This is a genomic window from Idiomarina solivarensis, from assembly GCF_033052755.1.
In the GTDB taxonomy this organism is placed as follows: domain Bacteria; phylum Pseudomonadota; class Gammaproteobacteria; order Enterobacterales; family Alteromonadaceae; genus Idiomarina.
Genome location: NZ_JAVFHZ010000001.1, coordinates 689241 through 804583 on the forward strand (window position 1 = coordinate 689241; position 115343 = coordinate 804583).

Here is a 115343-nt window from a genome sequence, read left to right on the forward strand (position 1 = left end):
CTTAGGAAGGCGTTCACGCAGAAACTTTAACGTATTGCCAGTATCGACTAAGTCATCGACGACTAAGAATCCTTCACCATCATCGGTTGCGGTAACATCTTTCATTACCTGCAAATCATCACGCTGCTCGGTATGATCATATGAACTGACCGCAACGCAATCGACAACACGAATGTTAAGCTCACGCGCTACGATAGCTGCTGGCACTAACCCACCGCGACTAACGGCGATAATGCCCTTATACTGCTCCGCTGGTAATTGCCGACGTGCCAGTTCACGTGTCGCACGATGCAACTCTTCCCATGATACAAAAAACTCGCGGTTTGAATGCCATCCCATAATTTCATTACCCTAACCAAATAAATTTAGCGACAAAAAGTGCGCCTAATAAAACCACGCTCGGTGTTAAGTCTTGATAGCGTCCGCCGAGTAGTTTCACCACAACGTAACTAATAAACCCTAACGCGATACCATCTGCTATAGAAAATGTCAGTGGCGTCATCAATAAAACCACAGCCACAGGCGCGGCCTCGGTAATATCGTCCCACTTAACATCTTTCAATGTAAATAACATTAACACGGCGACGTAGATAATAGCGCCAGCCGTTGCATATGCCGGGATCATACCAGCCAACGGAGCAAAGAACATGGCCAATAGAAATAAAATGCCAACGACCACGGCGGTAAGTCCAGTTTTACCACCCGTTGCAACCCCAGCTGCAGATTCAATGTAACTGGTGGTCGTTGAGGTACCAAGCATTGATCCGGCAACCGTGGCCGTGCTGTCCGCCATTAATGCTTTATTAAGGCGTGGCATTTCACCATCGGCTTTTGCCAGGCCAGCCTTTTGTGCAACCGCTAACAAAGTGCCAGAGGTGTCGAAGAGATCAACAAATAGAAAAGCAAAAATAACGGATAACATACCGATGTCAAAAGCGGCCGCCAAATCCATCTGCATAAAGGTAGGCAGTAAGCTTGGAGGAGCAGCGACAATACCGTTGTATTCTACTAAACCCGCTGCCCAGGCAGTAAGAGTCACTAGCAAAATACTGATTAATGCAGCGCCTTGTACCCCGCGGGCAACCAACCCTATTATCAGAAAAAAGCCGGCTGCCGCAAGCAACACTGACGGCTCCGACAAAGGGCCTAAAGTCACCATAGTGGCGTCATTAGCGACTATAATATTCGCGTTCTGCAAACCAATTAGAGCCAGAAAGGCGCCGATACCAGCAGCTATCGCTAAGCGCAACGTGGGCGGAATAGACTTTATTATCCATTCACGAATACGAAAAGCGGAAAGCAAAAAGAACAGACACCCAGAGAAAAACACCGCGCCCAAAGCCGTTTGCCATGTGTAACCCATGCTAAAAACCACTGTGTAAGTAAAAAAAGCATTGAGCCCCATTCCGGGCGCCAGCGCGACCGGGTAATTTGCCCACAATCCCATCACGAAGCAACCAATAGCGGCCGCCAAACACGTGGCTACAAACACTGCACCATAATCCATACCGGTCTGACTTAAAATGGATGGGTTAACAAAGATAATATAAGCCATGGTTAAAAAGGTTGTCAGCCCACCAATTACCTCGGATTTAACCGAGCTACCACTTGCTTTAATTGAAAATAGCTTTTCCAGCATGAGAAACCTTGAAAGTTTGGCGTTGTGGTTAAAAGGCAGGTATTTTATCCTAAGTGGCGCAGAATTTGTTGCTCACTTTTCATTTTTAAACAGGATACAGAATTTATCATGCCAACCGTTTATTTCATCGATGCCGATGGCAATCAATTTGAAGCCACTGTCGATTCAGGAACCAACGTTATGGAAGCTGCTGTCGAGAACTTCATTGACGGTATTATCGGAGAGTGTGGCGGCGTTATGTCATGCGCCACTTGTCACTGTTATATCCCGCCTGAATGGCAGGACAAGATCCCTGCACCATCAGAACAGGAAGAAGACATGATAGATATGGTCATGGAGCCACAAGACAACAGTCGACTGAGCTGTCAAATAGAAGTGACTGACGAGTTAGATGGCCTGGTCGTGCACATGCCGAAATCTCAATTTTAAGCCAGTAGCGCTTAGTTTACGGCTGCTACCGGCATAAGAACTTCGTCGTGGTAGCCGGTAATAACACGGATAGTACCCGACAGTTCGGAGTCTAACTCAGGATCGCCCGTGTCGACCCGAAGTGGTTTATTATTCAGTGCCTGCAACTTCGTTTTTGTTGCAACAACCCATATATTGTCTTTACCAATATGGCGAATAACCCGAGGACTCAATTGTTGGTTACCACGACCAAACAAGTGACCTTGCCCGCCAATTAGCGTTATAACCAGTTTTATGGTTCCAGCTTCATGCTGAGCCACTTCTTGGTACAAACGGCTTTCGGTAACATCGCTGGCCAGCAGGTTGTCATCTTGAACCAGGTCAACACCAAGCAGAGTATTTTCATGCCCCATAGATTGCATAATGGCTTCCACCGTTGAACCCGAACCCATTACCAACAACTCATCGTCAACTCGTTCGATAACTTCCGCCGCAATATCATCCAGAACCAGCTCGTCGCTTTCTTTACCACCCATTTTAACCGCCTGAACGTATTCAAGCTCAGCTGGCACCGACATTTCACCGAAACGTCTTGCTTTCACTGTTCCCTTTCGGAAGGCGTCTTCATCAATATCCATGACGTCGGCATTGTGAATACTGGATAACTCCCCCTGCAGGATTTTCTCGATAACTCGCCCGGCTGCGGTTGGACTAATAGCATAAACACCTGAGTGAATTTTTACCCCTGCGGGTATGCCTAATACAAGCTGGCTTTCAGGCACCACCTGATAAATATCCCGCGCAGTGCCATCGCCTCCGGCAAACAGCAAGATATCCACTTTTTGAGCAATAATTTCGGACACCGCTTTTTGCGTGTCCTGAGGTGAGGATGGAGATTTAGCCGCACAGTACACTGACTGAAATGAAAACCCCATTGCAATTAGAGTGTCGGCTCCCATTTCATGGTCGGCTGTAACAAAATGCAGTTGCTCTTTGTAAGGTTGAAGCAACTTCAGTGCAGTTTCTGTTCGTTTCGCGGCTTTTTTTTCAGCTCCCGCAGCTAACGCTTTTTCCCGAACGTCGGCGCCATCACTTCCTTTTAAAGCCAGGGCGCCGCCAATACCCGCGTACGGGTTAATGATAAAACCTACGGTCAGTTTACTGCTTGTTTTCATTATTACTCGTCTTCGGCTTCTTCTTGAATCGCTTCACCTGCATTTTCTAAATCTTCACCCGCACCTTCAAGTGTTTCACAGGCGCTTAAACCGAATATTGCTACGGTAACTAATAATGCTCTTAAAAACATAAGTAACTCCTTGTCTCTATTAAAAATTATTGCTTAGAAATTAATAGCCTGACGCGCAGGCCAGTCACAATTAAACTCCTGACACAACGCTTTTGCAAACGTTACCGCACGCGGAGGCAGTGAATTCTCCTCCAACTGCTGGCTTAGCTGCTTTGCTACCTTCGCAGTGAAGGCTCGTCTGTCCACTTCTACACCATTCAGGTTATCCACACTTACCTGAAATGGAAAACCGCAACAGAGAGAAAACAGCCATTCTAACGCCTGCGGCTTACGTTCAACTTGTTCAAAAGACTTTTGCTGTGCTTCGTTTCGCCCGTCAGGTTCGTACCAATACCCATAGTCAAACTGCTTTCGGCGCGCCTCGCCGGCTATGCACCAATGCGCGGTTTCGTGCAGAGCTGACGCAAAGAAACCATGAGCAAAAACTACCTGATTATATTCGCCTTCTTCTATGGCGGGCTGATAGTAAGGTTCATCGTCACCAGCAACCAGCATTGTGTTGTGATCTTGTTTGAAACAGCGCTCAAAAGTAGTAATTAAGCGTTGATAATGGTGTTCTGACTTCTGACTCATATCTGATTAACGACTGATATCTGGTGTTTCCGTTTGTGCTGATACATTGTGCGCGCGTTGGCGTAACCAATGATCAACCAAAACCAAACTGGTCATTGCTTCCACTATAGGAACCGCTCTAATGCCAACACAAGGGTCATGACGGCCTTTTGTTACTATAGCCTGCTCGTTGCCCCAACGATCGATTGTGCGGCCACTGATGGCGATGCTGGACGTTGGTTTAAGTGCAATATCGGCAAACACCGGCTGCCCGCTGCTAATACCACCTAAAACGCCTCCTGCGTGGTTCGATAAAAAGCCTTCGGGCGTCATTTCATCGCGATGTTCACTGCCTCGTTGGCTCACCACATCAAAACCATCGCCAATGCTAACGGCTTTCACAGCATTAATACTCATTAACGCTTTAGCTAAATCGGCGTCTAATCGGTCAAACACTGGCTCACCCCAGCCCGGCGGAACACCTGTGGCCTGTACCCGAATTTTAGCGCCAACCGAGTCGCCCTCCTTTCTCAACTGACGGATAAGATCCTGCATAGGCTCTACCGCATTAGCATCACCACAGAATAGTTCGTTTTCACGTACCTGTTGCCAGTCAATGCTATTAGCAACAACCGAACCCATTTGGGTTAACGCCGCCTGAACGTCAATACCCTGCTGTTGCAACAACTTATTTGCTATAGCACCAGCGGCAACCCGCATTGCCGTTTCACGAGCTGAAGATCGTCCACCGCCGCGATAATCTCTTACCCCATATTTGTGTTGGTAAGTGTAATCCGCGTGGCCCGGCCGAAAGGTGTCCTTTATTTCCGAGTAGTCCTGACTGCGCTGGTCAGTGTTTTCTATTAGCAAGCCAATGGGTGTGCCAGTGGTTATGCCTTCAAAAACACCCGACAGGATCTTAACTTGATCAGCTTCGCGGCGTGCCGTGGTATACCTATTTTGGCCCGGTCTGCGTCGGTCCAGCGCCTCCTGCAAGTCAGCTTCCGATAGCGCAAGACCCGCCGGGCATCCATCCACAACCGCGCCCAACGAGGGGCCGTGGCTTTCACCGAAGGTTGTTACTTTAAATAACTGCCCAAAACTGTTTCCTGGCATTAGCTGGCCTTAGTTTCTCGTTGTTTATGTTCAATAAGCTGTTCTTTGGTCAGTAAGAAAACACCGTCGCCACCGTTGGCAAACTCAATCCATGTGAAAGGCGTTCTTGGGTATTTATCGGCGAGAGCCGGCATCGAGTTACCCACTTCACAAACAAAGAGCCCACCGTCATTTAACTGATCCGCCGCCTGCAACAACATTTTATCGACCAAAATTAAGCCGTCGTTACCTGCCGCTAAACCCAGCTCTGGTTCATGATGATATTCTGGTGGTAAGTCAACCATGTCTTCAGCATCAACATAAGGCGGGTTGCTGACAATTACATCGTACTTTTCAGCTTTTACTGAATCGAATAAGTCCGATTGAATCGGTGTTACCTGATGCGTTAAACCATGCTGCTCAATATTAAACTCCGCCACTTCCAGCGCTTCGGTCGAAATATCTAACGCATCCACCTCTGCTTCCGGAAAAGCGTAGGCACAGGCAATAGCAATGCAGCCACCACCGGTGCATAAATCTAATACGCGGTGCGGCTGTTGCGTTAGCCAGGGCTGAAAGCCATTTTCAATCAGCTCAGCTATTGGTGAACGCGGAATCAACACTCGTTCGTCCACATAAAAAGGTAGTCCGGCAAACCAGGCCTCATGCGTCAGATACGGGGCCGGGATATGATGCTCAATACGCTGTTTTAGTAACTCGGTAAATTCTTGCTTTTCCGAGGCCAACAGCCGGCAATGACCCATGTCAGCCAATTGAGCCGTCGTGAGTTGTAATACGTGGCTTAATAACGCCCGCGTTTCGTCAATCGGGTTGTCGGTACCGTGACCGTAATACACATCGGACTGGTTAAGCTGAGTGACGCTCCAGCGGATGATGTCATCAATACTGACTAACTCTTGAATGGCTTGTTCCAGATTACGCGCTTGCAAAGGCTGTCTCCCGACCACTGAATGTTTTATACTGAATAAACTTAATGCTTTAAAGATACCTTAATTTAGCGCGGTTTTCATCAATCATGGTTGCAAACAAACGTCCGTCATCCTCTCTTTCAGAAGACGATATCGAGCTTTTTCGTGAAGCCGCGAAAGGTGCTGCGCGTATTAAGCAGGATAAACTGCCACCAGAGCCACCGAAAATAGCCGAACTTCGCAAGCGCCGACAGTTATCGCAGCACCCTAGCGCACAACAAATTGCTGACGCCAGTCGCTCAGCCAGCCACTATTTTTCTGATGATTTTGAGGCACACTTTGCTGAAGGTCCTGTGCGCTTTGCAGCCGAAGACGAATCTGCGTATTTGGTTAAACAATTGCGCCGCGGAGATTATACGCCAGAATTGTTACTGGATTTACACGGGATGACTTTAGCAACGGCCCGCCAGGAACTAGCAGCCTTACTATTAGCCTGTGAGCGTGAACACATCGACTGCTGTTGCATTATGCACGGGCATGGTAGTGGTAAGTTAAAACAACAATTACCTCACTGGCTGGTTCAACACCCACATGTCCGGGCCTTTCACCAGGCGCCACTGGAATGGGGGGGGGCTGCCTCGTTATTGGTTCTGCTCAAAGTGGCGAGCTAGTGGTTAGCCCGCACACCGCTCTGCTATCAATAACTGTTTAAACTTACCGCGCAAGGTTTCCGGCGAGAACTCAATTACCGCAATGCCGGCCGTAGGGAAAATAGGCGGTTGCACACTGGCATCCAGTTCATGCACTAAATAACTGACCAGCGGCATGTGCGACACTAAGACCACACTGTCAAAGTCGTGTTCTTGAATTTCTGCAGCAAGCCAACTGACAACCGACGCCGGGTGCCCATCGGGCGTAATATCATCGCTGTCCTGACGCTGCCCGGTTTTTAAGTGCGAGAGTAAAATAGAGGCTGTCTGCTGGGCTCGCAAATACGGGCTCACATAAACACAGTCCACTTTCGGCTGCTTGTCTATCAGCCAATTGGTTGTGGTCATTACTTCGTTCTCACCGTTAGTGGTTAAACGGCGTTCGCGATCAGAATAACTGCCCTTCGGGTAGTTTGCTTCACCATGACGCATAATGTACAGCTTCATTCTGGCTTAGACTCCTCAGCCTGCGCTCGGCGGTTTGCGTCAGGTCGGCCCCCGGTTACCCGGTTTGCACGGCCTGACTGCTTAGCTTCCTCCGCACGCCGTTTGCGTACGGCTTTTGGATCAGCAATTAGCGGACGATAAATTTCAATGCGATCGCCGTCTCTTGGCTGCGCATCTAATTTCGCCGTCTTGTTCCAGATACCGACTTTTTGCTGTTCAAGATCAATTTCTGGAAAATGATCGAACACATCTGACATATTGATGCACTCTTCTACCGTAGCACCCTCTTGCGGATGCACCGTTAGCAGCACCTGTTTTTCAGGCGTAGCGTAAGCCACTTCAATAGTTAACTTATTACCCATGCTGGTTGCCGTACACCTGCTCGGCCCGTTTCACAAAGGCATCGACCATACGCGAGGTAACCTCGCTGAATATTTTACCAAACGCCATGCCCAGCAAACGACTCGAAAATTCAAAGTCCAGCTTAAGCTCTACTTTGCAGGCATCGTCCGCCAGTGGCGTAAACACCCAGCCACCGGTTAATTTTTTAAATGGCCCGTTTACCAGGTCCATATCGATACGTTCAGGTTCATATAGCGTATTGCGGGTAGTAAAGGTTTTACTAATACCCGCCTTGCTAATGTCTAATGCCGCCACCTTTTGTTGGCCAGATGACTCCAGCACGCGTGACGCAGCACAACCGGGCACAAACTCCGGGTAAGCTTCTACATGATTAACAAGGTCGAACATCTGTTTCGCGCTGTACGAAACTAAGGCACTTTTTTCAATACTGGGCATTTTTTTCCCTACAACTGAAATCAACTGCGCAATAATAACGCAACCAGAAACGCTTTGAAGCCCTTAAAGCAATTTTCTTTTCAGTGCGCATAGGTATAATGGCAGCCATGAGTAAAAAGAAACCACAACAATCGTCCAATACTATAGCTCGTAATAAAAAAGCGCGGCACGAATACTTCCTTGAAGACAAGTTCGAGGCAGGTGTGAGTTTGCAGGGCTGGGAAATTAAGAGCATACGGGCTGGCAAGGTCAATATTAGCGACAGCTACGTCATTATTAAAAATGGCGAGGCTTACCTTTTGGGTGCCGAAATTCAGCCACTTAACCAAGCTTCAAGCCACGTTTACTGCGAGCCAGACCGCAGCCGTAAACTGCTACTGAAGCGCCGCGAGCTGGATAAGCTTATTGGCGCTTCAGAGCGTGAGGGCTATTCCATTGTTGCCACAACCATGTACTGGAAAGGCCCCTGGGCAAAACTGGAAATATTTTTAGCCCAGGGTAAAAAGTCACATGATAAACGCGACACCATTAAAGAGCGTGACTGGCAACGCCAGAAGGCTCGGATAATGAAGCACTCGGTGCGTTAGTTGGCATTTCAGGTACGTCGCTCAGGCGTACCTTTTGCATCATTAATAACTTCTTAAGTAAAACTTCTAACTCTGTATCAAAAGAATCCGCTTCCACCCTTGCATCCATGAGGGTGTTGGTTGTTTCCCGCAGCTGCAAAAGCGCTAAATTAAACCATACACTGTGATCTGAAGCATTAAGTGCCAATGATTTCCTATAAGCTGACTCAGCTGCTTTAAACCGATATTGCCGGAAGTATATATTTCCCAGTAATGCCCAGCTTTTATCAGTCCCCATTTCCTTACTATGCAACCATTGTATGTGTTGCTCGGCTGATAACAGGTCACCGCTTTGATACCAGTCCAGTGCCATTTTAGTGCGTTGGAACTGCTCTTGTCTTTCCTGAACAGTTGCGCTGCAACCCAGGTTAAGTAAGCTCAATAGCAATACAGTAATCAAAATACACTTTTTCATTTAGCTCTCCATGCTTTCTAGTAAACTTTAATTCTTTCCCTATCCATTTTTCTATAGGCCAAAAATTTCCTGCAGCCATTTCGATAAGCCCATAAGCTCCTTTAAAGCGAACAATCTCATTCGGGCAAACGAACCTGCGAATCCCAATAATTCTATGCTCTTTATCGAGCGCAACCACATCGATGGGCTCTTTCATACCCCAAGTGTGTATTGACTTACAGAATGGAAACCAAAAGGCCATCTCAGTTGTTGGTTGTTTTTCTTTCAACATGCCTATTAGTCGTTGATGAAATTTTTTCATAGATTTCACTTTCGACCATAGAACAACTTCTTTATCACTGCTCACCCAAACCCTCCTTGGTTCATTTGTACAATTACAGGCCCTAGAATGACCAAAAAATTTACAGGGAAAAAGCAGGTTACCAATGGGAACAATAATTTTACCGGGGCTTCTTGTGCTCTTTTCTCTGCAGCATTAAGCAATTCTTGTCTTAATTGGTTAGCAAAAAATCGTAAAGACTTGGTGAGGCTGGCACCTTGCTGATACCCCTTGATCACCATTGCACTCCACTCCTTTATTTGTTCTGCATCATAATTTCCCGACAATTCTTCCATCGATTGAGAAAAGCTAGTTCCCCTGCGCAATCTACTGAGCATCTTTGATACCTCTTTAGCGAGCAACATGTCATTGCAGGACTTAGAGACTTTTTCCAACGCTGAAATCAAAGGAATACCTGATGCAATCATCATCGAAATTAAGTCACAGAAATCGGGTAATTGGCGAACAACAATTTTGTTGTTTCTAGCAATTAAGGCTCGTCGTTTATTAATGATCATTAAAAGCAAAAGTAGATAGGCAACAAGCACTAACCAAACGTCCATTATTAAATACAAACATAATGATAAACACGCCATTACAGCCCAACAGAAAAACGAGCGCTCCTCCCCGTTCAGAAACTCAATCTTAAGATAGCGAGCAGTCGACTTTTGAATCGTTGTAGGCAAAACTGACCACAATTTTAATATTACTTGATCCAGCTTCTTACCCAAGGAAACAGCTTTCCATAACGTCATGAAAAGTACCGTAAAACTGAACGCAGAAGCAAAAGATAAAATAGAGACTAAAATCATTCTTCTTCGTCCGGATGCATAATTTTTTTTACCATCCACGCACCAATGCTCATTAAAATAAAGGCGACAGCGAGCATTCCCATTCCAATAGGAGATTCAGTAAAGAGATCGGTATGTTCAGGCTTCATCCAACTCAAAAGGAAATACAATCCAGCCGGCATCAAAACTAGAATTTTAGCCTGCATTCTGGCTTGTGATGTCAGAGTTAATTGTCGTTCTTTAATATGTTGCTGTTGCTGAAGATTATCTGCCAAACGTAAAAACAGTTCGGATTGATGACCACCACTTTTCAGACCCAAAACCAACGACTGGACAACAAGCTGTATAGAAAAGATAGGAACCCTTCGTTGCCAGTCCTCCAAGCAGTCAGTTAAAGGCTTTCCGACCTTTTCTTGTCTTAAGATCTCATCGATATCCTGACCAAGAGGGGCTAGCTGAGTTCCTTGCATACCTTTTAAAGCCGCACCAACACTTGTTCCGCTCCTTAATTGGTTACTCATTCCAATGAGCATTCCGGGTAACTGCTTTTCTATTTTCGAAAAACGACGCTTTTTAAAATAACGGTATAAGAACGGGGGAGCTAATAGCGACAGAACTAAGACCGGCAGAGCCCAACTCATATCGATAGTGACCCAAACAATTACGGGAACAATTACCGTGGCAACTAAATAACTTCTAACAAGAATTTTAACTGGCATTCGTAAAAAAAACTCTTCCAGAGACTGCACCGTCGATACTGTTAGCTTGTCTTCAAGCTTTTGATATCTATCGGGAGTCAACTCTGACAGTATCCATAACCAGCATAGTCCGCTACAAATCACCAAAATAACTAAACCTAAAATGAACATTCATCTTCCTCCATCAAAGACTTCCATATCTCCTGACGAATTGCTTCTGTTTGTTCCTCAGCAAATTTGCAAAGAGTCTGGTTACTCATTAAAGGTTGCTGAATGTTGGTTCGTTCAAATAAAGGTGATAATTGCAAAACGTCATCATCTATCCCCGTTACCTCATTTATAGTTACAACAACCCTTCTACCATCAGTGAGACGAGCTATTTGAATAACTATGTCAACTGCGCTTGATATTTGCTGTCTTAGTGCAGAAATAGGGAGTTCAATTCCTCCCATCAAAACCATAATTTCCAAACGCTTTAAAGCATCCCTTGCACTATTTGCATGAACAGTACTTAAAGAGCCTGCATGTCCGGTATTCATTGCTTGCAACATATCTAAAGCTTCTGGTCCCCGGCACTCCCCTACAATAAGTCGATCTGGCCGCATCCGTAATGCATTGATAACCAGTTCTCGAATCCCTATGGCGCCTACGCCTTCTTGATTTTTAGGTCGAGCTTCCAGGCTAATTAAGTTATCGTGATTTAATCTAAGCTCTGCAGCATCTTCGATACTTAAGACCCTTTCGCCTTCGGGAATTTCCTGGGAGAGAATATTTAGTAGTGTGGTTTTTCCTGTACCCGTTCCGCCAGATACAATAATGTTTTGACGACAGCGAACAGCTAACTTTAAAAACTTTGCTGCTTCCGAAGTTAACGAGCCACTACTGACTAGATCCTCAATAGTTAATGATTTTTGGCTAAACTTACGAATAGTGAGACATGCGCCTTTTGTCGCTAATGGAGCCAGGACTGCGTTAACGCGAGATCCATCCGCTAGACGCGCATCTACCATTGGAGAGGCATCATCAATATGCCGTCCTAAGGGTAGAACTATTTTGTCTATAGCCCGGCGCAAAGACAGTTCATTACTAAATTTTTCTACGGCACGCTCTAATTTACCGGCTCTTTCAATGTAAATTTGATCAAAGCTGTTTACCATAATCTCTGTCACCGATTCATCCGATAGAAGTCGTTCAATAGGACCTAAACCGATAACTTCAGCCACCGCATCTTTAATGTCTCGCTCCGGTTCGCCTGTTTTTACTCTTAAAAAAGACTCGGAATAACTCCTCAGCTCATCTTCATTCATTTCTTCGATATGCGGATCTCTGGTATCCAAATGCTCTCTAAGCGCATTAATTAAAGTTGCCGATGTCATTGAAATGTATCCCTCAATTGAAGAGCCGATTCCTCTCTATACCAACTATGCTTTTGTGTAAGCTTCTTTTGTCTACTGCGATCCCGTTCTTTTGCAGCGTCCATTCTCTCGGCGGTGACCATGATGACTAGTTCAGTAGTTTGCTCTCGATTCTGCTGACTTCTAAAAGCATTCTCCAATATAGGCAAAGATCCTAACCCCGGTATTTCATCTTCCTGAGCAGATTCATCAGTACTTAAAAGGCCGGATAAAACTAAAGTGTCTCCATCATTTGACAGAAAAACTGACTCAGTTTTTCGACTTAAAATACCTGGCACACCAGCCACAGAAACTGCAGGGTCAATATTGCTTAACTCAGCATGAAGCCGCGTTTTAATCCGATTGCCATCTAGCACGACTGGTTCTATAACGAGTTTTATACCGTATTCTCGGAAAGTTACATCCTGCATACCCTGAGCCACAACTTGTGGAATAGGTAATTCTCCACCAGCCAGAAATGTTGCCTTCTCTCCACTTTGCGTCGACAAAACAGGGTTCGCTAATAGTTTTGCCAGACCACGTCTTTGCATCAGCATTAATTGCGAATTAATGGCCGCGTCCCACTCGAATAATCCCGACAACGAACTTGAAAATGTGGGGCCGCTTGTTGCGCCTTGCCACCGGATACCTAAATCTTCCAGGTACTGCCGCTTTGTTTCCAAAATATTTACTCTGAGCGTCAACATAGGTGCTTGTTGTTGAAAGGGCTCAGTTAAATTCATTATTCGCTTATGACTCTTAGCGATCATTTCTAATTCGTCGAAATGTCTTTGAGATATCCTTCCTGATAAAACGGTTAGTCCGGGTCTGTTTACTTCTTTTAAATCTGGCTCTGCCTCTAATAAGGTTTTTATGCGAGACTTTATTGAAGGGGCAAGATCTTCAATAACACGAACGTTAATTTTTCGTAGTTTCTCCCCGACTTTAAGCCAAACATCAGACTCCCCAACTTTTTTAGCTCTTAAAATAGCCTGGTTATCGTTTAACAAATGAATGTCTACGACAGCTTCATTACTTACTACAATATCAGTACCGGATTTCACCCGGATAGACACTGTTTCTCCTTTCTCAAGAGAGTAAAATGCCTTCTTAATTTCGGCCACAGCATTGAAAGCCATGGAAAATAAGACTACTACCAATAAGCAATATTTAAGCTTTACTGAACCTTCCATGGTGCCACCTTGCTTTGTTTTGTGCCCTTAGCCCATATATCGACATTAGGCGAGCTATGTTCTCTAGCCCATACGAGCATTGGGTTGCCAAGTGCTCTAGTAAAATCCCGAACCCTCGCAGATTCTATTAATAAAGTGAGTGAGTAGGTTCCAAAATTTTCCTGAACACCGTACACATCAAAAATTTCAATATTATCAAAAGCTGTGTACTGCCTAGATTGTTCGAACGAGCCTCCAACAAATACAATATCTACGACATCACCTGTTTTAAGCATTGCATTGTGATGCCCTAAATTATCCGTTTCGACAGTTATAGCGTAATAACCATTAGGTAACTTTGCTGAAAGACCATTATTAAGGTTACTCGATAGAACCCGTTCAGAAACTGGTTCTCCCGGTTGCACGTCTGATCGAAGCTGACGCCCAATCAGCATTCCTGCTGAACTTTCCAGATACCATTGAGCACTAATCAATTCCTCTGGATATTTGCGAACCAACAAATCATTTGCGTTAAGAGCTTTACCAGCCTGTAATTCGCTTGCAAAGACAACAACGTTCCTTGCATTTCCTGAGGCTTGCTCTAATCTCCGTGACGTTTCTCGTTGCAGGTATTGATGAATCAGAACAACGGTTACTATCGAAAGTAGTACGCTAAAAACTACGGCAAAAATCCATTTCGCCTTCCTTGTCATGAACTTCCTCCTGGGATCAATACTAAGTAACGCCAAACAAAATAATAAAAATCTTTAACTTCACGGCCCGTTTGAATTAAGTAATCGATTAACGAAAGCTGTTGGTCAAGAACAAGCAGAACTACCATTATTAATAGCGAAATTAACAGCCATTCTATTGATGCTTGACCGTATTGCTTTTGAATCATAGAACATGAACCAAAATTACATATTTCCCTTGCTCCGAGAACATAAGTCTCCCCATATCCTCCTTAAATATCCAGACATCATTTTTCCTTTCAATTGATTGAAAGGAATCAATTTTTTGGCTGTAATAAAACATCATTGAAGTCTGTAGCTGTTTGAACGGATATCTGGCTAAATAGACCCAAGCAGTTCGTCCATTACTCTTATGTTTTGATATTGGAGTAAAAGGCCCTTTTAACAGTTTTTCCTTCGGAGGAAACGCTGTCATTGGCATTAATACCCACTGTCCATTCTCAACCTCAAACAACGTCCAGTCTGTGCCGTCGATAGGACATAGCCAAAAAATTGTTTCTCCCCCTGGGCAATATGGATAAAACTGCTGCAGTGCATCCCAATCTGGAATCTTCGGCTTTTCCAGAAAATGAGCATTAACGTTAATAGAGGAGCTAATCGGTTGCTCGATCCAGTCCCAATCATCTAAAACTACTGGCAAATCCATAACTAATTCCTTTCTTGATATGCTTCGGGAGGAACAACATCGGGTGAAATCGTTCCAAATACTAACGAGTCTGAACGAAGTTCTTCAGCTAAAAAAAGCCTGCCTATTCCATCTTGAACTAACCGAGTTACATCCCCAGACAACACATTATTCACAACTAGTGATGCTGGCCTGCTTGATAATTCCGACGATGTTCGTGCTTGCCAACTGTCATTTAACCTAACCATCGGGTATACATATGACTCATCTAAGGGTCTGAGCACTCGTAAATTTTTACCTTCAAGATTTACAGGTAGAATTCTGTTTAGAGGGTTAAAAAATATTTTTGTATGCTCATTTAAACGATAATTCCCAGACAACAGCGTTTTTTCATCATCTCTAATTCTTTCCCATATTGCTTTTCGCGCAGCTATTAGATTATCTGTATTACCCTCGACAGCAGGAATAAGCGTTTGATATAGGGATAGATAAATAACTACCAACACTCCCCCTGATAAAATAAATTCAATAGCTGCTTGCCCTCTCTGCTTAAAGAACATCACGACCTAAAATTCCTATTTTATCTATGTCAGCAATAGGAACTAACTCAGCTTCCCATAGCGCGTTGAATAAGTTATCGGTCTCTTTACGCTCATCGCCGCGAGAAAAAACTTGATTCGGCCGGCTAAAGTCCGTTTTAGCCTTAGCATATGCGGCTTGGTTACCTAGCTCTATTTTGACTATGACTGTATCCATACTTAGATTCAGAAAATTACTCAACCGCATGAAAGTAAAACTCTCCGTACTGTCTTTAAACGAATCCATCTGAACTAATCCCAGCCCGGAAGACGTTGAGTTGTTGTAGAAGGCTCCGCCGTAGCCCGCACGCTTGGATCGCCGTTTGTCTTGTGCTTTAGCTCCCCACCCCAGGGGCAACTGCTCTTCAAAGTCGCCGAAAAACCAATGCCGTCCGTGAAGAGAAATGGAATCTAGTGCATGCCAGTCCCAGCCACCGTTTCGATTTCTGGATAACTCTGTTCCTCCTCGCTTTACAATTTTATGAGTAAAAACATTAATCCAATCGTATCCTCGACTTTTACTAAAGGGGTCCAGACTTTTTAGCGTTAACTCCTCTAGCTCATTTGACTCTTGTTCGTTCTCTGTATTACGGGCTTCAGTTTTTCGCCACCAAAGGCTTGGAAACGGAGCGATTCCACCACCTTGGTAGGCATCCCAACTGAGGTTTTCATCGTGCTTAGACACGATATCTTGAATAAGAAGTGGTAACTCTATAGCAAAGCTAGCGTCTAAAAGTCGTTGTGCAGCAGATATCCCTTGTATTACGGCAGATTGAAACTGGATAAGAACACGTACCAAGCGATCAAAACCCTCTTCAATTCGATCGACCACCGAGGATAGCGCTCGGGTAATTTGCGCCAGATAGGGAATGAATGAGGTTACCGTTTCAAGATTATCTGCTGTCTTATCTAACATGGCTAAATAGCTCGCCAAACCCACCCACTGAGCTATCGCTACTTGATTTCCGATAAGCGCACGATTTGTTATTGCTAAAAAGTTCATTTGGCGAGACATCGCAACAGCTGCGCTATATGAGGCATTATCCGCAACACTCTGCAAATACCACTGGCGTCTGGCGTGCTTGCCCATATCTGTCACAGCAAAAAGTAAGAGAGAAACCAGAAACAGAACCCCGACCATTAAAATCAGGGTTTGTCCTTTTATTCTCAGATTGGAATTAGGCGAGGTCATCGTTACTGATTGCCTTGCTCTGTTGCCTCATCATAATTTCCGAGGTTTACGTCAGTATTAGCAACAGTTCCTGCCCGTCTTGATGATTGGCGAGCTCTATTAAGTTGCTGTGTTGAAGATTGACCCGTCATTTCCTGAGCAAGACCCGCTACCTGATTCCTAATGGACTTACCAAAAAGTGAATAAACTCCAATTGCTGCGACAGCGATTAAAGCCACAATAATGATGTATTCTGTCATTCCCTGACCACGAGAATGTCGAGCAAAACGCGTATTCATATTTTCCTCCTGACGATAACTCAACACTACAATTAGTATTGAGGTCAGGAAGTATAGACGGGGTTTTACGAGGTCAGATCAGAAGTAGTAAATGTCTTACTCAATATTGAGATATTTATGCATCTGCACGGAAAGGCGCCAGTTACGGGCAATGCAGGTTTTCATGGCAAGCTCTGTGGCGCGTGGGCGCTGGCTTATAGGTTGCAGACAAATAATGGCGTCGGCTTTGGGTGGGCAGCGTTGGAGTAAAGAGTCTAACGCGTCTATATGCTTTTGCATGGCTATGGGGTGCTTTATTTCATTGGCGCGGGCCATGCAGTCGGGGCGTACTAAGTAACCGCCGGGCATATCCAGTTTAGGCGATACCGTTACCCAGGTATTGTCGGTTACTTTTAGCTCGAAGGTGCCGCTGGTTTCTATTTGCAACTGGTAGCCTTTGGCTTCTAAAGCTTTGCCCAGCGGCAGCAAGTCAAACATGGCAGGCTCACCACCGGTTATCACGACGTGTTTGGCGGCGTAACCTTCTTGTTCAAAGCGTGCAATAATGTCTTCGGCAGTCATTTCCGCCCATTCTGAGGTGGCTTCGGTTTTTGCCATCATTGCATCAACGCTGACCAAATCACTTTGGTTGGTTTCCCATGTGTGCTGGGTATCGCACCAGGGACAACCCACAGGACAACCCTGCAAACGCAGAAAAATGGACGGCACACCGGTAAAGGTGCCCTCGCCTTGCAAGGTTTCAAAAATTTCGTTGATGCGGTAAGACATAGCTTCCGTTAAAATGGCTTTCGTTAAAAGGACAGATGCGGATTATACGGGGAGTTAGAGCATGTCGCAAAAGGTCGTTGTTATTTATTCAGGTGGAATGGACTCTTTTACCGTTTTGCACAAAGCCCTGGCCGAGGGAAAAGAGGTACTGGCCTTGTCGTTTAACTACGGCCAGCGCCATGTAAAGGAATTAGAAGTTGCGGCTAACGTCTGTAAACAGCATGGAATACCGCATAAAGTGGTCGATATTACCGCTATTAACTCACTACTGTCGGGCAGTTCATTAACCGACGACATCGACATTCCCGAAGGCCATTACGAAGAAGAGTCGATGAAATCGACGGTAGTGCCTAACCGCAATATGATTTTGCTGTCACTGGCCATTGGCTATGCGGTATCGGAAAACGCTTCTGCGGTGTATTACGGTGCACATTCAGGCGACCACGCCATTTACCCCGACTGCCGTCCGGAGTTCGTTCGGCAAATGGATGTAGTCAGTAAAATGGCCAACTACGAGCCAGTTGAGGTGCATGCGCCCTATTTAGACGTCGATAAAAATGCCATTTTAGCCGACGGTTTAACAATGGGGCTGGATTACAGCCAAACCTGGACCTGTTATAACGGCCGTGAAAAAGCCTGTGGTCAATGCGGGGCCTGTCAGGAACGGTTAGAGGCCTTCGCCGCCAACGGCATTGAAGACCCCATACTTTACGAAGAGTAAGTTACGAATAGCCTAGATTTGTAACCAGCGTTGGGCTTGTTCCCAACGCTCGGTCCGCTGTAATTCTTCCATGTTAGCTACGGGTGATGACATCAGCATACGCTGTACACGCTGAGCACTTTCAGGCTCAGTTGCCGGCAAGTTACCATCCAGCACCTGCACTGCCCCCGCTCTGTCATTACACACCAGTATCATGTCACAACCGGCTTTTAATGCCGCCATAGCGCGTTGCGACATGTCACCCGCTACCGTTGCACCCTGCATGGACAAGTCATCGCTAAAAATAGTGCCGTTAAACTGCAATTCGCTACGCAAAATTTGCTGCAGCCAAAACTCACTAAAGCCTGCTGGCTGAGGGTCTATTTGCGGGTAAATAACGTGCGCCGGCATTATGCCGTCCAGCTTCTGGCTTAAAGACAAAAAGGGTTTTAAGTCGTGAGCTCGAATTTGTTCTAATGTGCGGTCGTCTTCAGGTATGGCGATGTGTGAATCGGCCTGCACTGAGCCGTGCCCGGGAAAATGTTTGCCGGTACACGCCATGCCGGCTTCGTGCATACCTTCTATAAAGGAAGACGCCAGCTTAGAAATTTCCGATGGTACGGCTGAAAACGCGCGGTCACCTATAACATCACTGCAGTCGTCTACATCCAATACCGGCGCAAAGCTGATATCAATGCCCACAGCCTGAACTTCGGCTGCCATCAACCAGCCTAAGTCGCGCGCGGCTCGCTGTCTCTCGTCTTCTTTTTCAATTTTTTGCAGCGACCCCATAGCCGGAATATCGCTAAAACCTTGTCGGAAGCGTTGAACGCGCCCTCCTTCATGGTCAACGGCGATAAGCAATGGCTTTGCCGCGGCAGCACGTGCTTCGCTAGTCAGTTCTTGCAACTGCTCTAATGAGGCGAAGTTACGCGTAAATAAAATAAGCCCGGTAACAGAGGGCTCAGCAAGCAACTTTTTATCTTCGGCGGTCAGCTGAGTGCCCGCAATATCTATCATTAGTTGTGCCATAACAGCGGCTGTCTCATTTGGTTTTCAATAGTCAGCAGTTTGCCATGAGTGACGTAAAGACGCCATGTTCCCTGTTTATCTTTTCGTTCGCTGTGCTAAATTAACATTTTTACAACAGAAAAAGAGATCGGCTATGAAATTCGAAAAATCGCTTTTATGTATCGGTGTTACGTTAGCGCTTTCCGCTTGTGGTGGTTCTGATAGCAGCAGCCAAGGTAATTCAGGCGGCACAGGCAACGATTACGAATTTTGTTCAGTTGAATACCAAAATGAGCAATTTTTCGAATACATGAAAGAAGATTATTTTTGGGCAGATCAACTACAAGATAGCTTAGATCCTGAAGCCTTTGATGATGTTTACGCCGTTCTTGAAGAGTTGCGCGTGCCCGAAGACCGGTACAGTTACATACTGACAGAAGAAGAATACGACCAACTGTTTGTTACCGCCACATACTATGGCTTTGGTTTTTCTATGGAGCAAGTTAGTGCAAGTCGGGTAAAAATTCGTTTTGTTTATGACGGCTCACCCGCAGCAACGGCTGGTATGGAACGGGCCGATGAAATTCTTGCGATTGACGGTGTTCCAGTTTCTGAATTACTGGCAAATGGTGAGTTTAATGCCGCCTTAGGGCCAAACGAGCAAGGTTTAAGCCGTGAAATTACCTGGGAAAAACCCGATGGCACTGAACAAACTGAACTGTTGAGTAAAGTTGAGGTAGAAACCAACACCGTTATGGGGGCACAGACCTATCAAGTTGACAGTGAAACTGTGGGTTATTTTGCCCTGGACTCTTTCATTAACCGCACTGGCGATGATCTCAATACGGCCTTCGATCTATTCGCTACACAGGGTGTTGATCATCTGGTAATTGATGTTCGATATAATGGCGGAGGCTTAATCCGTTACGCAAATCAAATATCAACTCAAACGGCCGGCACCAATGTTCAGGGTAAAACCTTTTTGCAATATCGTTTTAATGAGCAGAACAGCGAATTGAACGAAACTCTGCCTTTTAGTCTGGTTGATGGGGTCGAGCAGCTGAACTTAGATCGCGTTTTCATACTGACTACCGGCAGCAGCTGTTCGTCTTCAGAAATTATCATTAACTCACTAAAACCTCATATAGAGGTGGTGACTGTCGGCCAGCCAACGTGCGGTAAACCGGTTGGACAGCAGCCGGAAGAGCTGTGTGACAAAGTCACTTTTGCGATTAACTTTGAAACCGTGAATTCCGAAGGTGAGGGCAAATATTACGATGGCCTCGCACCAGACTGTTCGGTTGAAGATCAACTCGTTGCTGACTGGGGAAGCTCTGAAGATCCACTGACAGCAGCGGCAAACACCTATATCAGCACAGGCAGTTGCCCTGCTGCTGCCAGCGCTGCAATAAAAAAGAGCGCTCAGGAGCGCTCTTTTGTGAAGCCTATTCTTAATATGAAAGATAAGCGAGAGTCTCTCCAGTAAGAGACTCCGGATTAGCGGCGGTTACTCTTTAACCGCTGCTTTTCTTATGTCACCTTTAGCGGTGTAAAACTGATTGTTTTCGATAATTCCCGGAGCGAAGCTGTCCACACCAATAGCCGTTAGGCGCAGCTCTTCGGTTTCGGCCAGTTTGGTCGCCGTATCTTTATCAATCAGCCCTTTCTGCAGCGCCGCGTCAGCAAGCTCTTTGCCGTTAAGGTTTGACGACAACTCACCACGTTTTTGTGCTTTACGCAGAGTTTTATAAACCGGCTTCATTTCCAGCATAGAAAGAAAGGCTTTCTCCATATGTCCCGTGGCGTCACCAATGCTGTCTTTCCAGTAGCACAAGAACGTATGACGGTCACGCGTAACGCCGGGCTCCATCATGCTGGTACTGATATCCTGCAAGGTTTCATCCGACGGCTTTTTAAAGTGATTACCCAGAGGGAAAATCAATATCCGCATAACCCATGCCATAAAGCGGTTCGGGAAGTTGTCAAAGAAGCCATAGAACGCATCTGCAATGCTGTATAAATGGTGTTTCAACGCGTAATGAACGTAAGGTAAATCGGCAACCTGACGACCTTCATCTTCAAAACGTTTCAATACCGCAGAGCCCATGTATAAATGACTTAAAATGTCACCTAGACGCGCTGAAATCATTTCTTTGCGTTTTAAATCGCCGCCCATCATAAGCATCGAGATATCAGACGCTAAGGCTAAGCCGCGGCTCATACGACCCAGTTTCCGGTAGTAATGTGCTGTTTCACCACTCACCGGTGACTCACCAAAGCGAGCCCCACTCAAACCTAACCACAAGCTACCGAATACGTTACTGGCCGCAAAGCCAATATGTTTCATCAGTAAGCTGTCAAAGTCACGCATGCCCTCGTCTTCGTTCGGATTAGCGGCTGCTTTCATCTCTTTCAATACGTAGGGGTGACAACGCGTTGCACCCTGACCAAATATCATCAGGTTACGTGTCAGAATATTCGCACCTTCCACCGTAATAGATACCGGCGTTGCCATGTAAGCATGACCCAAGTAGTTATGCGGACCTAATTGAATGCCTTTACCCGCATGAATATCCATAGCGTGCTCAAGCACCTCACGACCCATTTCAGTCATGTGGTATTTGGTCATGGCCGTCACAACTGACGGACTTTGCCCCTGACATAAAGCCGAAATGGTCAAACGCCGCATAGATTCCAGAATGTAATTAGTACCACCAATTTTACCCATTGATGACTGCACACCCTCGAACATTCCTATTGGCATACCAAACTGCTGACGAACATAGGCGTAAGCGCCGGTCATACGTTGCGTCACATGACCCGACGCAGCGGCCAGTGCCGGCAATGAAATACCGCGCCCGGCAGACAAGCACTCAACCAGCATACGCCAGCCTTTACCTGCATAGTCTGACCCACCAATAATCCACTTCAGTGGGATAAAGACGTCTTTACCAAAGGTGGTACCATTTAGGAAAGCCTGATTCAGAGGAAAATGGCGGTCGCCAATTTCTATGCCTTTATGCGATGTAGGAATTAGCGCACAAGTAATGCCTATTTCCTTTTTATCGCCTAACAATGCTTCCGGATCGTAAAGCTTAAACGCCAGACCCAAAACAGTAGCCGAAGGCGCTAACGTAATGTAGCGCTTAGACCAGTTAAGACGAATACCGACAACTTCTTCACCTTCGTGTTCACCCTTACAAATAATCCCTTCATCCGGAATAGCACCGGCATCAGAACCTGCTTCCGGGCCTGTTAAGGCAAAACATGGAATATCGGTGCCGTCTGAAAGACGTGGCAGCCAGTAGTCTTTTTGTTCTTTAGTACCATAATGCGTTAATAACTCGCCCGGGCCTAACGAGTTTGGCACCATAACCGATACTGCGGCACTGATAGAACGGCTGGCAATACGCGACACAATGAACGAGTTGGCCGCCGGAGAGAAATCAAGACCACCGTAATCTTTACCAATGATCATGGCAAAGAAGCGTTCTTTACGCAGGTAATCCCAAACTTGTTTAGGCAGGTCACGATCCTGTTGAACAATTTTAAAGTCGTCCAGCATATCCAGCAATTTCGCTAACTGGTTATCGACAAACGCTTGCTCGTCTGCGGTGAGTTTTGGTTCAGGAATATCCAGTAACTTCTGCCAGTCAGGACGACCACTGAACAACTCTCCATCCCACCAGACATCCCCCGCTTCCATCGCTTCACGTTCGGTGTCAGACATGGGTGGCAGAATGCGCTTAAAAATAGCAAATACAGGTTTAGTCACCAGGCTGCGACGGATATCTCCGACTGCAAACACCAGTACCACTAAAACCACTAACAGAATAAGAATTTCCATGGTTATCTCCAGTGCACCATCACAATAAAAGTGTAGTCAAATCTCTAACTTACGACAGTTTCTTTACGCTTCTCCGAGCCCGCCAGAAACAAAAGGAATAAGGTGGTCGATAACATCCTGCGCATCGACCTTTTGTTTAAATTCCGCCTGAGCAATTTCAATGAGTGCCTGACCCGACACTTGAGCAAAAACCGCGGCTCCTAAGATAAAGTGTAGACGCCAGAACATTTGTTGCTCATCCAAATGAGGATTTGCCCGTTTTAATAAAGCCAGTAAATGTTTCAGTACCCCACCAAATTCCTGTTGGGTATATTTGCGCAGGTGTCCCTGAATTTCAGAGTAAGCAAAGCCCAGTAATCTTAAAAAAATATCGGGTCCGTGTTTATTGACCTCAGTTAACTTTGCTAAAGGTATTTTAAAGCGCTTAAACAGTTCCTCTGTTTTTAACGCACTTTGCTGCTCTGCCAGTTGCAACTGTTCCTCCAGCACTGGCATAAAAACAATCAAATAGCGCGCCATTACTGCTTGGATTAGCGCTTTTTTTGAGCCAAAGTGATAATTAACGGAAGCAAGGTTGACCCCTGCCTCCTGCGTGATTTGCCGTAACGACGTCTGCTCAAACCCATCTCGGGAAAAGAGCATCTCCGCGGCATTTAATATTTTCTTTTGAGTTGAAATGCGTGCAGCCATGAAATAAATAAACGCATGATTTAAACATGCGTTTAATCTAATTCATGTAGTTTCAGCGTGCAAGTGTTCGCTGAAAATATATTTGTGTAAATGGTGTCATCTGAAGGATGTAGAGCTTAGTGACGCCAGTAATGGCGATGGAATAAAATAAGTACGGTCATAATTTCAAGACGCCCGGCAAGCATAGCAAAAATAAGCAATAACTTTGCCCCAGCGTCAAGGCTGGAGAAGCTACCAGATGGACCGATAATTTCACCTAACCCCGGACCAACATTACCCACAGCTGAAGCGGCTCCTGATATGGCCGTTAAAAAATCAAGATTAAACAAAGACAAGCCTAGCGCTATGACGGCAATCAGCAAAAAGTACATAAAGCAGAACGCAACCATAGAGCCTAACAGCGAGTCATTTACACGACGATCCTGGTACGTTTGTACACTCACTAGGTTAGGATGAATTAATTGGCTAAACTGCTTGCGCAACAATAGTTGAGACAGCTGGAAACGGAAAATCTTCATACCACCGGCAGTAGACCCGGTACACCCGCCAATAAACATCAAGTAGAAAAAGACCATTAACGACCAGCTTCCCCAGTTGCCGTAATCTTCTGTTGCATAACCGGTGGTCGTGACCACAGACACCACATTAAATGCAGTGTGCATTAAGGCATCGCCAAACTCTCTGCCCTTGACTATCTGTACCAGGGTAATCAATGCAATAGCAGCCAGCAAAAAAATCACAAATGCACGTACTTGGGTATCTTTCCACAGTGGTTCGAAATCCCGTTTCATAACCCGAATATAGAGCACGAAAGGCAATGCCCCGGCGACCATAAACAGGGTTCCGGTAATCACCAGGAACGGGGTGTCAGAAAAGTGTCCGAAGGACGCATCATAATTCGAAAAACCAGCAGTAGCGATGGTTGTCATGCCATGTACAAAGGCGTCAAAACTGGCCATGCCACCAATAAGATACAAGCCAATGACTGCGGCAGTCAGAATAAGGTAAACCCGGCCTATCGCCATTACCATATGACTGGAGCGGGGCATAAACTTGCCCGACATATCGGAAGATTCGGCCTGAAACAAGCGCATTCCACCTACTTGAAGGAAGGGCAATATCGCCATAGCCATAACGATAATCCCAATACCGCCTAACCATTGCAACATGGCGCGCCATAGCAAAACACTGTCCGGTAAATTATCCAGACCGGTAATGACGGTGGCGCCCGTTGTGGTAATTGCTGACATTGATTCAAACCAGGCGCTTGGGAAGTCGAGATAAGGCCGGGCGAAAATAAAAGGCAAAGTGGCGAACAAGCTGGCTGAAACCCAACATAACGTTGTCAGCAGAAAGACTTGTCTGGCTCTTAGTTTGGCGTCGCCTGCGGGTTGTAAAAATAAGATCAACCCAAAAACAAGCCCCAGCATAGCCAGGGTGAGATAAGTCCATTGCTCTTTCTCAGAGTTCATTACCGCCATAACAAAAGGCGCCAATAACGCAATGGAAAGCAGTGCAATCAAGCCACCGATGGCTTTTAGCAATAACTTTATAGCCTGTCGGTTATCCAGCGGTGTTTGGCGCAGTGCTTGACTCGCTTGCAAGGACATAGTCTCAGTTGGAAGTATCTAATGGCGTAAACGATTTAACCAAATCATCAATCGCTTTTACCTGCTGCAAATACGGCTCCAGAGCGTGCAGAGGTAAGGCACATGGGCCATCACATTTAGCTTCATCCGGATTGGGATGTGCTTCGATGAACAGCCCGGCAATACCTAAAGCCATACCGGATCGCGCAAGTTGTGCTGCTTGTGCCCGGCGTCCCCCGGCTGAATCCGCTCTTCCACCAGGACGCTGCAAGGCATGGGTCGCATCAAAGATAACCGGTGCCATAGCTTTCATTTCGTCCATTCCCAGCATATCGACAACAAGGTTGTTATAGCCAAAGCTTGAACCTCGTTCGCACAGCATTAAGTTCTCGTTTCCCGCTTCGGCGAACTTGTTAATGATGTGTTTCATTTCCTGTGGAGCCAGAAACTGGGGTTTCTTGATATTCACCATGGCCTTTGTTTCTGCTATTGCGACAACCAAGTCGGTCTGTCGGGCAAGAAACGCCGGTAACTGCAGTACATCGACGACTTCAGCTACCGGAGCCGCCTGGTGCGGCTCGTGCACGTCGGTGATAAGAGGTACATTAAACTGCTGTTTAACCTCTTCAAAAATACGCAGTCCTTCTTCCAGGCCGGGACCACGAAAAGAATGAATAGACGAACGATTGGCTTTATCGAACGATGCTTTAAACACATAGGGTATGCCGAGTTTATTCGTAACGTCCACATAATGCTCAGCAATCCGTAACGCTAAATCGCGAGACTCCAGTACATTCATCCCCCCAAATAGAACAAAGGGCTTATCATTCGCTATTTCAATATCTTCGAGCTGCAAGTCAGTAATCATCATGTACTCCTGCCATTAACTACCGATTACTCGTAGAATTTGTCCTGAAAAGTACGCCATATAGGTCCCAAGTGCGTAACCCATTACAGCCAGCAAGACCCCAACCGGAGCCAACGACGGATGGAAGGCTGAAGCGACCACCGGTGCCGACGCTGCACCACCAACATTCGCCTGGCTACCAACAGCCATATAAAACACTGGAGCGCGCAGCAACTTGGCGACAAGTAGCATAAGACCCGCGTGAATAATCATCCATATTGCACCAATAAGGAAGTATTTGGGTGCCTCCACAATTTGGGTCACGTCCATATGCAGACCAATACTAGCCACTAATACATACACTAACACTGAACCAATTTTTGAAGCACCTGCCGCTTCCAGCGAACGAGCCCGGGTAAATGACAGAGCAATGCCACCCGCAGTAGCCAGAACAATAACCCAGAAAAACAGACTATCTAAACTGAACTTGCTTAACGCAGGGTAATGAGTAGCAATGGCTGGAGCAATCCAGTCAGCCATAAAATGAGCGAGGCCTGCAACACCAAAACCAATCGCTAAAATGATCATTAAGTCGCGTAAGCTAGGGTTTCTTACATGCTCAGATTCATATTGTTCAACTTTAAGACGAATATTGTCGATAGCTGACGTATCTGCGCCGGTACGCGCATCTATTTTCTTGGCGTTTGCCGCCATGTACAACAATACCGCCATCCATAAGTTAGCAACGATAATGTCGACCGTTACCATAGCAGAGAAAATATCCCCGCCAACTTCATAGACTTCCTTCATAGCCGCCTGGTTTGCACCACCGCCAATCCAACTGCCAGCAATTGTCGTCATTCCGCGCCAGACGGCATCGGGCCCGGCACCATTTAACATTTCAGGGAATATGGCAGATACCAAAAGCAACGCAATTGGACCGCCAATAACAATACCAAAAGTACCGGTTAAAAATAGAATAAGGGCTTTTGAACCTAAACCCATAACGGCTTTTACGTCCAGGCTTAAGGTTAATAAAACCATACACGCAGGCAACAGGTAATCCATAGCAATATCAGTTACTGCGGTTTTATTACCATCGACAATGCCAAACGTATTGAGTAAGGAAGGCAGAAAATAGCAAAGCAATAACGCTGGAACAAAGCGATAAAACTTTTTGAAAACCGGGTGCTCACTGCTGTTGGTATAGAAGACCAACCCCAGAATAGCCATTAATAAGCCAATTACCACGCCGTCGTTGGTGATTAAACTACTTGTTTCCGAAGCAATAGATTCAGGTGCTAGCATAAATACTCCCTTTCAATTAACCAGCAATAAGCGCTTGTTTCGATAAAGCAACATGCAGCAGAAATGCTATCCAACCACACGCACCGATAAAGCCAACCCAACGGGCAACGGCTGTTTTACCTTTCATTGCTAATACACCAAAACCAATGTAAGCAATAACCCCAATAACTTTGTCAGTTAACCACGGGACTTCAATTGGATACATGTTCAACGTCACCATAATACCGATGGCACTAAGCAGTAATAAGGTGTCATTAATGTGGGGAACAATCTTTAACCACTTCTTCTGTAATAGCGGCGAATCCACCAATTGTAAGACAAAACGGAACAAAAACAGGCTAATCGAAATCAGCACGAATAATACATGCAGGTGTTTAAAAGCAGCGTACACAAGTAACCTCTTATTATTTTAATTAAATAGTTCTTAATTCAGGCAGGGATTTAATCACTACATCAAGAAACTTAGGTGAATAATAACGACCTTTCTCATCGTTCAAGCGGACCGCAATATCATCGTCTTTGATACCACTTTCCCAAAACTCCAGAAGCTGTTCAGTCACGAGCAGGACTTGAGTGGACAAGGCAATATCTGAGCCTTGCTTGCCTTCTGGCAGGCCTAATCCATCCCAACGCTCAAGCCTTTCAATTAAAGCACGATGAGCACTCTGGGTCGCTTCATGTTCACCATGTGCTAATGCTCGTAGCGAGCGGGCAACTCGCTGCTGGCAGGTCGTTTCTACTGCAGCTGCCGCATCCGTCGCACAGTTTAGCAGAGGCCGTGCCTGAGCAAAAAGAGACCACGCCAAAGCGGTGGTTTCAGCGTCATCAGCGGTGGTTCGTTGAGCAATAGCGTAAGCCAGACGAACTTCACTGTTCTGCTCGATAACCGCATTAAAATGGCTCGCGTGATGAAGCATTAGCTGATCGGCTAAACGGGCCAGGAACTGATCGGAATCTTCCAGACAAACCACGTTATCCTGTGCTAACTGTACATTTTCAGAAAACAGCTGCAAGACATGGTGATCATCTGCCGTTAATGGTCTCGATAAGCCTCCAATAAAGAGAACCGAGCCGTGAGCCCGACAATGACTCCGACAGTACAGTAGTACGAAATCATCACCATAATAGGACCCGTGATTAGCCACGACATTTTCTAGTTCTGCTAATGCTTTAGAAGGAATGACTGAACGTAACGTCTGACCCACACAGACGCCTGAGTCTTCACCATGCGCCGCCAACACTTTGTAGGAAGAGCCATCTTCATTTGAAGTGGCATACAAGGTTTGTTTGGCTCCCCCAATAACCCAGCTAAGCTGTTGCACCAAGCCGTCAACAAAACTGTTCATTGGCTGCAATGCGTAAAGGTTTGTCGATGCAGAAATAATCTTTTCAAGTCCGTGTCGACTCTGATCAATCGACATAATATCGCGATAGGAGCGCAGCGATGACATGACCGCAGTAAAGAGCTTCTGAGCGGTAAGTTCAGTTTTTGATTTGTAGTCATTGATGTCGTAATTGACAATAACCGTGCGCTCTGGCGCCTGCCCCGGCTGGCCGGTGCGTAAAATAATGCGTGTAAAGTGATTGTCTGCCTGCTCACGTATATAGCGGGCAACTTGCAAACCGGCGTCGTCGGTTTCCATCACAACATCCAGTAAGAGTATTGCTGCGTCAGGATGTTTATCAATTAACTGCTTAGCCTCTTCACCAGAGAAAGCACTATAGAACTTTAAACCACGACCTAAAAAGTTAAAGTCATTTAGCGCCAGTTTGGTTACAGCGTGCACCTCTGGTTCATCATCGACAATCAGAATTTTCCAATATTCTGTCGGTAATTTTGTGGTTTGCTGGCTGGCTTCGTCAGCAAACATAAACTGATTGCTCATTATTAGTCTCTCTCCGCGCTGGCTTTCTTCCCACCGGTCACTCGTTCTACCCTAGCATAATCCTGCCAGCGGTTAACCTTTTTATAACCAGTTTTAAACAGTAGATCAATGACACGGTCTGCCTGCTGCCACCCTTGTTCAAGTAACAACCAGCCTTGGTCAACTAAATGACTTTTGGCCTGCTTAATAATAGTCTCAATATCGGCTAAACCGTTATTTTCTGCAATTAACGCCGTGTGCGGCTCAAATCGAACATCCCCTGTCGCCAAGTGCGGGTCGGCTGCCTCAATATACGGTGGGTTCGATAGAATTAAATCGAACTTAGGGGACTTTGGCACAGATTGGAGCCAGTTACTGAATAAAACGTCAACCTCTAAGCCTAAAGCAAGAGAGTTTCGCCGAGCTAGCGCAACCGCTTCCTCATTATGGTCACACGCAACCACTTGCCACCCCGGACGTTCCGACTTTAGCGCCAAAGCCACTGCACCTGTGCCAGTACCTAGGTCCAACACTCTTGCATTGTCCGGTAGTTTCAGACTCAGGGCGACTTCAACGAGGGTCTCAGTATCCGGGCGAGGAATTAACGTACTGTCATTAACTTCAAGCATTAACGACCAAAATTCACGACGACCAGTGATATAGGCGACTGGTCGCCCTTTCTGTCGCTCCGCAATGCAGTCTTTATACTGCTGTTGCTGCGCTTGTGTGAGTTCTCGCTCTGGCCAGGTTAGCAGGTAGGCCTTTTCTTTATCGAGCACAAAGCACAATAAAGCGGAAACATCAGCACCGGCATCCTCACTTTGACTTAACTGTTGTCTGCCCCAGATTATCGCTTGCTGCAGCGTCATTGTTGTCCTTCAGATAAGGCCGCAAGCTGATCCGCCTGGTGTTCGGTAATGATCGCATCCAATATAAGGTCAATGTCACCGGTCAACACTTCATCCAGTCGATAAAGTGTTAGGTTAATGCGATGGTCTGTCACCCGGCTCTGTGGGTAGTTATAAGTACGAATACGCTCCGAACGGTCACCACTACCGACTAAGTTCCGACGTGTGCTGTCCTCTTCGGCCTGGCGCTTTTCATCTTCCAGACGCTGTAATCTGGCTTGCAGAACCGACATCGCTTTTGCCCGGTTTTTATGTTGAGAACGCTCTTCCTGGCACTCAACAACCACGCCCGAAGGTAAGTGGGTAATACGAATAGCTGAGTCCGTACGGTTAACGTGCTGCCCCCCCGCACCGGAAGCGCGAAACGTATCAACCCGAAGGTCCGCAGGATTAATTTCAATCGCCTCGGCTTCCGGAATTTCCGGCAGTACCGCCACGGTGCAGGCTGAGGTATGAATACGGCCTTGAGATTCCGTCTCAGGAACACGCTGAACCCGATGTCCACCCGACTCAAACTTCATTCGGCCATAAACACCGTCACCGCTCATATGAGCGATAATTTCTTTATAACCACCATGTTCACCATCACTGGCGCTGACAATGTTGACCTTCCAGCCATTTTTTTCAGCGTAACGGCTGTACATGCGGAATAAGTCGCCAGCAAATATTGAGGCTTCGTCGCCACCGGCGCCAGCACGTATCTCGAGATAACAGGAACGGTCATCGTTCGGATCTTTAGGTAACAGTAACAGCTGTAGTCGGCTTTCCAACTCTTCTGCCGCTTCTTTTGCCTGCTTTAATTCGTCTTCCGCCATTTCCCGCATGTCTGCGTCATCGTCTTCAGCCATGTCTTTTGCTGCAGCTTGATCCTCCTGATTCTGGCGGTACTCTTCAAAACAACCAACCACTTCCTCGAGTTGCGAATATTCGCGAGATAGCGAACGGAAGCGATTTTGGTCACTGATCACATCGGGCTCACCCAATAAAGCCTGCACTTCCTGATAACGCTCAACTAACCCTTCTAGTTTGCGTTCAATGGATGGATTCAACATGTATTATTTGCCTTCTGATGGGTCAGAGGACTGCTCCGACCAAAGTTGTTGCAAAACGGCCAGCGTATATTGATCGTTATTTTCGCCGGCCGATTTCAGTAAATTTGTTGGTTTATGCGTAAGCTGCTGCACCAGTCTATGACTGAACCTTTGTAAAACCTCTGCAGGGTCTTTGCCCTGTTCAAGTTGTGCTAATGCTTTCTTTAGCTGCTCATCGGCTAAGGTTCGTGTGTGCGTGCGATATTCCCGCACCAACTCCACACTATTAAGAGACTTAAGCCAGTCATTAAACTCTTTTGTCTGCTGCTGAATAATAATTCGAGCTTCGCGCGCCGCCTGCTCTCTATTACGAATGTTTTCACTAATAATGCTTTGTAAGTCATCAACCGTATAAAGATAAGCATCATCAAGCTCATTAACCTGCTCTTCAATGTCTCTCGGAACCGCCAGGTCAATCAGTAACATGGGTCTGTGCCGGCGCTTTTTCAGCGCATTTTCGATGCTGCCTTTACCAACGATAGGCAACGTACTCGCGGTTGAGCTCACAACAATATCAGCCTGCGGCAATAACTCTGATAGTTCCGATAAACTATGGGCCTTAGCCCCAACCCGTTCTGCCATTTCACGAGCCCGCTGCAAAGTGCGGTTGGCCACAATAAGTTCGCTTACCCCATGCTGCTTCAAATGCTGAGCCACCAGTTCAGAGGTATCTCCGGCGCCAATCAACAATACCTTTGATTTCTCAAGGTTAGCAAAAATATGACGCGCCATAGAGACAGCGGCGTACGCAACCGAAACGGCATTTTGCCCAACAGCGGTTTCATTTCTAACGGTTTTTGCGACTCGAAAAGTTTGTTGAAATAGGCGTTCCAGAATACCGCCGACAGAAGCTTGCCGTTTAGCCGCCTGATAAGCCTGCTTTACCTGTCCCAGTATTTGAGGCTCCCCCAAAACCAGAGAATCTAACCCACTGGCAACCGACATGAGGTGAGTGATGGCTTGTTCATTTTGGAAGAGGTAGTGATGATTTTCCAGAGCATCCGGCGCTAAACTGTGGAAGCCGGTGAGCCAACCCAACAATAAATCACCAGACACTTCGCCGCGACAATAAAGCTCGGTACGGTTGCAGGTAGAAACGATAACTGCTTCTTCAACTCCCTGAAGATTCCGTATAGCTTGCAGCGCAGTATCAAGCTGCTCACCACTAAACGCGACTTGCTCGCGCAAATCGACCGATGCTGTTTTATGATTAATTCCAAGAGCTGAAATGGTCATCTGACTGTGAAACTCGTTATCCCAACGCGGCCAAAATCTAAGTTGTCCGATTGTACGTGAAAGCCTTAGTCATTGAAAGTCACAGCGCTTTCTGGTCAACTACTGGCATACCGATTAGACCAATAGAGAAATATGATTCAGCGCCGAGTTTTCTGGGTTTACTTCGTACTCATCACGTTACTGACTGGGTGTGCCCTGCCAACGCCATCAGAGCAGACAAGCAGCACTAAAGTAAACCCCGCTATCATTAACGCCCATCAACAGAGGCTCGAACAGCTGCAACAATGGTCTCTCAGCGGACGGATGGCCATTATTCAGAAAAAAGAAGATGAAAGAGACAGTTTCTATATTAATTGGCGTTATTTACCTCATCAGCAAGTGGTGCGTTTTTCTCACCCGCTAAAAGGTCAGTTAGCTAAGCTAACCATTGATGACAGTGGCGCTTTACTCATTGCCGATGAGCAAGAACGTTGGGCGTCGTCAGCCGACGCCCTGCTTTATCAACTCTTGGGCGTTGCAGTGCCTTTCGAGCAATTACATCGCTGGGTATTGGGTAAAAAGACAACCGCATTAACCTCTATTCAGTTCCACAACGACGGAACGTTAGCGCAGGCAAAAGTCGTTAATCACGGTCAAAAGTGGCAGCTTAACTGGTTTTACAGTCAGACGGTCTCTCAGGCGGTTACGCTGCCGGAGCAAATCCATTTAGAAAACTCGACGTTGTTAATAAAGGTACAAGTGAATCAATGGCAGCTACCCAAATAACCCTTCCCGCGCCGGCAAAATTAAACCTTTTTTTGCATATTACCGGTCGTCGCCCAGACGGTTATCACAATTTACAAACTGTTTTTCAGTTTCTGGACTACGGCGACACACTTAAATTTCATGCAAGAGATGACGAAAAATTCGAACTCATTGATGAAACAAGTCATATTCCCAAAAGTGACAATTTAGTGTGGAAAGCACTCACGGCAATTCAAGGGGCATATCACGACAGAAGTATTCGTCCGCTTCCTGCATACACCATTGAATTAATAAAAAGGCTTCCTCAGGGAGCAGGCCTTGGCGGTGGTTCGTCCAACGCTGCCACCGTTCTTGTTGGCTTAAATAACTTGTGGGGAAACCGGCTTTGTACTGCAGAGCTAGAGGCAATAGGCCGAACACTAGGTGCTGACGTGCCTGTGTTCATTCATGGACAGGCCTGTTTTGCTGAGGGTATCGGCGACATTTTCACTGATATTTCTCCGCCAACCCCTTTTTATTTAGTGATTAAACCGGACGCATCTATCAGTACCGCCGCTTTATTCTCTCACCCAGCATTACAGCGTGACTGCACACCCGTTACCGCTAAAAACTGGCAAAATGAAAAAGTAACGAATGTATTTGAACCTGTGGTCTGCGATTTGCATCCCGAAGTTGCTAAGTTACGCCGTGCCTTGCTAGAATACGCACCGACTCGGCTCACTGGCAGTGGAGCATGTCTTTTTTCGGAATTTGAAACAAGACAAGCCGCAAAGGAAGCGCAACAGCATATCCCTAACGGGCTTTGCTCATTTATCGCTCAAGGCCAGAACCGTTCACCACTTATCCAGACATTAACCCAATAAAAGTCGAGGTATGTTGTGCCTGACATGAAACTTTTCGCCGGCAACGCCACTCCTGAGCTAGCCCAGAAAATCGCCGATCGCCTTTATATCAAACTTGGTGAAGCGTCCGTTGGTCGCTTTAGCGACGGTGAGATCAGCGTCGCTATTAACGAAAACGTCCGCGGTTCTGACGTCTTTATTCTTCAATCTACTTGCGCTCCTACCAATGACAACTTAATGGAACTCATTGTTATGGTGGATGCATTGCGTCGTGCATCGGCCGGTCGTATTACCGCTGTAATGCCTTATTTCGGCTACGCTCGTCAGGATCGCCGGGTTCGTTCAGCGCGTGTTCCTATTACCGCCAAAGTTGTAGCAGACTTTTTGTCCAGCGTTGGTGTTGACCGCGTATTGACCGTTGATTTGCACGCAGAGCAAATTCAGGGCTTTTTCGACGTACCGGTTGATAACGTTTTCGGCACACCCGTCCTGTTAGAACATATGCGCCAGCAAAACTTTGATCACCCGGTTGTTGTGTCACCTGATATTGGTGGTGTCGTTCGCGCCCGCGCGTTTGCAAAACTTATGGATGACACCGATTTAGCTATCATCGATAAACGCCGCCCTTCTGCAAACGTATCTCAGGTTATGCATATTATTGGGGATGTTAAAGGCCGCGACTGTATTATTGTGGATGACATGATTGATACCGGTGGAACCCTTTGTAAAGCTGCAGAAGCGTTGAAATCACACGGAGCGAAACGTGTCTTTGCTTACGCTACTCACCCGGTATTCTCTGGCGATGCCGTGCAAAACATCAAAGACTCAGAAATTGATGAAGTCATTGTTACCGACAGTGTTCCCTTAAGTAATGCCATGAAAGAAACCGGTAAAGTTACTCAGCTAACCTTATCTGGCATGCTCTCAGAAGCATTACGCAGAGTGAGTAACGAAGAATCCATTTCGGCAATGTTCGATTACTGATTGTTGTAATTACTTCGGCTCAGTGCTAGTATTGCGCGCCCTTAGAAACCGGCCACGTCGTCGGTTTCTAAGTTTCTGGGTCAGCTCTTGGTCGCGAGCGCTGACAAATAAAAACCTTAAACATTGAGAGGCCACATCATGGCTGAATTAGATTTTAACATCCAAGCTACCGTCCGCACGGACAAGGGGAAAGGTGCGAGCCGCCGCCTGCGTCACGAGGACAAAGTACCAGCGATTCTATATGGTGGTAAAGGCGAGCCAATCGCACTAGCATTGGATCACAACAAAGTGAATAACATGGCCGACTACGAAGCCTTTTATTCGCACATTTTGACGCTAGAGTTTGATGGTAAAAAGCATCAGGCAATCCTTAAAGACATGCAGCGTCACCCGTATAAGCCTAAATTAACCCACTTGGATTTCCAACGTGTTGAGAAAGGCCACAAACTTCACACCAACTTACCTCTGCACTTCTTGAACGAGAAGACCGCTAAAGGTGTTAAAGATGAGGGCGGTGTTGTTGTTCACCACGTGAACGATGTCGAAATCACTGTATTGCCGAAAGACTTACCAGAGTATCTGGAAGTTGACATTGCTGAGCTGAACGTTGGCGACACTATTCACCTGACCGACTTGAAATTGCCTAACGGCGTTGAGTTAGTTGAGCTGACTAAAGGTGACGACCACGACCAGGCGGTTGTATCTATTACTGCACCTCGCGTTGAGAAAGAAGAGACCGAAGAAGATACAGTAGCACCTGGCGACGTTCCTGCTGAAAACAGCAAAGACGACGCTGACGAAGAGTAAGTCAGTCTCCTGCTATGGGAACTGAAGTAAAACTGCTTGTGGGCCTGGGAAATCCGGGCCCCGAGTATGAAAGAACTCGCCACAACGCTGGTTTCTGGTTAGTCGAAGACTTCTGCAGACGCCATGCAATTACACTTTCCCCCGACGCAAAAAGCAAAGCCCTTATTGGACGCTGGCAGAACGGCGCTCATGATCTTCGCATTGTATTACCACAAAACTTTATGAACCGAAGCGGATTCTCGGTCGCAGCTCTGGCTAATTTTTATAAAATACCCAGCAGCGAGATTTTAGTGGCATACGATGAGCTCGATTTACCCCCGGGCATTGCTAAATTTAAGAAAGGCGGAGGTGCTGGCGGGCACAACGGAATTAAAGACATTATTGCCCAAACGGGAGGACAAGACTTTTTGCGCCTGCGCATTGGCATTGGTCACCCGGGCGATAAAACGAAAGTGACAGGTTTTGTTCTTGGCAAAGCCTCAGCAACTGAACAGCGGCTTATTGATGATTGCATTGATGAAGCCAGCCGCAGTATCGACACATTAATGGTGGATGGCTGGGGGCCTGCATTGCAGCGTCTTCATAGCTACCGCCCTGAACAGAAAGGCTAAATTCTCATGGGATTTCGATGTGGTATCGTAGGTTTACCAAACGTAGGTAAATCCACTCTCTTCAACGCACTGACAAAAGCAGGCATTGAAGCTGCAAACTTTCCTTTTTGTACCATCGAACCAAACACAGGTGTCGTACCTGTGCCTGATCCTCGCCTGGACCAGTTAGCCGCTATCGTAAACCCCGAGCGGGTTATCCCGACAACCATGGAGTTCGTCGATATTGCCGGGCTCGTCAAAGGTGCTTCAAAGGGTGAAGGCTTAGGTAATCAGTTTTTAGCAAACATTCGCGAAACCGACGCTATTGGTCATGTGGTACGTTGTTTCGAAGATGACAACATTGTTCATGTCAGCGGTGGCATTGATCCTGCCGATGACATCGATACCATTAACACTGAGTTGGCACTAGCCGACTTGGACTCGGTTGATAAGTCTTTATATCGCTTAGCTAAAAAAGCAAAAGGCGGAGACGCTCAAGCCAAAGCCGAAATAGCCGTGCTGGAAAAACTTAAGCCCGCACTTGATGAAGGTCAAATGGCTCGCTCGGTTGAATTAAGTAAGGATGAACGGGCAACCATTCGTTCGTATAACTTATTGACGCTAAAGCCGACCATGTACATTGCCAATGTCAACGAAGACGGTTTTGAAAATAACCCGCATCTGGACAAAGTACGTGAGATTGCAGCCACTGAGAACGCCGTTGTTGTTCCTGTCTGCGCTGCTATTGAATCTGAAATTGCAGAGCTGGATGAAGCTGACAAAGAAGAGTTCTTAAGCGAACTAGGTCAGGACGAACCGGGTCTTAACCGTGTCATTCGTGGCGGCTATGAATTGTTAAACCTGCATACTTATTTTACTGCCGGTGTGAAAGAAGTTCGCGCCTGGACGGTTAAAGTAGGTTCGACCGCACCACAGGCCGCCGGACGTATTCACACTGACTTTGAAAAAGGCTTTATCCGTGCCGAAATTGTCGGTTATGACGACTATATAGCCAATAATGGTGAACAAGGCGCAAAAGATGCCGGTAAATGGCGTCTAGAAGGGAAAGAATATATTGTCAAAGACGGTGATGTCATTCACTTCCGTTTTAACGTTTAAGTTATTGACGTGTGGCTCGTAATCAGCGAGCCACACTTTTATCTTCCAACTACTCTTCAACAATGTCTTCATGCATTGGCGCCAACAGGCCCAGCAGCTGATTCTGCGCAGAAACCGGAACATCCTGCTTTTCCATAGCGGCAATCAAATGTTCAACTAGAGCATTAAAATCAGCGTTATCGACCCCCATATTACGATGAGACGTCTTCATATCCTCACCACTGTAATTACAGGGGCCACCACTTAAATCGCATACCTGCTCACTGATCAATTTGTGCACACGCATAATATCGACGCCGTCAAAATGATGGGCTATTCGTTCGTCACCACCCACTCGGTAAAGCATTCCCTCCACAATGGTTTCAATCCCCTGCTTCTCACCAAGCTGCTGATATAAGTTCTGTGCAAAGGTTAGTGGTGTGAATAACAATAACGCCAATAAAAAACTTGTTCTCATAATGTCTCCTTAAAAGGCCGCCTGAACCGATAAATACCAACCAGTTTGATCATCTAGCCCCGCTATTGAGCCTAAATCGGTGTAAGCACCCACAATTGATACCTGTTTGTTTGGGAAGTAGGCAACAAAAATATCTTTCCAGTCTTGCTCTTCAGCAAAGTTTAAATTGTCTGGTTTCTGCCGGTATTCAACACCCACGGCCCAGTAACGGTTCAGAAAAGTAGCGACCGAGGCCTCAGCTAACCATTCTCGGCTATCTTCTTTATCTCCGCCAAAACCCAACAAGCCAATCTGATTAGCTTTGCTTGAACGCACGGTTAAGTTCGCTACCCAGGTACGATGAAACGGTCCGTCCAACCAAGCTTTGGCAGCACTGACATACCAGTCCACACTGCTGTCATCCTGAGAGCCAACAGCTGCAGGCAGCGCATAGTCGTTATTCTTTTTATATTGGGCACCAACACTCACCTGAGGTAGGTCACCATAAATAAGATTACCGGCCAGGCGCACTTTTGTACCAATAATGGTTTGGCTAAGTTCCCCGCCAATAGTAGACAAATCAAACGTTTGCTCGGCATACGACACCTCAACGCGATTATCCCAGCTGACACTCGCCCCTTGTACGCTTAGCCTAAAGTCGTCTACGGCCACTTCACTTAAATTGACCGTAGCGCCGAATTGCCCCTCCCCTGCGTAACTGCTTAAAGTTGCCCAGGGCACGATTCCGCCGCCTGCGGAACCTTCAAGTGTACTGGCACCGCCGGTTGCTAATAAGCGCGAGCCATCGTCAGCAAAAACTTGTGGAGTAATAAACAGAGCACTCGCCAGCAGCACACTATTCGCGTATAACCGGTTCTTCATTATTCATCCCCATCCATTTTTTTGTGGTCGTTCAGATAGTCAAGAAACTCAGGAATTGGTAACGGTTTACTAAAAAAGTAGCCTTGCAGCTCGTCACACTTAAGAGCCTGTAGCACCTTCCAGCTTGCTTCATCCTCAACGCCTTCAGCAACAACATGTAATCCCAGCTCATGAGCTAACTGAATGGTCGAGCGAACAATAGATTTGTCCATTTCGTGCTCACTCAAATATTGTACAAAGGCTCTGTCGACTTTTAATTCTTCCACCGGCAAACGTCGCAGCTGGGCCAGCGACGAGTGGCCCGTACCATAGTCATCAATCGATATTGAGAACCCTATGCGATTTAACGTCTCTAAACGTGCTATCGCATTTTCAGGATCTTCCATCACCGCACTTTCAGTCACTTCCAAAACTAAAAGCTTAGGCAACTCGGGGAAATCGTTTATTAGGTTTTCAAAAAGCAGAGGTAAAGCGTCGCTTAATAAATCGACCGCAGACAGGTTAATACTCAATTTCAGCGCGAGTCCCTGCTGATGCCACTGATGAAGCAACTCTGTCGACTTCCTGCACACCCATTCCGTCAGCTCGGTAATGGCTCCGGACTGCTCCGCTAACGGAATAAACTCATCGGGCCCAACAAAGCCAAGTTTTTCACTTTGCCAACGCAACAGAACCTCAGCCCCGACAACACCGCCAGTTTGGCAATTTATTTTCGGTTGCAGTACCAAACGCAATTCTTCATCTTCTACAGCCTGCTTCAATGATTCAATGATCTGTAACCGGCGCATGTGTTGCTCATCCAGGCCGGTTTGGTATTCAATAGAAAAACTCTGTTGCAGTTTCGCCTGCTGAACACTCACCTGTGCACGACGAATAAGCAAATCCACCTCACTGCCATGTTCAGGAAAATGAACAATACCCAGGTTAAAGGCTAATTTGTAATCACTGTCGCCTACTTTAAACGGAGCATCGAGAGAGGCTTTTAGCTGTTTAACGCGGTCTGCAGGATCGAGATTACGCACGTCATTAGAATAAAGTATGGCAAACTCATCACCACCAACGCGAGCCAATAAGGCAGGGTTGTCACAGCATTGCTGTAGGCGCAAGGATAGCTGACGCAAGATATCATCACCGACTTCTTGCCCCACACTGTCGTTCAACACGCGAAATTGATGAATATTCAACAATAGCAAAGACCCACTGTACCCTTGGCTGTCTAAAAGTCGTTCCAGTTGACTGCGGAAAAAGCGGCGATTAGGTAAATCAGTCAAATGGTCATGGGACGCTTGATACGAAATTCGTTGTTCGCGTTCCGAAATAGCTTTGCGCATGCTGCCAAAAGTATCAGCCAACTCACCGAATTCATCATCGTTTAATGATAAGTCAGACTCGCTGTAATCGCCTTGCTGCAACTTTTTGGCCGCTCCGGATAACTGCTGCAGGGGTCGGGAAACGCCACGCGCAATAATTGTAGCCAGCAACATGGCAACAGCTAAAGCCGCTACAGCAATCAAGATAATTTGCCAGCGTAAACGGGTAAACTCCGCCGTTGCCGCGTCTAACGATGTGGTCATCACCACATGAACAGATTCGCCAGAACCTGCATCGAGTAAAACTTCATTACCCGCGAATTCATATCTTAATAACCAGTCACTCAGGGCTTCAGGATCCTTTTTCAATACCTCGGCTAAAGACACTATTTGTTGCTGTGTCAGACTTGAGGCGACCACCTCTCTCGAACTCTCTAACCAAAGACTAATATCGGCATTAGCCAGACTTTTCAATTCTTGAGCTAAATCCGAGTCTATTTGAAAACCGAGAGTTGCCCAGGCAATTAAATTGGGCGCATTAACCGGCACAGTAACCAACTGAAACAGCTTGCCTTCTATAACCGCTAGCTCACGGTTTAGGCCCGCAGTGCGAGGATTGACTTGCAACTGCTCAAAAGCGTGTGTAGACGCTATTTCAGTACCATCGGGCGTTTGCAAAGCCATAAGCTCGGCTTCTATACGCTCACCGTGGTTAACCAGTGCCGAAATAATGGTGTCTCTGTCTTGTGAAGAAACCGCTCGTTTAAACCCAAAGTCATCGGTCAAGACTTTGGCGGCTTGTAGCAATTGAGCACTGCGACTATCCAGTAACTCTCTAAAGACTCGTTCACTCACGCTAAGCTCACGCTCAATCGAACGATCAAGTTGGTTCTCAGTTGCAACCCATACAGCGGCCAGAGCAACCAGCAGAGCACCGGAAACGAGTCCCGCCAGAATAGCGATTAGGCGGGTTCTAAACTTTGTTATCATTGATTGCCTTTGCGGTTAAATCGTTGCTCCAGTCGCGAAAGCTCTTTCTTTTCTTTTTGGGGAGGTGAAACTTGCACTTGTCCGGTTAACCTTCCGGAGGTTCTGGCTAACGTGATCTTTTGCGCTTGTGATAGCTTGTCGCCCATCCAATAGTGCCAGACTGTCACGTCCTTTAGCGTTTCGCCTTCAGGAATAGTAAGTTCAGCCACCCCTTGTTCATTGGTCACCGTAACGTCGTATTTATCACTCACCACCACATAAGCAATCATTTGATCATGAATATTACAGCCCATGGTCACAATGCCTTCTTTATCAAAGTTTACGCTTGGCCTTTCTTTATCCGAGTACAGTTTTAATTCAAAACTTTTGGCGTCGGAGAACGAGTAAACGTGGTGACGAATATTATCGCTGTTAGGGAAAACAACATCGGTTCCCGGCTCAATAGCACTCACTGTTGGAGTAAATTGCTTATCAACCTGATCGACAATAGCCTCCTTCTCACCTTTAAGTGATGTTTTCGGGCTGTCGATTAAAACCGCCGCATTGGCGAGTGGCTCGCCATTGGCTGCTAAAATTTTAACGGTGACCGTTTCAGCCGTTGCATTTTGAATGCCTAACACCAGTAGTAAAACCGCAATAGACCAAAGCTTCACACATTACCCCTTAAAAGTTTTGTCACGATGCTCGCACAACTCACTCAACCGTAACCGAAAAATCAAAACTGCGCTATGATTCATAGTACGTATTAATGATCCACAATGGTTCATTATTGGTAATTTAGACAGACACGCATTCACTCATCAGCGTGATGACAGGAGGGATATCAATGAGTCAGGATTATCGCACAGAGCAAGACAGCATGGGCGAAGTCAAAGTCCCCCAAGACGCACTGTACGCAGCCCAAACCCAAAGGGCCGTTGATAACTTTTCAATAAGCGGCTTAACCCTGCCGGCCAAATTGATACAAGCAATAGCCATGGTAAAAGCCAGTGCAGCAAGTGCTAACGCTAAAATTGGTCAATTAAAAGCAGAGCAAGCCAAGGCGATAACTCAGGCCGCTCAAGAAATCATCGACGGAGATCATTTAGAACACTTCCCCATCGATGTTTTTCAAACGGGTTCCGGCACCAGCTCCAACATGAACGTGAACGAAGTTATCGCCAATCTGGCCAAAAAGAAAGGCGTTGAGATTCATCCCAACGACCATGTGAACCAAAGCCAGTCAAGTAACGACGTTATTCCTACAGCCATTCAAATTTCCAGTGTATTGGCTGTTGAACGACAACTGCAGCCAGCCTTAAAAGAGTTAATTGATACGATACGTAAAAAGGCCATTGAGCTACGGAACGTTGTAAAAACTGGCAGAACCCATTTAATGGATGCTATGCCAATGACTATGGCGCAAGAGCTGGAAGCCTGGGCTGGGCAGTTGGAGGTGACTTCTGAGCAGCTGCCACAATTACTGCAGCGAAGCCGAGTGCTTCCTCAGGGCGGAACGGCAATAGGCACTGGGATCAATGCGCCAAAAGAGTTTGCAGCTGAGTTCGCTGACGCCTTAAGCCAATTAAGCGGAACCGAATTTAAGCACTCAGCGAATCCGTTTACTGGTATTGCCGGACAAGAGGTGAACCTGCAACTCTCTTCACAACTCAATACGTTGGCGACAACCCTGCTTAAAATTAGTAACGATTTACGCTGGATGAACAGTGGTCCACTGGCCGGTCTTGGCGAAATTAAGCTAACCGCGTTACAACCCGGAAGCAGCATTATGCCGGGTAAAGTAAACCCCGTGATACCTGAAGCCGTAGCTATGGTCGCCGCGCAAGTTAACGGCAACCACACCACAATCACTACCGCCGCTCAGCAGGGTAATTTTCAATTAAACGTTATGTTACCCGTTATTGGTTACAACCTACTGCAGTCAATCGACTTACTCAGTAACAGTTGCAGTACTCTGGCAAGTAAGGCGATAGCTGACTTTGAAGTAAACGAAGATCGACTGCAGCAGGCGTTAGCTAAAAACCCTATTTTAGTAACCGCGCTTAATCCGGTCATCGGCTATAACAAAGCCGCTGAAATTGCCAAAGTCGCTTATAAAGACGGACGGGCCATTATTGACGTCGCTGATGAAATGACGGATTTAGGCCGCGAACGTCTGGAACAACTGCTGGATCCTAAAAAGCTAACTGAAGGTGGCGTGAGCGAATAACGTCAGGAACATTTGGAGTGAAAAATGAGTCAACAACAGGTTTTAATTACCGGAGCAAACCGCGGCATTGGCTACGAATTTGCCCGCCAATATGCTGACAAGGGCTATAAAGTCACTGCGGTTTGTCGTAACAACTCAAAGCAACTCACTGAGTTAGATGCCGATATTATTGAAGGCATTGATGTAACGAAAGCTTCCGATCTTCTTCGTCTTACTGAAAATCTCGGCGATAAGAGAATTGATATATTGGTTAACAACGCCGGCCTTTTGCACAAAGACGTACTGGGCGAAATTGATGCCGGCAATATCCGTGCTCAATTCGAGGTGAATGCTTTAGCCCCGTTGAGAGTAACCGAAGCTCTACTTCCAAACTTAAAAGACGGTAGCAAGGTCGCGTTGATAACTAGCCGAATGGGTTCAATTGCGGATAACGGCTCCGGCAGTCGCTATGGCTACCGTATGTCAAAAGCGGCTTTAAATGCAGCCGGAAAATCTCTCGCGCTGGACTTAAAAGACCAGGGTATTGCCGTTGTTTTACTGCATCCCGGCTTCGTTCAAACCGATATGGTGGATCACGCGGGTGATATTCCACCAGAAACGGCAGCCGAACGTTTAATGCAACGTATTGATGAGCTTAATTTGAATACGACCGGACAGTTTTATCATAGCAATGGAGAAAGCCTTCCCTGGTGATTTGATGTCTTTTTAGACAAATCACTGTTTTTTTGCTCAAACGCGCTCGTTAATCTCGTTTTTTCTCAAAAATAGGTTGACGGGCTGCGGAGCGATTTGCATAATACGCGCCGCACTCACAGAGAGCGATAAGTAAAAAGGTATGGCTACGTAGCTCAGCTGGTTAGAGCACAGCACTCATAATGCTGGGGTCGCAAGTTCGAATCTCGCCGTAGCCACCAACCTTTAACTGATTATGATGCGGACGTGGTGGAATTGGTAGACACGCTGGATTTAGGTTCCAGTGCCTCACGGCGTGAGAGTTCAAGTCTCTCCGTCCGCACCAACTCTCAGAGCAGCTAAGATTGGGGCATAGCCAAGCGGTAAGGCAGCGGGTTTTGATCCCGCGATTCCCAGGTTCGATCCCTGGTGCCCCAGCCATTAGTTGTTTCCAAAAGTGATTGCAGTCCTAGTAGGATGGGGCATAGCCAAGCGGTAAGGCAGCGGGTTTTGATCCCGCGATTCCCAGGTTCGATCCCTGGTGCCCCAGCCATACTAACTACTGTTGCGGTGGTGGCGGAATTGGTAGACGCGCTAGCTTCAGGTGCTAGTGTCCGCAAGGACGTGGGGGTTCAAGTCCCCCCCTCCGCACCACATTACTCGAGTGTTCTTCTGCTCAAGTAAGAGTGGAAAAACAGAAAGGCCACCATCAGGTGGTTTTTTTGTGCCTGTTATTCGCCTACGGCCTGTTGTAAGACCCAACGCTTAACCCAAGGAACAGCAGCCACTTTCAACGAAGCCGCTGTTGCAATCTGCAGAATTGGATTACTGCTGCGCCAGCCAAGCTGTATCGCATCCATCACTCTCATCATTTTTGCATTTTCACCCCGACGAGTACTTTCATACTCAACCAGGGCTGAATCTTGTGACTTTTGAAGTAATGCTTCAATTAAGCAACGAACATCAGAAAAGCCCAGGTTAACACCCTGCCCCGCCATTGGATGAATACTGTGCGCTGCGTCGCCAAGTAAGGCTACAGAGCCCGCTTTCACGTAGTTTTTTGCATGTTTTCTTTGCAGTACAAAACTGGCACTTTTCAGTACGCGAAAGTCACCGATATGAGGAGAAAAGGTCTCCTCCAAGTGTGCTTCAAGCGCTTTTTTATCTTTTTCGAGAGAGTTGATATTGTCTCGTATACCGTAATCAATGAGACAGGCCTGCTGTTCAGTCAGAGGCAATAACGCATAAGGGCCTTGCGGACGAAACACTTCCCAGGTTTCCGGCTCTATTGGTTTCTCTAGACTGACATTCGCCAACAAACAGCGCTGATCGTAATCCCAGCCACGATAATGAAACCCGGCCAGTTTGGCCACTATAGAGTTAGCGCCATCACACCCCAGTAAGAGGTCATAGTTTACTATCTCGCCCTGACTTAACACCACAGACCGGGAATTCACGTCAACTTCATCCAGAGTTTTATCGGTGACTAACCGGACATTTTTCAACGCTCTTAATTTTGCCCATAACGCTTGCTGCAATGCATTGTTTTCTACCATTACACCCAGTTGAGGTAAGTCCACTTCGTTTGCATTAAAGCTCATACGGTGGCCACCAAGTGACGTCACTGTCAACTGCTGATAACCAAATACTCTTTGCTCACGTATACAGTCACCGATGCCTAACGCCAACAACCATTGCCAATTGCTGTTATTGACAGATGAGATACGCAAATCCCACTCAGGGTCATTATTCTTATTCGGGCTGGGTGGTCGGGGTTCTAATAAGGTAACAAAGCACCCTTTTTGCGCTAATGCTAACGCTGCCGATGCCCCTACCATTCCACCACCATTAATGACTACGGATAGCTCTTTCATTGACTGTGCTTTAACCCCGTATGTTTCGTGCCAGCCCTTATAAATAACACATCTCCTTAAGAATTTCCGTTATCATAGACAATAATAAGCTGTTCAGAGTGTTTTTTATGCAAACTAGGGAAAGTTCACAAAAAGCCGTTATTATTGCTTCATTGCTTATTTTAAGCGCTGAGGCGAGTTTTGCCGGTGTCAGTGCTCTGGTTAAATACATCAGCCAGGATCAGCCGTTTGAGCAACTGGTTTTCTTTCGAAACTTAACCGCTTTCCTGGTCCTGTTTCCCTGGTTGTGGCGTAAAGGTATTGGCAATTTAAAAACGCAACGCCTGAAGTTACACCTTGTGCGCGCCACCGCCGGAATCGCGGCGATGTACTTATTTTTCTATGCTATTGCCACAATTCCACTCGCACAGGCCACCCTGGTGTTACTGCTCTCGCCGTTTCTTATTCCCGTAATTGGTTGGTTATGGTTACGCGACTATGTGGCAAGACAAACCTGGCTGGCTATCGCACTGGGTTTCATTGGCGTCTTCATATTTCTTGATCCTGTGAACAGTGAACTTTCCCCGGTTATTGGTTTAGCCTTTTTAGCCGCCGCCCTCGCCGCATTTACAAAAACGGTTATACGGCGCATGTCAGATACAGAATCAACCAGCAAAATTGTGTTTTATTTCTCAACTCTGGCAACTATTGCGTCGGGTATTCCTTTACTGTGGTTGTGGCAGCCAATTCCTACTCAGCATTGGTTCGGCATTATTGTCCTGGGGCTGCTTGCGGTTTATGGCCAGTTGGCCATGACCAAGGCTTTTTCCATTGCTCCCCCAGCGAAAGTAGGTGTGTTCACCTACAGCTCCGTTCTATTTGCCGCACTACTGGGTTACTGGTTGTTTGGCGAAGAACTTGCCTGGCATATGTTGTGGGGTGCGTTAATCATTGTTGTTGCAGGGTATTTTGCCATACGCACACGGCGTAAAAGTTAATCACTGCAAACTTGGCAATCTACCCCAATACGCGATAAAATAAGCGTCTTATACGAAATCAATCAACCATCGAGTGGTCATGAGTAAGAAGTTATATATCAAAACCTGGGGTTGCCAAATGAATGAGTACGATTCCACCAAAATGGCGGAACTGCTCCATTCAACCCACGGCTACGATGTTGCCGAAGAAGCCGAAGACGCAGACTTAATTCTGTTGAACACCTGTTCCATCCGTGAAAAAGCACAGGAGAAGGTATTTCATCAGTTAGGGCGCTGGAAAAACCTAAAAAAGAACAATCCCAATTTATTAATTGGCGTTGGCGGTTGCGTTGCTTCCCAGGAAGGTAATGAAATTCGCGCCCGTGCGCCGTTTGTCGATATTATCTTTGGCCCTCAGACGCTGCATCGCTTGCCAGAGATGGTAAACCAGGTCAGTGAAACTCATGCGCCCATGGTTGACGTCTCTTTCCCTGAAATCGAGAAATTTGACCGTCTGGCAGAACCTAAAGCCGATGGCGCCAGTGCCTTTGTTTCCATTATGGAAGGTTGCAGTAAATACTGTTCCTTTTGCGTTGTGCCTTACACGCGCGGCGAAGAAGTCAGTCGCCCGGTTGACGATGTCATTTATGAAATTGCACAGCTTGCGGAGCAAGGCGTTCGCGAAGTTAACCTGTTAGGACAAAACGTTAACGCTTACCGCGGTGAGCATTACGATGGTGCAGTTTGTCGCTTTGCGGAACTGCTACACATGGTCGCTGCAATCGACGGTATTGACCGTATCCGTTATACCACGTCGCATCCGGTTGAGTTTACAGACGATATCACCGAAGCCTATAAAACTATTCCGGAACTGGTCAGTCATTTGCACTTGCCGGTACAAAGCGGTTCAGACCGGATATTAACCATGATGAAGCGTGGCCACACGGCGTTGGAATACAAGTCTAAAATTCGTGCGTTGAAAAAAGCTCGCCCTGATATTGCGATGTCTTCAGACTTTATTATTGGTTTCCCCGGCGAGAGCGATGCCGACTTTGAAGCCACAATGGATCTTATTCAGGCTATTGACTTCGATATGAGCTTCAGCTTTATTTATAGTGCCCGCCCCGGTACTCCGGCGGCCGATTTACCTGATGATATCAGTGAAGACACCAAGAAAAGACGTTTACAGCTTTTGCAACAGCGTCTGAACCAACAGTCTATGGCGCACGCTCGCCGCATGCTGGAAACAGAACAACGCATTCTGGTTACCGGACCGTCGAAAAAGAACCCGATGGAACTAACCGGACGTACTGAAAACAACCGGGTTGTAAATTTCGTTGGTCAGCCCCATATGATAGGTCAGTTCGTTGATGTCCGTATCACAGAAGTTCTCCCCAACTCTTTACGTGGTGAGTTAATTCGTGAAGAAGCCGATATGGGACTGCGTATTGATACGGCGCCAGAAACGATTTTACAACGCGGCAAGTCGAGCGAGCCAGATGAGTTAGGTGTTGCCCGAATGCCACGACAAGCCAGTTAAGTAAAGAGGAAACGATTGAGCCCACAAACACAGACACTTGATTTTGAGTTGGAGCCGGCAGATTCAAGTCGGCTTTCCAATCTTTGCGGCCCGTTAGATGAAAATCTAAAGCATGTGGAACGCCGGCTAGGTGTAGAGATAACGCATCGCGGTCACCAGTTTCGATTGATAGGTAACGCTGCCAGCGTTTCTGCTGTTCATAAGCTGCTACTTGATCTCTACGTTGAGACAGCCACAGTAAAAGGACAAGAAGGTCAGGTTGACCCAGAACAGGTTCACCTTGCTATTCAACAAGCAAAAGTCCTTGAACAAGGCGATGAGCAAGGCGATCCAGCAGCCGAAAAAATGACTCACATCAAGACCAAACGCGGCTTAATCAAACCCCGGAATCATAATCAGGCGGGCTACGTTCGGGCCATCCTCGCACATGACGTTAATTTCGGAATAGGGCCCGCCGGTACCGGTAAAACCTATCTGGCAGTTGCATGCGCCGTCGACGCGCTGGAACGCCAGGAAGTACGCCGTATTCTTTTAACTCGCCCCGCAGTTGAAGCTGGCGAGAAATTAGGTTTCCTGCCGGGTGACCTGGCTCAGAAAGTCGATCCTTATCTGCGCCCTCTTTATGACGCCCTATTTGAAATGCTCGGCTTTGAGAAGGTTGAAAAGCTCATTGAGCGAAACGTTATTGAGGTAGCGCCACTCGCTTATATGCGCGGCCGGACACTCAACGACGCCTTCATTATTCTGGATGAAAGCCAAAATACCACTTGCGAACAAATGAAGATGTTCCTGACTCGTATAGGTTTCAACTCCAGAGCCGTTATTACGGGAGACATTACTCAGGTTGATTTACCCCGTGGCCAACGGTCAGGGTTAAGACATGCCATTGAAGTGCTGAATAAAGTCCCTGATATCAGCTTTACCTTTTTTCAAGCCGGGGATGTGGTTCGTCATCCGGTGGTCCAGCGCATTGTTCAAGCCTACGAAGAATTTGATAAAAGCTAATGGCTGATCTAACTCTCGATTATCAACTGGCTGACGGTATTCCCAACGCACCAGATGAAAATGCTGTCTATTCCTGGGTAGCTGCGACCTTAGATTACCTTGAGCAAAATGACAAAGCCGTCGAATTGACGGTACGCGTTGTTGCAATAGATGAAGCTCAAGAACTGAATCTTGAGTTTAGAAGCAAAGATTACGCAACCAACGTTTTATCCTTCCCTTTTAACAGTCCAGTGGAATTGCCCATCATTCTTCTAGGTGATTTAGTCATCTGTCAAAACGTAGTCGAGCGCGAGGCGAAAGAACAGCAAAAGTCAGCCATCGCCCACTGGACGCATATGGTGATACACGGTACTCTCCATTTATTAGGTTACGATCATATTGAAGAGAACGAAGCAGAAGAAATGGAACAAATTGAACGTAACATCTTAGCGGATCTGGGCATACCCGACCCGTATCAAACGACAGACAACATGGAGCTTAACACTCAATGAGCGACGACAACCCCCACTCAGCCAACGGCTCATCGGGAAAGTCCTGGGCAGCAAGATTGTTGCAAGCATTTGCCGGTGAGCCGAAAAGCAGAGAAGAACTCGTCGATTTAATTCAGGACGCTGAAGATCGCGATCTGATAGACAACGATACCAGAGAGATGATTGAAGGCGTACTTGATGTTGCAGAACTTAAAGTACGTGACATCATGATCCCACGCTCACAGATGGTCACAATTGACATTCATCAAAGCGTCGATGAGTTTTTGCCTATCGTTATCGATTCTCAACACAGCCGCTACCCCGTTGTCACCGACAATAAAGATCACGTTGAAGGTATTTTGCTGGCGAAAGATTTGCTCAGCTACGGCTTCAATATGACTGACGAGGCGTTTGCCCTTGAAAAAGTCATGCGCCCTGCGGTTATCGTTCCGGAAAGCAAGCGAGTTGATGTACTACTCAAAGAGTTTCGCTCCAACCGTTATCATATGGCTATTGTGGTGGACGAGTACGGTGGTGTGTCGGGTCTCGTTACTATTGAAGATATTTTGGAAGAGATAGTTGGCGAGATTGAAGATGAAACAGACGCTCAAGCAGATAATGAAAAAGCCAATATCCGCCGTCTTAGTCCGAGCCGATATTCAATTAAAGCCTTAACCACCATTGAAGACTTTAACCAATACTTCAATACCAACTTTAGTGATGAAGAGAACGATACCGTCGGTGGCCTTGTTGCTCACGGTTTTGGGCATTTACCCCAGACGGGCGAAGAAGTGGAACTGGGTAATATGACATTTAAAGTCACTAATGCGGATAAAAGACGTATTCAACAGCTACAAGTCAGCATAAACTCAGACAACGATACCTCTGCGGAGTCTGAGCAGTAATGATGAAGCTTACAGAAAGCGTACAGCGCTCTTTGCTTTTACTGCTTTGTGGCGCTGTCCTTACGCTGGCTTACTCGCCTTTCTATTGGCATTGGTTACCCTTTATTGTTTTACCGGTAGTCATTAGGCTAATTTGGCCACTGGCTCCTAAGCGGGCGTTCCGCGCCGGATTTATTTTTGGTCTGGGATGGTTCAGCGCAGGCTTAAGCTGGATTTACGTCAGCATAGATCAATATGGCGGTGTCCCGATTCCGGTGACACTTTTACTCCTTGCCCTGCTATTTTCCTATTTAGCCCTGTTTCCGGCCTTCGCTTTCTGGTGCTGGCAAAAGCTATCACACCGTAAGTTTGCGTGGCGCTTTAGTCTTCCATTTTTCTGGCTTATCGCTGAATTATTACGTGGGCAGCTGCTAACAGGTTTCCCCTGGTTAAGCCTGGGATACACTCAAACGGACGGTATTTTTAGAGGGTTAGCGCCTCTTATAGGTCAAACGGGTATTACCGTTGCCCTCTGGTTTTCAGCTTTGGCTATTGTTTTAGCAATAAAGCTGAAAAGGATATCACCGTTAATGATTCCGCTTATTTTACTTACCTGTGCGGTCGTTTCCCCGCGGATACAACCGACCGACAGAGAAGCCGAGCCAACATCCGTATTATTGGTGCAGGGCAACATTCAGCAGTCACTTAAATGGCAGGCTGAGCAACAATGGCCCAATATATTACGCTATCTGGATTTAACTCGTCCTAAGTTTAATCACGATCTGGTCATTTGGCCTGAATCTGCCATCACAGCATTAGAGCCATACGCAAGTGATGTTCTTAATACAGTTGAACAATCCGCCAGTATCAACGGCTCAGCATTAATCACCGGTATTATTGATTACGATCGACTTAACGACGACTTTTACAATTCCGTCATTGTGCTGGACGATGAAAGCTACAGCTATGGAAATGCTAACCGCTACCAGAAACATCAATTGCTCCCTATTGGCGAGTTTGTTCCTTTTGAGGACCTACTGCGTCCTTTAGCGCCCTTATTTAACCTACCAATGTCTTCCTTTAGTCGAGGCGGTTATCAACAACCGAACTTGCAGGCTAATGGCAGAAACCTTGCTATGGCAATCTGCTATGAAATTGCGTTTGCAGGACAGGTTCGTAGCAATACATACGCGGATACCGATTTTCTGGTAACTATCAGTAATGACACTTGGTTCGGAGACTCTCATGGCCCCTGGCAGCATATGCAAATAGCTCGTATGCGGGCGATGGAATTAGGTAAACCTTTACTTCGGGCAACCAATAACGGTGTCACTGCCATTGTTGACGAACACGGCAGCTATATCGACCTGGCTCCACAATTTAAAGCCACCACACTCTCTGCAGAAGTTTATGCGGTGCAAGGTTCTACCCTATTTAATACGCTCGGCAACTGGGGAGCAATTGCTCTGGCCTTGCTCGGCCTGTTACCAGCTATCAGAACAAAACGTGTTAAGAAAAGCGTTCAGACATAGTCATTCGACGCGAAAATCAGTACACTATTAACCAGTTAAACAGAACGACTTTTTTACTCTTCTTTTCCATTTTTCTACAGGGATATCATTATGGAAAATATATTTGATGCCATTCTTTTTGCGGTGCTTATTGCTGCAGGTGGTCTTGGATTGAGCTCTTGGCTGATGCTGTTCGGAATTGATAAATCACAGCCAGCCGAAGTCAAACAGCGCTCAGTGTTTGAGTACGGCTTTTTTGGCCTGGCAGGCATTATCATCATGTTTCTTATGTGGTACGCAATTAGCTAAGTCGACACTTCAATTCAACCGGAATCAGCAGGAATTATGCAAGAACAATACAACCCGAGCAAAATAGAGTCTGCCATGCAAAGACTCTGGCAGAAACAAGACGTATTTACGGCTAAAGAACAACCCGGCAAAGACAAGTTCTATTGCCTCTCAATGTTCCCCTACCCCAGTGGTAAGCTGCACATGGGTCACGTTCGTAACTACACCTTAGGTGACGTTATTAGTCGTCACCAGCGTATGCTTGGAAAAAACGTCATGCAACCTATGGGCTGGGATGCTTTTGGGTTACCTGCTGAAAATGCCGCAATACAAAACAAAACGGCACCGGCTAAATGGACTTACCAGAATATAGACTACATGCGCGAGCAGTTGAAAAGCCTGGGCTTTGGTTACGACTGGGCTCGGGAACTGGCTACCTGCTCGCCAGATTACTACCGCTGGGAGCAATGGTTCTTCACCAAACTTTATGAAAAAGGGTTGGTGTACAAAAAGAATGCAACCGTTAACTGGGATCCAGTCGATCAAACGGTATTAGCCAATGAACAGGTTATTGATGGCCGTGGTTGGCGTTCTGGTGCAAAAGTCGAGCAAAAAGAAATACCTCAGTGGTTTATCAAAATTACCGACTACGCTGAAGAGCTATTGAACGATCTCGATCAGCTTGATGGTTGGCCAGAGCAAGTAAAGGCCATGCAACGTAACTGGATTGGTCGTTCCGAAGGGGTCGAAATTGACTTCAATGTTGCTTCAACTGAGCAAACCCTCAGCGTTTATACAACTCGCCCGGACACTTTGTACGGCGTCACTTATATGGGGGTTGCTGCACAGCATCCATTAGCTATTGAAGCGGCAAAAAGCAATCCGGAACTCGCTGATTTCATTGAAGAGTGTAAGAACAGTAAAGTCGCTGAAGCCGACATCGCAACAATGGAAAAGCGGGGCATGGACACCGGTATTAAAGCCGTTCATCCTATGACGGGCGAAGAAATCCCGGTTTGGGTCGCGAACTTTGTTTTAATGGATTATGGCTCAGGTGCCGTAATGGCTGTACCCGCTCATGACCAGCGCGACTGGGAGTTTGCAACAAAGTACCATTTAGAAATTCGGCCAGTAATAGAGCCAATGAGTGGCGATAGTGATATAGAGAAAGCCGCTATTACTGAGAAAGGCACCGTCATTAATTCCGGTCCTTATAACGGCATGAGCTCAGCCGCAGCTTTTGACGCTATTGCAACAGAGCTAAAAGAAAAAGGTATTGGCGAACGTAAAGTAAATTACCGCTTACGCGACTGGGGAGTTTCACGCCAACGTTATTGGGGAACCCCTATTCCAATGCTTAACCTTGAGAATGGCGAGTCCGTGCCAGTACCGGAAGATCAGTTACCGGTAAAACTGCCCGAAGATGTGGTTATGGATGGTGTCAACTCACCAATAAAGTCAAACCCAGAATGGCGTAAGACTGAATACAAGGGTCAACCAGCAGAGCATGAAACGGACACTTTCGACACCTTTATGGAGTCCTCCTGGTACTACGCCCGTTATTGCAGTGCGCAAACCGATGACGCCATGCTTGATCCGGAAAAGGCCAACTATTGGTTACCCGTTGATCAATATATTGGCGGCATAGAGCACGCTATTTTGCACTTATTATATGCACGCTTTTTCCATAAGTTACTGCGGGATACCGGCTTGGTTAATTCTGATGAGCCGTTTAAACGCTTGCTATGTCAAGGAATGGTGCTTGCCGACAGCTATTATCGCGAAGATGAGAAAGGCGGTAAACAATGGGTATCTCCTCTCGATGTTGATATTGAGCGAGACGATAAAGGCGCGATAGCCGGAGCAAAACATAAACAAGACGGCCAGCCGGTAAATATCGGCGGCATGAGCAAGATGTCAAAATCCAAGAACAACGGTATTGACCCACAAACCATGGTAGAGCGCTATGGCGCAGATACAGTACGTTTGTTCATGATGTTTGCAGCACCACCGGAAATGACTCTGGAGTGGTCAGACTCCGGAGTCGAGGGCGCGCAACGCTTCTTGCGCCGTTTGTGGAAACTCACTTACGACTTAACTAAGGCGGGCGGTGCCGGCAACGGTCATAGCTTAAACGCGAAACAGAAAGAGTTGCGTCGCGAGCTACATAAAACCATCGCCAAAGTCAGCGACGATATGGGTCGGCGCCAGCATTTCAATACCGCCATAGCGGCTATTATGGAGTTGCTCAATCACTTACAAAAAGCACCGTTAGAAAGCGAAGCCGATCGCCAGGTTGTAGCGGAATCTATTGATGCTATGGTGCGCATGCTTGCGCCTATCACGCCACACATTTGCGAACAGTTATGGCAAGAGTTAGGACACGAAGAGCCGTTAGCATTTGCCGATTGGCCGAGTGTCGATGAAAGCGCGTTGGTTGAAGATGAAAAGCTGATAGTGGTTCAAATAAACGGTAAGGTTCGCGCTAAGTTGACCGTGCCGGCTGATGCATCCGCAGAGCAAGTAGAGCAAATTGCTTTTGATGAGGAAGCAGTGCAAAAACACACTGAAGGTAAAGAGATTCGTAAGAAAATCTATGTGCCTGGAAAAATCCTCAACCTCGTTGTTGGGTAAATTATGCGTATTGGCTTAAATCTTATACTCATGCTGACTCTGGTTGCCACACTAAGCGGTTGTGGCTTCCAGCTCAGGGGAAACTACCAACTTCCTGAAACACTTCAATCTGTTTCACTGGAAAGCTACGTTTCTAAAGAATTAAGCGAGCATATGAAACAGCGCTTCGTTCATTCAGGCATTAAGGTCCTCGACGCAGAGGAGCCAACAGTTCGTCTCATTTCCGATAAATTAGAGAGAAGAACCTTATCGCTATTTGAAAGTGGCCAGGTCGCCGAATATGAGTTGTTGTATCAAGTAAAATATCAACTGGTACAAGGTAACCAACTACTGCTTGAACGTACTGTTGAGGTCGCCAGGGACTATCAAGACGATCCTAACTTTGCATTGGCTAAAACTCGTGAACGAGAAATGCTCGTTGATGAGATGAGAGCTGAAGCATCAAGACGTATTTTACAGCAGATCATCTCTGAGATGTCGGAGCAAAGCCCTTAGGTCATGCAAACTCTATATCCGGAAAAGCTCGAACCCTATCTGCAGCAAACGGGCACTCCCCCTGTTCTGTTGGTGTTTGGCGATGACCTTCTGCTTCGCAATGACGCACTGACCGTTATTCGTAAACATTTAGCCGGAAACGATCTCGAGCGTGTTCACTGGCTACAAAGTAAAGACTTTGACTGGCAACAACTCTCTTCCGGTGAGCAATCCATGAGCCTCTTCGGCAATTTACGCCTGATAGAACTTGAGTTACCGGAGAATAAGCCCGGTCGGGATGGATCTGCAGCTTTAACCGAGTACGCACAAAACCAAACAGAAAATGAAGTGCTTGTCGTCATTGGTGACCGACTTAAAAAAGAAACGCAGAACAGTCGCTGGTTTAAAGCACTATCAGAACGAGGCCCACTGGTCAGGACACAGAGTCCTGATAAGTCACAGCTTCCGGCCTTTATTCACCAGCGAGCGCAACGCTATCAGCTTACTTTAGCTAAAGGTGTACCGGAGAAGCTATCCGACTGGTTTGAGGGAAACTTGCTTGCCCTCGATCAGGAACTTAGCAAGTGGCAATTATTGACTAACGACGGTGTTATCACAGAAGACTTTCTTAAAAACTCAATTGATGATGTCAGCCGTTTTAGTGTGTTTGCATTGCAAGAAAGCATTCAGCAGCAAGACTTCGATGGCGCATTGCATCGCCTCAGTCGCCTGCTCGATGAAGAAAATGATTTTCACCGACTTATTTGGATTTTACAACGTGAAGTCCAATTGCTCACGGCATTAAAAAAATCTCAGCAGGCTCAGAGCGATGCCACTGCCCTTTTCCGGCAGTTTATGATTTGGCCGAATCAACAACCAGGCTACCACAAACGATCGACTCAACTCGACATGAAGACACTGCAAGGTGCGCACAGACTAGTCGAACGAATAGAGGCAGCTCTCAAACTCGATAGCGGCGAATCCCCCCTTATATTAACAACACACCTACTGAGTTTACTGTGTTGCACCAATGCCGATGAGATTAATCAAGCGCTTTCCGCGTTTAACCATGGCATTGAACCCAAAGAGCAGTTTATCCAATTATGATGCGCGCAATTTTTGGCGGAACCTTTGATCCCATTCACAATGGTCATATAGAAACCGCTAGTGCTTTAATCAACGAGCTTAATATTTCAACCTTATCGCTCATGCCAAGCGCCATTCCTCCCCATAGGCCCCAGCCCGGAGCCAGCGCCTCACATCGACTGGAAATGGTTAAGTTAGCCTGCTCGCATCACCCTGCTTTCGAAGCTGAAGACTGGGAATTAAAGCAGGATAGGCCTTCTTATACAGCGAACACATTAAGTGAGTTCAATAATCGTTTCCCAGATGACTCGCTTCTGTTCGTTATGGGAATGGATTCTTTAATGAGTCTTCATCGATGGCATCAATGGCAGCAGCTTAGCGACTACGCTCACCTCGTGGTTATGCCGAGACCCGGAGTCGATTTTAATGTTGAAAACGAACGTCTAAAAGACTTTATATCAACACATTTAACTCACGTTAAAGGTGATTTAGAACACCAAAAATCAGGCTTACTGTATATTGCAAAAACTCCCATGGTGGATGTTTCAGCAACTGAACTCCGTGAACGGCTTCAACATCGTGAGCATGACCTGCCTCTTCCGGACACTATTTATGACTATATAAGACAACATCAGCTGTATTTGTAGCTGAACACTTTTCTTAATTTCTGTTAAACTTCGGGTTTTAATCCTCAAATCGGAGAAAATCTTTTGCAGGCAGAAGAATTGCGTGAATTTGTCATTGATAAAATCGATGACCTTAAAGGTCGTGACGTTCAAATTTTAGATGTTCATGATAAAACTGACGTTGTTGACTATATGGTTATCTGCTCTGGCAGCTCGAAAACGCATGTGCGAAGCATTGCTGAACATGTTGCCACAGAAGCCAAACATGCTGGCACCCCGCCTATCGGCGTAGAAGGTGGCGAACAATCTGAATGGGTCCTGGTTGATCTTGGTGATGTCGTTGTACACGTTATGCAAGACAGTATTCGCGACTTCTATCAATTAGAAAAGCTCTGGGGTTAGTCGGTGCAAATTCAATTACTCGCGGTTGGTACTAAAATGCCGACCTGGGTTACTGAAGGCTTTAATGAATATAAAAAGCGGTTCCCGGCAGATTGTAAACTCGTACTGCATGAAATAGCAGCGCAGAAGCGAACTCGCAAAGCGGATCTAAAGCGTGTCATGCAACAAGAAGGGAAGCTTCTTCTGCAAGCGATACCCAAAGGGAACCGAATTGTAACTTTGGAGGTCACAGGTAGAGACTGGGACACTCCAAAGCTTGCTCAGCAACTGGAAAAGTGGCAAATGGACGGCAGAGATGTCACTCTGTTGATCGGTGGCCCTGAAGGCCTCTCCGAAGAATGTCTTGGAGCTGCCGAACAACGTTGGTCTTTGTCTAAGCTAACCCTGCCCCATCCTATTGTGCGGCTTATAGTAGCTGAGAGTTTATATCGGGCCTGGAGCGTAAATAATAACCATCCGTATCATAGAGAATAATAATAACAATGCGCCAGCGCACACACATACGTGATCACGAAACCGAAGCAGCTCTTTTCAGCCGCCGTGTTCTTGTTGCAATGGCGGTCGTTGTTACTGTATTTATTACGTTAGCATCCAACATGTACCATTTGCAGGTCAGTGAACATAATGAACTGCAAACACGTTCTAACGATAATCGAATTAAACTATTACCTCTCGCCCCTAACCGCGGATTAATCTATGATCGCAACGGGACTCTATTAGCCGAAAATATACCAATTTACAGCTTAGATGTAACGCCAGAGGCTATTCCTGATCTCGATAAAACCTTAAGCCAGCTTCAGCAGTTGCTTGACTTCCCTGATAGCACCTTAGTTCGCTTTCACCGCAATTTAAAAAATCAACGACGCTTTAATAACGTACCGTTGCTTGATAATTTGAATGAACGACAATTGGCTATTTTTGCGGCACAGCAATATAAATACCCTGGGGTTAGTATTGAAGCGCGATTGATACGAAGTTATCCACATAAAGAGCTGCTCACACACGCTGTTGGCTATGTCGCTAAAATTAACCCAAACGACGTTAAACGACTACGAGAAAATGACGAGTTAGCTAATTACGCAGCAAGTCGTACTATTGGAAAGCTGGGTATAGAAAAATATTACGAAAAAGTGCTGCACGGCAAAGTCGGTTACCAAAGTGTTGAAGTCAACAATCGGGGGCGGGCTGTGCGAACACTGAGTGTAGAAGCACCGGAACCCGGCCAGGACATTGTCCTGGAACTTGATTTGGCGTTACAGCGTAAAGCGTTAAATTTGCTTGGCGAAAAGCGAGGCTCCATCATATTAATGGATGCCAAAACCGGTGGTGTACTGACCATGGTCAGTACACCAAGTTATGACCCTAACTGGTTCGTTAACGGCATTTCCTACAAACAATATCAGTCTTTACTCAATTCGACGGAAAGCCCGCTACTCAACCGAGCCACTCAAGGTGCTTACCCTCCGGCTTCAACAATCAAGCCTCAAATTGGATTGCTGGGATTAGAAGAAGAAATTATTACCAGAAAGACACGTATATGGGATCCTGGCTGGTTTGAAATAGATGGCGTCGACAGGCGCTATAGAGATTGGCTTGCCTGGGGCCATGGCTGGGTCGACATCGAAACAGCAATAACCGAAAGTTGCGACACCTTTTACTACGACCTGTCACTGAAGTTGGGCGTGGATAAAATCTCGGGCTTTATGAGAAAATTCGGATTCGGTGAAATGACCGGTATCGATATTGGAGAGGAAGTTTCCGCTTTAATGCCATCCAGAGGGTGGAAGCGCGCCAGATTTGGACAGCCTTGGTACGCGGGTGAAACGCTTTCGGTTGGTATAGGCCAAAGTTACTGGACCGCCACTCCGATACAACTGGCAGTAGCGACAGCAATGATTGCAAGAAACGGTGAGCATCCAGTGCCTCGTCTGTTGCAGGGTAAAATAGACGAAGGTGTCTTCGAAAAAGCGCCCATTATTCATAAAGAGCCTTTAACACTGTCTGATAGCGACAACTGGGACATCATCAATAATGCCATGCGCAACGTCAACATGACTCCGAAAGGTACCGCTAATAATGCCTTTGAGGGTGCACCCTACACATCGGCAGGAAAAACCGGCACGGCTCAAGTCCGCAGTCTGGGACAGGAAGAAGAATACAACGCTGAAGACATAGCAGAACGCTACCGCGACAATGCAATGTATATAGGGTATGCCCCCGCCACCAATCCAGAGGTTGTCGTTGTGGTCGCTATTGAAAACTCTTTAGGAGGTGGCGGGAGTATCGCGGCGCCAGTAGCCCGAGAAATGCTCGACCTCTGGCATCTACGATTTAATCAAGGCAAAAAACAGCAGGTAAAAACACATGCTGACGACTGAAGAGCGCCAACGTAATCCCTTATTGAAAAAGCTGCACATTGACGGTCCTTTGATCATTCCTTTAATCATACTGTCTATTGTCAGCTTATTTGTTATCTATAGTGCGGCCGGGCAGGATATAGCCGTAGTTCAACGACAAGCTGTACGTATTGGTTTATCGTTTGTTGTTCTTTTCGTCGTGGCACAAATACCCCCTCGTGCGCTATCACGCTTTGCTATCCCCGCTTTTCTTGGTGGTATCTTACTTTTAGTTGCAGTGCTTGTATTCGGAGAGGTTGGTAAAGGTGCACAGCGTTGGCTAGATCTTGGCCCGATAACCATTCAGCCATCTGAAATCATGAAGTTAGCTATGCCATTGATGCTAGCCTGGTACATGAATCAACACCCTATCCCTCCTTCCATCTATCGGCTGTTTGGCGCTATGCTTCTGGTCATTATTCCAACCGTATTAATTGCAAGGCAGCCCGACTTGGGAACCTCGTTATTGGTTGCCAGCGCCGGAATCTTTGTCATTTTTCTGGCTGGACTCAGTTGGAAATTAGTGGCAACTGCAGCACTTGCTATTGCAGCATTTACTCCAGTGCTTTGGTTCTATCTTATGCATGACTACCAACGTCAACGAGTACTGACTTTCTTAAACCCGGAACGTGACCCATTAGGCGCCGGCTATCATATTATTCAGTCAAAAATAGCGATTGGTTCAGGTGGTATAGACGGCAAGGGCTGGTTACAAGGTACGCAATCTCAATTGGAATTTTTACCGGAACGCCATACTGACTTTATATTTTCCGTTTTCAGCGAGGAGTTCGGCCTTACCGGAGTCATTCTTCTACTTGCGCTGTACGGATTTGTTATCTTACGCGGACTTATCATCGCTCTGCAAACACAGGATATCTTCAGCAAATTACTCGCGGGCTCCTTAACCCTGACGTTCTTCGTTTATGTCTTTGTAAATATTGGTATGGTTTCAGGACTATTACCTGTGGTTGGGGTACCATTGCCTCTGATCAGTTATGGCGGCACGTCCATGGTTACATTAATGGCGGGATTTGGCATGCTAATGTCTGTTGCCACCCACCATCGTTTAGTGATGAAAAATGGATAGAACAAAGGAACTTTTATGCGAATTCTATTTGGGTTAGCTTTGCTAACCGCAACAACCAGCTTACCAATTAATGCTCAAGAGCAAAGTCCTGAAGTTGAACAGTTTATTCAGGAACAAGTGAAGCAACATCAGCTGGATGAAGAAAAAGTACGCCAGTGGATGCAAGCAGCAGAAAAGAACACTGAGGTACTGGAAGCAATTCAGCGTCCTTGGGAAGCTAAACCATGGTACCAATACCACCCTATTTTCTTAACAGAAAAACGTTTAAAAGCTGGCCTTTCTTTCTGGAATAAACATCAAGAAACATTAACGCGAGCGGAAAAAAAGTACGGTGTCCCGGCGCAAATTATCGTTGCTATTATTGGTATAGAAAGCTTTTACGGTAGTTACATGGGGAAATATTCTGTTTTAGACTCTTTATACACTTTAGGATTTCATTACCCTCCACGAGCAACATTCTTCCGTTCAGAACTGAGTGAATTTTTCCAGCTTGCCTCAGAAGAAGACTGGGACGTAGCTAAAGCTAAAGGTTCTTATGCCGGGGCTATGGGTTTCGGCCAGTTTATTTCTTCGAGTTACCGGCATTACGCCGTCGATTTTGACAACGACGGGCAACGGGATATTTTAACTAACCCGGTAGACGCCATTGGCAGCGTCGCTAATTATTTTGCTATGCACAATTGGGCTCAAGGTCAGCCTGTTGCGCAGCTGTTGCCTGAGGGCCAAGACTGGGAAGCCTTAGTTAGCAATGGTATGAAACCCAATATGACACGCGCAGAAATTAGACGTAGGGGTTATGAACTTCCTCAGAGTAAGAACGTCAATGGTGATACCAAGGTGCGCGTATTCGAATTTGAAACAAAAAACTCCCACGATTATTGGCTGGGATATCACAACTTCTACGTCATTACCCGATACAATCACAGCCCACTGTATGCAATGGTCGTTTATCAGTTTAGTGAGCAGCTCAGAAATGAAAAGGACTAATCTTGGCCTGTCGCTGCTGAGTGTCATCATACTCAGCAGTTGCTCAAGTAACCCTCCGGGGCGATACGATCAGCACGAAGACAGTGCACCAACTCGTTTACCAATTCAATCAGAATTACGCAACGCAGTCCCTGTGCATGAGCCGCTAAGTCCGCAGGGTAATAGAGATTACACCGTTATGGGTAATCATTACCAAGTGATGGACACTGCCGAAGGTTATACTGAGGAAGGTTATGCATCATGGTATGGCAATAAATTCCATGGCCACCTCACTTCCAATGGTGAGTACTATGATATGTACAGTATGACCGCTGCACATAAGCGATTACCGCTGCCTACTTATGTTGAAGTCACCAATTTACGAAATGAACGCAGCGTTATTGTAAGGGTGAACGATCGTGGCCCATTTCATTCTCAACGTATTATTGATCTATCTTTTGCTGCTGCTTACAAGCTAGGCATGCTCGATAAAGGCACGGCCCCGGTCAGGGTAAAAGCGATTACATTGAATACCCCTATGCCCAAAGGCAACTCAACGATACAAGTCAACCAACACGTTTACCATATACAATTGGCTGCTTCATCAAATAGAAACCGTTTATCGCAGCTGAAGCACGACTTACCGACAGAACTAAAGAAAATTGCAACTACTGAGCAAACGAATGGTCTACATAAACTGATGCTAGGCCCTGTTCCGGAAGACGAAAGTTATCGTCTTTTAGAACAAATGAGAACCTCTGGATATCCAGGTGCCTTTCGAGTAAAGACAATGCAAAACGAGCTGGATACTCCTGACGTTACGCGCCAGAAGTGATATGATCCGGGCTGTTACGCACACAATTCATTTTGACCGATAAGATAAAGATACTTCCAATGAAAAAAATTTGTCATCTTTTTACCGCAGTAATTCTATTATTCAGTTCAGCCGCTTTCGCTCAATCTTTGGTACCGAGTCCACCATCAGTTAATGCCGAAGCCTATATACTTATCGATCACACCACAGGCAAGGTGATAGCAGAAGGAAACTCTAGCAAAAAACAACCACCTGCAAGCCTGACTAAAATGATGACCAGTTACATTATTGGCAAAGAAATTCAGGCTGGACGTATTAATTCGACGGATATGGTTACAATTAGCGAAAACGCCTGGGCTAAAAACTTTCCAGAATCTTCTAAGATGTTTATTGAGGTAGGCAAGGAAGTCAGCGTTGCCGATCTGAATCGCGGTATTATCATTTCGTCCGGTAACGATGCCTGCGTTGCAATGGCTGAATACATTGCCGGTAGCGAAAGCGCTTTTGCAGGGTTAATGAATAATTACGCAGAGCAAATTGGCATGACGAACAGCCATTTCGCCAATAGCCATGGCCTACCAAGTCCTGAGCAGTATGTTTCGGCGCGCGATATGGCAACATTAGCCAGTGCATTAATTGAAGAAACACCTGAAGAGTATAAATTATATTCTCAAAAATCATTCACCTATAACAATATAAAGCAGTACAACCGAAACTCACTATTGTGGGACAGAAGCTTAAATGTTGATGGCATAAAAACAGGCCACACTAATGAAGCTGGCTACAACCTGGTGTCCTCAGCGGTAGAAGATGGCACCCGATTAATTGCGGTTGTTTTAGGTACGAGCAGTGAACAAGCCCGTAAAATTGAGAGTAAAAAGCTGCTAAATTACGGCTTCCGTTATTACGAAACTGTAGAAGCATACAGCGCCGGAGAAAGCTTTGTTTCCCATCGTATCTGGGGCGGAGATTTGGATGAAGTTGCCTTGGGTATCAGCGAAGATGTGGTCATCACGTTACCTAAAGGGCAACGAGATAAACTTAAAGCGAATTTCGAGCTTGATCAGGAATTGCAAGCACCGCTATCCAAAGGCCAGCATGTTGGTACCGTTTACCTTCAGTTGAATGGTGAAGATGTTGCTTCATTTCCTTTAGTCACGCTACAAGCGGTTAAAGAAGGTGGTTTCTTCAAGAAGATAATGGATTATATAAAGCAGCAGTTTATTCAGAAATAAAGGGTTACGAACATGCAAAAAACTCGTTTTGACGAACTGGTAGATTTTCCCTGTCACTTTACTTTTAAGGTGATGGGGGTTGCTAGTGAGAGTTTACCGGATCAAGTTGTCGAGGTTTTACAAGAGCATGCTCCGGCTGATTACAGTCCCTCAGTAAAACCGAGCAGTAAAGGAAATTATCATTCAATTTCTGTTGCTGTGCGTGTTGAAAGCCAGGAGCATATCGAAACTCTTTATCGTTCTTTGTCTGATATTGAGGATGTTCGTTACGTTCTGTAGCAGCAGGGCTAGCCGTTGTTGCTGACAAACGTTATAATGCAGGCATGAACGATACCCTAATTATTCGTGAATTAGGCAGGCAGCCATACGAACCCGTGTGGCACGCTATGCAGCAATTCACTGATCAGCGCGACGAGCACACTGCCGACGAATTGTGGGTGGTTGAGCATGATCCTGTCTTTACCCAAGGGCAGGCTGGAAAAGCTGAACATATACTGTCTCCGGGTGACATTCCGGTTATTCAAGTAGACAGAGGCGGACAAGTGACTTATCACGGTCCTGGCCAGCTTGTAATCTATTTTCTTCTTAATATCCGCCGTCTTAATTATGGTGTCAGGCAGCTCGTTAACCGTATTGAAAACACCGTTATCGACACCCTTTCCGAGTACGATATTGAAGCCCAGGCCCGACGTGATGCACCGGGTGTTTATGTCGGTACAGATAAGATTTGCTCACTAGGGCTCCGCATTCGCAAAGGCTGTTCATTCCACGGGTTGGCGCTGAACGTCAATATGGATATGGAACCTTTTTCCCGAATAAACCCATGCGGTCTTTCGGGCATAAAAATGATTCAAACAAAGGATCTTAATGGTCCTGGTAGCTTTAGTGAAGCGGCTGATGCAGTAATAAAACACTTCACCAGTTCACTTTCCTACAGCAACATTCTTCAACAAACGGGACTCGCTCAAGATTATGTCAAAGCCAGTTAGAGTTGAACCTGGTGTCAAAATGCGTGACGCCGATAAAATGGCACTGATACCAGTACAGATTATTCCCACAGAACGCGATCAAATGTTGCGTAAGCCATCGTGGCTGAAGGTAAAACTGCCTTCATCAACTGAGCGTATTGATGAAATAAAACAAGCAATGCGCAGCCACGGCCTGCACTCTGTTTGTGAGGAAGCTTCCTGTCCTAATTTACCGGAATGTTTCAACCACGGTACAGCCAGCTTTATGATTCTGGGTGATATTTGCACACGCCGCTGTCCATTTTGTGACGTTGCTCATGGTCGTCCCCTCCCCCCCGATCCGGAAGAAGCGGAAAAGCTGGGAGAAACCATTCGGGACATGAAAGTAAAATATGTGGTTATTACCTCAGTTGACCGTGATGACTTACGCGATGGTGGAGCTCAGCATTTTGCTGACTGTATTCGTGCCATTCGTAAACACAGCGAAAACAACATTCAGGTAGAGGTATTAGTACCCGACTTTCGTGGTCGTATGCAGGTAGCACTTGATATTCTTAAAGGTGAAGCGCCTGATGTATTTAACCACAACCTTGAAACAGTACCGCGCCTTTATAAAGCCGCCCGTCCGGGGGCTAACTATCAGTGGTCATTAGACTTACTGCAAAAATATAAAGAAGTTCGCCCCGACATTCGCACTAAATCGGGTCTTATGGTCGGTCTCGGCGAAACTAAAGAAGAAATACTGGAAGTCATGAAGGATCTTCGTGCGCACGATGTCGACATGTTGACCATAGGCCAGTATTTACAACCCAGTCGCCATCACATTCCCGTCGCTCGTTATGTGCATCCGGATGAATTTGAAGAACTGCGAGTTGCGGGCGTTGAGATGGGCTTTAGTCACATTGCCAGTGGTCCATTAGTACGCTCCTCTTACCACGCTGACTTACAGGCAGCGGGTGAAACCGTACGTTAATTAGGAAGAATGACCATGAGTCTTTTACTGTGGTGTTTACTGATTGCCGGAGTCTTGCCTATTTTGGCCAAGGCTCCTGTGGTTTATTTTCAAAATCGTGACAATGGTTATGATAATCAACATCCCAGAGCTCAACAACAGCGGCTGCTCGGGCGTGGCGCCCGAGCCGTTGCAGGTCATTATAATGCCTATGAGGCCTTTCCCCTTTTCGCGGCAGCCATTTTAGCGGCTATAGCAACGTCTCAAGTCACTGAGCGAATTGAGTTTCTTAGTATTGCTTTTATAGCACTCCGAGTGCTTTATCACATTGCCTATTTAAGTAATTACGACAAGCTTCGCTCTTTGATTTGGTTTTTGGCCACACTTTGTCCAGTCTTAATTCTGGCTCAGGTCGCTATTGCTGTCTAAATACCATTTATTGGTTCGTGATAAGTTTCAGATAGAGCTCTGGCCAAAGTCCTGTGCTATGGGCTTCCATTGCAGTCTGGGTTCTAACCGGGCGCCACGCTTGCCTTTCACTAATGGAATTACAGGTGTCCGCTTTGTAAAGACCTACTTTAGCCCCCCCAGAGCTTCCTAGAAGCCATTGCTGCCCTTTTTGTGTTGCTATTCTTTGCCAAGAGCCAATTTCCTTTCTCCAGGGTCCAGGCAAACCCTTATAAATTTCTTCTACTTGAGCCGCCGAATAGCTCCGCCCAGTGTCTGTAACGACAATATTAAAGCTTTTGTGATGGTAATTGCCATAACAAAACTCACGAGCTAATGGCTCAGACATTTCATATTCGTCGGCTAATCCCATCCAGTGCCCTAACTCATGTTGAATAACTTTTTTAGAGCTATCAGAAGTCAGCGTCAACGTATCATTAGTGGCGCTAGCAATACCTTTATCCGCTAGTATGACCTGCTTATTAAACGTTTTCTCAGACTCACAACTTGCCCGATTTCGCTCTGAACGGCTGATACACGACAAGCTACTGTCTTGTACCCAACTGATACACCAGTTGCCGCTATCAAACGGGGAGCTTTCAACCGCGTCTAAGAAGTTGAGATAACGCTCTTTATCACCCAGTCCGGCCGCTATCACTTTTATCGTCATTCCACACTGTTTCGTCCGCTGGTATCGACTAAGTAACGCTTGCTGGCGAATAAGCCAGGGTTCATTACTGTCTGCCCAGCGACGCTGCCATTGAGTTATAGAAATATTTTCATCGGCAAGTTCAGCGGTCGCCACCTCACGTTGAGCTGACAAGTCCCCTGCTTCAGCGGCTAATCTAAGCCAGTCATCATGAGAGGCAGGAAATTGATGGATCAAATTTTCTATAGCGGGATAAAACTGTTGTTGCGCTGCTCTTTGCCACCAGTAGTGTGCACCTGTCCTACTTTGGTTTTCCCAGTACTCCTGCCCCAAACGGTACTGCGCAACCGCATTACCGTTGTGTGCTCGCCAGTTGAGTTGCTGTTGCTCATTGTAGACTTGATGGGACCAGCCACTGAATCCGATGATAAACAGCAACATCCCAAGTCGCAATTTCATCGATTCATCCTGTAATCATTGTTCCAGTAAAGAACTTCGAATACGCGTTAACTCAAGCGATGCGTAACGATGCTCAACGAACTCATAAACATTTGTCATCAGTGCCAGCTTAAAGTAGTTCATAGCTTTCAACGGATTACCCTGTATTTGCATATACTTACCCAAATAGAAGTAAGCTTCACACAAACGCTCCGCCAATGTTTCAGACTCACCCAAATTGCGAGTCATACGCTGCAAAAATTCTGTTGTGGAAAGTTCGCCGGCATACAGTTTAATAATTTGATAACCCCACTCACTTTTATCGATCTTCTCAGCATTTTCCTTCAGGCTTTTTTTTGCCTGTTCGCTGTTAATTTTATTCTCTGCTAAAAACAACCAAATGACTCGGTACGGATCGCTTGGCTCATTCTCCAAATGATATTCTAAATCTTCTTGGGAGATTTTCATTCTGGCATCGTAATACTCTGCAATGCCCCTGTTTAAATAGGCGTAGCGATGATCAGGGTTAAGCTCAATGGCCGAGTCAAAAGCCTCATAGGCATAATCAAATTCTTGCAATTGCGTGTACTGAATACCTAAAAAATTATAAGCATCCGCCAGTCGGGGGTTATACTCAAGAGCCCGAGTAAAATCCATTCTTGCCAACGTTCTTAAACCGACAGCATCGTATAGCGCACCACGGCGATAGAAAAGCTCTCCGCGCTGTGTTTGGGTTAAGTCCTCCTGAAGCATTTGACTGATGCGAGCAAGCTCAATTTCATAGCGAAACTCAGCTTGTTCAGGCTCGGCAAGCACAATACTTTGCGGCAGTTGATTCAGTGAACTTTGCGAGGCACAACCCGTCATGGAACCTAATAACAGCATAGCCCCAATGAATGTACCTTTTCTTCGCATCGGCATAACGTTTCCTTTAAAAATATAGCGGCTTCTATTACAGCACATTCAGAGCCATTCAGGCAAAAGACAGACATAAAAAAACCCCGTCTAAACGGGGTTTTTAATAAAGTCAGAAGAATATTTACAATTATTCTTCGCTTTTGTTTTCTTCCTCAGCTGCAGGCTCTGCCGGCGCTTCAGTAGCAGGTTCTTCTTTCTTCTCAGCAGCTTCTTTCATGCTCAGACGAACACGACCCTGACGGTCAATTTCCAGTACTTTCACCGGAACAACATCACCAACTTTCAGGTATTCGTTCACGTCGTTCACACGCTCTTCAGCGATTTGAGAAATATGAACCAAGCCATCTTTACCTGGCAATACCGTTACAAACGCACCGAAATCTACGATACGAGCGACTTTACCCTGGTAAATTTTTCCGACTTCTACATTGGCAGTCAGCTGTTTGATTTTTTCGATAGCTGCATCAGCATCTGCTTGATCGCTCGCCGCAACCTTAATCGTACCATCGTCGCCAATCTCGATATTAGTGTTGGTCGATTCTGTCAGTTCACGAATTACTGCTCCGCCTTTACCTATCACGTCTTTGATCTTGTCCTGATCAATTTTGATGGTAGTAAAGCGCGGTGCGTAAGTTGATAGCTCTTCACGGTGTCCGCCAATAGCGTCATCCATAACTTTCAGGATGTGCAAACGTGCTGATTTAGCCTGCGCTAAAGCACTTTCCATGATATCACGCGTAATGCCGTCAATTTTGATGTCCATTTGCAAAGCAGTAATACCATCATTGCTGCCAGCAACTTTAAAGTCCATATCACCTAAATGATCTTCATCACCAAGGATATCAGACAAAACGACGTGCTTGTCGCCTTCTTTAACCAAGCCCATAGCAATACCCGCTACAGAGGACTTAATTGGTACGCCAGCGTCCATTAATGCCAAAGAAGAACCACAAACAGATGCCATTGAGCTTGAACCATTTGATTCAGTGATTTCTGACACAACACGGATAGTGTAAGGGAACTCATCGTGGCTAGGCATAACCGCCTGAATACCACGTTTAGCTAAACGACCATGACCAATTTCGCGACGTTTCGGCGAACCGATCATGCCAGTTTCACCCACACAGTATGGAGGGAAGTTGTAATGCAACATGAAACGGCTGGTATTGGTACCAGTCAGCTCATCAATCATTTGCGCATCACGGTCGGTACCTAAGGTGGCAGTCACTAACGCCTGAGTCTCACCACGTGTAAACAAGGCAGAACCATGCGTACGCGGCAGAACGCCGGTAGCAACGCTAATCGCACGAACCATATCCGGGTCACGACCATCGATACGTTTTTCGCCCGAAATAATGCGACTACGAACGATATCACTTTCCAGGTCATGGAAAATTTTGCCGGCTTCTTCCAAATCAGCATTTTCATCTTCAGCGGTCAGTTTTTCGACCATCTGTTCTTTTACTTGGTCCAGCTTGCCTTTACGTTCCGCTTTGTCGGTAACACGATAAGCTTCACCGATACCTTGCTCGGAAAGTTCACGCACTTTATTCTGAAGAGTTTCATCTTTAGCAGGTGCCTGCCAGTTCCACTTCTCTTTACCCGCTTCAGCAGTAAACTCATTAATCGCTTTGATGACGTCCTGCATGGCTTCGTGGCCATACATGACAGCGCCCAGCATCTGATCTTCAGATAATAATTGAGCTTCCGATTCAACCATCAAGACGGCTTTATCCGTTCCCGCAACCACAAGATCCAGTTTAGAGTTTTCTAGCTCATCTGCAGTTGGGTTCAATACATACTCATCGTTAACAACACCAACGCGCGCCGCGCCGATTGGACCCGCAAACGGCACACCAGAAATAGACAGGGCCGCTGAAGTACCAATTAAGGCAACAATGTCAGGGTTTATTTGAGGGTTTACTGAAACGACTGTCGCAACAACTTGCACTTCGTTCATAAAACCATCAGGGAATAATGGGCGAATTGGACGGTCGATTAAACGACATGTCAGCGTTTCGTTTTCGCTTGGACGTCCTTCGCGCTTAAAGAAACCACCTGGGATTTTACCCGCAGCGTAGGTTTTTTCTTGGTAGTTAACCGTTAATGGAAAAAAGTTCTGTCCTTCACGCGCTTCTTTTTTAGCGACGACGGTGACTAAAACGGTTGTGTCATCAATGCTGGCTAGTACAGAGGCAGTCGCCTGACGTGCCATTACGCCAGTTTCTAATGTGACTGTGTGTTGACCGTACTGAAATTGTTTAGTTATTGGATTCACGTTTCTTTCCTTTACCTTCAAAATATAGAGTATCCGGATTGATACTCGTCTTCTCTCTTTATTTATCTCACCGCATAGTATAAGGGAAACATCACTAAATTAAGACCCATAAGCCTAAAAAGAATACAAAAAAAAGGGCCCAAAGGCCCTTTTCCATAAATTCTTTTCTATACGCTTGTCTTAGCGACGAATACCTAAGCGTTCTACGATAGCTACATAACGCTTTTCGTCTTTACGCTTCAGATAATCAAGAAGCTTACGACGACGGCTAACCATACGTAACAGACCACGACGCGAGTGGTGATCTTTCTTGTGCTCTTTAAAGTGATCTTGCAATTCAGCCAGGTTCTTAGTTAATAACGCAACCTGAACTTCCGGAGAACCTGTATCGTTCTCGCCTTGACCAAATTCTTTTACAATTTCAGCTTTCTGTTCAACAGTTAGTGACATGATAACTCCTAAGTTTGTCAAAATGATCGACGCCAATCACTAATTCAGCATCGATATGAAGGCGGCGATTATACTCGCCAACTACGATAAAAACAACTACAAATCGGCAGCCTCTAAGGCAATAACCCGACGCGGCCATAATTCTGCGTTTTTTATGCGCCCAACACCAAGAAACTGTGACTTTTCATTAGTTACTCGCCACTCATCAGCTTCGGTCGTCTCATTTGAGGGTAACGGCACAGGCTGACCATGCAAAAAATCTCGCGTTTGTTCCGGCGTCACCGTCACTACAGGCAAATCGCCTAATAACAAGTCTGCCGGTTGCAAAAATTTATCCAAAGCGTCATTTCCCTGCTCTGCTGCAGCTTCCAGTTGTTCCGGAGTCACCATAGTCGATTCATCGATATCAGCAACCACGTTGCGGTGCAAACTTGATACATGAGCACCACAGCCCAGCAACTGACCCAAATCATCGACTAAAGTGCGAATATAAGTCCCTTTGCTGCAACTGACTTGTAAAGTGACTTTATTGTCGCGGATATCTAACAGCTCGATTGAATGAACTGTAATTATCCGGGTCTTTTTCGGCACTTCAATTCCCCGACGGGCATAATAATACAAAGGGCGCCCCTCATGTTTTAATGCTGAGTAAATAGAGGGTGATTGCTCTTGTTCGCCAATAAAGGCTTTAATTGCGTGTTTGATACTCTCCGAACTAGCCGAGACCGCTTTTTCTTCAACAACTTCGCCTTCAGCGTCGCTGGTCGTGGTCCGAATACCCAATAATGCCTCAACACGATAAGCTTTATCGGCATCTAGCAAATATTGTGAGAATTTGGTCGCTTCTCCAAGGCAAACGGGAAGGATTCCGGTCGCTAACGGGTCAAGCGCACCCGTGTGTCCGGCCTTTCGCGCATTATAGAGGCGTTTAACACGCTGCAGGGCATGATTTGAACTCATGCCCTGCGGTTTATTCAATAATACTACGCCCGTGACTGCACGGCCTTTGCGTAGACGAGCTTTAGACATTAATCGTCTCCGCTGTTTTCGCTGCTTTTCTTATCTCGTTCGCGTGCTTCTGCAACCAATTTACCCATACGAATCCCCTCATTTAATGAGGCATCGTGCTGGAACTTAAGTTGAGGAACAATACGTGCCTTAATGCGTTTACCTAATAAAGACCGGATAAAGCCAGAAGCTTCATTCAGCACTTTTAATGCCTGCTTTACTTGCTCAGGGTCATCCTGAAAAAAGGTAACAAACACTTTGGCATAAGCTAAATCACGAGAAACTTCTACGTCAGAAACGGTGACCATGCTAACGCGAGGATCTTTTATCTCGCGTTGCAGGATCATAGCTATTTCTCGTTGAAGCTGATGCCGCACCCTTTCGGTACGGCTAAACTCTTGAGCCATAAATTACAGTGTCCTTGATTACAGCGTACGTTCAATCTGGATGGTTTCGAAGACTTCAATTTGGTCGCCTTCTTTGACATCGTTGTAATTTTTAACACCGATACCACATTCCATACCGTTACGAACTTCCTGAACATCGTCTTTAAAGCGACGTAATGATTCAAGCTCACCTTCGTAGATAACCACGTTATCACGTAGTACGCGAATTGGAGCTGAACGTTTCACGATACCCTCAGTGACCATACAACCCGCAATTGCGCCAATCTTAGGTGACTTAAAGACATCACGAACTTCTGCAAGACCAATGATTTGCTGTTTAAATTCAGGCTGAAGCATACCGCTCATTGCCGCTTTAACTTCGTCAATCAAGTCGTAAATAACACTGTAGTAGCGTAAATCTACACTCTCTTGCTCAACCAGTTTTCTGGCGGCCGCTTCTGCACGGACGTTAAACCCGACAACAATGGCATTGGAAGCACTGGCCAGTGAGATATCCGTTTCTGTGATACCGCCAACACCGCTACCAATAATGTTCACTTTCACTTCATCAGTAGATAGCTTAGTTAACGCATCAGAAATAGCTTCCAACGAGCCTTGTACATCAGATTTCAGTACGATATTCAGCTCAGCAACGTCACCTTCAGCCATGTCCGCAAACATGTTTTCCAGCTTGGCTTTTTGTTGTTTCGCTAATTTCACATCACGGTATTTACCCTGACGATAGTTAGCCACTTCACGAGCTTTACGCTCATCCTTAACAACAGTCGCCTCGTCACCCGCCTGAGGAACACCAGACAAGCCCAATATTTCGACAGGAATAGAAGGGCCGGCTTCTTTAATTTCTTTACCGGTTTCGTCGCGCATGGCACGAATACGTCCGTACTCAAGGCCACACAGTACAACGTCACCTTGCTTCAACAAACCACGTTGAACAAGAACCGTTGCTACTGGCCCACGACCACGATCCAGACGTGACTCAACCACGATACCTGAGGCCATACCGGTCTTCTCGGCGCGCAAGTCCAATACTTCAGACTGCAGTAGAATGGCTTCTAACAGCTCGTCGATGCCTTCACCAGTGTGCGCAGACAGTGGAATGAACTGTACATCACCGCCCCAGTCTTCGGGGATGACTTCAAGCTGAGACAATTCGTTTTTAACACGATCAGGATCCGCACCTTCTTTATCCATTTTGTTGACAGCAACCACCAATGGTACGCCAGCTGCTTTCGCATGCTGTACCGCTTCCTTGGTTTGTGGCATTACACCATCATCGGCTGCAACTACCAGAATAACGACGTCGGTCGCACCTGCGCCACGAGCTCGCATCGAAGTAAAGGCGGCGTGTCCTGGAGTATCCAGGAAAGTCACCATACCGTGACCCGTCTCGACGTGGTAAGCACCAATATGCTGGGTAATACCACCCGCTTCGCCTGATGCCACTTTGGCTTTACGAATGTAATCCAGCAAGGATGTCTTACCATGGTCAACGTGACCCATAACGGTGACAACTGGTGCACGTGGCGATTCTTCACCACCTTCCTGGCGGTCTGACAACACTTCTTCTTCTAACGCGTTGTCTTTCACCAGCGCTGGTTTATGACCCAGTTCTTCAACGACAAGAGCGGCTGTGTCCTGATCAAGAATCTGGTTAATCGTCACCATCTCGCCCATTTTCATCATGGTTTTGATGAGGTCACTGGCTTTAACCGCCATGCGGTTCGCAAGCTCGCCAACCGTAATGGTCTCTCCAATTCTCACATCACGCTCAACCGGCTGCGCAGGCTTATTAAAGCCTTGCTGCAACGATGAACCACGGCGAGCGCCTTTACGACGTTTTTCACGACGTGGGGTTTCATCGCTTTCTTCATCTTTACGGCGACGTTTCTTACCACGTTTGCGGCTCTTACGTTCTTCGTCAAAATCTTGCGCGTCTTCAGCTTCCTGAGCAGTCGAAGATGTTGTGAAATGCACATCTTCTTTCTCTTGCTGCTTACGTTTCTGCTCTTCTTCTTCCCAGCGTTTTGCGTTTTCTTCTGCCAGTTTACGAGCTTCTTCCGCTTGCGCTTCCGCTTCTTTTTCAGCTTTCTTACGTGCTTCTTCTTCCTGTTGACGCTTCAGTTTTTCAGCATCCGCTTTCGCTTTATCTGCTGCTTCGCGTTCTTCAGGTGTCATTGCTTCACGCTTTTCAGCTTCCGCCTTTTGACGCGCTTTTTCTTTTTCTTTGCGCAATTTCTCTTTTTCAGCTTTTTCTTTCTCAGCTTTTTCGCGTTCTACCTTAGCTTTCGCCTCAGCCTCTTTGCGTTGCTGTTCTTCTTCGCGCTTTTTCTCTTCCTCGCGAAGCTTCGCTTCTTCGGCTTCTTTCTCTTGCGCTAAACGTTCTTCCTCTTCACGCTCTTGTTCTTCACTTGCCGAGCGCTTTACGTAGGTGCGCTTTTTACGCACTTCCACTTGAACTGATTTAGAGTCTCTTCCGCCGCCAACGCTTAAGGTGCTTTTGGTTTTACGTTTTAACGTCATTTTGCTGGGTTCAGAGCTGCCGCCACCGCCATGTTGACGGTTCAAGTGAGCTAGTAATTTCTGTTTTTCTTCTTCATTAACAGAATCACCCGCCTTCTTGGTCATGCCCGCTTCAGCGAACTGCTGAACCAGACGATCAACTGTTGTACCGACATCTTTGGCCAGCTTATCGAGCGTTACTTCTTCCATAGTCTGTTGTACCTCCGCTGATCGTTCTACTGTTCTTCATTGAACCAGCAAATATTGCGGGCTTTCATAATCAAATCGCCAGCCTGCTGTTCATTTAATTCTTCAATATCGGCTAAGTCATCAACGCCCTGTTCCGCTAACTCTTCCAGACTGGTTACGCCTTTACTGGCTAACACATAAGCCAGGTGACGATCCATTCCTTCCAGGTTCAACAGTGTGTCATCTGGTTCAGCCGACTCCAGAGATTCTTCCGTAGCCAGAGCTTTCGTTGTTAAGTAAGCACGGGCTCTGCCTCGTAATTCTTCGACGATATCTTCGTCCATACCTTCGATATCAAGGAATTCTGCAACCGGAACATAAGCCACTTCTTCCAGCGATGAAAAGCCCTCATCAACTAGTACATTGGCAAAATCTTCATCAATATCTAAAGTCGATACAAACAAGTTCAATAACCGCTGAGTTTCAGCTTCGTTTTTCTCATTGAACTCATCTTCTGTCATAACATTTAGCGTCCAGCCTGTCAGCTGACTGGCTAAGCGAACATTCTGTCCACCTTTACCAATCGCCTGAGCCAGATTATCTGCTGCAACCGCTATATCCATTGTATGGGCATCTTCATCAACAACAATAGAAGCAACTTCAGCAGGCGCCATTGCGTTAATAACATACTGTGCAGCGTTATCATCCCAAAGAACAATATCTACTCGCTCGCCGCCCAGTTCACCAGAGACGGCTTGTACTCTTGCTCCACGCATACCAACACAAGCGCCAACTGGATCAATTCGTTTATCATTGCTCTTCACAGCAATTTTAGCACGCGAACCAGGATCACGAGCAGCGCCGCGCAGCTCAATCATTTCTTCGCCTATCTCAGGCACCTCAATGCGGAACAATTCCAACAAGAAGTTAGGGTTTGTTCTGCTAACAAATAATTGCGCACCACGTGCTTCTGGACGCACATCATAAAGTAAGCCACGCAATCTGTCGCCGGGACGAACCGATTCGCGAGGTAACATTTCATCCCGATAGATAATCGCTTCTGCGTTATTACCTAAGTCCAGAATGACGTGTTCTCGATTTGCACGCTTGACGATACCACTGACCATCTCACCAACCTGGTCACGATATTCATCGACAACTTGAGCTCGCTCCGCCTCACGTACCTTTTGCACAATAACTTGCTTGGCCGTCTGGGTAGTAATACGATCGAACTTAATCGAATCAATTTTCTCTTCAACGTAATCGCCAGCTTGTACTGACGAATCTTCGTATTGCGCAGCTGACAGGCTGATTTCACGGTAAGGGTGCTCTAACCCTGTGTCCGTGTCCTCTACCACCAACCAACGACGGAAGGTATCAAATTCACCTGTTGTACGATCAATATCGATGCGAACTTCAATGTCGCCGTCGTATTTCTTTTTTGTCGCATGAGCCAATGCCGACTCTAACGCTTCAAATATTTTTTCGCGTGGTACTGCTTTTTCGTTTGAAACCGCTTCTGCGACTAACAGTATTTCTTTACTCATGAGTGCTGCCTCGCCAACGCAATCTTTTTAATCAAATGCTGGAACCAGGTGAGCGTTTTTCACATCCCGCATATTCACCTGAAGAGTATCGTTATCAACGGCAAGGGTCAGTTCTTCACCCTCAACCGCAATCAATTCTGCCTTGAATTTTCTTTTGTTCTTCTGTGCCGCTACTAACTCAAAAGCAACGGTTTCATTCACATAAGGCTGCATTTGTTGGGCATTAAAAAACGGTCTTTCCATTCCCGGAGATGACACTTCCAGGTTGTATTCAACGTTAATAGGGTCTTCAACATCCATTAGTGAACTCACCTGATAACTCACGTCAGCACAGTTATCTACACTGATACCTTCTGGATGATCGATATAAACGCGTAACGTCGAAAACTTACCGGCGCGTACAAACTCTACACCCCATAATTCAAAATCCAGCGCTTCTACCGCAGGTCGAATCATATCGGTTAACCGTTCTTGCAAATTTGCCAATTACTGCCTCCTGAAACAAAAAAAGGGCGCAAGCGCCCAGTGTTCTGGCTATCGTTAGATAGCTAAGGCCGCATAGCAAAAAGCCCCGAGCTGCTGCGGGGCTTTCTGAACACTGGACCCTTTGTCAGTTATTTTAGCAAAAGCATCGACTTAATGCGAAACACTGCTGCTAAAATTGGTTGCGGGGGCAGGATTCGAACCTACGACCTTCGGGTTATGAGCCCGACGAGCTACCAGACTGCTCCACCCCGCGTCCGAAACTTGTTGCACATTATACGTATTTTTCTTTTATTTTCAACCTCTGACGCAACAATCAGAGTGCTAATTTTGGTGCAGAAGGCGGGACTTGAACCCGCACGCCCGTAAGAGCACTACCCCCTCAAGGTAGCGTGTCTACCAATTCCACCACTTCTGCGAATTTTAGTCTATCGGCGGTACGTCAGACTTTGGTTCTGACTCATCATCCGCTGGCGGCAACTGCTGTTCTTCTTTTGGAACCGAAAGGTCAGAGAAGTCCGTTGAGCTTTCATCCGTAGACGTCGATAAGTTACCCAATACCAAGCTCAGGATAAAAAAGACTACCGCCAACCCTGCCGTTGCACGGGTTAGGAAGCTGCCTGATCCTGATGAACCAAAAACAGTATTCGACGCACCGGAACCAAAGGATGCGCCCATGTCTGCGCCTTTACCTTGTTGCAGCATAATAAAGCCAATTAAGACCAGAGCGACAACGAGAAATGCGATCATCAAAATTTCGTACATAATTTTACCCTTCAGCAGCTTGGCAAATAGCAACAAAGTCTGATTCTTTCAAACTTGCTCCACCTATCAAGCCACCATCAATGTCTTTTTGCGCAAATAATTCGGCAGCGTTGTTAGCTTTTACTGAACCACCGTACAATAACGGCATTTTCTCACCAATAGCGCCAAATTGCTCTACCAGTAACGCTCTTAGTTTAGCATGAACGTCCTGTGCTTGTTCCGGTGATGCCGTTTCCCCGGTACCGATTGCCCAAACTGGCTCGTAGGCCAAAACAACCTTCCCGGCTTTCTCTTTCGGAAGATGAGCTAAAGCAGCCATGGCTTGCTCTTCCACTACCTTCCAGGTGTTTCCCTCATCACGTTGAGTTTTGTTCTCACCAACACAAATGACAGCTGTCATCCCGGCATTAACCGCCGCCAACGCTTTATGATTGACCATTTCATCGGTTTCGCCGAATAATTGCCGACGTTCTGAATGCCCAACCAGCACGTAACTTACACCGAACTCTTGCAGCTGCGCTGTGGACACTTCGCCGGTGAAAGCACCGCTGTCGTGCTCAGATACATTCTGTGCACCAATGGCAATGTCATCATAATAACATTGGCTTGCAAGCTCACCGATAAGGGTAAACGGAGGACAGACGACTAACTTAACGTGTTGGAGCTGGTTAAGTTGCTCTCGCAAAGCCACTGACATTGTTTTCGTCAGCTCGCGATTTCCGTTCATTTTCCAATTTGCAATCACTAGTGATGCATTAGGCATAATTTGTCCTCTACTTCAGAGCGCGGGAATAGTAGCGAAACACTCACCAACTTACAAGCGAGATTTTTATCACTGCACGCTGATTGTTTAATTTGTAGCCGCTTCGACTTCATTCGCTATCTGTTGGGCGAAAGCTTTTACTTTTGCTTCATTTTCGCCTTCAACCATTACGCGTATTAAAGGTTCCGTGCCTGACTTACGTAATAACACTCGGCCACTGCCTGCGAGGGCTTTTTCAACTTCCCGAACCGCGCTTTTCACATTGGCTGATTCTAACGGCTGCTTGTCACTATCAAAACGAACATTAATCAGCACTTGCGGAAACTTATGAAAGTCACAACTCAATTTTTCCAGTGACTTTTGCTCCTGATACATAGCCGCCAAAACCTGCAGCCCCGCAACGATACCATCACCGGTGGTATGATGCTGGCGATTGATCACATGGCCTGAGTTTTCACCACCAAGATACCAGTCACGCTTCACCAGCTCTTCAATAACATAACGATCACCGACTTTTGCCCGAACAAATGGTATGCGACGCTTATCCAGCTCTTTTTCCAGTGCGAAGTTCGTCATTAAGGTGCCAACGACGCCACCTTGTAGTTGCCCCTGATTCTGTGCCGTAACCGCCAGCATATAAAGGATTTCATCACCATCAATGGGCCTGCCGTTTTCAGTGACCATCATGATCCGGTCACCATCACCATCAAGCGCGATGCCAAGATCGGCTTTCGTTTCCAGCACCTTATTCTGCAACGCTTTCAAATGCGTGGCGCCACATTCTTTATTGATGTTGAGTCCATTAGGTTGAGTTCCAATTTCGGTGACTTCGGCACCCAATTCGCGAAACACGTTAGGCGCAATGTGGTAGGTTGCACCATGCGCGCAATCTACCACAATGTGCAAGCCTTCCAGTGTCATCTCATTGGGAAAAACGCTTTTGCAAAATTCAATATAGCGGCCTGCCGCATCATTAATTCGCTTTGCACGCCCCAGCTCTTCAGAAATCACACACTCCATTGGCTCATCCAGTAAGCGTTCAATTTCCAGTTCAACTGCGTCCGGCAGCTTATGTCCATTATCGGCGAAAAACTTAATGCCATTATCATAATAAGGGTTGTGAGAGGCACTAATCACAATGCCTGCTGCGGCTCTGAATGTCCGTGTCAAATAAGCAATACCCGGCGTCGGCATAGGTCCCAGAAAGTCAACGCCAACCCCTGCTGCGGCTAAACCGGCTTCCAGTGCGGACTCCAACATATAGCCAGAAACTCGAGTGTCCTTGCCCACAAGTACACGACTGGTTCCTTTAGCGGCTAGCACCCGGCCGGCCGCCCATCCTAATTTCACTGCAAATTCAGGGGTTATGGGAAACTGTCCAACCCGTCCTCTTACGCCATCGGTGCCGAAATACTTGCGTTCACTCAAAGGTGTTCTCCTTCTAAAGTTGCTGCAATAACTTTCATTGCATCAACTGTCTCCTTAACATCATGAACCCGAATTATACGTGCTCCTTTCATGGCTGCAATGGTTGCCGCAGCTAAACTGCCAGCTAATCGTTCTTTTACCTCGCGTCCGGTCACATGCCCAATCATACTTTTCCGTGACAAGCCGACCAGTAACGGTAACTGAAGTTCGTGAAATGCTTGCAGCCGCTGCAGTAATTGATAATTGTGTCGGACTGATTTACCAAAACCGAAGCCCGGATCTAACCATATTCGCTCACGGTCAATTCCTGCGTTTTCGCATGCATGAACTCTTTCCTGCAAGAACGTCTTAACGTCACAAACCACATCATCATAAAGCGGGTTATGTTGCATACTTCGAGGCTCTCCTTGCATGTGCATCAAGCAGACTTCCACGTTGCTTGCTGAGAGTGCTTCTAAAGCCCCTTCCTCTCTTAACGCATTCACATCATTAATTAAATTAGCGCCCGCTCTTATTGATTCACTCATCACCCGAGCTTTTGTGGTATCCACAGAAATTGGCACATCGAATCGTTCCCTGACGGCTTTTACTAAAGGCACGACTCGATCCAGCTCTTCCTGCTCCGCGACCGAATTTGAACCAGGGCGAGTTGATTCTCCTCCTATATCAATCAAATCAGCCCCGTCATTAATTAACTGTGCTACATGATCAACTGCGTCATTTAAACGGTTGTATTCGCCTCCATCAGAAAACGAGTCCGGCGTGACATTGACAATCCCCATGACTTGCAAAGGCTTCGAATTTTTCGACATAGTGCGGGCTCCGCTTATTACTGTTTCTTACAAAAAAGCCACCTCTCGGTGGCTTTTTAAAAGAGTCAACTTTAGGAAGTTGCATCCCCGGGTTTGTCTACGTTAATAGGCCGTTCCGGGCGCTCTTCAGTATTTTCTGTTTTAGCAGCACCACCATCAGAATCGTTGCCACCACTGTCCTTGTCATCCCAGTCTTTCGGTTGACGAACATCACGACGATTCATCAAGTCATCAATTTGATCGGCATCGATAGTTTCATATCGAACTAACGCGTCCTTCATTGAGTGCAGAATGTCTTCATTTTCTTCCAACAGCTTTTTCGCTCGTTGATAATTGCGATCAATCACTGATTTAACTTCTTCGTCGATAGCTCGCGCCGTATCATCTGACATATGTTTATGCTGAGTTACGGAGCGCCCGAGGAATACTTCATTTTCGTCTTCAGCGTACAGTAACGGTCCCATCTTCTCAGATAAGCCCCATTGGGTAACCATTTTGCGAGCAATCTCTGTCGCTCGTTCAATGTCGTTAGACGCACCTGTAGTGACCTTATCGTTGCCATAAATAATAGCTTCCGCCAGTCGACCACCAAACAAACTGGAAATCATACTTTCAAGATGCTGTTTACTATGGCTAACGCGATCTTGCTCAGGTAAATACATCGTCACACCCAATGCCCGACCACGCGGAATGATGGAAACTTTATAAACCGGATCGTGTTCAGGCACCAGGCGACCAACAATAGCGTGACCCGCTTCGTGATAGGCCGTCATCGCTTTCTCATCATCGGTCATAACCATTGATCGGCGTTCTGCGCCCATCATGATCTTATCTTTTGCTTTATCAAACTCTTCCATTGAGACGACACGCTTGTCGCCGCGAGCAGCAAATAGCGCCGCTTCATTCACTAGGTTCGCTAAATCAGCACCAGAGAACCCCGGTGTACCTCTTGCAATTACTGAAGGTTTAACATCATCACCCAGTGGTACTTTGCGCATGTGCACTTTAAGAATTTGCTCACGACCACGAACGTCTGGCAAGCCAACAATAACCTGACGGTCAAAACGGCCTGGACGCAATAACGCAGGGTCGAGCACATCAGGACGGTTCGTTGCAGCAATGACGATAATACCTTCATTGCCTTCAAAGCCGTCCATTTCTACCAACATTTGGTTCAGTGTTTGTTCACGTTCATCGTGACCGCCACCAAGACCGGCACCACGCTGGCGGCCGACCGCGTCCAATTCATCAATAAAGATGATACAAGGCGCTGATTTTTTAGCTTGCTCAAACATGTCGCGTACACGTGACGCACCAACACCAACAAACATCTCAACGAAATCTGAACCGGAAATACTAAAGAATGGTACTTTTGCTTCACCGGAAATAGCTTTCGCCAGCAACGTTTTACCCGTTCCCGGAGGACCGACCATCAGCACGCCTTTAGGGATTTTGCCGCCTAACCGCTGAAACTTAGAAGGGTCTTTCAGATAATCGACCAACTCTGAGACTTCTTCTTTTGCTTCATCACAACCAGCAACATCTTTAAACGTTGTTTTTGATTGCTCTTCGTTCATGAGTTTGGCTTTACTCTTACCAAACGACATGGCGCCACGACCACCGCCGCCGCCTTGCATTTGACGCATGAAGAATATCCATACACCAATAAGCAAAAGCATTGGGAACCAGGAGATAAAGATTGACGCAAGAATACTTCGCTCTTGTGGCGGAGTTCCCTGAGTTTCTACATTGTTCTCTAACAAATCATCCAAAAGCTTTGGATCATATTGAGTGGGTACAACGGTTTTATATGACTGACCGTTGATAGTCATACCTGAAATAGTGCGTCCATCATCACCAAATTCAGCACGACGAATGTTGCCATTATTAACCTCAGATACGAATTTATCGTATGTCATGGTTGCCGATGACGTCTCGCTCGGACTGAAGCTCTGAAAAACGCTCATCAGTACGACGGCGATTACAAGCCACAAGATGAGATTCTTTGCCATATCGCTCAAAGCCTATTACCTCTATTAAAAATCAACTACCCAACAGGGTACTACAGTTTATAGTCTGTCGCTACCAAGTAGACCTCTCTCGAGCGTGCTCGCGAGGACTCCGGTTTTCTCGTTTTCACATTGTTAAATGCTGCTCTTATATCTTTCAAAAAGGATTCAAAACCCTGTCCTTGAAAGACCTTTACCGCAAAGCTTCCGCCGGGTTTCAAAACCTGATGACACATATCCAGAGCCAACTCGACCAAATACATCGAACGAGCCTGATCAACCGTGCCATTGCCACTCATGTTCGGTGCCATATCGGACAGCACCACATCAACATTTTTACCGCCAATACGCTCCAGCAGTGCGTTAAGTACCAATTCTTCACGAAAATCCCCCTGAAGGAAATCGACTCCGGCGATTGGGTCCATCGCTAAAATATCACACGCGATGATTTGCCCGTCTCCGTTGAGATAGTCAGCCACGTATTGCGACCAACCACCGGGCGCAGCACCTAGATCAACGACGGTTTGACCCTTTTTGATCAGTTTATCCCGCTGTTGAATTTCTTCTAACTTAAAAACGGCCCGGGAACGCAGTCCCTTCTTTTGCGCTTTTTGGACAAACTGATCGTCAAAATGTTCTTTCAGCCAGCGTTGACTGCTCACACTGCGTTTTTTTCCCATGATTTAACGAAGTTTCCTTAATTGTCTGGCCTGAATACCTGATCTGGCGTTACAATGTTAAAAAATCAAGCTCTAAAACGGATATTATCGAATGTCATTAAGCAATAAGCAAAAACAACACTTAAAAGGGTTAGCACACCCACTCAAACCTGTCGTGCTACTTGGGGCTAACGGCCTGACCGAAGGCGTACTTGCTGAAATAGAGCAAGCTCTTGATCACCATGAACTGATTAAAGTGAAAGTTCCGGAGGAAGACCGAGAGCTAAGAAAACAAATAATGGCCACTATTGTACATGAAACGGGGGCCGCTGAAGTGCAAATTATCGGTAAAACACAAGTAATCTACCGCGCGGCGGAAGAGCCCAAAATTCGGCTTCCCCGAGGCTAACAGACTTTAGTCGCAGGCTGCAGAGCTAGTGCTTTAGCAACGAACTGCAGTGCCTGCGACTTTTCTATCCACTTATCTGTTGTTGCAAAGTACACGTCAAGCATCAGCGCCAGGCACCGCTCATCATTTTCCAGCCCATAAGCTTTTAACAAAGGCTCTATTTTTTTGTGGGCTTTCAGAAAGTCCAATCGCCGTTTGCGTTCTTCTTCAGCAACACTGACTTTCAGATACTCATTCTGAGTATAAGAATACGTTGGCTCATGCAGAGTGTACCCGGGAGCGAAGAACCAGTTTAAAGAGATTTTTTCCTGCAGAAGCTTGCGAATAATGTCCGCAAAAGGGAGTTTATTACTGCGCTTCCAATTTGCATAATCGTTAGGATTACGACCTAACCATAGCGATACATCTTTAAAAGTCCCTTTTTGTGAAATGACCTTTAAACGTTCAAAGCACTCCGAGACCGTTAACTCATCGACAGGTGTGTGCTGGGGAGTTTGCAGTGGTGATGACGATTCCTTGTCCATTGCCGTTCTTCTTTTGTCCGTTGAATGTTAAAAATAAGTTGCAAACTATACAACATCCCGTACAAAAAACAAACGAACTTGTCTCCTAAAAAGCAAAAAGGCTGGTAAACTTTCGTTTCCAGCCTTTTTAAAACACAACGTGTTTTACTTATATTCAACAGCAACAACTTCGTATTCAACTTCACCGTTTGGTGTTGTTACCGTTGCAATGTCATCAATTTCCTTACCGATTAATGCGCGGGCAATAGGCGAATTCACAGAGATTAAATTCGATTTAATATCGGCTTCATCATCACCTACAATCTTGTAAGTCACTTCTTCATCAGTTTTGGTATTGTAAACGGTGACTGTTGAACCAAAAATAACTTTGCCATTGTTCGGCACTTTAGTGACATCAATAATCTGTGCATTTGAAAGCTTTGATTCAATTTCCTGAATTCGGCCTTCACAAAACCCTTGTTGTTCACGCGCAGCATGATACTCGGCATTTTCTTTCAAATCGCCGTGCTCACGAGCATCAGCAATAGCTTCGACAATGCGCGGGCGCTCAATCGTTTTTAAACGCTTAAGTTCATCACGCAGCAGTTGCGCGCCATGTTCCGTCATTGGAATCTGGTTCATATTAACGATACCCTTTTATGTAATTCTTGCACCGAGCTCACCCGAGCTCGATCATCCGCTGTATTTGCTTTAACTGTCGCAAACGCAGCATTTAATGTTGTGGTATAAATCACTTTATTCAACAGTGCTTCGCGACGAATATAGACTGAGTCTTCAATCGCCTGACGCCCTTCTACTGTGTTAATAATATAGCAATATTCACCGTTTTTAATTGCATCAACAATATTAGGACGACCTTCCTGCAACTTATTCACTATACTGCAATCAATGCCTTCATCACCAAGCATTTTAGCGGTACCTCGTGTTGCTTCCAGACTAAAACCTAAAGCCAATAAGCCTCGGGCTAAGTCCATCAGACGTTGCTTATCACTGTCTTTCACTGAAATCAGTGCTTTCCCTTTTTTCGCCAGAGCTTCACCGGCTCCCAGATTTGCTTTAGCATAAGCCTCTTCAAAGCTTTCGCCGACACCCATAACTTCGCCGGTAGAGCGCATTTCAGGACCTCGGATTGGATCCACACCCTGAAACTTAGCAAATGGAATAACCACTTCTTTTACCGAATAATACGGTGGAATGATCTCTTTAACGTAACCTTGCTGTTGCAGAGACTGTCCGACCATCACCCGTGCAGCGACTTTGGCTAAAGGTACCCCTGTTGCTTTAGAAACAAAAGGTACTGTCCTGGCAGCTCTTGGGTTTACTTCGATAAGATAAATCTCTTCGTCTTTCACCGCAAATTGTGCGTTCATCAAGCCGTTGACGTTTAATTCAAAAGCCAATTTGCGCATTTGTTCACGCAGTTGCGCCTGAATAATGTCACTCAAAGAATAAGGAGGCAACGAACAAGCGGAGTCACCAGAGTGAACACCAGCCTCTTCTATGTGTTGCATAATGCCGCCAATTAAAACATCGGTACCGTCGCAAATTGCATCAACGTCTACTTCAACGGCGTTATCAAGGAAACGATCCAGCAGTACAGGCGCATCATTCGATACTTTGACCGCGTCGGTTAAATAACGTTGCAAATCGGCTTCATCGTAAACGATTTCCATAGCCCGGCCACCCAATACATAAGATGGACGCACAACGAGTGGGTAGCCGATACGTTTGGCTTCGGTAAGCGCTTCATTAAACGCTGTTACAGTCGCGTTTTCAGGCTGTTTCAAGCCAAGTCGCCGTACCGCGGTCTGGAACCTTGCGCGGTCCTCAGCACGGTCGATAGCGTCCGGCGAAGTACCTATAATTGGCACACCATTCGCCTCAAGTTCACGCGCAAGTTTTAAAGGCGTTTGGCCGCCATATTGAACAATAACGCCTTTCGGCTTTTCAATACGGACAATCTCCAATACGTCTTCAAGAGTAATAGGCTCAAAATAAAGGCGGTCAGAAGTATCGTAGTCGGTCGAAACCGTCTCTGGGTTACAGTTGACCATAATGGTTTCGTAACCATCCTCTCTAAGCGCCAGCGAAGCATGTACACAGCAGTAGTCAAATTCAATACCCTGCCCGATACGGTTGGGCCCGCCACCAATAACCATAATTTTGTCGTTGTCGGACGGTTTTGCCTCACACTCTTCATCATAACTTGAATACATGTAAGCGGTACTGGAGGAAAATTCAGCCGCACAGGTATCGACGCGCTTGTAAACCGGATGAATTTTAAATTTATGACGTTTCTTACGAACTTCTGCTTCACTCACGTGCAGGACATCTGCGATACGAGAGTCAGCAAAACCCCGGCGTTTTAATACAGTCATAACCTCGGAAGAAAGGCCCGCTAGCCCAAGTGCATCCACTTCTTTTTCAAGGTTAACCAACTCTTCTATTTGAATAAGGTACCATTCGTCGATATGCGTCAATTCGAAAACTTCACGAACCGTCATCCCTAAGCGGAAAGCGTCAGCAATATACCAAATTCGCTCGGCACCTGGTTCTTTTAACTCGCGGATAACCTTTGAGCGTGAATCTTTGGCTTCGGGGTCGACAATAGGGTCAAAACCCGAGGCACCCAGCTCTAAACCTCGAAGGGCCTTTTGCATCGACTCCTGGAAGTTCCGGCCAATCGCCATGACTTCGCCCACCGATTTCATTTGTGTCGTTAGTCGGTCATTACAATTAGCGAACTTCTCAAAATTGAAGCGAGGGATTTTTGTTACGACATAGTCCAGAGCAGGCTCAAACGAGGCCGGAGTTTTTCCGCCGGTTATCTCATTTTCGAGTTCATCAAGGGTATAACCAACCGCAAGCTTCGCAGCAACTTTAGCAATTGGGAAACCGGTCGCTTTGGAAGCTAAAGCCGATGAACGAGACACTCGTGGGTTCATTTCAATGATGACCATACGTCCGGTGTCAGGGTTTACGCCAAACTGTACGTTGGAGCCCCCCGTTTCAACACCAATTTCACGCAGAACGGCCATTGCCGCATCACGCATTAGCTGGAACTCTTTGTCCGTTAAGGTTTGCGCTGGTGCAACGGTAATAGAATCACCAGTATGAATGCCCATAGGATCAAAGTTTTCAATGGTACAGACAATAATGCAGTTGTCGCTCTTGTCGCGAACCACTTCCATTTCATACTCTTTCCAACCGAGCAATGATTCATCAATGAGCAGCTCATTCGTTGGCGAAAGATCCAAACCCCGACGACAAATTTCTTCAAATTCTTCGCGGTTATAGGCGATACCGCCACCGCTCCCACCCATGGTGAAAGAAGGCCGAATAATACACGGGAAACCAAGCCTGCTCTGGATATCAAAGGCTTCTTCAAGACTGTGAGCCATTTCCGCATTTGGTGTATCCAGACCAATCGCTTTCATCGCCTTATCAAAACGATCCCGGTTTTCGGCTTTATCAATAGCATCGGCATTAGCTCCAATCATCTCTACTTTGTAGCGTTCCAACACACCATGACGGTCTAAATCCAATGCACAGTTCAGTGCCGTTTGCCCACCCATGGTCGGTAAAACGGCATCCGGGCGCTCACGCTCTATAATTTTTTCAACGACTTCCCAATGAATTGGCTCAATGTAAGTCGCATCAGCCATTTCCGGGTCGGTCATAATGGTAGCAGGGTTGGAGTTTACCAAAATAACTCGGTAACCTTCCTCGCGCAGCGCTTTGCACGCTTGAGCGCCGGAGTAATCAAACTCACATGCTTGGCCGATAACAATCGGGCCTGCACCCAGAATCAGAATGCTTTTAATGTCGGTACGTTTTGGCATAAAGTCGCTCTATCTGTCCTTTCGCTACGGATGACGGCATCGAATTAAATTCGATAGATCAGGCATTGGCCTGCATCAATTCAATAAAGTGGTCAAACAGTTCACTGGCATCGTGCGGACCAGGGCTTGCTTCCGGATGCCCCTGGAAACTGAATGCTGGCTTATCTTTACGATGAATTCCCTGAAGTGTTCCATCAAACAATGAGACGTGGGTGACTTCCAGGTTATTCGGCAACTGTTTTTCGTCAACGGCAAAGCCATGGTTCTGGCTGGTAATCATTACCCGTTTCGTTTTTAAATCTTGTACCGGGTGATTAGCGCCGTGATGACCGAACTTCATTTTCATTGATTGGGCACCACTGGCTATAGCCAATAGTTGATGTCCAAGGCAAATACCAAAAATTGGGATGTTTTTATCCAGCAAGGTCTTTATTGCGGTAATTGCATAATCGCACGGCTCGGGATCACCGGGACCATTCGATAAGAAAACACCATCCGGTTTTAATGCCAGAACGTCTTCGGCGGATGTCTGCGCTGGTACAACAGTAATTTTACAGTTGCGGTCAGCTAATAAACGCAAAATGTTATGTTTACAGCCGTAATCGTAAGCAACCACATGGTATTTGTTTTGCTCTGGTTTAGTATGGCCCTCACCCAGTTGCCAGCTACCGCCTGACCAATCGTAGGGCTTATCGCAACAAACTTCTTTAGCAAGATCCATACCCTTCAACCCAGGAAACTTTTGTGCCAGTTCCTGCGCTTTATTCTCATCAAGTTCCCCGACCATGATACAGCCATTTTGCGCGCCCTTTTCTCGCAGGATGCGGGTTAAACGGCGCGTATCAATGTCAGCAATTCCGACAACATTATGACGTTGCAAATAGGCACTCAGCGTTTCTTCACTACGGAAGTTGCTGGCTTTCATTGCTAAATCTCTAATGATAAGGCCTTTCGCCCAAACCTGATCGGACTCGGCATCTTCCGAGTTGATACCAGTATTGCCTATATGGGGATAAGTGAGAGTAACGATTTGTTCAGTATAAGATGGGTCGGTAAGAATTTCCTGGTAGCCTGTCATGGCCGTATTGAAGACCACTTCGCCGACTGCGGAGCCTTCGGCTCCAATAGCGGTCCCGCGAAACACGGTCCCATCAGCAAGCACCAGAATCGCTCGTTTAGCGGATTGACTCGCTAGAATACTCAAGGGCAACCTCCGTACATAAAAAAACGGGTGAATCAATAATTTGACTTCCCCGTTTAGCGTCCTGAACCGCGCATTTTTGCCAAATCACGCCAGCCTTCGGACTGATTCAGGCAAATTGCACTTATTCTACGAAATTTTACGAAAATCGTCCAGCGGTATTTATCGCTTAATCAAGCGCTGGAGAATCTCTTGCAAGTTAAGTGTATCCTGCAAGCTATACAAACCGGGAGCTTGCTCGTCCAGCCACTTAGCAGCACGTAGTGCACCATCGGCGAAAATTTTACGATCACTGACACGATGCCCTATTTCAACTCGCTCGCCAGCAAGTGCTAAAGTGACCTGATGCTCCCCAACAATATCGGCAGCCCGCATCACAGAGAAACCTATTCCCTTCTCGCTACGCTGACCATCAGCCCGAACGCCGTCATTCACTTGTTCCCAGCTTTGTTGCCTGCCGTTTGCTGCAGCTTCGCCCAGACTTAAAGCTGTGCCGGACGGGCCATCCTTTTTGTGTCGGTGATGTGCCTCAAAAATTTCAATATCAGCATCAGGCAATGCAGCACTGCTTAATCCGACAAGCTGTTCCAACAAAGCAATACCAATACTGGTGTTGCTGGCATATAGCACAGGTATAGCTTCAGCCGCCTGAGCAAGGCGCTCCTTTTGTTCGCTGTTTAATCCAGTCGTACACACGACAATTGGCAACTGATACTGCTCAGCGAGTTTTAAATTTTCAGGGAGTGCTTCAGACAGTGAAAAGTCGATCAGGACGTCAATTTGTTCAGGTTGTAATTCTTTTGCACTGATAAAATGAACCGGTTCATTATCGGTCGCACTTTTCCCGTAAAACGCACTGTCTTTTTTGACAATTGCCGCTCCTAAGGTCGCGCTATCATCGTTTTCCAACGCCTGTATAACGGCTTGCCCCATTCTGCCTGAAGCACCGAACACGCCCACATTAATCATTATTTCGACTCCGTTGCTAATTGAGCTTGATCCTGCAATAGGTTTTCACTTCGTGCAACTACTCTCGAGACCATCATATCCCCGGTAACATTGGTCAACGTTCTCACCATATCAATAATACGATCAATCGCAGCGATAAACGCAATACCTTCCAGAGGTAAACCAACAACGTTAAGCGTGACCGTTAGCATCACTAAAGCAGTGCCAGGGACACCGGCGGTTCCGACTGACGCCAGAGTAGCTGTCAGCATGATTAAGCCGTAGTCCATCCACTCTAACGGTATTCCATAAAGCTGCGCAATAAAAATAGACGCTACCGCAGGGTATATTCCACCACAGCCATCCATATTAATGGTGGCACCCAGTGGCAGAACAAAGCTTGCGTAATCTTTTGAGACCCCTAGCCGCTCAGTAACTGCTCGGTGAGCCGCCGGTAAAGAACCAAATGAACTACACGTGGTAAACGCGACTATTTGGGCATCAAATATGGCTTTGAAAAACTGCCACGGACTCATGCCTCCGGCAGTTCGGACTAAGCCACCATAAACTACGACAATATGAATTAGGCAGGCTAAATAGATAACGCCGACAAATTTTGCTAATGGCAACAGCGTACTGAAGCCGTATTCACCAACAACCCATGACATCAATCCAAGCACACCAACAGGAGTCAACTGCAGCACCATACGAGTAATTTCGTACATCACTTCGGCGCCTGACTTTATGGTTTTACGTAAAGGCTCACCTTTGTCTTTCAACCGCTGAATAGCAATCCCAACGAGAGCCGCAAAAACAACGATTTGCAGCACATTACCTTCAGTTAATGCCGCAAAAGGGTTGCTTGGCACGAAGTTAAGGAAAACGTCTACTATGCCGGGAATTTGTTTTTCGTTTTGCTCTGTTGCGGTCAACGTAGCCACTGGACTCATGTCAATTAAGCTGGCCAGCGTTAAGCCTATTGCACTGGCGATAACGGCGGTAAACATGAATAAACCAACCGTTTTTACACCCAGACGCCCTAGCTTCTTCCCGTCATTTAGATCGGTAATGGCACTGACAATGGCACAAAAAATAAGCGGTGCAACCAGCATCTTAATGGCTTTTATAAACAGATCGCCGAGCGGCTTCAGTGCAACACCTACGTCAGGTGCCAAACCGCCTATCAGCATGCCTAAGATAAAAGCACCTAAAACACGTTGCCAAAATGGAATTGCAAACCACGCTTTAAACATACTTCCCCAGCCACTTAAGAAAAAGGTCGTTAGGGTAAAACGTCGAAGAAAGCGGTAAAAAGAATAAATTGAACTAGGTTATAACTTTTTAAAAGGCGAGAGAGCCCACCAAGCTCTCTCTTAACCGATTTAGTCTGAACTATCTAATGAGGCGGGACGCTCGCAGTCAGGTATTTCCCCTGCGGCGCGGGCGGCTTGATAACGATCCTGCAAAGACGGGATTAATGCTTCTAAGTCTTTAATGCGTGTTTCCGGATTCGGGTGGGTCGACAATAATTCAGGCGGTGTACCTCCGCCAGATGCAGACTGCATGTTACGCCAAAGCTCAGGGGCCTGCTGCAGTTTAAACCCCGCATCGGCCATATACCTCAAACCCAATTCATCCGATTCAGATTCATGAGTGCGCGAATAAGGTAATAGAATACCAACCTGGGCTCCAACTCCTAATGCAGCCATCAATAATCCGGCTTCATCACTTTCGAGTTGTGTACTCGCTAACAGGCCGCCTAGCTGCAAGCCCAAACCGACCATCATATTGCTGGAAATACGTTCATTACTATGTCCGGCAATAACGTGACCTATTTCATGGCCAATAACAGCCGCTAACTGGTGTTGGTTTTCAGCAACTTCCAGTAAGCCATTGTAAACACCGATGTAGCCACCCGGTAAAGCAAACGCATTAACCGCTGGCTCATCGAAAACAGTGACTTTCCAATCCATCTGGCTATACTCTCCAGGCAGATCTTCAATCAGTGTATTGGTCACACATTGAACGTAGGCGTTAACCTCCGGATCTTTATTAATTTCTTGCTTTTCACGCATTTCATCATAAGAGGCAGCCCCCATTTTACTCAGCTCATTGCTTGAATACAGCTGCAGCTGCGAGCGCCCGGTCGGTGATTTTGAGCAGCTCGCCAGTACCACTAGCATACAAGCACTTAACGTCACTGTTTTCCAATTCATTGACTGCCTCCGGTATTTTCTGTCATGCACTTATATAGTGATAGACAATCTAACTGCGTAAGTCATCAAAAAACTGCTTAACCCCGTCAAAAAAACCTTTTTCTTTCGGGCGAAACTTAGCAGCTTCATCGCCAGTACCCATAGATTCTTCAAGTTCTTCCAGCATTTCCCGTTGTTTAGATGACAGGTTAACCGGTGTTTCAATCACAACTTTACAAATTAAATCACCAACCGCTCCGGTACGTACCGACTTAACGCCCTTGCCACGCAGTCTGAAATGCTTACCAGTTTGAGTTTCTTTTGGCACCTTAAGTTTCACTTTGCCTTCTAGAGTCGGTACTTCAATATCACCACCCAATGCCGACTTAGTGAAGCTTACCGGTACCTCACAGAATAGGTTATTGCCATCGCGGGCAAATATCGGGTGTTCACGCACATGGACCTGAACGTATAAATCACCCGCTGGAGCACCATTTTCCCCAGCTTCACCTTCGTTAGCTAACCGAATGCGATCACCGGTATCAACACCAGACGGTATCTTCACCGATAGGGTTTTGGTTTCTTCTTTACGTCCCTGTCCATGACACGTGCGGCATGGATCGCTAATAATTGTTCCTTTACCGCGACACTGTGGACAGGTTTGTTGTACAGCGAAAAATCCTTGGCGCATCTGGATCTGACCGGCTCCGTGACAATGTCCGCACGTTTGAGGCTTGCTGCCTTTTTTGGCGCCACTGCCACCGCAATCACCACACTCAACTAAGGTTGGGATTTCCAGTTCCACGGTCTTGCCGCGTACCGCTTCTTCCAATGAAAGATCCAGGTTATAGCGCAAATCAGCACCGCGTTGAGCGCGAGCTTGCTGGCGTCTTCCTCCACCGAAGATATCACCAAAGACATCGCCAAAGATATCAGCAAAATCAGCACCACCGCCGCCGAATCCGCCGGCACCATGGCCGCCACCGCCTTGACGTGCTTGTTCGAAAGCCTCGTGCCCATATTGATCATACATCTGGCGTTTTTGAGGATCGGAAAGGACTTCGTACGCCTGTTTAATTTCCTTAAACTTAATTTCCATCTCTTTATCACCCTTGGTTCTATCCGGGTGATACTTCATCGCCATACGTTTGTAGGCTTTCTTAATGTCACGTTCGTTGGCGTCTTTTGATACGCCCAGAACTTGGTAAAAATCTTGCGTCGCCATAATTCTTCGTCTTCTATCTGTGCTGTTGTGTCAGCCTGATACAAATACACGGGTATTACCTTGCGGCAACACCCGTGTGCTTTTGCGAAGTTGCCTTAATGCTTACTTCTTATCGTCGTCTTTTACTTCTTCGAATTCAGCATCAACGACATCGTCATCCGCTTTGGAGGACGACTGCTCGCCGCCCGCAGCACCTTCAGCACCTTGCTGAGCTTGTTGCTGCTGAGCTGCTTCCATCAGTTTCTGTGACGCTTCCATCAGCGCTTGAGACTTCGTATCGATGGCTTCTTTATCGCCATCTTTAGACGCTTGCTCTAACTCTTCACAAGCTTTCTCAATCGCATCTTTGTCTTCCTGAGACAGTGCATCACCCACTTCTTTCAACTGGTTACGAGTTGCGTGAACCAAACCGTCTGCTTGGTTACGTGCCTGTACCATTTCTTCAAACTTCTTATCTTCCTCAGCGTGAGCTTCAGCGTCTTTAACCATCTTGTCGACTTCAGACTCATCCAGACCAGAAGACGCTTTGATAGTGATCTTCTGTTCTTTACCCGTGTCTTTATCTTTCGCTGACACGTGCAGGATACCGTCCGCATCGATGTCAAAAGTGACTTCGATTTGTGGCACACCGCGAGAGGCAGCGCGAATTCCTTCGAGGTTAAACTGACCCAGAGATTTATTATCCCCTGCGCGTTTACGCTCACCCTGGATAACATGGATAGTTACTGCAGACTGATTGTCTTCCGCAGTTGAGAAGGTTTGCGACTCTTTAGTTGGAATCGTTGTGTTTTTCTCAATCAGCTTGGTCATCACGCCGCCCATGGTTTCAATACCCAGCGACAGAGGACATACGTCTAGCAACAATACGTCTTTAACATCACCTTGCAGAACACCAGCCTGAACCGCAGCGCCTACCGCTACCGCTTCATCAGGGTTCACATCGCGGCGAGGTTCTTTACCAAAGAAGTCCGTTACCGCAGCCTGTACTTTCGGCATACGAGTCTGACCACCCACCATTATGATGTCCTGGATATCGCTGACAGATAAATCCGCATCCGATAAAGCTTGCTTCAATGGCTCAAGCGATTTCTTAATCAAGTCTTCAACTAACGATTCCAGCTTCGCACGGGTCACTTTAATCGCCATGTGCTTAGGACCGGTATTATCTGCCGTAATGTACGGCAAATTAACTTCGGTTTGCTGCGCTGATGACAACTCGATTTTCGCTTTTTCTGCAGCTTCTTTCAGACGCTGCATTGCCAGCGGATCTTTGCGCAGGTCAATACCCTGATCTTTTTGAAACTGCTCAACTAAGTAGTTGATTAAGCGGTTATCAAAGTCTTCACCACCTAAGTGCGTATCACCGTTAGTGGCCAATACTTCAAACGTGTGCTCGCCTTCAACTTCATCAATTTCAATAATTGAGATATCGAATGTACCGCCACCTAAGTCATATACAGCGATAACATTGTCACCGGACTTTTTGTCCATGCCATAAGCCAATGCCGCCGCGGTTGGCTCGTTAATAATACGTTTTACGTTTAGTCCCGCAATTTTACCGGCATCTTTCGTTGCCTGGCGCTGAGCATCGTTAAAGTACGCCGGAACTGTAATAACAGCATCCGTTACTTCTTCACCTAAAAACTCTTCTGCGGTCTTCTTCATCTTTTTCAGAACTTCAGCAGAAATCTGCGGTGGTGCTTTTTTCTCACCATCAATTTCTACCCATGCATCGCCATTGTCTGCTTTAACGATGCTGTACGGCATAATACCGATATCGCGCTGTACTTCTTCGTCCTGAAAGCGACGGCCAATTAAGCGTTTAATTGCATACAGTGTTTTATTTGGGTTGGTCACAGCCTGGCGTTTCGCCGGCGAACCCACCAAAATTTCGCCGTCGTCAGTAAATGCAACTACTGACGGCGTTGTGCGATCGCCTTCGCCGTTTTCAATAACACGTGCTTTACCACCGTCCAGTACAGCAACACAAGAGTTTGTTGTACCTAAATCAATACCAATCGTTTTACCCATGATTCGTCTCCAACTGCTAATTCATGTAATTTGTTTCGTTACCCCTTATCTGGGGTGGTTATGTCTCAATTTCAATACCCAACACAGGGATAATTTTCAATTTAGCTACGCTTTTGTATCAACACCCGAGCTCGAGCCACGCGCAACCATCACCATAGCCGGACGCAACAATCGACCGTTAAGCTCATAGCCTTTTTGCATCACTGCCATTATGGTGTTGTTTGGATGTTCATCTGACTCTTGCATCGACATCGCTTGGTGCTGATCGGGATTAAAGGCTTCACCTTCTTCACCGATGGCTTTGACACCAAACTTCTCCAGTGTCGAGGTTAAACTTTTGTAGGTCAGCTCTATACCTTCGACAAAGTTTTTGTTCGACTCATCTTCTTTATCAGCCAACTGAAGCGCACGTTCTAAGTTATCAACCGAGGTCAATATCTCATTAGCGAATTTTTCTAACGCAAACTTATGTGCTTTTTCCACATCCTGACTCGCACGACGACGAACATTTTCCATCTCAGCCTGAGTGCGAAGGACTGAATCACGTTGATCATTCACTTTTGCCTCAGCTTTGCTTAAAGCCAGCTCTAGCTCAGCAATTCGGTCAGTTTGCTCAGACGACAAGCCTGCGGTTTCTGCCTCATCCGCTGTAATATCTTGCTGCAAGGCATCTTCTGCGGCTTGTGCAGCTTCCTGCTCAGCTTTTTGCTGCTCTACTGTCGGCTCGTTAGCCGCTTCAGCTTTTTGCTTTGACTTGTTTTTGTCGGTCATAAGTGACTCTCTTTAACCAGTTTAAAATTGACGTTGCAGAGTTAATGGGGGCAAGTTTTTTTCTTTCAAGGGGATTTCTCTCACTTGATAAATTTTCTTGTGCATCGTAGCGTAAGCACACGACCGCATAAGGATTCCGTCAATGAGTGCTTTTAAAAAAATTGGGTTACTTGGCAAAGCGAATGATCGTGGCACCCAGTTAACCCTGGAAACCATTACCACCGCGTTGACTCATCGCGGCTTTACTCTGTGTCTGGAAGCACGCACAGCTGAACAACTCACCTTACCTGACCAGGTAGAAACACTGAACCTGCAGGAGCTGGGTGAATGGGCAGAAATTGCCGTTGTTGTTGGTGGTGACGGAAATATGTTAGGCGCCGCACGGGCCCTGTGCGAGCACAACGTGGGTGTCATCGGCGTTAACCGGGGTAACTTAGGTTTTCTGACAGACTTAGATCCCGACGAAGTAATGACACCTCTTTTAGCGGTTTTAAACGGAGACTATCACGTTGAAGAACGCTTTCTGCTTTCCGCCGAAGTGATCAGTGACGGAAAACCCTCAGGCACCGGTAGAGCAATTAATGAAATTGTACTGCACTCAGACAAAGTGGCCCACATGATAGAGTTTGAACTCTATGTGGATGACCATTTTGTTTTTAGTCAGCGTTCCGATGGGCTCATTTGCGCCACCCCCACCGGTTCAACTGCGTATTCCTTATCCGGCGGCGGCCCTATTCTGCATCCGGGTCTAGATGCAATGACGCTGGTGCCTATGTTTCCGCACACCTTAAGCAGCCGCCCAATCGTAGTTGACGGGAATAGCGCTGTTCGACTTAAAGCAGCGTACGACAATGACTTACTTCAAATTAGCTGTGATGGTCATGCAAGAATGACCGTTCACCCTGGCGATGATGTCATTATCAAAAAATACCCAAAAGCACTGCGGATGATCCATCCAATAGACCACAATTACTATCATGTTTTACGCAACAAACTGGGTTGGGGTAGCCGACTTTTTTAAAGTGTAAACTTGCATTTTGATAAGACTGCTGTATAAATACTGTATAAACTGTACAAATAAACAGTATTGGAGCGAAAACTATGTTATCCCATTTAACTATTCGCAACTTTGCCGTGGTTAAGTCATTAGACATTGAGTTTCATAACGGCATGACCGCTATTACCGGTGAAACCGGAGCAGGAAAATCAATTGCCCTGGACGCTCTCAGTCTTTGCCTCGGCAGCAGAGCCGACGCAAACTGGGTTCGCCCGGGACAGGAAAAAGCAGAAATTACCGCCGTTTTTACACTAGACACTGATAGTCCAGCCTATCATTGGTTAAGCGCCAACGAATTTGATACTGACGATGATTGCGTATTACGTCGAATTGTTCAACGCGACGGACGCTCCAAAGCCTGGATAAACGGGACCCCTGTACCATTAAGCCAGCAGAAATCTCTGGCACCATTGCTGGTGAATATACACGGTCAGCACGAACATCAGCTGTTGCTGAAGGAAGACCATCAACTCAACTTGCTTGATAGCTACGCCCGTCATCAACATTTACTGGATAAAACCCAGAACGATTACCGCAACTGGGCCTCTGTTGAAAAGCAATATCAAAGCTATCAACAACAAAAAGAAGAGCTTGATGCCCAACGCCAGTTACTGGAATATCAGGTTAGCGAGTTGAACGAATTTGCTTTGGCAGACGGAGAGTTTGAAGAACTAGAACAAAAGCACAAACGCTTAAGTAACAGTAAAGTGCTATTGGAAGCCGGCGTATTTGCCTTGAATGCTCTTTATGAAGGTGAGCACAATAATGCCTCGAGCCTGGTTCAGTCAGCCAGCCAACGGCTGGCGGAAGCGGCCGAAATGGACACCGCACTATCGCCTATTCACCAGCTGCTTCAGCAAGCAAAAGTGCACATTGAAGAAGCCGCACTCGAGTTACGTCAGTATCAGGATGATCTCGAACTGGATCCGACAGAGCTTCAACTAATTGAGGAGCGCTTAAGTGCTGCCATTCATTTAGCAAAAAAACATCAAATACCCGGCTCAGAACTCAGCCATCAACACCAAAAGTTAGTCGATGAATTAAATAATCTGGAACAAGCGGGCGAGCAGGCTGAAAAACTTGATGAAGAAAGGCAGAAAGCACGCAAAGCTTATAGAGAAAGCGCACAGAAGCTATCAACCAGTCGAGAGCAAGCTGCTGCAGAGTTAAGCCAAAAAATCAGCAACTCAATGCACGAGTTAAACATGCCGCATGGCCGTTTCGTTATTCAGGTTGAACACGACCCCACTGCAAGAGCCACTCGCTTTGGTACCGATCAGGTCGGCTTTTTAGTAACAACAAACCCAGGACAGCCCATACAAGCTCTTAATAAAGTGGCCTCCGGTGGTGAACTTTCAAGAATAAGCCTTGCCATACAGGTGATGACAGCCACGCAGAAAACGGTTCCAACCATGATGTTTGACGAAGTGGATGTTGGTGTCAGTGGACCAACTGCAGCGATTGTAGGCTCAATGCTAAAAGCGTTAGGCGATACAGCACAAGTCATATGTGTCACTCATTTGCCTCAAGTGGCAGCAAAGGCCCATCAACAGCTGCAAGTGAGCAAGACAACTGACGGCACTGAAACGGAAACAGCTGTCGTTGCTTTAACAAAAGAACAAAGAGTTATTGAGTTAGCGCGTTTGTTAGGAGGTGATAAAGTCACCGACATGGCAAAAGCCAACGCAAAAGAGTTACTAGCAAGTTAAATTCGTTCTGGACTGGCGTTCGGTGAAGTCATTGTTTATCATCAACGCCAATAGACTCAATGGAAATTAATTTTAATAGGTATTTCATGTCAAGATTTGGAGTTTTTCTGGCTGCCGTCATTGCCTTAAATGGCTGTTCCTTGCTCGACAAAATGGTTTATCGCATTGATATCCCTCAAGGAAATTATCTTGAGCAAGATGACGTTGATAAGTTACGTGTCGATATGACTCAAGAGCAAGTCATTTACGTGTTAGGAACTCCGGTTGCTGACAATAGTTTTAATTCTGAACGCTGGGTATACCTCTATCATTTGGATCCGAATACTGGCAAAGATTATCGAAAGGAACTTGTTTTAACCTTTAACGATAAAAAGCTTCAGGACATGAAAGGTGACTTTGATAAGCCTGAAGAGTTTACTCAACCACTGGATCAGTAACTCGCCTAAAGTAGACAGCAAGGAGAATTATGGCGAACTCTTCACTCACTGATGAGGTCGTCCGTGTTGTCCGAAGTTCTGGAGACAAACGTGACTATCAACACCTGACATTAGATAACCAACTACAGGTGTTGTTGGTTCATTGTCCAGATAGCCCCAAAGCGGCAGCATCGGTTGCTGTCAATGCCGGCCATTTCGATGATCCAAAGCACACACAAGGGTTAGCACACTTTCTTGAACACATGCTCTTCTTAGGGAGCCACTCGTTTCCTGAGCCTGCAGCTTTTGGTCACTTCTTAAACCTACATGGCGGTCAGCACAACGCCTGGACCGGAACTGAGTTTTCTAACTTCCACTTCGACTGTAATGCGAATGCGCTAGCACATTCCTTAGAATTTTTTTCGGCCATGTTGAAAGAGCCGTTGCTATCCAATTCATGGATAAATAAAGAAATACAGTCCATTGAATCTGAATTTCGCTTAAAAGAAAACGATGAACTTCGACGTCTGTACCAAGTGCATAAAGTCACTGCAAATCCACAGCATCCTTTTAGTCAATTTTCAGTGGGTAATCTCAAGACACTTAAGGATGATGAGTACGGAAGCCTAAAACATAAATTACAAAGCTTTTTCCACGAGCATTATGTTGCTCAAAGAATGCGCTTGGTTATTTCGGGTCCACAGTCTATTCAGGAACTGAGTCAATTAGCGAGTAAATACTTTGCTGATATTAGACAAGAAAGTCGACCTAAAACCCCGGTTACAGAGCCGCTTTACCTGCAACAACAAACCGGTGTATGGATAAAAGTTAAACCGATCAAGGTCGCGTACCGCTTAATTTTGACACTTCCTTTACCCAGTATTGACGATGATTACGCCCATAAAACCACCAGCTTTATTGCCCACTTATTAGGTTATGAGGGGCCAGGAAGTTTATTTAGCACCTTACGCGCCAAGGGATGGGTTAACTCTCTTTCCGCGGGCGGGGGCATCAGCGGCAGTAATTTTAAAGATTTTAATATTAATTTGCAGCTTACAGAAGCCGGTCGGCGTAAAGCTGAACTCGTCGTCCAGTGGATTTTCGCGTATATCCGAAAGATTGAGAGTGAAGGTATTGAAGATTGGCGCTACAACGAAAGACGCATTACCACAGAAATGAGTTTTCTGTATCAAGAACCCACGCCGGTTGGAGAACTTGCTAGCCAATTATCGGTTAACTCGTTTCATTATAAGCCAAAGGATATCTTATACGGCGATTACCGAATGGACGGTCTTAACCATTCTTATGCACAGTTTTTATTGGGTAAAATGACAGCGAGAAATGCGCGCATAACCTTAATTGCGCCAGACGTTAATACGACTCAAGTGGCTCCAATTTATCATACCGAATATAGTCTGGAAGCTATCGACTCGTCTCAACACAACCTATTTGAGTCAACACCAGAAAGTTTTAAGTGTGAATTGCCAAAACCTAACCGCTTTCTTAATGCCCATTTTGAACCTTTACCGTTGGAATCTGGCGGCTCCCTGCCCACCCTAATTGAAGACAGCGAACAGCTACAATTATGGCACTTACAAGACCGGGATTTCAGAGTTCCTAAAGGCCATATTTATCTATCACTAAAGTTACCGGCAGTGACCAGCTCCGCCTTAAACTTTGCTACGGCAAGATTATGGTCAGAATTGATGATAGATGCTTTGAACGACGATCTCTACGACGCTGAGGTGGCGGGACTTCACTTTAATATCTATCCAACTCAAAATGGGATAACAATACATACAACAGGGTTGTCCGCAGGTCAGATCCCGCTCATGCAGCACCTCATTCGACGCGCTTTAAAGACCCGCTTCGCGCGACGCCGCTGGTACGATCTAAAACAAAGCTTGCTCAGTAACTGGCACTCAGCTCACCAAAATCAGCCATTGAACAAACTTTTTGCTGAATTAAATCAGCAGTTGCAGTCAAGATTATTTCGGTTAAATGACTTAGCCTGCGAGTTGTCGCCTATTTCCTTTCGACAATTTACTGTCCAGGTGGCTAAACTATTCTCTCCTATTCATATCACTGCATTTGCTCATGGTGACTGGCAAAAAGAGCATGCGTTGCAACTGAGCAAGCTGATAAAAACCAATTTGCCCAGCTCACAAAGTGCGCCGACCAAAGTCCCGCCAATAAAACGTGTACGCTCGTTTGTCTCTCAACAACTTAAAGTACCCTCAGAGCATTCAGATACCGCAGTGCTTCTCTATTATCAAGGTGGGGACGACACGGCAACCGAGCAAGTTAGTTTTATGCTTTTACAGCAGCTAATTCATCAACCCGTATTTCAGGCGTTAAGAACAGAGAAGCAACTTGGTTACGTAGCGGGAAGCCAATATTTTCCGGTTCAACGGCTGCCAGGCATTTTATTTTTTCTTCAATCGCACGAGGCTAACGCTAATCGTCTTTATAAAGAGACAGAAGAGGTCATTAAGCAACAACTTGACATGCTTGATAAACTGACACTTAAGGAATGGCATCATGCCAAATCGGTACTCAACCAACAAATAAAAACGGTTGATCGCAATCTTCGAGTGCGTAGCCAACGCCTTTGGGGTGCGATCCAGCTTGACGATACCGGATTTAACCGTCAGCAGCAGTTACTGTCTGCGTTAGATCATTGCCAGTTAGCCGAGTGGATAGAACGAATAAATCAGCGATTAAATGACCAAAGCCAACTACTAAAGCTTCAAACCGAAGAGATGACCAAGTAGAATAGCCTTTGACAGCAGCCTATTCCCTCGTTATCTTAACGATATATTAACAATAAAGAGCTGCTAGAGTAGCCACTAATTAGGTTTTTCGTGACTTTTACTTTGCTTATCAGAACACTAAGCTCTGCTCTTCTTCTATGCTGTTTATTATACGGAAGTTTCAGCTCTCAGGCTCACGCGCAGGTTACCTCCGGGACTAGCTCTGTTCATCACTGGTCCTATGCTGACGGACTCCCTAGCAACCATATTAATAGCCTTATCGAAGGCCCCGATGGATTCGTATGGATTGCGACGAGAAACGGCCTCAGTCGTTTTGATGGAAAAGAATTTTATAACTACTTCAGGAATCCCACCAAACAAGGTTCGTTACCCTCAAACTATATTGAACATATTTTCTTCAATAAAAAAGGTGAGCTTTGGGTGGGCACCGATCAGGGCATCGTTAAATTTCAACCGCACACCAACTCGTTTTTAGCGTTCGAATTACCGACACCCAACTTAGAAACTAACGTTGCTGTAAAGCACATATCAGAAGACGAACAAGGTCGCCTGCTCGTCAGCACTCAACGATCTATTTATCGGTTTAATCCAATAGAAAATACCTTCGAACCGTTAAATTTGACCTACAACAACCACCCTATTGAACAAGTTCATTATATGTATCGCGGCAAACGCTGGTATTGGTTAAGCACTGAAGAGGATGGCCTGTACGTCTGGGACGGCTTTTCTCAAGAAGTCTTTGCTTTGAATAAGCAAAACCCGATCGCGGATAAAATCCCCGGTAGCCGCCTTTATTCCGCTTTGTATTACCGAGAGCAACTTTGGATGGCAACCGATAAAGGTCTGGTCGTACTCAATAATGAGCTTCGCTTGAGCCCCCTTCCTTACTCTCTTAAAAACGTAAAAAGTCCCACTCACGTCCATCTGACTAAAAGCGACGATATTTTATTGAGTACCTTAAGTGGGCTTTACAAGCTTAAAGATAGTCAGTCAGAAACACTGCTTGAACGACCCTTTAGCGCCGCGATACAAATCACCAGAGGCGATATTTTTGCTTTCTCAGACGACCGGGGGCTGTTTCAAATAGACAGTCCTTTCGCCCCATCATTACTCGCTTCCATTGCCCGCGAAAGATCGAGTAATGCCAGCGCCCAGATTCCAAAAATAATGCAACAGATAACTGCTGCGGTCAAAGATGCGAGCGGAAACTGGTGGCTAGCAACAGAGCTCGGTTTGCTCTTTTACGACACATTGCAAACAGAGATATCGGAACTCAACTACTACCCGAACAGCAAACTTCAGGTGAGTGCGGTTCGTTTATTTGCCGACCATCTTTATTTGCTAACTCGATCAGGCCTTTTATATCGTTATAGCCTCATCGATAAAAGCTGGAGTCACATTTCCGACGCAAAACTCCCGGCGGACCCAAATGCTCTTAGCTTGACACAGTTAGGGCAAAAGATTTGGCTGCACACTAAAACAGAAGCAATAGCGATTGATCAATTTGGACACGTCTCGCAGAGAAAACTTATCGCTCCAGCAGACTCTAAGTTTACCTTCGCTCCACATATTACATCAGAAAAAATAGGGCCCGCAGGCTATTCAGTCGACTTTACGGTGCCATTTCCTGCCGCGCCTAAAGAACTCGTTTACCGTTACAAGTTCGGTTCTCAAAAGAACCCTTGGCAATTGTTAGACCAAGGCTCATTGCAGCTTAAGTCGCTTTCTCCGGGCCTGCATCGGCTAGAAATTCAGGCTTCGATTAATAACCAGAACTGGTCACAGTCAGCCGTAGTCAGTCTCGGTGTCACTAGACCGCTATGGCAAAGCCCGCTGGCCTGGGTCGGCTACGCTTTTGTCGCAGCCCTTATTTGCGTTAGTTATTTCCTCTGGAACCGGCGAAAGCAATCCAAAATAGGCTATGAAATTCAGCAACTTCGCAGGCAAGCTAAGGGTTTACAGTCTAGTGGTTACCAGTGTTGGGAGTGGAATTTACGCTCAGGCGAGCTCATACGCCAAAATATTTGGGCAAATTGTCCGGCATTTCCTGTGGATGGCAAACGTCTCGGATTTTCTGGAGGACAGTCCAATGTTCATCCTGAAGACTTAAACCGCCTACAAAAAAATTTGGAGCAACATCTGAATGGACAATCAGATATTTTCGAATGCACTTACCGGCTTGACAATCAGGGCAGCTGGCTTTGGGTCCTTGATAGAGGGCAATTAAAAAACGACGAAGAGCGACAAACAATGTTTGGCACTCTAAGTGACATTAGCAGCCTGGTCAGTTCTGAAGAAAGAATCAACATGCTCGCATCCTCTATTACCAATATCTCGGATGGTATCTGTATTTTTGACCGCTTTTTCCGTAAGCGTGAAGTTAATAATGCCTTTGAGCGTATTAGTGGGTTTCAGCGCGATCAGGTTATGGGGCAACTATTTGCGCTTCCATGTTACCCCGAAAGTTTTGTTAACCAGATAAAGCGAGCGGTCATTAAGGACGGTACCTGGAGAGGTGAAATCACCGATGTAAAAGCCGACGGGGATGAGTTTCTAATGGAACTTACACTGGATGCGGTTCGTGACGACAATGGCGAAGTATCACTGATAGTTGCTAGCTTCTCTGATATTACAGAAAGACGGCATACAGAAAACGAACTGCGCCGACTTTCGAATACAGATACATTAACCGGATTACCAAACCGTTCCTATTTTCAAGTGAGTCACTCTAATTTAGTCCGGAAAAAGGTTTCCCACACATTATTGCTGTTTGATCTGGATGACTTTAAGAAAATCAATGACTCCCTGGGGCATGAAATAGGTGATGAACTGCTCTGTCAGGTAGCAGAGCGTCTAATGGATATTGGCCGCAGGCAAGATACGCTTTACCGCCTGGGAGGAGATGAATTTGGGTTACTCATTGAAGACAGTGTAGATATCAACCTCATTGGTGACTTAGGAAACCAAATAAACCTCAAGGTATCTGAACCCTATTTTATCCAGCAGCAGGAAATTGTCATTGGCAGCTCAATTGGCATTGTCCTTTATCCTCACGACGGGCAAACCTCGCAAGAGCTGCTGCAGAAAGCTGACATGGCCATGTATCATGCCAAGCAACGCGGAGGAAATTGTTACCAGTTCTTTAGTCAGTCAATGAACGAGAATGCGGTAAAACGACTCAAGCTTGAAAACGAGCTCAGGGCGGCTTTAAAAGCGAATAATATTAGAGTTTATTATCAGCCTAAAATTGAAATTAGCTCTGGCCACATTGCCGGTCTGGAAGCTTTGGCTCGCATCGAAAGCAATGACGGCTCTATGATTAGCCCAGCTGAGTTTATCCCGCTAGCAGAGGAAACCGGACTGATCATTCCTTTAGGAGAAGAAGTTTTACGCCAGTCCTGTCAGGATATGAAAAAGTTCATGACTTACCCGGGTGCGCCAAAGAGCATCGCCATCAACTTGTCGGCTCGCCAGTTTATGCAGTCCAGTCTTGCGCTACAGATTGAGCAAATCCTACGCGAAGAGAACTTGCACCCTCGCCATGTCGAATTTGAAATAACTGAAGGCATGGTTATGAGCGATCCTGAACGCGCCATTACGATGATGGAGAACTTATCTGACATGGGCGTTAAATTGGCACTGGATGATTTCGGTACAGGTTACTCTTCGCTGTCTTATCTTAAACGTTTTCCGATGAACAGCCTGAAAATTGATAAAGCGTTTGTGGATGACATCACCATTAATGATAAAGATCGCAATATGGTGGCTTCTATCATCGGAATGGCACACAACCTGGGGTTAAAAGTGGTTGCAGAAGGAGTTGAAACAAAAGCACAGTTGCAGACATTAAAAAGCCTCAAATGCGAATACATTCAAGGCTTTTACTTTGCGAAGCCGATGCCAGCTGACGCGCTAATTCAGTTTATAGAGCAGCACAACAAAGCCACTGCTCAGGCATAGACTATTCTTTACTGGTAGAAGCTCCAGCCATTTTCCACCATTTGTTTAAGCAACGGCGCAGGCGTGTAGCGTTCGCCTCGCTCCGTAGCCAGCTTTTCCAGTTTATTGACGATTGTTTCTAACCCCTGACTGTCCATATAGCGGAATGGTCCGCCCAGGAAAGGTGGGAATCCAATACCAAAAATTGCGCCAATATCACCGTCACGCGGACTCCGAATAATCTCTTCGTGTAAACAATACGCCGCCTCATTTAACATCGGCAACAGGCAAATATCGACAATCTCTTCAGCCGACTTGCTCTGCTTCGGATCAATATCCAGCAAAGAGTAAACTGATGTATCGACAGGTTTACCTTTAACGCCCTTACCGTATTGATAGAAGCCTTTTTGATTTTTCTTGCCCTTACGGTCATCATCAATAAGTTTTTCAAAAGCTTCAGGCGCCTCAAAACGATCACCGAGTTCTTTTACTAAAACAGGCGCCACTTTTGCGGCAACATCAATCCCAACCTCATCGAGCAGTGTAATAGGGCCCACAGGGAAGCCAAACTTCACCAGAGTTTTATCTAAGTGCTCAATCGGTTCTCCGGCTAATAACAGGCGGGCCGCTTCATTCATGTAAGGCGCTAAAATTCGGTTAACATAGAACCCTGCCCCATCTTTTACCACTATCGGTGTTTTACCTTGCTTCTTAGCTAATGACACTGTGGTTGCTATGGTTTTATCCGAGGTCTTAGGGTGCGTAATAATTTCCGCCAGCGGCATTTTATCTACCGGAGAAAAGTAGTGAAGTCCAATAACCTGCTCCGGACGCTTCGCCGTGGCTGCTATTTGGGTAATTGGCAGTGAACTGGTATTGGTTGCAAAAATAGTCGATTCAGCCGCATGTTCTTCAACATCAGCCACCATTTTCTGCTTCAGGTTAAGATCTTCGAAAACGGCTTCAATAACCACATCGGTGCGTTCAAATCCGCTGTAGTCAAGCGTTCCACTCAGCATCAACATGGTTTTTTCAAGCTCAGCACGGCGCATATGACGACGTTTAACCTTTTTGTTTAAACGCTCATAGCTGTAGTGCAATGCGTTACTAACACCCTCTTCGCTAATATCTTTAATGCGAGCGGGAATGCCCGCTTTAGCGGCAGTAACGAAGGCAATACCACCGCCCATCAGACCACCGCCAAGCACGCCAACACGCTTTACTGTGTCAGGCTTAACGCCGTCAGCACCCGTTTCCTTTTTCATTTCTGTTGTGGCGAAGAAAATTTGGCGCAGCTGATAGGATTCCGGTGTCATTGCTAACTCACCAAAACTGCGAGCTTCTTTATCTAAACCAGCCTCGCGTCCACGCTCTACACCGTCGCGAACCGTCTGTATGATTTTATCAATTGCCGGATAGTTGCCCTGAGCTTTTTTTTGCGCCTGCTCGTTCGCTTTCTTAAAAATGAAGTCACGGCCAAAACGTGTAGCTTCCAGAACCCTGCTAAAGCCCGTAAGCGGCGGCTTAGTTGATTTTGGCTTTCGTTTCAATGCGTGCTCTACCGCCACATCCAAAAGAATACTTTGGGGGACGACCTCGGCGACTAGTCCCGCCTTTTTGGCCTGCTTCGCGCGCAGCTCTTTGCCAGTCAGAATCATGGTCAGCCCCTGCTGCACACCAACCAATTCAGGCAAACGCTGAGTACCACCACTGCCGGGTAACAAACCTAACTTCACTTCCGGCAACCCCATCTTTGTCTTACTGCTGTCTGTACAGATTCGTACATGACATGCCATAGCTAATTCGAGACCACCGCCTAAGCAAGCACCATTGACAGCGGCCACGACAGGCACTTTTAACTGTTCGATACGGTCAAACATAGCCTGTCCTTTTCGCGCCAGGCTTTCCGCGTCTACGGCGTTTTCGCAGCCATCAATCATATTGATATCAGCACCAGCAATAAAAGAGTCCGGTTTCCCGCTGATAAATACAACACCTTTGACCGAGTCATCGCTTTCAAGTCGGTTCATCAAACTGCCGACTTCTTCTGCAAATGAGTCTTTTAAGGTATTCATCGACTCACCAGGGACATCAATCGTGATTACCGCGACCCCGTCGTCCCTTACTTCCATAGTGAACGCTTTATCCTGACTCATTATTCTGTCTCCACAATCATTGCTGCACCTAAACCACCGGCGGCACAAGCCGTTGTTAAACCAACTCCCCCACCACGGCGGCGCAATTCATTCAAAGTCTGCGTGATCATTCTGGTACCGGTTGCGGCAAATGGGTGGCCGTATGCAATAGAACCGCCCAGTACGTTAAATTTATCCATGTCGATGTCGCCAATGGCTTTGTCGCGACCCAGTTTCTCTTTTGCGAACGTGTCGCTGCCAAACATCTTAATGTTCGCTAATGTCTGGGCTGCAAACGCTTCATGCATATCGACAAGATCTAAGTCGCCCAAAGTCATACCCGCCCTTTCCAGAGCAATAGGTGTAGAATATGACGGTCCCATCAACATATCTTCTTCAACCTGCAAAGCAGCGAACGCATAGCTGCGTAAGTAACCCAAAACCGGTAACCCAAGCTCTTTCGCTCTACTTTCCGTCATCATGAGAACCGCTGAAGCGCCATCGGTTAGAGGCGTGCTATTTGCTGCCGTTACCGAACCATGTTTACGGTCAAATACCGGCTTCAGCTTAGCTAATTTATCCACCTGACTTTCGCCGCGGATATTGTTATCACGACTTAAGTGCTTCTCATAGGGCTCGGGATAGGCCGTCATGACTTCATCATTTAACCAACCCGCTTCCCAGGCTGCGTGCGCTTTTTGATGTGAACGCACTGTTAGTTCGTCTTGGTCGGCACGGCTGATATTGTGTGTTTTTGCCATTTGCTCAGCCGTTTCTCCCATGCTTAATCCGGTGCTATATTCGGCAATAGCGGGCGGCACTGGTAATAAATCTTTAAAGCCCAACCGTTTGATAATAGACAGCCGTTGCCCCAGAGATTTCGCTTTATTTAAATCGACTAACGCTCTGGCAAGACGCTTGCTGACGCCAATAGGCAAGACAGAAGAGGAGTCAGCACCACCCGCAATACCTCCTCGGACATGCCCGGCTACCATAGCCTCTGCGATATTTACAGCGGACTGAAAACTCGTCGCACAAGCGCGGGAAATACTATAAGCATCGGTGCTGACGGGTAAGCTGGTACCGAGCACAATTTCTCTGGCGATATTTGGCGCCTCCGGCATTTGCACTACCTGCCCAAAAACCAGTTGTTCCACCCAATCACCGTCAATTCCGGTTTTATTTACTAGCTCTTGTACCACCATTTTGCCTAAGTCGACGGCGGGTACACCATGAAAATCGGTTGCCTGTTTCGCAAATGGCGTTCTTAAGCCTGCTACAAAGGCAATCCTTTCACCATTAACCGTTAGCAAGCGTTGCGCTGCTGTCATAATAATTCCTCACTTCAATAACCAATACTGGTCTGACCACAAAATATATTACAAATTCTAGCCCTTAATAGAGCAGATTAAAACCACCGTTTTCGGTAAAGTAGGCTGTATCGATTGAAAATACGGAACAAAGACAGCATTGTTGCTGTCATTGCTATGCAGTATTGACAGCATAGTCAGTTTTCGCTGATAACAACAGCCTGGAGTAAACATGACCGCAACCGCGTTTCAACAACTACAGAATTACCTAAATCGGCAAGTTCTTGGGCAGCCAGATTTTACCAAAAATCTTTTAATCGCCGTACTGGCTGACGGTCACCTGCTTGTCGAAGGCCCTCCCGGGTTAGCAAAAACACGTGCTGTGCAAGCACTGGCAAAGGGTATTGAGGGTGACTTTCATCGCGTACAGTTCACTCCCGATCTTTTACCAGCCGATTTAACCGGGACCGACATTTTTCGTCCCGAGACTGGACAGTTTGAGTTCCAACAAGGGCCTTTGTTCCATAATTTAATTTTGGCAGATGAAATAAACCGAGCCCCCGCAAAAGTTCAGTCGGCTTTGCTGGAAGCGATGGCAGAAAGACAAATTACCGTCGGCCAGCGCAGTTACCCTCTGTCTAATCTATTTATGGTTTTAGCGACACAGAATCCGCTAGAGCAGGAAGGCACATATCCGCTCCCCGAAGCTCAGCTTGATAGATTCCTGTTGCACTTAAAACTCGACTACCCTGATGCCGAAACTGAACAACAGATTTTGCGACTCACTCGCGGAGAGGCATTATCGGGTGACCTTGATATACCCAAACCTTTAACACAGCAAGAGCTGTTTAATGCGCGTCACGAAGTCTTACAGTTATATTTAGATGAAGCGGTTGAACACTATTTGGTTCAGCTGATTATAGCGACGCGTCAACCGCAGCGCTATGACCAGAACTTAGCCCAGTGGATTGGGTATGGCGCCAGCCCAAGGGCTACTATTGCCTTAGAACGTTGCGCACGAGCAAGAGCTTGGTTGGATGGTCGTGACTTTGTAACTCCCGACGATGTTATCAGCGTTTTTCATAATGCCTTACGTCACCGAATTATTCTGAGCTATCAGGCAGAAGCTGACGGCGTATCACATGATCAGGTTCTGGATACCATTCTTAAACTTGTACCGGCTCCATAATGTTGAAAACCGATGTAGACCAATGGCTTAAGCAGTTGCGTTGCGATGGCATCAGTCTGGGCATTCAGGAGCTGCTCTATTATCGTAGTAAAATTAATGCGTTTGCCCGGCATCATAAAAGCCTACCACGCTCGAGTCAGGCAGGGCCTTTGCTTAGCAAAAGCCGCGGCCGTGGAATGGAGTTTGATGAGGTTCGTCATTACCAGGCCGGCGATGATATTCGTTCTATAGACTGGCGAGTCACCGCCCGCACAGGTAAGGCTCATACGAAGCTCTACCGTGAAGAGAAAGAACGTCCGGTATTTATTTGGGTCGACTTACCTTTAACTCAGTTTTTTGGTAGTCAATTCCTGTTTAAGTCGGTACAAGCTTGTCATTTAGCGGCAGCTTTAGCATGGCAGGCCCAACATAAAGGCGATCGCATTGGCGGGCTAATCGGCAACGGCTGGCTGCATCAGGAATTGAAGCCTGCCGCCCGGCAAAAAGGGGTATTAACACTGTTCCATAGCCTGATGGAAATTCACAAAGACAGCTTAAGCCGCTGGAGTCAGAAACAGCAACAACAACAAAACACTTTAGATGAAAACCTTAAGCGCTTAAGGCAACTAGTAAAACCAGGCAGCACAATTTACGTTATCAGTGACTTCTACGGTGCCGATGAGCATCTATTGGACGGGTTGCGGGTACTGTCTCAACACAACTCTCTCCGTTGCTTTGGCTTATACGACCCCATGGAGCATGAGTTACCAGAGGGCTATTCACCTCATCCTTTAGCTATTACCGATGGACAGCAACAAATCGATATCAATCTGGCGGATAGTCACCAGCGGCAACACTATCACAGTGCAGCCGCACAACGCTGGGAAACGATACAGCAAGCATTCAGACAGCGCCGGTTATCGTTTACTCCAGTCTCAAGTGCCATTCCTCTGGAGCAACAATGGACGGAGATAACATGATTCAGCAGCCGTCAATAGAACAGCTCAACGACATTGTTGAACCTAGTCAAGCCAGCTGGTGGCCGCTCTCATGGCTGACCATTGTTGTAGGCCTCGCTGTACTCGCCACCGTAATAACTTTGATGTTGGCATTGATGAAACAACGGCAGAAATCCCGAGTGCGTAAAGCGGCAATACAGCAGTTGTCTCAGAATACAACCGTCAGCGTCAATCAATTGACCATTTTGCTAAAACGCACGGCTCTTGCTTATTATCCCCGCAAAGTTATCGCTGAAAAGCACAGTAGCGAATGGCTAAACTTTTTGTTAGCTCCGTTATCCAACAGGGAAAGACAAGCCTTTAATCAATTACCTGAGCAGGCCGAAAAGAACTTCTACGGCGTTGCTGAAGAGAGCTTTCGCCAAAAGTATTATCAATTAGCTAAGCTATGGCTCAGTAAGAACTTAAGCAAACAACCGGGAGCCAATGATGTTTGAATTTGACTGGCCTTGGCTGTTTTTTCTATTGCCTTTGCCCCTAATTGTCTGGAAATGGATACCCGCGGTTCGTAAAAGCCGTTCGGCTATACGTTTACCCAGTACCTATGGGTTATCCGGCAGCCGTCAGCGGATGAGTCACCGCTGGGTGTTGTTGCTATTGATGAGCTTATGTTGGTTCATGCTGATTACTGCCGTTGCTAAACCTCAATGGCTGGGAGAACCGCTGGCCGTTAGAGCAGAGGGACGGGAGGTTATGTTAGCCGTTGATTTGTCAGGCAGTATGGAAATAGCCGACATGCAGCTTAACGGCCGTTCGGTCGACAGGCTGACGATGGTCAAACACGTTCTGAGTGACTTTATTGAGCGTCGCAAAGGCGATAGGCTCGGTCTCATTCTCTTTGCTGATACGGCTTATTTGCAGACGCCCATGACTTATGACCGCAATACCGTCAAACAGATGCTGAATGAGTCAGTACTGGGGTTGGTAGGCGAGCGCACGGCCATCGGCGACGCAATCGCCCTCGCTGTTAAAAGGTTCCGCGACGACGAAGAGTCAAACCGCGTTCTGGTGCTTTTAACTGATGGCCAGAACACTGCCGGTAGTTTAACTCCAGATCAGGCCATCGAGCTTGCTCAGGCTTATGACGTCACTATCTATCCAATTGCGGTTGGCGCCGAGGAAGTCGTTGTCGATAGCTTTTTTGGCCAACGCAGAGTCAATCCAAGTCGGGACCTCGATGTGCCCCTTATGCAACGTATTGCGAAAAAAACCGGCGGAAAGTATTTTCGTGCCCGCAGTACTGAAGAACTTAAAGAAATTTATAAAAGGCTGGATCAACTCGAACCAATTGCCGGCGATCCTCAGCAGCTTCGTCCGCGAGTCAGTCTATTTTACTGGCCGTTAGCCGCTGCTTTTCTTCTGTTTATTGTTAGTGCCATGATGCATTATCGCCCTTGGGGGAGAAATTCATGAGTGAACTGCATCTATTACGTCCTTGGTGGCTGCTCGCATTACTGCCGGTGTTATTACTATACTGGCGCTTACTCTACAGCCAAAAACATCAAGCTGGGTGGCACCAATGGCTGCCGGGACATTTATCAAAAGTACTGGTTAAATCAGGCTCTAAGCCTTCGCTGTGGCCTGTTCACCGTTTCTTGCTCATTGCTGCGCTGGCCACAATTGCGCTATCTGGCCCCACCTGGGAAAGAATGCCACAACCCGTTTATCAGCTGGAATCTGGCCAGGTTGTCATTATGGATATGTCACCGTCGGTGCGTGCAAGCGATATTTCCCCTACCCGCCTGACTCGTATGAGATTCAAAGCCATTGATTTGGTCCGCTCGGGACTCGATGGAGACACCGGTCTTATTGCTTACGCTGACGATGCCTTTATCATTAGCCCGTTGACTGCTGACAACCGAAATTTAATTAACCTTATTCCGTCGCTATCGCCAGAGATCATGCCCGCCTCCGGAAGTGAACCATTGCGTGCATTGCGACTTGCCGACAAGTTACTTAAAAACGCAGGCTATCCTCAAGGCGATATCTATTGGTTAACGGATGGTGTCGACAGCCGCGAACTGAGTTCTCTGAGCGATTATCTTCGTTCAATCGAACATCGTGTTTCAATTCTGGCTGTAGGAACAGAGGAAGGAGCTCCCGTGCGCGACAGCTCGGGACGCTTGCTCAAAGATAACAATCAGGTTGTTATTGCTAAAACCTACCCGTCGCGCTTAGCTGATTTAGCCAGCATTACGGGAGGTGTCTTCACCTCCGTAACAGCAGACAACCAGGATATAAAAAAATTAGTCAATCAAGCGCCTCTGACCCGTGAAGGTAAAGACAGTAAGAACGAGCAACAAGGCGACGCATGGCGCGATATGGGGCCCTACATTGCCCTATTCATTCTCCCTATCATTTTATTTAATTGGCGCAGGGGTAGTATGCTAAGCCCTATCGTCATTGCCTTGCTGTTACCAACATCATTGTTCAGCCCGGGGCTTCGTGCAGCACAAGAGCCATACTGGCCACAGACCTTTCTCAATAAGGAACAACGCGCACAGTTGCTCTATCAAAATAAAGAATTTAAAGAAGCTGCTAAGCTAAGCGAAAAGCCACTACGGGTAGGATCAGCTCTTTACCG

General features: G+C 46.4%; 111 protein-coding genes and 7 tRNA genes (2 of these 118 cut by a window edge). 51 read left to right on the forward strand and 67 right to left on the reverse strand.

Translation table 11 applies throughout. From position 1 onward, the window contains the following. Both gpt and RBK99_RS03390 read right to left on the reverse strand, forming a co-directional pair. Nucleotides 1–339 carry the 5' portion of a xanthine phosphoribosyltransferase gene (gpt, locus tag RBK99_RS03385; RefSeq protein WP_317503230.1) on the reverse strand. 147 nt of this gene lie to the left of the window's left edge, so the window shows 339 of its 486 coding nt (coding positions 1–339); its start codon is at nt 337–339; the stop codon falls past the left edge of the window. Between the two features lie 7 nt (nt 340–346). Beyond that, a complete protein-coding gene (locus RBK99_RS03390) occupies nt 347–1639 on the reverse strand; it encodes an NCS2 family permease (protein ID WP_317503231.1) in 1293 nt (430 codons plus the stop codon). Between the two features lie 108 nt (nt 1640–1747). Between RBK99_RS03390 and RBK99_RS03395 the strand changes: the two genes are divergently transcribed. After that, nucleotides 1748–2068 (forward strand): 2Fe-2S iron-sulfur cluster-binding protein, encoded by a 321-nt coding sequence (locus tag RBK99_RS03395; RefSeq protein ID WP_317503232.1) that lies wholly within the window; start codon nt 1748–1750, stop codon nt 2066–2068. 11 nt (nt 2069–2079) lie between these two features. Here RBK99_RS03395 and RBK99_RS03400 read toward each other — a convergent pair whose 3' ends face one another. The 5 genes from RBK99_RS03400 to prmB are packed head-to-tail and all read right to left on the reverse strand — an operon-like array spanning nt 2080 to nt 5950. Next, complete coding sequence (locus tag RBK99_RS03400; protein WP_317503233.1) at nt 2080–3222, reverse strand: ATP-NAD kinase family protein; 1143 nt, start codon at nt 3220–3222, stop codon at nt 2080–2082. A 2-nt stretch (nt 3223–3224) separates the two neighbouring features. Next, a complete protein-coding gene (locus tag RBK99_RS03405; protein WP_317503234.1) occupies nt 3225–3353 on the reverse strand; it encodes an entericidin A/B family lipoprotein in 129 nt (42 codons plus the stop codon). 33 nt (nt 3354–3386) lie between these two features. Beyond that, on the reverse strand, nt 3387–3926 hold the full coding sequence (locus RBK99_RS03410; protein WP_317503235.1) for an elongation factor P hydroxylase: 540 nt from the start codon (nt 3924–3926) through the stop codon (nt 3387–3389). A gap of 6 nt (nt 3927–3932) precedes the next feature. Continuing rightward, complete coding sequence (gene aroC / locus RBK99_RS03415) at nt 3933–5021, reverse strand: chorismate synthase (protein WP_317503236.1); 1089 nt, start codon at nt 5019–5021, stop codon at nt 3933–3935. After that, nucleotides 5021–5950: a 50S ribosomal protein L3 N(5)-glutamine methyltransferase gene (prmB, locus tag RBK99_RS03420; protein ID WP_317503237.1), complete on the reverse strand. Its 930-nt coding sequence runs from the start codon at nt 5948–5950 to the stop codon at nt 5021–5023. The genes aroC and prmB overlap by 1 nt, the downstream gene beginning before the upstream one ends. A gap of 86 nt (nt 5951–6036) precedes the next feature. Between prmB and smrB the strand changes: the two genes are divergently transcribed. After that, the gene (gene smrB, locus RBK99_RS03425; RefSeq protein ID WP_317503238.1) at nt 6037–6600 is read left to right on the forward strand and encodes an endonuclease SmrB; all 564 of its coding nucleotides are present in this window, start codon (nt 6037–6039) and stop codon (nt 6598–6600) included. 3 nt (nt 6601–6603) lie between these two features. Here smrB and sixA read toward each other — a convergent pair whose 3' ends face one another. Genes sixA through RBK99_RS03440 form a run of 3 tightly spaced genes read right to left on the reverse strand, consistent with a single transcriptional unit; the run spans nt 6604 to nt 7884 of the window. Beyond that, nucleotides 6604–7086, reverse strand: a complete 483-nt coding sequence (gene sixA / locus RBK99_RS03430) for a phosphohistidine phosphatase SixA (RefSeq protein ID WP_317503239.1) — start codon at nt 7084–7086, stop codon at nt 6604–6606. Next, the gene (locus tag RBK99_RS03435) at nt 7083–7448 is read right to left on the reverse strand and encodes an RnfH family protein (RefSeq protein ID WP_317503240.1); all 366 of its coding nucleotides are present in this window, start codon (nt 7446–7448) and stop codon (nt 7083–7085) included. The genes sixA and RBK99_RS03435 overlap by 4 nt, the downstream gene beginning before the upstream one ends. Beyond that, a complete protein-coding gene (locus tag RBK99_RS03440) occupies nt 7441–7884 on the reverse strand; it encodes a type II toxin-antitoxin system RatA family toxin (protein WP_317503241.1) in 444 nt (147 codons plus the stop codon). The genes RBK99_RS03435 and RBK99_RS03440 overlap by 8 nt, the downstream gene beginning before the upstream one ends. Before the next feature lie 107 nt (nt 7885–7991). Here RBK99_RS03440 and smpB point away from each other — a divergent pair, with 107 nt between their 5' ends. After that, complete coding sequence (smpB, locus tag RBK99_RS03445) at nt 7992–8471, forward strand: SsrA-binding protein SmpB (protein ID WP_034820895.1); 480 nt, start codon at nt 7992–7994, stop codon at nt 8469–8471. On the opposite strand, the gene RBK99_RS03450 is transcribed toward smpB, so the two are convergent. The 12 genes from RBK99_RS03450 to queE all read right to left on the reverse strand — a co-directional run bounded on the left by RBK99_RS03450 (nt 8413) and on the right by queE (nt 17492). Further along, nucleotides 8413–8925: a tetratricopeptide repeat protein gene (locus tag RBK99_RS03450; protein ID WP_317503242.1), complete on the reverse strand. Its 513-nt coding sequence runs from the start codon at nt 8923–8925 to the stop codon at nt 8413–8415. The two genes, smpB and RBK99_RS03450, sit on opposite strands and share 59 nt — an antisense overlap. Further along, nucleotides 8879–9271, reverse strand: coding sequence for a DUF192 domain-containing protein (locus tag RBK99_RS03455; protein ID WP_317503243.1), 393 nt, complete (start codon nt 9269–9271; stop codon nt 8879–8881). The genes RBK99_RS03450 and RBK99_RS03455 overlap by 47 nt, the downstream gene beginning before the upstream one ends. Next, a complete protein-coding gene (locus RBK99_RS03460) occupies nt 9268–10095 on the reverse strand; it encodes a type II secretion system F family protein (RefSeq protein WP_317503244.1) in 828 nt (275 codons plus the stop codon). The genes RBK99_RS03455 and RBK99_RS03460 overlap by 4 nt, the downstream gene beginning before the upstream one ends. Beyond that, nucleotides 10053–10904 carry a type II secretion system F family protein gene (locus RBK99_RS03465; RefSeq protein WP_317503245.1) on the reverse strand — a complete coding sequence of 284 codons (852 nt, stop codon included), beginning with the start codon at nt 10902–10904 and terminating at the stop codon, nt 10053–10055. Before RBK99_RS03465 ends, RBK99_RS03460 begins: the two co-directional genes overlap by 43 nt. Next, nucleotides 10892–12109, reverse strand: coding sequence for a TadA family conjugal transfer-associated ATPase (locus RBK99_RS03470; RefSeq protein ID WP_317503246.1), 1218 nt, complete (start codon nt 12107–12109; stop codon nt 10892–10894). The genes RBK99_RS03465 and RBK99_RS03470 overlap by 13 nt, the downstream gene beginning before the upstream one ends. Then, on the reverse strand, nt 12106–13320 hold the full coding sequence (locus tag RBK99_RS03475; protein WP_317503247.1) for a type II and III secretion system protein family protein: 1215 nt from the start codon (nt 13318–13320) through the stop codon (nt 12106–12108). Before RBK99_RS03475 ends, RBK99_RS03470 begins: the two co-directional genes overlap by 4 nt. Beyond that, nucleotides 13305–14012 (reverse strand): Flp pilus assembly protein CpaB, encoded by a 708-nt coding sequence (gene cpaB / locus RBK99_RS03480; protein ID WP_317503248.1) that lies wholly within the window; start codon nt 14010–14012, stop codon nt 13305–13307. The genes RBK99_RS03475 and cpaB overlap by 16 nt, the downstream gene beginning before the upstream one ends. Nucleotides 14013–14196: 184 nt before the next feature. Next, nucleotides 14197–14697 carry a hypothetical protein gene (locus RBK99_RS03485; RefSeq protein ID WP_317503249.1) on the reverse strand — a complete coding sequence of 167 codons (501 nt, stop codon included), beginning with the start codon at nt 14695–14697 and terminating at the stop codon, nt 14197–14199. Between the two features lie 2 nt (nt 14698–14699). After that, entirely contained in the window at nt 14700–15236 is a 537-nt protein-coding gene (locus RBK99_RS03490) for a hypothetical protein (protein WP_317503361.1), read from the reverse strand. Beyond that, a complete protein-coding gene (locus tag RBK99_RS03495) occupies nt 15226–16446 on the reverse strand; it encodes a pilus assembly protein TadG-related protein (RefSeq protein ID WP_317503250.1) in 1221 nt (406 codons plus the stop codon). Before RBK99_RS03495 ends, RBK99_RS03490 begins: the two co-directional genes overlap by 11 nt. Before the next feature lie 2 nt (nt 16447–16448). Then, complete coding sequence (locus RBK99_RS03500) at nt 16449–16724, reverse strand: Flp family type IVb pilin (protein ID WP_317503251.1); 276 nt, start codon at nt 16722–16724, stop codon at nt 16449–16451. A 96-nt stretch (nt 16725–16820) separates the two neighbouring features. Next, nucleotides 16821–17492: a 7-carboxy-7-deazaguanine synthase QueE gene (queE, locus tag RBK99_RS03505; protein WP_317503252.1), complete on the reverse strand. Its 672-nt coding sequence runs from the start codon at nt 17490–17492 to the stop codon at nt 16821–16823. 61 nt (nt 17493–17553) lie between these two features. On the opposite strand from queE, the gene queC reads away from it, so the two are divergent. Next, entirely contained in the window at nt 17554–18213 is a 660-nt protein-coding gene (queC, locus tag RBK99_RS03510) for a 7-cyano-7-deazaguanine synthase QueC (protein WP_317503253.1), read from the forward strand. 12 nt (nt 18214–18225) lie between these two features. On the opposite strand, the gene nagZ is transcribed toward queC, so the two are convergent. Continuing rightward, on the reverse strand, nt 18226–19224 hold the full coding sequence (gene nagZ, locus RBK99_RS03515; protein ID WP_317503254.1) for a beta-N-acetylhexosaminidase: 999 nt from the start codon (nt 19222–19224) through the stop codon (nt 18226–18228). 133 nt (nt 19225–19357) lie between these two features. Here nagZ and RBK99_RS03520 point away from each other — a divergent pair, with 133 nt between their 5' ends. Then, complete coding sequence (locus RBK99_RS03520; protein ID WP_317503255.1) at nt 19358–20689, forward strand: S41 family peptidase; 1332 nt, start codon at nt 19358–19360, stop codon at nt 20687–20689. Nucleotides 20690–20710: 21 nt separating this feature from the next. On the opposite strand, the gene RBK99_RS03525 is transcribed toward RBK99_RS03520, so the two are convergent. From RBK99_RS03525 to hemA, 10 genes are all read right to left on the reverse strand, one after another. Beyond that, complete coding sequence (locus RBK99_RS03525; RefSeq protein WP_317503256.1) at nt 20711–23050, reverse strand: acyl-CoA dehydrogenase; 2340 nt, start codon at nt 23048–23050, stop codon at nt 20711–20713. 63 nt (nt 23051–23113) lie between these two features. After that, the gene (locus tag RBK99_RS03530) at nt 23114–23740 is read right to left on the reverse strand and encodes a TetR/AcrR family transcriptional regulator (RefSeq protein WP_317503257.1); all 627 of its coding nucleotides are present in this window, start codon (nt 23738–23740) and stop codon (nt 23114–23116) included. Between the two features lie 116 nt (nt 23741–23856). Next, nucleotides 23857–25350: a TrkH family potassium uptake protein gene (locus RBK99_RS03535; protein WP_317503258.1), complete on the reverse strand. Its 1494-nt coding sequence runs from the start codon at nt 25348–25350 to the stop codon at nt 23857–23859. Nucleotides 25351–25354: 4 nt separating this feature from the next. Further along, nucleotides 25355–26197, reverse strand: coding sequence for a 3-deoxy-8-phosphooctulonate synthase (gene kdsA / locus RBK99_RS03540; RefSeq protein ID WP_317503362.1), 843 nt, complete (start codon nt 26195–26197; stop codon nt 25355–25357). A gap of 15 nt (nt 26198–26212) precedes the next feature. Next, the gene (locus tag RBK99_RS03545; RefSeq protein WP_317503259.1) at nt 26213–27484 is read right to left on the reverse strand and encodes a DUF819 family protein; all 1272 of its coding nucleotides are present in this window, start codon (nt 27482–27484) and stop codon (nt 26213–26215) included. Between the two features lie 16 nt (nt 27485–27500). Continuing rightward, the gene (locus tag RBK99_RS03550) at nt 27501–27875 is read right to left on the reverse strand and encodes a SirB2 family protein (protein ID WP_317503260.1); all 375 of its coding nucleotides are present in this window, start codon (nt 27873–27875) and stop codon (nt 27501–27503) included. A 22-nt stretch (nt 27876–27897) separates the two neighbouring features. Continuing rightward, nucleotides 27898–29370 (reverse strand): DUF3369 domain-containing protein, encoded by a 1473-nt coding sequence (locus RBK99_RS03555; protein WP_317503261.1) that lies wholly within the window; start codon nt 29368–29370, stop codon nt 27898–27900. Between the two features lie 2 nt (nt 29371–29372). Next, nucleotides 29373–30218, reverse strand: coding sequence for a peptide chain release factor N(5)-glutamine methyltransferase (gene prmC, locus RBK99_RS03560; protein WP_317503262.1), 846 nt, complete (start codon nt 30216–30218; stop codon nt 29373–29375). After that, a complete protein-coding gene (gene prfA / locus RBK99_RS03565) occupies nt 30215–31309 on the reverse strand; it encodes a peptide chain release factor 1 (protein ID WP_411161963.1) in 1095 nt (364 codons plus the stop codon). The genes prmC and prfA overlap by 4 nt, the downstream gene beginning before the upstream one ends. Nucleotides 31310–31312: 3 nt before the next feature. Then, entirely contained in the window at nt 31313–32584 is a 1272-nt protein-coding gene (hemA, locus tag RBK99_RS03570) for a glutamyl-tRNA reductase (RefSeq protein WP_317503263.1), read from the reverse strand. Between the two features lie 132 nt (nt 32585–32716). Here hemA and lolB point away from each other — a divergent pair, with 132 nt between their 5' ends. From lolB to ychF, 6 genes are all read left to right on the forward strand, one after another. Next, on the forward strand, nt 32717–33349 hold the full coding sequence (gene lolB / locus RBK99_RS03575) for a lipoprotein insertase outer membrane protein LolB (protein WP_317503264.1): 633 nt from the start codon (nt 32717–32719) through the stop codon (nt 33347–33349). Continuing rightward, nucleotides 33331–34191: a 4-(cytidine 5'-diphospho)-2-C-methyl-D-erythritol kinase gene (gene ispE, locus RBK99_RS03580; protein ID WP_317503265.1), complete on the forward strand. Its 861-nt coding sequence runs from the start codon at nt 33331–33333 to the stop codon at nt 34189–34191. Before lolB ends, ispE begins: the two co-directional genes overlap by 19 nt. A gap of 15 nt (nt 34192–34206) precedes the next feature. Further along, complete coding sequence (locus tag RBK99_RS03585) at nt 34207–35154, forward strand: ribose-phosphate pyrophosphokinase (protein WP_317503266.1); 948 nt, start codon at nt 34207–34209, stop codon at nt 35152–35154. Between the two features lie 138 nt (nt 35155–35292). Continuing rightward, nucleotides 35293–35961, forward strand: a complete 669-nt coding sequence (locus RBK99_RS03590; RefSeq protein WP_317503267.1) for a 50S ribosomal protein L25/general stress protein Ctc — start codon at nt 35293–35295, stop codon at nt 35959–35961. A gap of 14 nt (nt 35962–35975) precedes the next feature. Next, on the forward strand, nt 35976–36572 hold the full coding sequence (pth, locus tag RBK99_RS03595) for an aminoacyl-tRNA hydrolase (protein ID WP_317503268.1): 597 nt from the start codon (nt 35976–35978) through the stop codon (nt 36570–36572). 6 nt (nt 36573–36578) lie between these two features. Further along, nucleotides 36579–37670: a redox-regulated ATPase YchF gene (gene ychF, locus RBK99_RS03600; RefSeq protein WP_317503269.1), complete on the forward strand. Its 1092-nt coding sequence runs from the start codon at nt 36579–36581 to the stop codon at nt 37668–37670. A gap of 49 nt (nt 37671–37719) precedes the next feature. On the opposite strand, the gene RBK99_RS03605 is transcribed toward ychF, so the two are convergent. From RBK99_RS03605 to RBK99_RS03620, 4 genes are read right to left on the reverse strand one after another with little or no spacing between them, the layout of a single operon-like run. Further along, nucleotides 37720–38127: a group I truncated hemoglobin gene (locus RBK99_RS03605; RefSeq protein ID WP_317503270.1), complete on the reverse strand. Its 408-nt coding sequence runs from the start codon at nt 38125–38127 to the stop codon at nt 37720–37722. Nucleotides 38128–38136: 9 nt separating this feature from the next. Further along, entirely contained in the window at nt 38137–38988 is an 852-nt protein-coding gene (locus RBK99_RS03610; protein WP_317503271.1) for a DUF3034 family protein, read from the reverse strand. Then, entirely contained in the window at nt 38988–41288 is a 2301-nt protein-coding gene (locus RBK99_RS03615; RefSeq protein WP_317503272.1) for a bifunctional diguanylate cyclase/phosphodiesterase, read from the reverse strand. Before RBK99_RS03615 ends, RBK99_RS03610 begins: the two co-directional genes overlap by 1 nt. After that, nucleotides 41285–41941 (reverse strand): methylamine utilization protein, encoded by a 657-nt coding sequence (locus RBK99_RS03620; protein WP_317503273.1) that lies wholly within the window; start codon nt 41939–41941, stop codon nt 41285–41287. The genes RBK99_RS03615 and RBK99_RS03620 overlap by 4 nt, the downstream gene beginning before the upstream one ends. Before the next feature lie 173 nt (nt 41942–42114). Between RBK99_RS03620 and RBK99_RS03625 the strand changes: the two genes are divergently transcribed. The 7 genes from RBK99_RS03625 (at nt 42115) to RBK99_RS03655 (ending at nt 44823) form a co-directional block, all read left to right on the forward strand. After that, nucleotides 42115–43497 carry a class II fumarate hydratase gene (locus RBK99_RS03625; RefSeq protein ID WP_317503274.1) on the forward strand — a complete coding sequence of 461 codons (1383 nt, stop codon included), beginning with the start codon at nt 42115–42117 and terminating at the stop codon, nt 43495–43497. Between the two features lie 24 nt (nt 43498–43521). Next, nucleotides 43522–44190 (forward strand): SDR family oxidoreductase, encoded by a 669-nt coding sequence (locus RBK99_RS03630; RefSeq protein WP_317503275.1) that lies wholly within the window; start codon nt 43522–43524, stop codon nt 44188–44190. Nucleotides 44191–44334: 144 nt separating this feature from the next. Next, nucleotides 44335–44411: transfer RNA gene (locus RBK99_RS03635), tRNA-Met, on the forward strand. A gap of 19 nt (nt 44412–44430) precedes the next feature. Continuing rightward, nucleotides 44431–44515: transfer RNA gene (locus RBK99_RS03640), tRNA-Leu, on the forward strand. A gap of 20 nt (nt 44516–44535) precedes the next feature. After that, nucleotides 44536–44610, forward strand: a tRNA-Gln gene (locus RBK99_RS03645). A gap of 37 nt (nt 44611–44647) precedes the next feature. Beyond that, nucleotides 44648–44722 (forward strand) — tRNA-Gln (locus RBK99_RS03650). Nucleotides 44723–44736: 14 nt separating this feature from the next. Continuing rightward, a tRNA-Leu gene (locus tag RBK99_RS03655) sits at nt 44737–44823 on the forward strand. Between the two features lie 77 nt (nt 44824–44900). On the opposite strand, the gene RBK99_RS03660 is transcribed toward RBK99_RS03655, so the two are convergent. Further along, entirely contained in the window at nt 44901–46043 is a 1143-nt protein-coding gene (locus tag RBK99_RS03660) for an FAD-dependent monooxygenase (protein ID WP_317503276.1), read from the reverse strand. A gap of 107 nt (nt 46044–46150) precedes the next feature. Between RBK99_RS03660 and RBK99_RS03665 the strand changes: the two genes are divergently transcribed. The 22 genes from RBK99_RS03665 (at nt 46151) to RBK99_RS03770 (ending at nt 66766) form a co-directional block, all read left to right on the forward strand. Further along, entirely contained in the window at nt 46151–47020 is an 870-nt protein-coding gene (locus RBK99_RS03665; RefSeq protein WP_317503277.1) for a DMT family transporter, read from the forward strand. A gap of 79 nt (nt 47021–47099) precedes the next feature. Beyond that, the gene (gene miaB / locus RBK99_RS03670; protein WP_317503278.1) at nt 47100–48539 is read left to right on the forward strand and encodes a tRNA (N6-isopentenyl adenosine(37)-C2)-methylthiotransferase MiaB; all 1440 of its coding nucleotides are present in this window, start codon (nt 47100–47102) and stop codon (nt 48537–48539) included. 15 nt (nt 48540–48554) lie between these two features. Continuing rightward, nucleotides 48555–49544, forward strand: a complete 990-nt coding sequence (locus RBK99_RS03675; RefSeq protein ID WP_317503279.1) for a PhoH family protein — start codon at nt 48555–48557, stop codon at nt 49542–49544. Next, entirely contained in the window at nt 49544–50035 is a 492-nt protein-coding gene (gene ybeY / locus RBK99_RS03680; protein WP_317503280.1) for an rRNA maturation RNase YbeY, read from the forward strand. The genes RBK99_RS03675 and ybeY overlap by 1 nt, the downstream gene beginning before the upstream one ends. Continuing rightward, nucleotides 50032–50919: a CNNM family magnesium/cobalt transport protein CorC gene (gene corC / locus RBK99_RS03685; RefSeq protein ID WP_317503281.1), complete on the forward strand. Its 888-nt coding sequence runs from the start codon at nt 50032–50034 to the stop codon at nt 50917–50919. Before ybeY ends, corC begins: the two co-directional genes overlap by 4 nt. Next, nucleotides 50919–52430: an apolipoprotein N-acyltransferase gene (gene lnt, locus RBK99_RS03690; RefSeq protein ID WP_317503282.1), complete on the forward strand. Its 1512-nt coding sequence runs from the start codon at nt 50919–50921 to the stop codon at nt 52428–52430. Before corC ends, lnt begins: the two co-directional genes overlap by 1 nt. Nucleotides 52431–52520: 90 nt before the next feature. Beyond that, nucleotides 52521–52718 carry a hypothetical protein gene (locus RBK99_RS03695; protein WP_317503283.1) on the forward strand — a complete coding sequence of 66 codons (198 nt, stop codon included), beginning with the start codon at nt 52521–52523 and terminating at the stop codon, nt 52716–52718. A gap of 36 nt (nt 52719–52754) precedes the next feature. Further along, nucleotides 52755–55331 (forward strand): leucine--tRNA ligase, encoded by a 2577-nt coding sequence (leuS, locus tag RBK99_RS03700; protein WP_317503284.1) that lies wholly within the window; start codon nt 52755–52757, stop codon nt 55329–55331. A 3-nt stretch (nt 55332–55334) separates the two neighbouring features. Beyond that, nucleotides 55335–55826 (forward strand): LPS-assembly lipoprotein LptE, encoded by a 492-nt coding sequence (locus tag RBK99_RS03705; RefSeq protein ID WP_317503285.1) that lies wholly within the window; start codon nt 55335–55337, stop codon nt 55824–55826. 3 nt (nt 55827–55829) lie between these two features. Continuing rightward, the gene (holA, locus tag RBK99_RS03710; RefSeq protein ID WP_317503286.1) at nt 55830–56912 is read left to right on the forward strand and encodes a DNA polymerase III subunit delta; all 1083 of its coding nucleotides are present in this window, start codon (nt 55830–55832) and stop codon (nt 56910–56912) included. Then, complete coding sequence (gene nadD, locus RBK99_RS03715) at nt 56909–57538, forward strand: nicotinate-nucleotide adenylyltransferase (RefSeq protein ID WP_317503287.1); 630 nt, start codon at nt 56909–56911, stop codon at nt 57536–57538. The genes holA and nadD overlap by 4 nt, the downstream gene beginning before the upstream one ends. A 63-nt stretch (nt 57539–57601) precedes the next feature. After that, entirely contained in the window at nt 57602–57919 is a 318-nt protein-coding gene (gene rsfS, locus RBK99_RS03720) for a ribosome silencing factor (protein WP_317503288.1), read from the forward strand. A 3-nt stretch (nt 57920–57922) separates the two neighbouring features. Next, entirely contained in the window at nt 57923–58393 is a 471-nt protein-coding gene (rlmH, locus tag RBK99_RS03725) for a 23S rRNA (pseudouridine(1915)-N(3))-methyltransferase RlmH (protein WP_317503289.1), read from the forward strand. Between the two features lie 8 nt (nt 58394–58401). Continuing rightward, nucleotides 58402–60297 (forward strand): penicillin-binding protein 2, encoded by a 1896-nt coding sequence (gene mrdA, locus RBK99_RS03730; RefSeq protein WP_317503290.1) that lies wholly within the window; start codon nt 58402–58404, stop codon nt 60295–60297. Further along, nucleotides 60284–61402 carry a rod shape-determining protein RodA gene (gene rodA / locus RBK99_RS03735; RefSeq protein ID WP_317503291.1) on the forward strand — a complete coding sequence of 373 codons (1119 nt, stop codon included), beginning with the start codon at nt 60284–60286 and terminating at the stop codon, nt 61400–61402. The genes mrdA and rodA overlap by 14 nt, the downstream gene beginning before the upstream one ends. Nucleotides 61403–61417: 15 nt before the next feature. Beyond that, nucleotides 61418–62389 (forward strand): lytic murein transglycosylase B, encoded by a 972-nt coding sequence (mltB, locus tag RBK99_RS03740; RefSeq protein ID WP_317503292.1) that lies wholly within the window; start codon nt 61418–61420, stop codon nt 62387–62389. Further along, entirely contained in the window at nt 62376–63203 is an 828-nt protein-coding gene (locus RBK99_RS03745) for a septal ring lytic transglycosylase RlpA family protein (protein ID WP_317503293.1), read from the forward strand. The genes mltB and RBK99_RS03745 overlap by 14 nt, the downstream gene beginning before the upstream one ends. Before the next feature lie 59 nt (nt 63204–63262). Next, the gene (locus RBK99_RS03750) at nt 63263–64417 is read left to right on the forward strand and encodes a serine hydrolase (RefSeq protein WP_317503294.1); all 1155 of its coding nucleotides are present in this window, start codon (nt 63263–63265) and stop codon (nt 64415–64417) included. 12 nt (nt 64418–64429) lie between these two features. Further along, nucleotides 64430–64696, forward strand: a complete 267-nt coding sequence (gene ybeD / locus RBK99_RS03755; RefSeq protein WP_317503295.1) for a DUF493 family protein YbeD — start codon at nt 64430–64432, stop codon at nt 64694–64696. Nucleotides 64697–64740: 44 nt separating this feature from the next. Then, nucleotides 64741–65406 carry a lipoyl(octanoyl) transferase LipB gene (gene lipB, locus RBK99_RS03760; protein ID WP_317503296.1) on the forward strand — a complete coding sequence of 222 codons (666 nt, stop codon included), beginning with the start codon at nt 64741–64743 and terminating at the stop codon, nt 65404–65406. Then, nucleotides 65390–66358 carry a lipoyl synthase gene (gene lipA / locus RBK99_RS03765; protein WP_317503297.1) on the forward strand — a complete coding sequence of 323 codons (969 nt, stop codon included), beginning with the start codon at nt 65390–65392 and terminating at the stop codon, nt 66356–66358. Before lipB ends, lipA begins: the two co-directional genes overlap by 17 nt. A 15-nt stretch (nt 66359–66373) precedes the next feature. Then, nucleotides 66374–66766 carry an MAPEG family protein gene (locus tag RBK99_RS03770; protein WP_317503298.1) on the forward strand — a complete coding sequence of 131 codons (393 nt, stop codon included), beginning with the start codon at nt 66374–66376 and terminating at the stop codon, nt 66764–66766. 7 nt (nt 66767–66773) lie between these two features. Here RBK99_RS03770 and RBK99_RS03775 read toward each other — a convergent pair whose 3' ends face one another. The 17 genes from RBK99_RS03775 to rlmE all read right to left on the reverse strand — a co-directional run bounded on the left by RBK99_RS03775 (nt 66774) and on the right by rlmE (nt 84107). Beyond that, on the reverse strand, nt 66774–67892 hold the full coding sequence (locus tag RBK99_RS03775; RefSeq protein ID WP_317503299.1) for an SEL1-like repeat protein: 1119 nt from the start codon (nt 67890–67892) through the stop codon (nt 66774–66776). A 15-nt stretch (nt 67893–67907) separates the two neighbouring features. Beyond that, nucleotides 67908–68792: a lipoprotein NlpI gene (nlpI, locus tag RBK99_RS03780; protein WP_317503300.1), complete on the reverse strand. Its 885-nt coding sequence runs from the start codon at nt 68790–68792 to the stop codon at nt 67908–67910. Nucleotides 68793–68916: 124 nt separating this feature from the next. Next, nucleotides 68917–71067 carry a polyribonucleotide nucleotidyltransferase gene (gene pnp, locus RBK99_RS03785; protein WP_317503301.1) on the reverse strand — a complete coding sequence of 717 codons (2151 nt, stop codon included), beginning with the start codon at nt 71065–71067 and terminating at the stop codon, nt 68917–68919. Between the two features lie 180 nt (nt 71068–71247). Further along, nucleotides 71248–71517, reverse strand: a complete 270-nt coding sequence (rpsO, locus tag RBK99_RS03790) for a 30S ribosomal protein S15 (protein ID WP_317503302.1) — start codon at nt 71515–71517, stop codon at nt 71248–71250. Nucleotides 71518–71613: 96 nt separating this feature from the next. Continuing rightward, entirely contained in the window at nt 71614–72546 is a 933-nt protein-coding gene (gene truB, locus RBK99_RS03795) for a tRNA pseudouridine(55) synthase TruB (protein ID WP_317503303.1), read from the reverse strand. Then, nucleotides 72546–72932 carry a 30S ribosome-binding factor RbfA gene (gene rbfA, locus RBK99_RS03800; protein ID WP_054487065.1) on the reverse strand — a complete coding sequence of 129 codons (387 nt, stop codon included), beginning with the start codon at nt 72930–72932 and terminating at the stop codon, nt 72546–72548. The genes truB and rbfA overlap by 1 nt, the downstream gene beginning before the upstream one ends. Nucleotides 72933–72950: 18 nt before the next feature. Beyond that, nucleotides 72951–75641, reverse strand: a complete 2691-nt coding sequence (gene infB, locus RBK99_RS03805) for a translation initiation factor IF-2 (protein WP_317503304.1) — start codon at nt 75639–75641, stop codon at nt 72951–72953. 26 nt (nt 75642–75667) lie between these two features. Further along, nucleotides 75668–77167, reverse strand: a complete 1500-nt coding sequence (gene nusA, locus RBK99_RS03810; protein ID WP_317503305.1) for a transcription termination factor NusA — start codon at nt 77165–77167, stop codon at nt 75668–75670. A gap of 27 nt (nt 77168–77194) precedes the next feature. Then, the gene (gene rimP / locus RBK99_RS03815) at nt 77195–77653 is read right to left on the reverse strand and encodes a ribosome maturation factor RimP (protein WP_317503306.1); all 459 of its coding nucleotides are present in this window, start codon (nt 77651–77653) and stop codon (nt 77195–77197) included. Nucleotides 77654–77829: 176 nt separating this feature from the next. Beyond that, a tRNA-Met gene (locus RBK99_RS03820) sits at nt 77830–77906 on the reverse strand. Between the two features lie 75 nt (nt 77907–77981). Then, nucleotides 77982–78068, reverse strand: a tRNA-Leu gene (locus RBK99_RS03825). Between the two features lie 5 nt (nt 78069–78073). Further along, a complete protein-coding gene (gene secG / locus RBK99_RS03830) occupies nt 78074–78415 on the reverse strand; it encodes a preprotein translocase subunit SecG (protein ID WP_317503307.1) in 342 nt (113 codons plus the stop codon). A 4-nt stretch (nt 78416–78419) separates the two neighbouring features. Further along, a complete protein-coding gene (tpiA, locus tag RBK99_RS03835; protein WP_317503308.1) occupies nt 78420–79178 on the reverse strand; it encodes a triose-phosphate isomerase in 759 nt (252 codons plus the stop codon). 87 nt (nt 79179–79265) lie between these two features. Next, nucleotides 79266–80606 (reverse strand): phosphoglucosamine mutase, encoded by a 1341-nt coding sequence (gene glmM / locus RBK99_RS03840; protein ID WP_317503309.1) that lies wholly within the window; start codon nt 80604–80606, stop codon nt 79266–79268. After that, the gene (gene folP / locus RBK99_RS03845) at nt 80603–81418 is read right to left on the reverse strand and encodes a dihydropteroate synthase (RefSeq protein ID WP_317503310.1); all 816 of its coding nucleotides are present in this window, start codon (nt 81416–81418) and stop codon (nt 80603–80605) included. Before folP ends, glmM begins: the two co-directional genes overlap by 4 nt. Before the next feature lie 71 nt (nt 81419–81489). Continuing rightward, nucleotides 81490–83439: an ATP-dependent zinc metalloprotease FtsH gene (gene ftsH / locus RBK99_RS03850; RefSeq protein WP_317503311.1), complete on the reverse strand. Its 1950-nt coding sequence runs from the start codon at nt 83437–83439 to the stop codon at nt 81490–81492. A 41-nt stretch (nt 83440–83480) separates the two neighbouring features. Next, complete coding sequence (gene rlmE, locus RBK99_RS03855; RefSeq protein WP_317503312.1) at nt 83481–84107, reverse strand: 23S rRNA (uridine(2552)-2'-O)-methyltransferase RlmE; 627 nt, start codon at nt 84105–84107, stop codon at nt 83481–83483. Nucleotides 84108–84198: 91 nt separating this feature from the next. On the opposite strand from rlmE, the gene yhbY reads away from it, so the two are divergent. Further along, entirely contained in the window at nt 84199–84495 is a 297-nt protein-coding gene (gene yhbY, locus RBK99_RS03860) for a ribosome assembly RNA-binding protein YhbY (RefSeq protein ID WP_317503313.1), read from the forward strand. On the opposite strand, the gene RBK99_RS03865 is transcribed toward yhbY, so the two are convergent. The 10 genes from RBK99_RS03865 to grpE all read right to left on the reverse strand — a co-directional run bounded on the left by RBK99_RS03865 (nt 84492) and on the right by grpE (nt 97232). Continuing rightward, nucleotides 84492–85019 carry a hypothetical protein gene (locus tag RBK99_RS03865; protein WP_317503314.1) on the reverse strand — a complete coding sequence of 176 codons (528 nt, stop codon included), beginning with the start codon at nt 85017–85019 and terminating at the stop codon, nt 84492–84494. The two genes, yhbY and RBK99_RS03865, sit on opposite strands and share 4 nt — an antisense overlap. A gap of 144 nt (nt 85020–85163) precedes the next feature. After that, nucleotides 85164–85640 (reverse strand): transcription elongation factor GreA, encoded by a 477-nt coding sequence (gene greA / locus RBK99_RS03870; protein ID WP_317503315.1) that lies wholly within the window; start codon nt 85638–85640, stop codon nt 85164–85166. Beyond that, nucleotides 85637–88861: a carbamoyl-phosphate synthase large subunit gene (gene carB / locus RBK99_RS03875; RefSeq protein WP_317503316.1), complete on the reverse strand. Its 3225-nt coding sequence runs from the start codon at nt 88859–88861 to the stop codon at nt 85637–85639. Before carB ends, greA begins: the two co-directional genes overlap by 4 nt. A gap of 58 nt (nt 88862–88919) precedes the next feature. After that, nucleotides 88920–90065, reverse strand: coding sequence for a glutamine-hydrolyzing carbamoyl-phosphate synthase small subunit (carA, locus tag RBK99_RS03880; protein ID WP_317503317.1), 1146 nt, complete (start codon nt 90063–90065; stop codon nt 88920–88922). A 159-nt stretch (nt 90066–90224) separates the two neighbouring features. After that, a complete protein-coding gene (dapB, locus tag RBK99_RS03885) occupies nt 90225–91031 on the reverse strand; it encodes a 4-hydroxy-tetrahydrodipicolinate reductase (RefSeq protein WP_317503318.1) in 807 nt (268 codons plus the stop codon). Beyond that, nucleotides 91031–92263: a dicarboxylate/amino acid:cation symporter gene (locus RBK99_RS03890; protein WP_317503319.1), complete on the reverse strand. Its 1233-nt coding sequence runs from the start codon at nt 92261–92263 to the stop codon at nt 91031–91033. Before RBK99_RS03890 ends, dapB begins: the two co-directional genes overlap by 1 nt. Before the next feature lie 129 nt (nt 92264–92392). Further along, nucleotides 92393–93226 carry a M48 family metallopeptidase gene (locus tag RBK99_RS03895; protein WP_317503320.1) on the reverse strand — a complete coding sequence of 278 codons (834 nt, stop codon included), beginning with the start codon at nt 93224–93226 and terminating at the stop codon, nt 92393–92395. Nucleotides 93227–93275: 49 nt separating this feature from the next. Beyond that, on the reverse strand, nt 93276–94430 hold the full coding sequence (gene dnaJ / locus RBK99_RS03900; protein ID WP_317503321.1) for a molecular chaperone DnaJ: 1155 nt from the start codon (nt 94428–94430) through the stop codon (nt 93276–93278). A gap of 102 nt (nt 94431–94532) precedes the next feature. Then, the gene (gene dnaK / locus RBK99_RS03905; protein ID WP_317503322.1) at nt 94533–96461 is read right to left on the reverse strand and encodes a molecular chaperone DnaK; all 1929 of its coding nucleotides are present in this window, start codon (nt 96459–96461) and stop codon (nt 94533–94535) included. 105 nt (nt 96462–96566) lie between these two features. After that, nucleotides 96567–97232 carry a nucleotide exchange factor GrpE gene (grpE, locus tag RBK99_RS03910; RefSeq protein ID WP_317503323.1) on the reverse strand — a complete coding sequence of 222 codons (666 nt, stop codon included), beginning with the start codon at nt 97230–97232 and terminating at the stop codon, nt 96567–96569. A gap of 142 nt (nt 97233–97374) precedes the next feature. Between grpE and nadK the strand changes: the two genes are divergently transcribed. From nadK to RBK99_RS03935, 5 genes are all read left to right on the forward strand, one after another. Continuing rightward, nucleotides 97375–98253 carry an NAD(+) kinase gene (nadK, locus tag RBK99_RS03915; RefSeq protein WP_317503324.1) on the forward strand — a complete coding sequence of 293 codons (879 nt, stop codon included), beginning with the start codon at nt 97375–97377 and terminating at the stop codon, nt 98251–98253. An 80-nt stretch (nt 98254–98333) separates the two neighbouring features. Beyond that, entirely contained in the window at nt 98334–99998 is a 1665-nt protein-coding gene (recN, locus tag RBK99_RS03920) for a DNA repair protein RecN (protein WP_317503325.1), read from the forward strand. Nucleotides 99999–100084: 86 nt separating this feature from the next. Next, nucleotides 100085–100435, forward strand: coding sequence for an outer membrane protein assembly factor BamE (locus tag RBK99_RS03925; protein WP_317503326.1), 351 nt, complete (start codon nt 100085–100087; stop codon nt 100433–100435). Nucleotides 100436–100464: 29 nt separating this feature from the next. Continuing rightward, nucleotides 100465–103188 (forward strand): insulinase family protein, encoded by a 2724-nt coding sequence (locus RBK99_RS03930; protein ID WP_317503327.1) that lies wholly within the window; start codon nt 100465–100467, stop codon nt 103186–103188. 90 nt (nt 103189–103278) lie between these two features. After that, a complete protein-coding gene (locus tag RBK99_RS03935) occupies nt 103279–107148 on the forward strand; it encodes an EAL domain-containing protein (RefSeq protein ID WP_317503328.1) in 3870 nt (1289 codons plus the stop codon). A gap of 8 nt (nt 107149–107156) precedes the next feature. On the opposite strand, the gene fadJ is transcribed toward RBK99_RS03935, so the two are convergent. Then, nucleotides 107157–109283, reverse strand: a complete 2127-nt coding sequence (gene fadJ / locus RBK99_RS03940; RefSeq protein WP_317503329.1) for a fatty acid oxidation complex subunit alpha FadJ — start codon at nt 109281–109283, stop codon at nt 107157–107159. Further along, entirely contained in the window at nt 109283–110593 is a 1311-nt protein-coding gene (fadI, locus tag RBK99_RS03945) for an acetyl-CoA C-acyltransferase FadI (protein WP_317503330.1), read from the reverse strand. Before fadI ends, fadJ begins: the two co-directional genes overlap by 1 nt. Before the next feature lie 211 nt (nt 110594–110804). On the opposite strand from fadI, the gene RBK99_RS03950 reads away from it, so the two are divergent. The 5 genes in view from RBK99_RS03950 to RBK99_RS03970 are tightly spaced (each overlapping or abutting the next) and all read left to right on the forward strand, a layout consistent with a single transcriptional unit that may run on beyond the window. Continuing rightward, a complete protein-coding gene (locus RBK99_RS03950) occupies nt 110805–111761 on the forward strand; it encodes an AAA family ATPase (RefSeq protein ID WP_317503332.1) in 957 nt (318 codons plus the stop codon). Next, nucleotides 111761–112720, forward strand: coding sequence for a DUF58 domain-containing protein (locus tag RBK99_RS03955; protein WP_317503333.1), 960 nt, complete (start codon nt 111761–111763; stop codon nt 112718–112720). Before RBK99_RS03950 ends, RBK99_RS03955 begins: the two co-directional genes overlap by 1 nt. After that, nucleotides 112702–113196, forward strand: a complete 495-nt coding sequence (locus tag RBK99_RS03960; RefSeq protein ID WP_317503334.1) for a DUF4381 domain-containing protein — start codon at nt 112702–112704, stop codon at nt 113194–113196. The genes RBK99_RS03955 and RBK99_RS03960 overlap by 19 nt, the downstream gene beginning before the upstream one ends. After that, nucleotides 113186–114172 carry a vWA domain-containing protein gene (locus RBK99_RS03965; protein ID WP_317503335.1) on the forward strand — a complete coding sequence of 329 codons (987 nt, stop codon included), beginning with the start codon at nt 113186–113188 and terminating at the stop codon, nt 114170–114172. The genes RBK99_RS03960 and RBK99_RS03965 overlap by 11 nt, the downstream gene beginning before the upstream one ends. Next, on the forward strand, nt 114169–115343 hold the 5' portion of the coding sequence (locus RBK99_RS03970) for a vWA domain-containing protein (RefSeq protein ID WP_317503336.1). It continues 676 nt past the right edge of the window; 1175 of the gene's 1851 nt are visible here — the first part of the coding sequence; its start codon is at nt 114169–114171; its stop codon lies beyond the right edge, outside the window. The genes RBK99_RS03965 and RBK99_RS03970 overlap by 4 nt, the downstream gene beginning before the upstream one ends.

What these genes read in the sequence shown, in the direction of transcription:
- RBK99_RS03530 (WP_317503257.1), bottom strand. Translation starts at nt 23,740, where the DNA reads ATGGCTGCACGCATTTCAACTCAAAAGAAAATATTAAATGCCGCGGAG.
- fadI (WP_317503330.1), bottom strand. Translation starts at nt 110,593, where the DNA reads ATGACAGCAGCGCAACGCTTGCTAACGGTTAATGGTGAAAGGATTGCC.
- hemA (WP_317503263.1), bottom strand. Translation starts at nt 32,584, where the DNA reads ATGACCATTTCAGCTCTTGGAATTAATCATAAAACAGCATCGGTCGAT.
- lnt (WP_317503282.1), top strand. Translation starts at nt 50,919, where the DNA reads ATGATGAAGCTTACAGAAAGCGTACAGCGCTCTTTGCTTTTACTGCTT.
- ychF (WP_317503269.1), top strand. Translation starts at nt 36,579, where the DNA reads ATGGGATTTCGATGTGGTATCGTAGGTTTACCAAACGTAGGTAAATCC.
- RBK99_RS03630 (WP_317503275.1), top strand. Translation starts at nt 43,522, where the DNA reads ATGAGTCAACAACAGGTTTTAATTACCGGAGCAAACCGCGGCATTGGC.
- RBK99_RS03605 (WP_317503270.1), bottom strand. Translation starts at nt 38,127, where the DNA reads ATGAGAACAAGTTTTTTATTGGCGTTATTGTTATTCACACCACTAACC.
- truB (WP_317503303.1), bottom strand. Translation starts at nt 72,546, where the DNA reads ATGTCTAAAGCTCGTCTACGCAAAGGCCGTGCAGTCACGGGCGTAGTA.
- ybeY (WP_317503280.1), top strand. Translation starts at nt 49,544, where the DNA reads ATGGCTGATCTAACTCTCGATTATCAACTGGCTGACGGTATTCCCAAC.
- RBK99_RS03390 (WP_317503231.1), bottom strand. Translation starts at nt 1,639, where the DNA reads ATGCTGGAAAAGCTATTTTCAATTAAAGCAAGTGGTAGCTCGGTTAAA.
- RBK99_RS03545 (WP_317503259.1), bottom strand. Translation starts at nt 27,484, where the DNA reads ATGCTAGCACCTGAATCTATTGCTTCGGAAACAAGTAGTTTAATCACC.
- RBK99_RS03965 (WP_317503335.1), top strand. Translation starts at nt 113,186, where the DNA reads ATGATGTTTGAATTTGACTGGCCTTGGCTGTTTTTTCTATTGCCTTTG.
- RBK99_RS03930 (WP_317503327.1), top strand. Translation starts at nt 100,465, where the DNA reads ATGGCGAACTCTTCACTCACTGATGAGGTCGTCCGTGTTGTCCGAAGT.
- RBK99_RS03470 (WP_317503246.1), bottom strand. Translation starts at nt 12,109, where the DNA reads ATGACATCGGCAACTTTAATTAATGCGCTTAGAGAGCATTTGGATACC.
- rbfA (WP_054487065.1), bottom strand. Translation starts at nt 72,932, where the DNA reads ATGGCTCAAGAGTTTAGCCGTACCGAAAGGGTGCGGCATCAGCTTCAA.
- queE (WP_317503252.1), bottom strand. Translation starts at nt 17,492, where the DNA reads ATGTCTTACCGCATCAACGAAATTTTTGAAACCTTGCAAGGCGAGGGC.
- RBK99_RS03865 (WP_317503314.1), bottom strand. Translation starts at nt 85,019, where the DNA reads ATGGACAAGGAATCGTCATCACCACTGCAAACTCCCCAGCACACACCT.
- RBK99_RS03775 (WP_317503299.1), bottom strand. Translation starts at nt 67,892, where the DNA reads ATGAAATTGCGACTTGGGATGTTGCTGTTTATCATCGGATTCAGTGGC.
- RBK99_RS03450 (WP_317503242.1), bottom strand. Translation starts at nt 8,925, where the DNA reads ATGAAAAAGTGTATTTTGATTACTGTATTGCTATTGAGCTTACTTAAC.
- dnaK (WP_317503322.1), bottom strand. Translation starts at nt 96,461, where the DNA reads ATGGGTAAAACGATTGGTATTGATTTAGGTACAACAAACTCTTGTGTT.
- prmC (WP_317503262.1), bottom strand. Translation starts at nt 30,218, where the DNA reads ATGACGCTGCAGCAAGCGATAATCTGGGGCAGACAACAGTTAAGTCAA.
- lolB (WP_317503264.1), top strand. Translation starts at nt 32,717, where the DNA reads ATGATTCAGCGCCGAGTTTTCTGGGTTTACTTCGTACTCATCACGTTA.
- miaB (WP_317503278.1), top strand. Translation starts at nt 47,100, where the DNA reads ATGAGTAAGAAGTTATATATCAAAACCTGGGGTTGCCAAATGAATGAG.
- kdsA (WP_317503362.1), bottom strand. Translation starts at nt 26,197, where the DNA reads ATGATTACTGACTTGCAGCTCGAAGATATTGAAATAGCGAATGATAAG.
- RBK99_RS03950 (WP_317503332.1), top strand. Translation starts at nt 110,805, where the DNA reads ATGACCGCAACCGCGTTTCAACAACTACAGAATTACCTAAATCGGCAA.
- ybeD (WP_317503295.1), top strand. Translation starts at nt 64,430, where the DNA reads ATGCAAAAAACTCGTTTTGACGAACTGGTAGATTTTCCCTGTCACTTT.
- RBK99_RS03435 (WP_317503240.1), bottom strand. Translation starts at nt 7,448, where the DNA reads ATGGGTAATAAGTTAACTATTGAAGTGGCTTACGCTACGCCTGAAAAA.
- nusA (WP_317503305.1), bottom strand. Translation starts at nt 77,167, where the DNA reads ATGAGTAAAGAAATACTGTTAGTCGCAGAAGCGGTTTCAAACGAAAAA.
- RBK99_RS03440 (WP_317503241.1), bottom strand. Translation starts at nt 7,884, where the DNA reads ATGCCCAGTATTGAAAAAAGTGCCTTAGTTTCGTACAGCGCGAAACAG.
- secG (WP_317503307.1), bottom strand. Translation starts at nt 78,415, where the DNA reads ATGTACGAAATTTTGATGATCGCATTTCTCGTTGTCGCTCTGGTCTTA.
- RBK99_RS03590 (WP_317503267.1), top strand. Translation starts at nt 35,293, where the DNA reads ATGGCTGAATTAGATTTTAACATCCAAGCTACCGTCCGCACGGACAAG.
- RBK99_RS03770 (WP_317503298.1), top strand. Translation starts at nt 66,374, where the DNA reads ATGAGTCTTTTACTGTGGTGTTTACTGATTGCCGGAGTCTTGCCTATT.
- smpB (WP_034820895.1), top strand. Translation starts at nt 7,992, where the DNA reads ATGAGTAAAAAGAAACCACAACAATCGTCCAATACTATAGCTCGTAAT.
- lipB (WP_317503296.1), top strand. Translation starts at nt 64,741, where the DNA reads ATGAACGATACCCTAATTATTCGTGAATTAGGCAGGCAGCCATACGAA.
- RBK99_RS03555 (WP_317503261.1), bottom strand. Translation starts at nt 29,370, where the DNA reads ATGAGCAATCAGTTTATGTTTGCTGACGAAGCCAGCCAGCAAACCACA.
- rpsO (WP_317503302.1), bottom strand. Translation starts at nt 71,517, where the DNA reads ATGTCACTAACTGTTGAACAGAAAGCTGAAATTGTAAAAGAATTTGGT.
- RBK99_RS03485 (WP_317503249.1), bottom strand. Translation starts at nt 14,697, where the DNA reads ATGGATTTGCCAGTAGTTTTAGATGATTGGGACTGGATCGAGCAACCG.
- RBK99_RS03405 (WP_317503234.1), bottom strand. Translation starts at nt 3,353, where the DNA reads ATGTTTTTAAGAGCATTATTAGTTACCGTAGCAATATTCGGTTTAAGC.
- ispE (WP_317503265.1), top strand. Translation starts at nt 33,331, where the DNA reads ATGGCAGCTACCCAAATAACCCTTCCCGCGCCGGCAAAATTAAACCTT.
- prfA (WP_411161963.1), bottom strand. Translation starts at nt 31,309, where the DNA reads ATGTTGAATCCATCCATTGAACGCAAACTAGAAGGGTTAGTTGAGCGT.
- RBK99_RS03895 (WP_317503320.1), bottom strand. Translation starts at nt 93,226, where the DNA reads ATGAATTGGAAAACAGTGACGTTAAGTGCTTGTATGCTAGTGGTACTG.
- RBK99_RS03475 (WP_317503247.1), bottom strand. Translation starts at nt 13,320, where the DNA reads ATGGAAGGTTCAGTAAAGCTTAAATATTGCTTATTGGTAGTAGTCTTA.
- RBK99_RS03925 (WP_317503326.1), top strand. Translation starts at nt 100,085, where the DNA reads ATGTCAAGATTTGGAGTTTTTCTGGCTGCCGTCATTGCCTTAAATGGC.
- RBK99_RS03615 (WP_317503272.1), bottom strand. Translation starts at nt 41,288, where the DNA reads ATGATAACAAAGTTTAGAACCCGCCTAATCGCTATTCTGGCGGGACTC.
- carB (WP_317503316.1), bottom strand. Translation starts at nt 88,861, where the DNA reads ATGCCAAAACGTACCGACATTAAAAGCATTCTGATTCTGGGTGCAGGC.
- RBK99_RS03500 (WP_317503251.1), bottom strand. Translation starts at nt 16,724, where the DNA reads ATGAATACGCGTTTTGCTCGACATTCTCGTGGTCAGGGAATGACAGAA.
- cpaB (WP_317503248.1), bottom strand. Translation starts at nt 14,012, where the DNA reads ATGACAAGGAAGGCGAAATGGATTTTTGCCGTAGTTTTTAGCGTACTA.
- RBK99_RS03400 (WP_317503233.1), bottom strand. Translation starts at nt 3,222, where the DNA reads ATGAAAACAAGCAGTAAACTGACCGTAGGTTTTATCATTAACCCGTAC.
- recN (WP_317503325.1), top strand. Translation starts at nt 98,334, where the DNA reads ATGTTATCCCATTTAACTATTCGCAACTTTGCCGTGGTTAAGTCATTA.
- RBK99_RS03660 (WP_317503276.1), bottom strand. Translation starts at nt 46,043, where the DNA reads ATGAAAGAGCTATCCGTAGTCATTAATGGTGGTGGAATGGTAGGGGCA.
- queC (WP_317503253.1), top strand. Translation starts at nt 17,554, where the DNA reads ATGTCGCAAAAGGTCGTTGTTATTTATTCAGGTGGAATGGACTCTTTT.
- nagZ (WP_317503254.1), bottom strand. Translation starts at nt 19,224, where the DNA reads ATGGCACAACTAATGATAGATATTGCGGGCACTCAGCTGACCGCCGAA.
- lipA (WP_317503297.1), top strand. Translation starts at nt 65,390, where the DNA reads ATGTCAAAGCCAGTTAGAGTTGAACCTGGTGTCAAAATGCGTGACGCC.
- grpE (WP_317503323.1), bottom strand. Translation starts at nt 97,232, where the DNA reads ATGACCGACAAAAACAAGTCAAAGCAAAAAGCTGAAGCGGCTAACGAG.
- smrB (WP_317503238.1), top strand. Translation starts at nt 6,037, where the DNA reads ATGGTTGCAAACAAACGTCCGTCATCCTCTCTTTCAGAAGACGATATC.
- RBK99_RS03705 (WP_317503285.1), top strand. Translation starts at nt 55,335, where the DNA reads ATGCGTATTGGCTTAAATCTTATACTCATGCTGACTCTGGTTGCCACA.
- RBK99_RS03410 (WP_317503235.1), bottom strand. Translation starts at nt 3,926, where the DNA reads ATGAGTCAGAAGTCAGAACACCATTATCAACGCTTAATTACTACTTTT.
- nadD (WP_317503287.1), top strand. Translation starts at nt 56,909, where the DNA reads ATGATGCGCGCAATTTTTGGCGGAACCTTTGATCCCATTCACAATGGT.
- RBK99_RS03890 (WP_317503319.1), bottom strand. Translation starts at nt 92,263, where the DNA reads ATGTTTAAAGCGTGGTTTGCAATTCCATTTTGGCAACGTGTTTTAGGT.
- RBK99_RS03395 (WP_317503232.1), top strand. Translation starts at nt 1,748, where the DNA reads ATGCCAACCGTTTATTTCATCGATGCCGATGGCAATCAATTTGAAGCC.
- mrdA (WP_317503290.1), top strand. Translation starts at nt 58,402, where the DNA reads ATGCGCCAGCGCACACACATACGTGATCACGAAACCGAAGCAGCTCTT.
- nlpI (WP_317503300.1), bottom strand. Translation starts at nt 68,792, where the DNA reads ATGCCGATGCGAAGAAAAGGTACATTCATTGGGGCTATGCTGTTATTA.
- RBK99_RS03490 (WP_317503361.1), bottom strand. Translation starts at nt 15,236, where the DNA reads ATGTTCTTTAAGCAGAGAGGGCAAGCAGCTATTGAATTTATTTTATCA.
- RBK99_RS03695 (WP_317503283.1), top strand. Translation starts at nt 52,521, where the DNA reads ATGGAAAATATATTTGATGCCATTCTTTTTGCGGTGCTTATTGCTGCA.
- holA (WP_317503286.1), top strand. Translation starts at nt 55,830, where the DNA reads ATGCAAACTCTATATCCGGAAAAGCTCGAACCCTATCTGCAGCAAACG.
- RBK99_RS03960 (WP_317503334.1), top strand. Translation starts at nt 112,702, where the DNA reads ATGGACGGAGATAACATGATTCAGCAGCCGTCAATAGAACAGCTCAAC.
- RBK99_RS03525 (WP_317503256.1), bottom strand. Translation starts at nt 23,050, where the DNA reads ATGGAAATTCTTATTCTGTTAGTGGTTTTAGTGGTACTGGTGTTTGCA.
- RBK99_RS03520 (WP_317503255.1), top strand. Translation starts at nt 19,358, where the DNA reads ATGAAATTCGAAAAATCGCTTTTATGTATCGGTGTTACGTTAGCGCTT.
- mltB (WP_317503292.1), top strand. Translation starts at nt 61,418, where the DNA reads ATGCGAATTCTATTTGGGTTAGCTTTGCTAACCGCAACAACCAGCTTA.
- fadJ (WP_317503329.1), bottom strand. Translation starts at nt 109,283, where the DNA reads ATGAGTCAGGATAAAGCGTTCACTATGGAAGTAAGGGACGACGGGGTC.
- nadK (WP_317503324.1), top strand. Translation starts at nt 97,375, where the DNA reads ATGAGTGCTTTTAAAAAAATTGGGTTACTTGGCAAAGCGAATGATCGT.
- infB (WP_317503304.1), bottom strand. Translation starts at nt 75,641, where the DNA reads ATGGAAGAAGTAACGCTCGATAAGCTGGCCAAAGATGTCGGTACAACA.
- yhbY (WP_317503313.1), top strand. Translation starts at nt 84,199, where the DNA reads ATGTCATTAAGCAATAAGCAAAAACAACACTTAAAAGGGTTAGCACAC.
- tpiA (WP_317503308.1), bottom strand. Translation starts at nt 79,178, where the DNA reads ATGCCTAATGCATCACTAGTGATTGCAAATTGGAAAATGAACGGAAAT.
- RBK99_RS03955 (WP_317503333.1), top strand. Translation starts at nt 111,761, where the DNA reads ATGTTGAAAACCGATGTAGACCAATGGCTTAAGCAGTTGCGTTGCGAT.
- RBK99_RS03610 (WP_317503271.1), bottom strand. Translation starts at nt 38,988, where the DNA reads ATGAAGAACCGGTTATACGCGAATAGTGTGCTGCTGGCGAGTGCTCTG.
- dapB (WP_317503318.1), bottom strand. Translation starts at nt 91,031, where the DNA reads ATGATTAATGTGGGCGTGTTCGGTGCTTCAGGCAGAATGGGGCAAGCC.
- greA (WP_317503315.1), bottom strand. Translation starts at nt 85,640, where the DNA reads ATGAACCAGATTCCAATGACGGAACATGGCGCGCAACTGCTGCGTGAT.
- pth (WP_317503268.1), top strand. Translation starts at nt 35,976, where the DNA reads ATGGGAACTGAAGTAAAACTGCTTGTGGGCCTGGGAAATCCGGGCCCC.
- RBK99_RS03495 (WP_317503250.1), bottom strand. Translation starts at nt 16,446, where the DNA reads ATGACCTCGCCTAATTCCAATCTGAGAATAAAAGGACAAACCCTGATT.
- dnaJ (WP_317503321.1), bottom strand. Translation starts at nt 94,430, where the DNA reads ATGGCGACGCAAGATTTTTACCAAGTTCTGGGCGTATCAAAAGACGCC.
- RBK99_RS03465 (WP_317503245.1), bottom strand. Translation starts at nt 10,904, where the DNA reads ATGTTCATTTTAGGTTTAGTTATTTTGGTGATTTGTAGCGGACTATGC.
- rlmE (WP_317503312.1), bottom strand. Translation starts at nt 84,107, where the DNA reads ATGGGAAAAAAACGCAGTGTGAGCAGTCAACGCTGGCTGAAAGAACAT.
- leuS (WP_317503284.1), top strand. Translation starts at nt 52,755, where the DNA reads ATGCAAGAACAATACAACCCGAGCAAAATAGAGTCTGCCATGCAAAGA.
- rodA (WP_317503291.1), top strand. Translation starts at nt 60,284, where the DNA reads ATGCTGACGACTGAAGAGCGCCAACGTAATCCCTTATTGAAAAAGCTG.
- folP (WP_317503310.1), bottom strand. Translation starts at nt 81,418, where the DNA reads ATGTCGAAAAATTCGAAGCCTTTGCAAGTCATGGGGATTGTCAATGTC.
- RBK99_RS03750 (WP_317503294.1), top strand. Translation starts at nt 63,263, where the DNA reads ATGAAAAAAATTTGTCATCTTTTTACCGCAGTAATTCTATTATTCAGT.
- aroC (WP_317503236.1), bottom strand. Translation starts at nt 5,021, where the DNA reads ATGCCAGGAAACAGTTTTGGGCAGTTATTTAAAGTAACAACCTTCGGT.
- corC (WP_317503281.1), top strand. Translation starts at nt 50,032, where the DNA reads ATGAGCGACGACAACCCCCACTCAGCCAACGGCTCATCGGGAAAGTCC.
- RBK99_RS03745 (WP_317503293.1), top strand. Translation starts at nt 62,376, where the DNA reads ATGAAAAGGACTAATCTTGGCCTGTCGCTGCTGAGTGTCATCATACTC.
- RBK99_RS03625 (WP_317503274.1), top strand. Translation starts at nt 42,115, where the DNA reads ATGAGTCAGGATTATCGCACAGAGCAAGACAGCATGGGCGAAGTCAAA.
- sixA (WP_317503239.1), bottom strand. Translation starts at nt 7,086, where the DNA reads ATGAAGCTGTACATTATGCGTCATGGTGAAGCAAACTACCCGAAGGGC.
- RBK99_RS03665 (WP_317503277.1), top strand. Translation starts at nt 46,151, where the DNA reads ATGCAAACTAGGGAAAGTTCACAAAAAGCCGTTATTATTGCTTCATTG.
- RBK99_RS03535 (WP_317503258.1), bottom strand. Translation starts at nt 25,350, where the DNA reads ATGTCCTTGCAAGCGAGTCAAGCACTGCGCCAAACACCGCTGGATAAC.